The 115,343-nt window shown below is 38.1% G+C and carries 103 protein-coding genes, 2 tRNA genes and 1 pseudogene (2 of these 106 cut by a window edge); 61 read left to right on the forward strand and 45 right to left on the reverse strand.

The genetic code is table 11. The features are described from left to right. Nucleotides 1-387 carry the end of an alpha-amylase family protein gene (locus ABXZ36_RS01800; protein WP_354613747.1) on the forward strand. Its footprint begins 1,554 nt before the window's first position, so the window shows 387 of its 1,941 coding nt (coding positions 1,555-1,941); its start codon lies beyond the left edge, outside the window; it ends in the stop codon at nt 385-387. Here ABXZ36_RS01800 and ABXZ36_RS01805 read toward each other — a convergent pair. From ABXZ36_RS01805 to ABXZ36_RS01815, 3 genes are read right to left on the reverse strand one after another with little or no spacing between them, the layout of a single operon-like run. Then, nucleotides 384-1,520, reverse strand: a complete 1,137-nt coding sequence (locus ABXZ36_RS01805) for an ATP-binding protein (protein WP_354613749.1) — start codon at nt 1,518-1,520, stop codon at nt 384-386. The genes ABXZ36_RS01800 and ABXZ36_RS01805 overlap by 4 nt on opposite strands. After that, nucleotides 1,517-2,278: an SDR family NAD(P)-dependent oxidoreductase gene (locus ABXZ36_RS01810; protein WP_354613751.1), complete on the reverse strand. Its 762-nt coding sequence runs from the start codon at nt 2,276-2,278 to the stop codon at nt 1,517-1,519. Before ABXZ36_RS01810 ends, ABXZ36_RS01805 begins: the two co-directional genes overlap by 4 nt. A 58-nt stretch (nt 2,279-2,336) precedes the next feature. Beyond that, on the reverse strand, nt 2,337-3,212 hold the full coding sequence (locus tag ABXZ36_RS01815; RefSeq protein WP_354613752.1) for an aldo/keto reductase: 876 nt from the start codon (nt 3,210-3,212) through the stop codon (nt 2,337-2,339). A gap of 158 nt (nt 3,213-3,370) precedes the next feature. Between ABXZ36_RS01815 and ABXZ36_RS01820 the strand changes: the two genes are divergently transcribed. The 14 genes from ABXZ36_RS01820 (at nt 3,371) to ABXZ36_RS01885 (ending at nt 18,864) form a co-directional block, all read left to right on the forward strand. Continuing rightward, nucleotides 3,371-4,372 carry an AAA family ATPase gene (locus ABXZ36_RS01820; protein ID WP_354613753.1) on the forward strand — a complete coding sequence of 334 codons (1,002 nt, stop codon included), beginning with the start codon at nt 3,371-3,373 and terminating at the stop codon, nt 4,370-4,372. Between the two features lie 76 nt (nt 4,373-4,448). Further along, on the forward strand, nt 4,449-5,315 hold the full coding sequence (locus tag ABXZ36_RS01825) for a DUF58 domain-containing protein (RefSeq protein WP_354613754.1): 867 nt from the start codon (nt 4,449-4,451) through the stop codon (nt 5,313-5,315). A 26-nt stretch (nt 5,316-5,341) separates the two neighbouring features. Beyond that, nucleotides 5,342-6,982 carry a hypothetical protein gene (locus tag ABXZ36_RS01830; RefSeq protein WP_435602039.1) on the forward strand — a complete coding sequence of 547 codons (1,641 nt, stop codon included), beginning with the start codon at nt 5,342-5,344 and terminating at the stop codon, nt 6,980-6,982. Further along, the gene (locus tag ABXZ36_RS01835; RefSeq protein ID WP_354613756.1) at nt 6,982-7,980 is read left to right on the forward strand and encodes a vWA domain-containing protein; all 999 of its coding nucleotides are present in this window, start codon (nt 6,982-6,984) and stop codon (nt 7,978-7,980) included. Before ABXZ36_RS01830 ends, ABXZ36_RS01835 begins: the two co-directional genes overlap by 1 nt. Nucleotides 7,981-7,982: 2 nt before the next feature. After that, nucleotides 7,983-9,023, forward strand: coding sequence for a VWA domain-containing protein (locus tag ABXZ36_RS01840; RefSeq protein WP_354613757.1), 1,041 nt, complete (start codon nt 7,983-7,985; stop codon nt 9,021-9,023). After that, nucleotides 9,016-9,888 (forward strand): tetratricopeptide repeat protein, encoded by an 873-nt coding sequence (locus ABXZ36_RS01845; protein ID WP_435602041.1) that lies wholly within the window; start codon nt 9,016-9,018, stop codon nt 9,886-9,888. Before ABXZ36_RS01840 ends, ABXZ36_RS01845 begins: the two co-directional genes overlap by 8 nt. Then, entirely contained in the window at nt 9,888-11,675 is a 1,788-nt protein-coding gene (locus ABXZ36_RS01850) for a BatD family protein (RefSeq protein ID WP_354613759.1), read from the forward strand. Before ABXZ36_RS01845 ends, ABXZ36_RS01850 begins: the two co-directional genes overlap by 1 nt. Nucleotides 11,676-11,678: 3 nt before the next feature. Continuing rightward, nucleotides 11,679-12,437: a tetratricopeptide repeat protein gene (locus ABXZ36_RS01855; RefSeq protein WP_354613760.1), complete on the forward strand. Its 759-nt coding sequence runs from the start codon at nt 11,679-11,681 to the stop codon at nt 12,435-12,437. A gap of 51 nt (nt 12,438-12,488) precedes the next feature. Further along, nucleotides 12,489-12,797, forward strand: a complete 309-nt coding sequence (locus ABXZ36_RS01860; RefSeq protein ID WP_354613761.1) for a hypothetical protein — start codon at nt 12,489-12,491, stop codon at nt 12,795-12,797. A 69-nt stretch (nt 12,798-12,866) separates the two neighbouring features. Continuing rightward, complete coding sequence (locus ABXZ36_RS01865) at nt 12,867-14,444, forward strand: SulP family inorganic anion transporter (protein ID WP_354613762.1); 1,578 nt, start codon at nt 12,867-12,869, stop codon at nt 14,442-14,444. A gap of 19 nt (nt 14,445-14,463) precedes the next feature. Then, on the forward strand, nt 14,464-15,102 hold the full coding sequence (gene can, locus ABXZ36_RS01870; protein ID WP_354613763.1) for a carbonate dehydratase: 639 nt from the start codon (nt 14,464-14,466) through the stop codon (nt 15,100-15,102). 212 nt (nt 15,103-15,314) lie between these two features. After that, a complete protein-coding gene (locus ABXZ36_RS01875) occupies nt 15,315-17,180 on the forward strand; it encodes a SulP family inorganic anion transporter (protein ID WP_354613764.1) in 1,866 nt (621 codons plus the stop codon). Between the two features lie 211 nt (nt 17,181-17,391). Further along, complete coding sequence (gene pheS, locus ABXZ36_RS01880; protein WP_354614132.1) at nt 17,392-18,411, forward strand: phenylalanine--tRNA ligase subunit alpha; 1,020 nt, start codon at nt 17,392-17,394, stop codon at nt 18,409-18,411. Nucleotides 18,412-18,468: 57 nt separating this feature from the next. Continuing rightward, nucleotides 18,469-18,864 (forward strand): hypothetical protein, encoded by a 396-nt coding sequence (locus ABXZ36_RS01885; protein WP_354613765.1) that lies wholly within the window; start codon nt 18,469-18,471, stop codon nt 18,862-18,864. A gap of 27 nt (nt 18,865-18,891) precedes the next feature. Here the strand turns inward: ABXZ36_RS01885 and ABXZ36_RS01890 are convergent. The 3 genes and pseudogenes from ABXZ36_RS01890 to ABXZ36_RS01900 all read right to left on the reverse strand — a co-directional run bounded on the left by ABXZ36_RS01890 (nt 18,892) and on the right by ABXZ36_RS01900 (nt 20,512). After that, nucleotides 18,892-19,365, reverse strand: a pseudogene (locus ABXZ36_RS01890) (YciI family protein). Next, on the reverse strand, nt 19,353-19,826 hold the full coding sequence (locus ABXZ36_RS01895) for a CYTH domain-containing protein (RefSeq protein WP_354613766.1): 474 nt from the start codon (nt 19,824-19,826) through the stop codon (nt 19,353-19,355). Before ABXZ36_RS01895 ends, ABXZ36_RS01890 begins: the two are co-directional and overlap by 13 nt. A 17-nt stretch (nt 19,827-19,843) precedes the next feature. Next, the gene (locus ABXZ36_RS01900; RefSeq protein WP_354613767.1) at nt 19,844-20,512 is read right to left on the reverse strand and encodes a Rossmann-fold NAD(P)-binding domain-containing protein; all 669 of its coding nucleotides are present in this window, start codon (nt 20,510-20,512) and stop codon (nt 19,844-19,846) included. 298 nt (nt 20,513-20,810) lie between these two features. Between ABXZ36_RS01900 and ABXZ36_RS01905 the strand changes: the two genes are divergently transcribed. From ABXZ36_RS01905 to ABXZ36_RS01920, 4 genes are all read left to right on the forward strand, one after another. Further along, entirely contained in the window at nt 20,811-22,004 is a 1,194-nt protein-coding gene (locus ABXZ36_RS01905; RefSeq protein WP_354613768.1) for a pyridoxal phosphate-dependent aminotransferase, read from the forward strand. Between the two features lies 1 nt (nt 22,005). Then, nucleotides 22,006-23,148, forward strand: coding sequence for an AEC family transporter (locus tag ABXZ36_RS01910; RefSeq protein ID WP_354613769.1), 1,143 nt, complete (start codon nt 22,006-22,008; stop codon nt 23,146-23,148). A gap of 121 nt (nt 23,149-23,269) precedes the next feature. Beyond that, entirely contained in the window at nt 23,270-24,367 is a 1,098-nt protein-coding gene (gene dinB / locus ABXZ36_RS01915; protein WP_354613770.1) for a DNA polymerase IV, read from the forward strand. Nucleotides 24,368-24,670: 303 nt separating this feature from the next. After that, nucleotides 24,671-25,183, forward strand: a complete 513-nt coding sequence (locus ABXZ36_RS01920; RefSeq protein ID WP_354613771.1) for a PAS domain-containing protein — start codon at nt 24,671-24,673, stop codon at nt 25,181-25,183. 73 nt (nt 25,184-25,256) lie between these two features. Here ABXZ36_RS01920 and pyk read toward each other — a convergent pair whose 3' ends face one another. The 5 genes from pyk to ABXZ36_RS01945 form a co-directional block, all read right to left on the reverse strand. Further along, nucleotides 25,257-26,693 (reverse strand): pyruvate kinase, encoded by a 1,437-nt coding sequence (pyk, locus tag ABXZ36_RS01925; RefSeq protein ID WP_354613772.1) that lies wholly within the window; start codon nt 26,691-26,693, stop codon nt 25,257-25,259. A 3-nt stretch (nt 26,694-26,696) separates the two neighbouring features. Next, complete coding sequence (locus ABXZ36_RS01930) at nt 26,697-27,161, reverse strand: IPExxxVDY family protein (protein WP_354613773.1); 465 nt, start codon at nt 27,159-27,161, stop codon at nt 26,697-26,699. A 106-nt stretch (nt 27,162-27,267) separates the two neighbouring features. Beyond that, complete coding sequence (rnc, locus tag ABXZ36_RS01935) at nt 27,268-28,008, reverse strand: ribonuclease III (RefSeq protein WP_354613774.1); 741 nt, start codon at nt 28,006-28,008, stop codon at nt 27,268-27,270. 7 nt (nt 28,009-28,015) lie between these two features. Further along, nucleotides 28,016-29,266, reverse strand: a complete 1,251-nt coding sequence (gene fabF, locus ABXZ36_RS01940; RefSeq protein ID WP_354613775.1) for a beta-ketoacyl-ACP synthase II — start codon at nt 29,264-29,266, stop codon at nt 28,016-28,018. Between the two features lie 108 nt (nt 29,267-29,374). Then, complete coding sequence (locus ABXZ36_RS01945; RefSeq protein ID WP_009778413.1) at nt 29,375-29,608, reverse strand: acyl carrier protein; 234 nt, start codon at nt 29,606-29,608, stop codon at nt 29,375-29,377. Between the two features lie 157 nt (nt 29,609-29,765). On the opposite strand from ABXZ36_RS01945, the gene purN reads away from it, so the two are divergent. The 4 genes from purN (at nt 29,766) to ABXZ36_RS01965 (ending at nt 33,773) form a co-directional block, all read left to right on the forward strand. Beyond that, a complete protein-coding gene (gene purN / locus ABXZ36_RS01950) occupies nt 29,766-30,332 on the forward strand; it encodes a phosphoribosylglycinamide formyltransferase (protein ID WP_354613776.1) in 567 nt (188 codons plus the stop codon). Further along, complete coding sequence (rnhA, locus tag ABXZ36_RS01955; RefSeq protein ID WP_354613777.1) at nt 30,325-30,801, forward strand: ribonuclease HI; 477 nt, start codon at nt 30,325-30,327, stop codon at nt 30,799-30,801. Before purN ends, rnhA begins: the two co-directional genes overlap by 8 nt. A gap of 103 nt (nt 30,802-30,904) precedes the next feature. After that, nucleotides 30,905-31,831, forward strand: coding sequence for a PfkB family carbohydrate kinase (locus tag ABXZ36_RS01960; RefSeq protein ID WP_354613778.1), 927 nt, complete (start codon nt 30,905-30,907; stop codon nt 31,829-31,831). Nucleotides 31,832-31,874: 43 nt separating this feature from the next. Continuing rightward, nucleotides 31,875-33,773, forward strand: a complete 1,899-nt coding sequence (locus ABXZ36_RS01965; RefSeq protein WP_354613779.1) for an amidophosphoribosyltransferase — start codon at nt 31,875-31,877, stop codon at nt 33,771-33,773. 947 nt (nt 33,774-34,720) lie between these two features. Here ABXZ36_RS01965 and ABXZ36_RS01970 read toward each other — a convergent pair. Then, nucleotides 34,721-35,329: a superoxide dismutase gene (locus ABXZ36_RS01970; protein ID WP_354613780.1), complete on the reverse strand. Its 609-nt coding sequence runs from the start codon at nt 35,327-35,329 to the stop codon at nt 34,721-34,723. Between the two features lie 103 nt (nt 35,330-35,432). Between ABXZ36_RS01970 and ABXZ36_RS01975 the strand changes: the two genes are divergently transcribed. From ABXZ36_RS01975 to ABXZ36_RS01990, 4 genes are all read left to right on the forward strand, one after another. Continuing rightward, entirely contained in the window at nt 35,433-38,567 is a 3,135-nt protein-coding gene (locus tag ABXZ36_RS01975; protein ID WP_354613781.1) for a UvrD-helicase domain-containing protein, read from the forward strand. A gap of 12 nt (nt 38,568-38,579) precedes the next feature. Further along, nucleotides 38,580-39,773 (forward strand): glycine C-acetyltransferase, encoded by a 1,194-nt coding sequence (kbl, locus tag ABXZ36_RS01980; protein WP_354613782.1) that lies wholly within the window; start codon nt 38,580-38,582, stop codon nt 39,771-39,773. 114 nt (nt 39,774-39,887) lie between these two features. Beyond that, nucleotides 39,888-41,228 (forward strand): OmpA family protein, encoded by a 1,341-nt coding sequence (locus tag ABXZ36_RS01985; protein ID WP_354613783.1) that lies wholly within the window; start codon nt 39,888-39,890, stop codon nt 41,226-41,228. A 149-nt stretch (nt 41,229-41,377) separates the two neighbouring features. After that, entirely contained in the window at nt 41,378-44,128 is a 2,751-nt protein-coding gene (locus tag ABXZ36_RS01990) for a PD-(D/E)XK nuclease family protein (RefSeq protein ID WP_354613784.1), read from the forward strand. A gap of 5 nt (nt 44,129-44,133) precedes the next feature. On the opposite strand, the gene ABXZ36_RS01995 is transcribed toward ABXZ36_RS01990, so the two are convergent. The 6 genes from ABXZ36_RS01995 to ABXZ36_RS02020 all read right to left on the reverse strand — a co-directional run bounded on the left by ABXZ36_RS01995 (nt 44,134) and on the right by ABXZ36_RS02020 (nt 52,491). Continuing rightward, nucleotides 44,134-44,847: an SDR family oxidoreductase gene (locus tag ABXZ36_RS01995; protein WP_354613785.1), complete on the reverse strand. Its 714-nt coding sequence runs from the start codon at nt 44,845-44,847 to the stop codon at nt 44,134-44,136. Nucleotides 44,848-45,054: 207 nt separating this feature from the next. Next, entirely contained in the window at nt 45,055-46,950 is a 1,896-nt protein-coding gene (gene glgB, locus ABXZ36_RS02000; RefSeq protein ID WP_354613786.1) for a 1,4-alpha-glucan branching protein GlgB, read from the reverse strand. Nucleotides 46,951-46,958: 8 nt separating this feature from the next. Continuing rightward, on the reverse strand, nt 46,959-48,590 hold the full coding sequence (locus ABXZ36_RS02005) for a trehalose synthase (RefSeq protein WP_354613788.1): 1,632 nt from the start codon (nt 48,588-48,590) through the stop codon (nt 46,959-46,961). Between the two features lie 3 nt (nt 48,591-48,593). Then, nucleotides 48,594-50,531 (reverse strand): alpha-1,4-glucan--maltose-1-phosphate maltosyltransferase, encoded by a 1,938-nt coding sequence (locus ABXZ36_RS02010; RefSeq protein WP_354613789.1) that lies wholly within the window; start codon nt 50,529-50,531, stop codon nt 48,594-48,596. 1,013 nt (nt 50,532-51,544) lie between these two features. Continuing rightward, nucleotides 51,545-51,618, reverse strand: a tRNA-Ala gene (locus tag ABXZ36_RS02015). 72 nt (nt 51,619-51,690) lie between these two features. After that, complete coding sequence (locus ABXZ36_RS02020; RefSeq protein ID WP_354613791.1) at nt 51,691-52,491, reverse strand: universal stress protein; 801 nt, start codon at nt 52,489-52,491, stop codon at nt 51,691-51,693. 54 nt (nt 52,492-52,545) lie between these two features. On the opposite strand from ABXZ36_RS02020, the gene ABXZ36_RS02025 reads away from it, so the two are divergent. Genes ABXZ36_RS02025 through ABXZ36_RS02040 form a run of 4 tightly spaced genes read left to right on the forward strand, consistent with a single transcriptional unit; the run spans nt 52,546 to nt 55,692 of the window. Next, nucleotides 52,546-53,046, forward strand: a complete 501-nt coding sequence (locus tag ABXZ36_RS02025; RefSeq protein WP_354613792.1) for a GNAT family N-acetyltransferase — start codon at nt 52,546-52,548, stop codon at nt 53,044-53,046. Between the two features lie 12 nt (nt 53,047-53,058). Next, nucleotides 53,059-54,393 carry an MATE family efflux transporter gene (locus ABXZ36_RS02030; protein WP_354613793.1) on the forward strand — a complete coding sequence of 445 codons (1,335 nt, stop codon included), beginning with the start codon at nt 53,059-53,061 and terminating at the stop codon, nt 54,391-54,393. Nucleotides 54,394-54,418: 25 nt separating this feature from the next. Continuing rightward, the gene (locus ABXZ36_RS02035; RefSeq protein WP_354613794.1) at nt 54,419-55,186 is read left to right on the forward strand and encodes an enoyl-CoA hydratase/isomerase family protein; all 768 of its coding nucleotides are present in this window, start codon (nt 54,419-54,421) and stop codon (nt 55,184-55,186) included. A 29-nt stretch (nt 55,187-55,215) separates the two neighbouring features. Then, entirely contained in the window at nt 55,216-55,692 is a 477-nt protein-coding gene (locus tag ABXZ36_RS02040) for a DUF4199 domain-containing protein (protein ID WP_354613795.1), read from the forward strand. Between the two features lie 141 nt (nt 55,693-55,833). On the opposite strand, the gene ABXZ36_RS02045 is transcribed toward ABXZ36_RS02040, so the two are convergent. After that, on the reverse strand, nt 55,834-56,472 hold the full coding sequence (locus ABXZ36_RS02045) for a 2OG-Fe(II) oxygenase (protein ID WP_354613796.1): 639 nt from the start codon (nt 56,470-56,472) through the stop codon (nt 55,834-55,836). A gap of 245 nt (nt 56,473-56,717) precedes the next feature. On the opposite strand from ABXZ36_RS02045, the gene ABXZ36_RS02050 reads away from it, so the two are divergent. Beyond that, on the forward strand, nt 56,718-57,170 hold the full coding sequence (locus ABXZ36_RS02050; protein WP_354613797.1) for a 6-pyruvoyl trahydropterin synthase family protein: 453 nt from the start codon (nt 56,718-56,720) through the stop codon (nt 57,168-57,170). An 8-nt stretch (nt 57,171-57,178) separates the two neighbouring features. After that, nucleotides 57,179-57,955, forward strand: a complete 777-nt coding sequence (locus ABXZ36_RS02055) for a UDP-2,3-diacylglucosamine diphosphatase (protein WP_354613798.1) — start codon at nt 57,179-57,181, stop codon at nt 57,953-57,955. A 437-nt stretch (nt 57,956-58,392) separates the two neighbouring features. On the opposite strand, the gene recJ is transcribed toward ABXZ36_RS02055, so the two are convergent. Together recJ and ABXZ36_RS02065 are read right to left on the reverse strand one after the other, a co-directional pair. Then, entirely contained in the window at nt 58,393-60,081 is a 1,689-nt protein-coding gene (recJ, locus tag ABXZ36_RS02060; RefSeq protein ID WP_354613799.1) for a single-stranded-DNA-specific exonuclease RecJ, read from the reverse strand. Nucleotides 60,082-60,158: 77 nt separating this feature from the next. After that, the gene (locus ABXZ36_RS02065) at nt 60,159-60,581 is read right to left on the reverse strand and encodes an OsmC family protein (RefSeq protein ID WP_354613800.1); all 423 of its coding nucleotides are present in this window, start codon (nt 60,579-60,581) and stop codon (nt 60,159-60,161) included. 56 nt (nt 60,582-60,637) lie between these two features. Here ABXZ36_RS02065 and ABXZ36_RS02070 point away from each other — a divergent pair, with 56 nt between their 5' ends. Together ABXZ36_RS02070 and ade are read left to right on the forward strand one after the other, a co-directional pair. Continuing rightward, on the forward strand, nt 60,638-61,228 hold the full coding sequence (locus tag ABXZ36_RS02070; RefSeq protein ID WP_354613801.1) for a carboxymuconolactone decarboxylase family protein: 591 nt from the start codon (nt 60,638-60,640) through the stop codon (nt 61,226-61,228). Continuing rightward, nucleotides 61,229-62,851, forward strand: a complete 1,623-nt coding sequence (gene ade, locus ABXZ36_RS02075; RefSeq protein WP_354613802.1) for an adenine deaminase — start codon at nt 61,229-61,231, stop codon at nt 62,849-62,851. 147 nt (nt 62,852-62,998) lie between these two features. Here the strand turns inward: ade and rsmI are convergent, their stop codons facing one another. Together rsmI and ABXZ36_RS02085 are read right to left on the reverse strand one after the other, a co-directional pair. Then, on the reverse strand, nt 62,999-63,670 hold the full coding sequence (rsmI, locus tag ABXZ36_RS02080; protein WP_354613803.1) for a 16S rRNA (cytidine(1402)-2'-O)-methyltransferase: 672 nt from the start codon (nt 63,668-63,670) through the stop codon (nt 62,999-63,001). Between the two features lie 84 nt (nt 63,671-63,754). Further along, entirely contained in the window at nt 63,755-64,438 is a 684-nt protein-coding gene (locus ABXZ36_RS02085) for a DUF8457 domain-containing protein (RefSeq protein WP_354613805.1), read from the reverse strand. A gap of 184 nt (nt 64,439-64,622) precedes the next feature. On the opposite strand from ABXZ36_RS02085, the gene ABXZ36_RS02090 reads away from it, so the two are divergent. The 8 genes from ABXZ36_RS02090 (at nt 64,623) to arfB (ending at nt 72,377) form a co-directional block, all read left to right on the forward strand. Continuing rightward, entirely contained in the window at nt 64,623-65,270 is a 648-nt protein-coding gene (locus ABXZ36_RS02090) for a thymidine kinase (RefSeq protein ID WP_354613806.1), read from the forward strand. Continuing rightward, the gene (gene alr, locus ABXZ36_RS02095; RefSeq protein WP_354613807.1) at nt 65,263-66,372 is read left to right on the forward strand and encodes an alanine racemase; all 1,110 of its coding nucleotides are present in this window, start codon (nt 65,263-65,265) and stop codon (nt 66,370-66,372) included. Before ABXZ36_RS02090 ends, alr begins: the two co-directional genes overlap by 8 nt. Nucleotides 66,373-66,444: 72 nt before the next feature. Further along, nucleotides 66,445-66,867 carry a large conductance mechanosensitive channel protein MscL gene (mscL, locus tag ABXZ36_RS02100; RefSeq protein WP_354613808.1) on the forward strand — a complete coding sequence of 141 codons (423 nt, stop codon included), beginning with the start codon at nt 66,445-66,447 and terminating at the stop codon, nt 66,865-66,867. 146 nt (nt 66,868-67,013) lie between these two features. Further along, complete coding sequence (locus ABXZ36_RS02105; protein ID WP_354613809.1) at nt 67,014-67,553, forward strand: GNAT family N-acetyltransferase; 540 nt, start codon at nt 67,014-67,016, stop codon at nt 67,551-67,553. Nucleotides 67,554-67,647: 94 nt separating this feature from the next. Continuing rightward, on the forward strand, nt 67,648-68,637 hold the full coding sequence (locus ABXZ36_RS02110) for an aspartate-semialdehyde dehydrogenase (protein WP_354613810.1): 990 nt from the start codon (nt 67,648-67,650) through the stop codon (nt 68,635-68,637). Nucleotides 68,638-68,741: 104 nt separating this feature from the next. Then, nucleotides 68,742-70,898, forward strand: a complete 2,157-nt coding sequence (locus ABXZ36_RS02115; RefSeq protein WP_354613811.1) for a prolyl oligopeptidase family serine peptidase — start codon at nt 68,742-68,744, stop codon at nt 70,896-70,898. A 96-nt stretch (nt 70,899-70,994) separates the two neighbouring features. Further along, the gene (locus ABXZ36_RS02120) at nt 70,995-71,969 is read left to right on the forward strand and encodes an ABC transporter ATP-binding protein (protein ID WP_354613812.1); all 975 of its coding nucleotides are present in this window, start codon (nt 70,995-70,997) and stop codon (nt 71,967-71,969) included. A 3-nt stretch (nt 71,970-71,972) separates the two neighbouring features. Continuing rightward, nucleotides 71,973-72,377: an alternative ribosome rescue aminoacyl-tRNA hydrolase ArfB gene (gene arfB, locus ABXZ36_RS02125; protein ID WP_354613813.1), complete on the forward strand. Its 405-nt coding sequence runs from the start codon at nt 71,973-71,975 to the stop codon at nt 72,375-72,377. A 5-nt stretch (nt 72,378-72,382) separates the two neighbouring features. On the opposite strand, the gene ABXZ36_RS02130 is transcribed toward arfB, so the two are convergent. The 8 genes from ABXZ36_RS02130 to pdxA form a co-directional block, all read right to left on the reverse strand. Next, nucleotides 72,383-72,841 (reverse strand): 3-oxoacyl-ACP synthase, encoded by a 459-nt coding sequence (locus ABXZ36_RS02130; RefSeq protein ID WP_354613814.1) that lies wholly within the window; start codon nt 72,839-72,841, stop codon nt 72,383-72,385. A gap of 9 nt (nt 72,842-72,850) precedes the next feature. After that, nucleotides 72,851-73,963 carry an NAD(P)/FAD-dependent oxidoreductase gene (locus tag ABXZ36_RS02135; RefSeq protein ID WP_354613815.1) on the reverse strand — a complete coding sequence of 371 codons (1,113 nt, stop codon included), beginning with the start codon at nt 73,961-73,963 and terminating at the stop codon, nt 72,851-72,853. 144 nt (nt 73,964-74,107) lie between these two features. Then, complete coding sequence (gene accC, locus ABXZ36_RS02140) at nt 74,108-75,460, reverse strand: acetyl-CoA carboxylase biotin carboxylase subunit (RefSeq protein ID WP_354613816.1); 1,353 nt, start codon at nt 75,458-75,460, stop codon at nt 74,108-74,110. A gap of 91 nt (nt 75,461-75,551) precedes the next feature. Continuing rightward, a complete protein-coding gene (gene accB / locus ABXZ36_RS02145) occupies nt 75,552-76,037 on the reverse strand; it encodes an acetyl-CoA carboxylase biotin carboxyl carrier protein (RefSeq protein ID WP_354613817.1) in 486 nt (161 codons plus the stop codon). A gap of 45 nt (nt 76,038-76,082) precedes the next feature. Beyond that, nucleotides 76,083-77,078, reverse strand: a complete 996-nt coding sequence (locus tag ABXZ36_RS02150) for a beta-ketoacyl-ACP synthase III (protein ID WP_354613818.1) — start codon at nt 77,076-77,078, stop codon at nt 76,083-76,085. A gap of 171 nt (nt 77,079-77,249) precedes the next feature. Beyond that, the gene (gene rpmF, locus ABXZ36_RS02155) at nt 77,250-77,447 is read right to left on the reverse strand and encodes a 50S ribosomal protein L32 (protein WP_062057070.1); all 198 of its coding nucleotides are present in this window, start codon (nt 77,445-77,447) and stop codon (nt 77,250-77,252) included. 8 nt (nt 77,448-77,455) lie between these two features. Continuing rightward, nucleotides 77,456-77,992, reverse strand: a complete 537-nt coding sequence (locus ABXZ36_RS02160) for a YceD family protein (protein ID WP_354613819.1) — start codon at nt 77,990-77,992, stop codon at nt 77,456-77,458. A 179-nt stretch (nt 77,993-78,171) separates the two neighbouring features. Then, a complete protein-coding gene (pdxA, locus tag ABXZ36_RS02165; RefSeq protein ID WP_354613821.1) occupies nt 78,172-79,224 on the reverse strand; it encodes a 4-hydroxythreonine-4-phosphate dehydrogenase PdxA in 1,053 nt (350 codons plus the stop codon). 58 nt (nt 79,225-79,282) lie between these two features. Here pdxA and ABXZ36_RS02170 point away from each other — a divergent pair, with 58 nt between their 5' ends. Beyond that, a complete protein-coding gene (locus ABXZ36_RS02170; RefSeq protein WP_354613822.1) occupies nt 79,283-79,873 on the forward strand; it encodes a riboflavin synthase in 591 nt (196 codons plus the stop codon). Between the two features lie 65 nt (nt 79,874-79,938). Here the strand turns inward: ABXZ36_RS02170 and ABXZ36_RS02175 are convergent, their stop codons facing one another. From ABXZ36_RS02175 to ABXZ36_RS02195, 5 genes are all read right to left on the reverse strand, one after another. Then, nucleotides 79,939-81,135: a hypothetical protein gene (locus ABXZ36_RS02175; RefSeq protein WP_354613823.1), complete on the reverse strand. Its 1,197-nt coding sequence runs from the start codon at nt 81,133-81,135 to the stop codon at nt 79,939-79,941. Continuing rightward, a complete protein-coding gene (locus tag ABXZ36_RS02180; protein WP_354613824.1) occupies nt 81,132-81,968 on the reverse strand; it encodes a type 1 glutamine amidotransferase in 837 nt (278 codons plus the stop codon). Before ABXZ36_RS02180 ends, ABXZ36_RS02175 begins: the two co-directional genes overlap by 4 nt. 69 nt (nt 81,969-82,037) lie before the next feature. Continuing rightward, a complete protein-coding gene (locus tag ABXZ36_RS02185; RefSeq protein WP_354613825.1) occupies nt 82,038-83,135 on the reverse strand; it encodes a carboxylate-amine ligase in 1,098 nt (365 codons plus the stop codon). A 65-nt stretch (nt 83,136-83,200) separates the two neighbouring features. Continuing rightward, nucleotides 83,201-84,340, reverse strand: a complete 1,140-nt coding sequence (locus ABXZ36_RS02190) for an ATP-grasp domain-containing protein (RefSeq protein ID WP_435601955.1) — start codon at nt 84,338-84,340, stop codon at nt 83,201-83,203. Between the two features lie 25 nt (nt 84,341-84,365). Continuing rightward, nucleotides 84,366-85,082: an alpha/beta hydrolase-fold protein gene (locus ABXZ36_RS02195; RefSeq protein WP_354613826.1), complete on the reverse strand. Its 717-nt coding sequence runs from the start codon at nt 85,080-85,082 to the stop codon at nt 84,366-84,368. A gap of 104 nt (nt 85,083-85,186) precedes the next feature. On the opposite strand from ABXZ36_RS02195, the gene ABXZ36_RS02200 reads away from it, so the two are divergent. The 6 genes from ABXZ36_RS02200 to ABXZ36_RS02225 all read left to right on the forward strand — a co-directional run bounded on the left by ABXZ36_RS02200 (nt 85,187) and on the right by ABXZ36_RS02225 (nt 89,279). Then, nucleotides 85,187-85,999: an alpha/beta hydrolase gene (locus tag ABXZ36_RS02200; protein WP_354613828.1), complete on the forward strand. Its 813-nt coding sequence runs from the start codon at nt 85,187-85,189 to the stop codon at nt 85,997-85,999. A 109-nt stretch (nt 86,000-86,108) separates the two neighbouring features. Beyond that, entirely contained in the window at nt 86,109-86,864 is a 756-nt protein-coding gene (locus ABXZ36_RS02205; protein ID WP_354613829.1) for a sulfite exporter TauE/SafE family protein, read from the forward strand. A 504-nt stretch (nt 86,865-87,368) separates the two neighbouring features. Further along, the gene (locus tag ABXZ36_RS02210) at nt 87,369-87,548 is read left to right on the forward strand and encodes a hypothetical protein (RefSeq protein ID WP_354613830.1); all 180 of its coding nucleotides are present in this window, start codon (nt 87,369-87,371) and stop codon (nt 87,546-87,548) included. 298 nt (nt 87,549-87,846) lie between these two features. Then, nucleotides 87,847-88,164 carry a hypothetical protein gene (locus tag ABXZ36_RS02215; RefSeq protein WP_354613831.1) on the forward strand — a complete coding sequence of 106 codons (318 nt, stop codon included), beginning with the start codon at nt 87,847-87,849 and terminating at the stop codon, nt 88,162-88,164. Nucleotides 88,165-88,305: 141 nt separating this feature from the next. Continuing rightward, nucleotides 88,306-88,524 (forward strand): hypothetical protein, encoded by a 219-nt coding sequence (locus tag ABXZ36_RS02220; protein WP_354613832.1) that lies wholly within the window; start codon nt 88,306-88,308, stop codon nt 88,522-88,524. 2 nt (nt 88,525-88,526) lie between these two features. Next, nucleotides 88,527-89,279: an immunity 49 family protein gene (locus tag ABXZ36_RS02225; protein WP_354613833.1), complete on the forward strand. Its 753-nt coding sequence runs from the start codon at nt 88,527-88,529 to the stop codon at nt 89,277-89,279. A 921-nt stretch (nt 89,280-90,200) separates the two neighbouring features. Here the strand turns inward: ABXZ36_RS02225 and ABXZ36_RS02230 are convergent. Beyond that, on the reverse strand, nt 90,201-90,413 hold the full coding sequence (locus tag ABXZ36_RS02230; protein ID WP_354613834.1) for a hypothetical protein: 213 nt from the start codon (nt 90,411-90,413) through the stop codon (nt 90,201-90,203). Between the two features lie 363 nt (nt 90,414-90,776). Between ABXZ36_RS02230 and ABXZ36_RS02235 the strand changes: the two genes are divergently transcribed. After that, nucleotides 90,777-91,805, forward strand: coding sequence for a methyltransferase (locus tag ABXZ36_RS02235; protein ID WP_354613835.1), 1,029 nt, complete (start codon nt 90,777-90,779; stop codon nt 91,803-91,805). On the opposite strand, the gene ABXZ36_RS02240 is transcribed toward ABXZ36_RS02235, so the two are convergent. The 3 genes from ABXZ36_RS02240 to mce all read right to left on the reverse strand — a co-directional run bounded on the left by ABXZ36_RS02240 (nt 91,744) and on the right by mce (nt 93,338). After that, nucleotides 91,744-92,556, reverse strand: a complete 813-nt coding sequence (locus ABXZ36_RS02240) for a phage integrase SAM-like domain-containing protein (RefSeq protein ID WP_354613836.1) — start codon at nt 92,554-92,556, stop codon at nt 91,744-91,746. The two genes, ABXZ36_RS02235 and ABXZ36_RS02240, sit on opposite strands and share 62 nt — an antisense overlap. A gap of 226 nt (nt 92,557-92,782) precedes the next feature. Continuing rightward, a tRNA-Ile gene (locus ABXZ36_RS02245) sits at nt 92,783-92,856 on the reverse strand. 77 nt (nt 92,857-92,933) lie between these two features. After that, entirely contained in the window at nt 92,934-93,338 is a 405-nt protein-coding gene (gene mce / locus ABXZ36_RS02250; RefSeq protein WP_354613837.1) for a methylmalonyl-CoA epimerase, read from the reverse strand. 71 nt (nt 93,339-93,409) lie between these two features. Here mce and rbfA point away from each other — a divergent pair, with 71 nt between their 5' ends. Next, nucleotides 93,410-93,802, forward strand: coding sequence for a 30S ribosome-binding factor RbfA (gene rbfA, locus ABXZ36_RS02255; RefSeq protein ID WP_354613838.1), 393 nt, complete (start codon nt 93,410-93,412; stop codon nt 93,800-93,802). A 2-nt stretch (nt 93,803-93,804) separates the two neighbouring features. After that, nucleotides 93,805-95,013: an ABC transporter permease gene (locus ABXZ36_RS02260; protein ID WP_354613839.1), complete on the forward strand. Its 1,209-nt coding sequence runs from the start codon at nt 93,805-93,807 to the stop codon at nt 95,011-95,013. A gap of 58 nt (nt 95,014-95,071) precedes the next feature. Here ABXZ36_RS02260 and dusB read toward each other — a convergent pair whose 3' ends face one another. Then, a complete protein-coding gene (gene dusB / locus ABXZ36_RS02265; RefSeq protein ID WP_354613840.1) occupies nt 95,072-96,070 on the reverse strand; it encodes a tRNA dihydrouridine synthase DusB in 999 nt (332 codons plus the stop codon). A gap of 54 nt (nt 96,071-96,124) precedes the next feature. Next, nucleotides 96,125-98,539, reverse strand: coding sequence for an outer membrane beta-barrel family protein (locus ABXZ36_RS02270; RefSeq protein ID WP_354613841.1), 2,415 nt, complete (start codon nt 98,537-98,539; stop codon nt 96,125-96,127). A 196-nt stretch (nt 98,540-98,735) separates the two neighbouring features. Here ABXZ36_RS02270 and lepA point away from each other — a divergent pair, with 196 nt between their 5' ends. After that, complete coding sequence (gene lepA / locus ABXZ36_RS02275; RefSeq protein ID WP_354613842.1) at nt 98,736-100,532, forward strand: translation elongation factor 4; 1,797 nt, start codon at nt 98,736-98,738, stop codon at nt 100,530-100,532. A 60-nt stretch (nt 100,533-100,592) separates the two neighbouring features. Here the strand turns inward: lepA and ABXZ36_RS02280 are convergent, their stop codons facing one another. After that, nucleotides 100,593-102,437, reverse strand: a complete 1,845-nt coding sequence (locus ABXZ36_RS02280; protein ID WP_354613843.1) for a cation:proton antiporter — start codon at nt 102,435-102,437, stop codon at nt 100,593-100,595. A 108-nt stretch (nt 102,438-102,545) separates the two neighbouring features. On the opposite strand from ABXZ36_RS02280, the gene ABXZ36_RS02285 reads away from it, so the two are divergent. Further along, the gene (locus ABXZ36_RS02285; RefSeq protein WP_354613844.1) at nt 102,546-103,409 is read left to right on the forward strand and encodes a universal stress protein; all 864 of its coding nucleotides are present in this window, start codon (nt 102,546-102,548) and stop codon (nt 103,407-103,409) included. Then, nucleotides 103,406-105,634 carry a SulP family inorganic anion transporter gene (locus tag ABXZ36_RS02290; RefSeq protein WP_354613845.1) on the forward strand — a complete coding sequence of 743 codons (2,229 nt, stop codon included), beginning with the start codon at nt 103,406-103,408 and terminating at the stop codon, nt 105,632-105,634. The genes ABXZ36_RS02285 and ABXZ36_RS02290 overlap by 4 nt, the downstream gene beginning before the upstream one ends. Before the next feature lie 90 nt (nt 105,635-105,724). Here the strand turns inward: ABXZ36_RS02290 and ABXZ36_RS02295 are convergent, their stop codons facing one another. Further along, nucleotides 105,725-107,746 (reverse strand): cation:proton antiporter, encoded by a 2,022-nt coding sequence (locus ABXZ36_RS02295; RefSeq protein WP_354613847.1) that lies wholly within the window; start codon nt 107,744-107,746, stop codon nt 105,725-105,727. 246 nt (nt 107,747-107,992) lie between these two features. Between ABXZ36_RS02295 and ABXZ36_RS02300 the strand changes: the two genes are divergently transcribed. From ABXZ36_RS02300 to ABXZ36_RS02310, 3 genes are read left to right on the forward strand one after another with little or no spacing between them, the layout of a single operon-like run. After that, the gene (locus ABXZ36_RS02300; protein WP_354613848.1) at nt 107,993-108,853 is read left to right on the forward strand and encodes an MBL fold metallo-hydrolase; all 861 of its coding nucleotides are present in this window, start codon (nt 107,993-107,995) and stop codon (nt 108,851-108,853) included. Between the two features lie 21 nt (nt 108,854-108,874). Continuing rightward, the gene (locus ABXZ36_RS02305) at nt 108,875-110,512 is read left to right on the forward strand and encodes a S8 family peptidase (protein WP_354613849.1); all 1,638 of its coding nucleotides are present in this window, start codon (nt 108,875-108,877) and stop codon (nt 110,510-110,512) included. 39 nt (nt 110,513-110,551) lie between these two features. Then, nucleotides 110,552-112,384 carry a M1 family metallopeptidase gene (locus ABXZ36_RS02310; protein WP_354614133.1) on the forward strand — a complete coding sequence of 611 codons (1,833 nt, stop codon included), beginning with the start codon at nt 110,552-110,554 and terminating at the stop codon, nt 112,382-112,384. Nucleotides 112,385-112,625: 241 nt separating this feature from the next. Here ABXZ36_RS02310 and ABXZ36_RS02315 read toward each other — a convergent pair whose 3' ends face one another. Continuing rightward, nucleotides 112,626-114,476 carry a glutamate-cysteine ligase family protein gene (locus tag ABXZ36_RS02315; protein WP_354613850.1) on the reverse strand — a complete coding sequence of 617 codons (1,851 nt, stop codon included), beginning with the start codon at nt 114,474-114,476 and terminating at the stop codon, nt 112,626-112,628. Between the two features lie 131 nt (nt 114,477-114,607). Between ABXZ36_RS02315 and rnpA the strand changes: the two genes are divergently transcribed. Together rnpA and ABXZ36_RS02325 are read left to right on the forward strand one after the other, a co-directional pair. After that, nucleotides 114,608-114,994, forward strand: coding sequence for a ribonuclease P protein component (gene rnpA / locus ABXZ36_RS02320; protein WP_354613851.1), 387 nt, complete (start codon nt 114,608-114,610; stop codon nt 114,992-114,994). Beyond that, on the forward strand, nt 114,978-115,343 hold the 5' portion of the coding sequence (locus ABXZ36_RS02325; protein ID WP_354613852.1) for a S41 family peptidase. 1,263 nt of this gene lie beyond the right edge of the window; the window shows 366 of its 1,629 coding nt (coding positions 1-366); the start codon lies at nt 114,978-114,980; its stop codon lies beyond the right edge, outside the window. Before rnpA ends, ABXZ36_RS02325 begins: the two co-directional genes overlap by 17 nt.

Genomic DNA, 115,343 nt, shown 5'->3' on the forward strand with positions numbered 1-115,343 from the left:
GTAAATAGACCAAAACAAGATTGGCAAGTAATAGCCCAATTAGAAAATAGCCATACCCCACAATCGCATATATTCCATTCCTTAAAAAAGTTGATCAACATACGAAAGAACAATCCCATATTTGCTGATCACAATAATCTGATCCTACACCAACACCACAACCCGCATCTGATGATCTATGAGCGTACCTCTCCTGAACATAATGGGTTTTTAGTAATCTGTAATTTTGATGACCATATTCATGGAATTGAAAAATCCTGGTTAGAAAAAATTGGTTTCGGAGAAGATAAGGAGTTAAAGGATCTGGTAACCGGAAAAGCAATCCATTTACAAAGCAACCATTTGGAAATTGGAGCAAGTGAATTTTATTGGATACTACGGAATTAATTATACCTCACCTTTCGCAAAATGCGTAGGGATTCTTTTAAAGATTGGTAAACCTTGGTGTCATATTCCCTAAGTAATGGCCTAGCATCTTCCATAAGCTCTTTGGCCTCCTCAAAACCATTGAGATAGCATATTAAATAGGTTGCTGGAAGCTGTTTTAGATCCAATTTTTCAGTATTGGTAAGATCCAACCTTTTTTGAAGCTTTTGGAGAAGCGCATTATTGGAATTAAATATATGGTGCAGTGTTTTTTTGTCATAAAGGGGAGGTTCAAAAATTAGGTCGCTCTGTATTTGGTATGTGCCATTTTCCGAAAAGGTGATAACCACCTTCTCCAAGGGATAGTATTTAAGTTGTCTGCCAAGACCCAATTGAACATATTCCATAGTTGTAAAGGAATGCGCATCAAATGATATAGTGATCTCATCTAGGGCAGAATAAAATAGCTTTACTTGTTCATTGATCAACTCTACATCCACTCGAGAATAGTAGGTTTCATTTTTTACTTTCTTCTCGTTTCCTGCCCAACAGACCACAAATTGTTCTTCAAAAACTTTATAACTACTGCTGAGATCCTTATGCCTATGGTTTATAAAATCGATTACTCCGTCTAGGGTAAGCTCAATATTATTTCTGGCATGAAGCTCTATGGTAGCCACGGTTTCAGAATTGATGTCCCTTAGGTGTACATCAAAAGCTTTAGAGAGACTAATACTGCCCTCCCTAAAGAAAACAGAGCCCCCATAATATTTCCAAATATTTTTCTTGAGGGCACATACCTTCTCATTGGATTTAATAGTAACCAAGCCTACCACCTTACCTTCTGGCAAATGTGGAAATGGAATATTTTCATAAGAGATTAGCGGAGGATTATCTAGATACGCGTTAACCAGATTTTGAATCTTGCTGTCATCAAAGAAATCGACCCCAACTATTTTATTATCCTCATCCTCTACGCCAATCACGATAAAGGAATTACTTATTGGATTACTATTGGCTAGCGCACAAACATGCTTTAAAAATTTCCCTTTGCCTTCTCTCTGCCCTATATCTATAAAACGCTTTTTGTCGTAAAAGCTATTCTCATCGTTATGGGCGAGAAGATTTTTTACCAATAAGCGTTTATTGATCATGCTTCCTTTTTATTGAGAATTGTACTACTTGCCTGAGCCGTAGGCATCACAATTAAATCTGCTATGTTCACATGGTATGGCCTAGTGACAACAAAATATATTATATCCGCTATGTCCTCTGGCTTTAATGCTTGAAATCCTCTGTAAACTGTCTCTGCTCTAGACTCATCGCCTTTGAACCGGACCTTACTGAATTCCGTTTCTACCAAGCCAGGATTAACTGCACCCACGCGTATTCCATATGGATTTAAATCCATTCGCATTCCTTGGTTGATGGCGTCCACTGCATGCTTGCTGGCACAGTATACATTACCTTTAGGATATACTTCCTTCCCTGCCGTGGAGCCTATGTTTATAATATGCCCAGCTTTATTGGCAACCATTTGAGGAATAATTGCCTTAGAAACATACAAAAGTCCTTTCACGTTAATGTCCAACATGGCATCCCAATCTTCAACACTCCCGTCATTTATGGGGTCCATACCATGTGCGTTTCCAGCATTATTAATTAGAATATCAATATGTGAAAATTCTGCAGGTAACGTATTTATGGAGGAGAAGACAGTGTCCTTGTCCCTTACGTCAAAGTTCAGGATATGCACCTTGGTCTGCTTCCCCAATTCTTTCTGTATAGCTTCCAAACGGTCTTGTCTTCGTCCACAAAGTATCAAATTAATGTTGTTTGCTGCAAAAAGTTGGGCAGTTGCCCTTCCAATTCCGCTGGTTGCCCCTGTAATCAATGCTGTTTTAGATGCCATAATTTTATGTCAATTTATTTTAAATCCATATCCCTTTTTTTGGTGTTTTTCCTGCAACTTATGGCACTACATGGCCTTGGCTTGCCGCCAACATCTCGAACCAATCTTCCAACTCCAATTTTATGGAATTAGCTTTTACTGAGTCTTTAAGTCTATCTGGGTTAGCGGTACCTACAACTGGGTGTATTCTTGCAGGATGCTGCATCAACCAAGCCAAAAGTAATTGACTTTCATTTGTTCCATACTTTTCTTGAAAGTCTGTAAACACTTTTTTTATCCTTTCTGTCTGTTCGTCATCTTTTCTAAAATAAGAGCCAAGAGGGCTCCAAGCCATTCCAAAACGTTTATTGGCCAAAATATCATCCAAAGTCCCATCGTACATTACAGCATCGGCAGTCAGTGAAAATTCTACTTGGTTCCCCATTACGGGGATCTCTGTTTCCAATAGGGCAATCTGTGAAGGGGTAAAATTAGAAACTCCAAAATCTTTTATTTTTCCATCCTTACGCAGCTGGGATATCGCCTCAGCAACTTCTTCGGGCTGCATTAAAGGACTAGGCCTATGCAATAAAAATAGATCCAAATATTCGGTTTTTAACTTTTGCAACGATTGCTCCGCTGACCAAACAATATATTCCTTGGAATAGTTGTAATGCTTTACTTTATTATTTCGGGTTTTGCCGGTGTGCTGTATCCCACATTTACTAATAAGCTGTATGCTTGCCCTATCAATATTGCTTTGGTTGAAAGCAACACCAAACTCGATTTCGTTCGTGTAATCGCCATAAATATCGGCATGGTCAAAAGTGGAAATGTCAATGTCCAAACAATGATGCATCAAATCAATCATTTCCCTAGTGGTCAGTTGCTTTCCCCAACTTCCCCATGTCATAGTACCCGCTATGATTTTTGAATAATTCGTATATTTTTCCATATGTTGGTGAAATTAGAAAATAAATCCCTTAAATACTTCATAAAAATAAGGGGTTTACCCAACTTTTAACCAATCATTAACAACCATTAAATAAATAAATCTTCAATTTGCATGAGAATTTAACGTAATATTCGTCTGGGTTTTAATTAAAATGTTTTATGGAAGAAAATACAACTGTTGATATCAGTGCTGTAAATGAAAAGATTGCGAAAGAAAGTGCTTTTATAGATCTTTTGATGCTGGAGATGAACAAGGTTATTGTTGGTCAGAAATATATGGTTGAAAGATTGCTTATTGGCCTTTTAGGCCAGGGACATATTTTATTGGAAGGTGTTCCAGGGTTGGCAAAAACCTTGGCGATTAACACCCTTTCCAAAGCCGTACACGGTAGCTTTAGCAGAATACAGTTTACTCCGGATCTTCTACCAGCCGATGTGGTTGGAACCATGATCTACAACATGAAGTTGAATGATTTCTCTATAAAGAAAGGTCCAATCTTCGCCAATTTTGTCTTGGCCGATGAGATTAATCGTGCCCCTGCAAAAGTACAATCAGCACTCCTAGAGGCCATGCAGGAAAAGCAGGTGACCATAGGTGACGAAACGTTTATACTTGACAAACCATTCTTGGTTATGGCTACGCAAAACCCAGTTGAACAAGAGGGTACTTATCCTTTACCAGAAGCACAGGTAGACCGTTTTATGCTAAAGACCGTCATTGATTACCCGAAGATAAAAGAAGAGCAGTTAATCATGAGACAAAACCTTCAAGGTGCTTATGAAAAAGTAAACCCTGTGGTTTCCATAGAACAGATATTAAAAGCGCAGCAGGCGGTACGGGAGGTGTACATGGATGAAAAAATTGAAAAATATATTTTAGACATCGTTTTTGCCACCCGTTATCCAGAAAAATACAATCTTGAAGATCTAAAGCCACTTATAAGTTTTGGAGCTTCTCCCCGTGGAAGTATCAACTTGGCAAGTGCCGCAAAATGTTATGCTTTTATTAAAAAGAGAGGATATGTAGTGCCAGAAGATGTTAGAGCTGTAGTTCACGATGTACTTAGACACAGGGTTGGTCTCACCTATGAGGCAGAAGCGGAAAACGTAACCTCTGTAGACATCATCAATAAGATAGTAAATGAGATAGAAGTGCCTTAGTGCCTCGTTCCAAGTTTCTTGTTTTAAACTGTAAACTGGAACCGTCCAGCTTTTGGACAAAACCCTAATTAGGCCAATGGATACTAAAGAATTACTCAAAAAAGTTCGTAAAATTGAGATAAAGACACGACGTCTTTCCGATCATATCTTCGGAGGGGAATACCATTCTACTTTCAAAGGTAGGGGGATGACCTTTAGTGAAGTAAGACAGTATCAATTTGGTGATGATGTGCGTTCTATAGATTGGAACGTTACAGCACGATATAATGAGCCATATGTAAAGGTCTTTGAAGAAGAAAGGGAGCTTACAATGATGCTGATGGCAGATGTCAGCGGTTCCGAACTTTTTGGAACCTCCAATCAATTCAAAAAAGAAATAGTTACAGAAATATCTGCCACCCTTGCATTTTCAGCGCTTCAAAATAATGATAAGGTGGGCCTCATTCTTTTTTCTGATGAAATAGAACTGTTTATCCCACCCAAAAAAGGGAAGACACATGTTTTGCGGATCATCAGGGAACTCTTGGAATTTCAACCCAAGAGTAATAAGACGAATCTGGCGGTTGCCCTAAAGTTCTTAACGAACGTTATGAAAAAGAAGGCCATCGTATTTGTCCTTTCTGATTTTATTGACGACGATTACCAACAGACCATCAGAATCACAGGGAAAAAACACGATGTTACAGGGATCCGGATTTATGACGAGCGTGAAGAATCCATTCCTAATTTAGGAATGGTTCAAATGCAGGATGCTGAAACTGGTGAAGTGCGACTCGTTAATACCCAATCCAAAAACGTGAGAATGGCCTACGGAAAATACCATCAGGAGCGGGTGCGTTATTTTGAAGATGTTTTTACCAAATCTGGTTGTGGAGTATTGAGTTGCAGGGTAGATGAAAGCTATGTGAAAAAATTATTGGGATATTTTAAGCGAAGGGGATAAATCGAATGGAAAATAATAGAATAAAAATGACTTCATTTTTTAAGGATATCGCTTTTAAAATAAGCCTTGTCCTATTGTTGCTCCAATACGGATTAGGGTTTTCCCAAACCGCTATTTCCGTCACTTCTGAAGTTGATACAACCAGCATAAAAATTGGAGAACAAATAAGATTTAAAATCCAAGTAGAAGCTGATTCTACAGCCCAAATCGTATTCCCCGAAGGTCAGACTTTTTCACCATTAGAAATGGTCGAAGTCATTATGACCGATACCGTACGGAAATTAGATCGGATAACCCTTCAGAAAATTTATGCTTTAACCCAATTCGATTCTGGAAGCTATACCCTACCACGTCAACAAGTGGTTATCAATGGACAGAATTTCTTTACAGATTCTGTTAAAATTGCTGTTGCAACGATACCAGTAGATACCTTGTCTCAAAAGATGTATGATATTAAACCATTTCTTGAAGTAGAGAAAAGTAATATAGATCTGTGGAAAAATGCGCTCTGGATATTCTTGAGCTTCGCAGTAATAGGGATGTTGGTATATTGGTTCCTGATTAGGAAAAAAAACCTTTCAGAAGAGGAAAAAGTGGCCCTCTTGCCCCCTTATGATCGCGCCCTGTTGGAATTGAAACGATTAGAAAATTCTAAATATATCATTCAGGACGAATACAAACAGTATTATTCCGAATTAACTGATATTGTGCGCTCCTATCTTGAAGAAGACGTTCATGTATCCGCATTAGAGAGTACAACTGATCAGTTAATAGAGAAACTAGAACTGCTAAAAGATGCTGGAGAACTGAAATTGGACGACGAAACCATAGATCAGTTTAAAAAGGTACTGCAAACAGCAGATTTAGTAAAATTCGCCAAATCCAAACCTGAAACTTCAGTAGCCGAACAGGACCGAAAAGCAATAGAACAGATTGTAATTAAGACCAAGGAAGCCCTGCCTGAACCAGACGAGGAAGATCTACTTCTGGATGAAGAATATCAAGAGGTACTCTCTCGAAAAAAACAAAAGAAAAAATGGACTATGGCAGCCGCTGTGTCCATCGGTATCCTCTTCTTAACCACTATAGTATCCATTGGTTATTATGGCTGGAAACCAGTTAAAGATACCCTGTTGGGTCATCCTACAAAAATATTATTAGAAGGTGATTGGTTAAACAGCACCTATGGCTATCCTCCAGTTAACTTAGAGACGCCAAGTGTTTTGCTAAGACAAGATATAAAACTAACTCCTGAAGTTAAAGCGACGGTTAAAGAAGCTCAGGTCTTTACTTTTAGCGATCCTGATGCTCTATTCTATATTGGAGTTAGCTCCACTACCTTTTCCTCTCAAGAAACGGAACCCGATTTTCAAAATTCCGTTGAGCAGGTTCTGAAAAGTTTTGAGGCCAAAGGAGCCAAAAACATAACCACGAAACAAGAAGAGTTTAAAACCATATCCGGAACATTAGGACTTAAAATTTATGGTAGTGGTAAATTTACACTTCCCCAATCTAATGAAGAGGTAAACGGAAAGTATGCCATTATCATTTTTGGTGGTAAAGGCTTTCAACAACAAATCATTATCAATTGGATGGAAGATGACGGATATGCAGAAAATATAGTAAATAGAATTACCAATTCCATAGAAGTAAAAACAGGAGCTTAATGTTAGAGAATATACAATTTGCCAATCCCCATTTCTTCTGGTTGCTAGTATTGCTTCCGGTTGCGGCGCTGTGGTATTTCTTTAAGAGGAAAGAGGAAACGGCCTCCCTAAAAATATCTAGTATCAAAGGGTTCTCTACAAGCAGTTTGCTGGCCAAAATGAAGCCCGCCTTATTCGTATTACGATTATTCGCCTTAGCAGCCATCATTACAGCATTGGCAAGGCCCCAGACTGAGGACATTTCGTCTAGAACCAAAACCACCAAAGGGATAGACATCGTCATGGCCATTGATGTCTCCTCTAGCATGCTGGCAAGAGACCTTAAACCAAATAGACTATCTGCCCTCAAGGATGTCGCGTCTGACTTTATTCGAAATCGTCCAAATGACCGTATCGGTTTGGTGGTGTATGCAGGCGAAAGTTTTACCCAAACCCCGATAACCAGTGACAAAACCATAGTCCTAAACGCCCTTAGGGATATAACCTATGGCCAACTCGATGATGGTACTGCCATAGGGATGGGATTGGCCACTTCTGTAAACCGTTTAAAGGAAAGCAAAGCTAAGAGCAAGATCATTATCCTTTTAACTGATGGGGAGAACAACGCAGGATTTATTGAGCCACAAACAGCTGCAGAACTAGCCGTAGAGTTTGGTATAAAAACCTATACCATAGGTTTAGGCACCAATGGGAACGCTCTATCTCCAATAGCCTACAACCCGGACGGCACTTTCAGATATGGAATGAGACAGGTAGAGATTGACGAAAAATTACTGGAGGAAATCGCCGATGTTACGGGAGGTCAATATTTCCGTGCCAACAACAATAATAAACTAGAGGCAATCTATGAAGAAATCAATAAGTTGGAAAAAACTGAAGTAGAAGAGTTCAAATATTATAAGTACGAAGAAAAATTTAGGTCATTCGTGCTTCTGGCAGGTATTTTGCTCTTGGTAGAATGGTTGCTGCGAAATACATTATTTAGGAGTTTTATATAGTTATGGTCCAATTAGACGAAAAAATATATTTTTATCTGTTTCTCATTATACCCGTAATGATAGTCATTTTTGTGGCCCTACAAATATGGAAAAAAAGGACACAACGGAAATTTGCTGATTTGACACTATTAAAAAGGATAACTCCTAATAGCTCTAATTTTAAGTCTACGTTAAAACTTATTATTCTTCTATTTGGACTTTCATTTTTGATTATAGGCCTTGTCAATCCCAAAATAGGCACAAAATTGGAAACTGTAAAAAGAGAGGGCGTAGATATTGTTTTTGCGCTCGATGTTTCTAAAAGTATGTTAGCAGAGGACATTGCTCCCAATAGGTTGGAAAAGGCGAAGCGATTGGTATCTGAAATCATTAATCAATTGGGCAGTGACCGTATAGGAATTATAGCTTATGCCGGACAGGCTTTCCCACAATTACCGATTACTACGGATTATGGTGCTGCCAAAATGTTCTTACAGAGCATGAATACCGATATGCTATCCTCTCAAGGTACCGCAATTAACGAGGCTATAAATTTGGCGACCACGTATTATGACGATGAACAACAGACCAATAGAATTTTGTTTATCATCTCCGATGGAGAAGACCATTCCGAGGGTATCACCATAGATGCCGTGGATAAAGCCGTTGAAGAGGGAATACGTATTTTCACTGTTGGCGTAGGACAGGCCAAAGGTGCCCCAATACCCATTAAAAGAAATGGCGTTGTCCAGAGTTTAAAAAAGGACGCCCAAGGCGAGGTGGTGATTACAAAATTGAATGAAGAAATTCTTAAGGAGATTGCTAACGAAGGAAATGGAGAGTATATTAACGGGTCAAATACCGATGAAGCAGTAGAATTCATTAAACAGCAACTGAACCAAATAGACAAAACAGAATTTGAAGCCAAGCAATTTGCAGAGTATAAAGATCAATTCCAATGGTTTTTAGGAGTAGGCCTTTTCTTTCTGTTCATGGATATTTTCTTATTGGAAAGAAAAACCAAATGGTTAAAAAAATTAAACTTATTTAATGAAGATGCCTAAGATGAAAATAACATTTCTTATTCTATTGATAGGGTGCTCGGCCTTAGGCCAAGTAAAGGACAAAGAACAAGAGAAAGAACAAGAGAAAGCGCTCCGTACTTCAAAGAATTTAACTTGGGAGGCGAACCAAGAACTTGCTCAAAATGAATTTGTAAACGCGGAAGCTAATTATAGGAAGGCAATAGCCAAAAGTGATAAAAATACTGTTGCTCCTTATAATTTAGGAAACGCCTATTACCAAAAAGAAACTTATAAGGAAGCTTTTTCGAGATTTAAGGAAGCTGGGGAAATGGCAACGGACAAAAAAGAAAAACACAGTGCCTATCACAATATGGGTAATGTTTTTATGAAAAACAAAGAATATGAAAAAGCCGTTGAAGCTTATAAACAGGCCTTGCGAAACAACCCCAACGACGAAGAGACCCGCTACAATCTTGCTCTTGCAAAAGAAATGTTGAAAAAACAACAAGACGAAGACAAGAAGAACGACAAAAATCAGGATAAGAAAGACGAAGAGAATAAGCAGGACGACAAAAAAGACGGAGAAAACAATAAGGATAACAAAGGGGACCAAAAGGACGATAAAAATAAAGACAAAGGAGACGAGGGGGATAAAGGAGACCAGAAGCAGGAAGAAAATAAAAAGGGTGAAGGGGATAAAAAGGAAGAAAATAAAAACAAGCCAGAGCAGGGAAAAGACCCTAGCGAACAAAAAGAACAACAGCAACCACGTCCCAATCAACTTTCACCCCAACAGGTAAAAAACCTTTTGGAAGCCATGCAAAATGAAGAAAAAAAAGTGAAAGAAAAAATAGATGCACAAAAGGCAAAAGGTGTAAAAGTGAAAAATGAAAAAGATTGGTAATGAACATATCTGTTAAACATTTTGTGGCATTGGTCACACTCTTGTTTTTTGCCTTACTTTCGAAGGCACAGGATTCTGATGCCATTACTTTTGAGGCCAAACTCAGCAAAGATCAATTGGGTATTAATGAGCGTCTAAGGATAGATTTTTCCATGAACAAAGACGGTGATAATTTTAACCCTCCCAATTTTGACGGTTTTAACGTTGTCATGGGTCCGTCCCAGTCTATTAAATCTTCTTGGGTGAATGGAGTTCGTAGTTATTCCAAAACATATTCCTATATCCTCATGCCTACTGCAAGAGGAAAATTCACCATCAACCAAGCTACTATTATTATAGATGGCAAAACCTATAAATCCCTTACGCAAGAGGTAGAGATAACTGCAGCTGTTGAACGCCCCGGAGAGGAAGCTAGCGCTGATGCTGTGGCAGATGATAACTTACATTTGGTTGCAGAAGTTTCCAAATCAGGTCCTTATTTAAATGAGGCCATAAGTGTGGTCTATAAACTTTATGTAAGTCCATCTATAAACGTCTCTAACTTCAGGGCATTGGACAACCCAAAATACAACGATTTTTGGAGCCAAGAGATGCCGGTAACGAAGTACTCTGTCCAAAATGGACTGTATGAAGGAAAATCGTACCGCTATGTTATTTTAAAACGTGTGGTGCTATATCCACAAAAAACCGGCGAATTAGAGATAGAGCCATTATCCCTTGAGGTGACTGTAGATGTACCCACTAATAAACGCGATTTTTTTGGTGGCAAAGTATACACCTCTACCAACATAACGGTTTCTGCAGGCCAGAGAAATATTAATGTAAAAGAGCTTCCAACGGAAGGTAAACCAGAAAATTTTGGTGGGGCTGTGGGAAAATTTAATTTTTCCGTTACCACAACTAAAACACAATTAAATGCCTCAGAATCACTTCAGGCCAAGGTAGAAGTTAGTGGGAAAGGTAATTTGAAGTTGTTTCAGTTGCCCGAGTTAAGTCTCCCAAGTGCCCTGGAAGTATACGAGCCAGAGTTCAATGAAGGGATACGTACTACAACAGAGGGTATGGAAGGAACGGTGAGCAACAACTATACTATTGTGCCTTCATTTAAGGGGAAATATCCAATTCCTGGTATAACGTTTAGTTATTTTGATCCGGAAACGGAAAAATATAGAAGTTTAAATTCTACTGAAATTATGGTAAATGTCATTGAAGGCCCAAATAGTGGCTCTGCCAACACCTCCAATCCCTCCTCTTATAGCAGCCAGAAAAGCGTTGTAACAGCAAGTGACCAGTTTCATTTTATTAAAACTAGGGCTCATTTAAAGGCCATAACTACAGAATCTTTCTTTGGATCCTCCTCTTTTTACATGTGGTTCCTACTTCCAATGTTACTGATTCCTATAGCTATTATATTTGGTAAAAAAAGAGAGGCTATTGGAAGCGACCTAGCTGGAAGGAGAATCAAAAAAGCTAATAAATTGGCAAGAAAATATCTATCTGCTGCTAAAAAGACCTTAGGCAACAAAGATGCATTTTACATTGCACTTGAAAAAGCACTGCACAATTACCTCAAGGCAAAATTAAAAATCGAAACTTCTGAATTCAGTAAGGATAAGATTGAAGAACTTTTGGCCCAAAAACAAATTGAGAAAGGTTCTATACAAGATTTTATTTCCCTATTAAAAAATTGTGAACTTGCACGTTATAGTCCCTTTTCTGAAGTCCAGATGCAAGAAGATTATAACAAGGCCAGCGAGGTTATATCACAAATGGATAAACAGCTATAAGCCATGAGAAAGATTATTTTTCTGATTATTACGATGATTTCTTTTTGGGGAGTGGCGCAAAACAATGTGATATTTGATGAGGCCACCAAATCCTACAATGCAGGAAAGTACAATGAGTCCATTGAAAATTATAAGAAGATCATTGATAATGGGGAACATTCCGCGGCACTATACTTTAACTTAGGCAATGCCTATTACAAGCTTAATAAAATTGCACCCAGCATTTATTATTACGAAAAATCACTCTTGCTAGATCCATCAGACAATGAAGTAAAGAACAATTTAGCCTTTGCAAGGAACATGACCTTGGATGCTATAGAGCAAATGCCTGAAACTGGTTTTAGTCGTATTTTTAGTAGTATTACTGAATTTCTATCTTTCGACCAATGGGCCATTACAGCTATAGTTTTTATGTTGCTCTTTGTTCTTGGATATATTGCCTTTTATTACCTGAGCTATTCCTCTCAAAAGAGAGCAGCATTTATTATTAGCATAGTTGCTCTAATTATTTCGGTGTTTGCCGTACTCATTGCGTACCTAGAATTTGGAAGTTATAGGTCTGAACAGCCCGCAATTGTTTTTGATAATGAGGTAATCGTAAAATCTGAGCCCAACAGCAGAAGCCAAGAAACTTTTAGAATCCACGAGGGGACAAAAGTATTTGTCTTGGACACCTTGAGCGATTGGAACAAGATAAAACTGGCAGATGGCAAAACTGGTTGGCTTCCTACAAAAAATATTAAATTCCTAAAAGATTTTTAAAAAATATTTAACACTTTATGTATTTGATACTTTTATATTTGTGATATAGATATGATTCAGATCAAATATATTATTCAAGTCTCCATGCTAAGCCTATGGTTTTTTGCCTGTATTGGGCAACCCATCATTACCATTATTAATGACGGACAGTCCCTAGTGAGCAATACTATAAATGAGGAAGAACAAAAAGAACAGCAGGTTAAGAAAAATAGTGAAGAAGAAAAAATTATTTCCAAAAGCCTAACAGATTATATCTTTGGCTCCGATATAATAGAAAGGCCTAACACTGACAATTATACACTGGCCTACTCCGATTGTTTTAGACAAATAGTACTACCGCCCCCAGAATATTCAATTTAGTTACACATTAATTTTATGTAATAACGAATCTTTCTCCAACATTGATTGGGGTAACAACTCTTTTATTTTATGTTTAAAAATTTAAAGCACGACCTCCCTGCTAGTGTCGTCGTATTTTTTGTGGCTTTACCCTTATGTTTGGGTATCGCTTTAGCAAGTGGAGCTCCTTTATTTTCAGGAATAATTGCTGGAATTGTGGGTGGTATAGTCGTTGGAGGTATAAGCGGTTCATCCTTAGGGGTGAGTGGTCCAGCTGCAGGTTTGGCCGTAATTGTTTTATCCGCTATTACTACCCTCGGAAGCTATGAGAATTTTTTAGTCGCTGTGGTTATCGGGGGAGCAATACAAATAGTATTAGGTGTATTAAAAGCTGGTATTATTGGTTACTATTTTCCTTCGGCAGTTATTAAGGGAATGCTAACCGCAATTGGAATAATCATTCTTTTAAAACAAATTCCCCATGCTTTTGGATATGATTCTGATTACGAGGGTGATCTAGATTTCTTTCAAGCCGATGGAGATAACACATTATCCGCGTTAGGACATATGTTAGAATTTATATCCCCTGGTGCCATTATTGTGGCTTCAACTTCTTTACTAATATTACTATTTTGGGAAAAAGTACTTTCTAAGAAACATGCTATATTCTCTATCATACCTGGACCTTTGGCAGCAGTTGTGTTTGGAATAATTTATCAAATGAGTTTGCCAACTACCTCAACTTATGCCATTTCGGCTAAGCATTTAGTTCGCGTCCCAATTCCAGAAAATATTTCTATGTTTTTGGGTCAGTTCACTTTTCCCAACTTTGGAGCCGCATTAAATCCGGAGGTATGGATTGCGGGAGTTACTATTGCAATTGTGGCCAGTTTGGAAACCCTTCTTTCTGTGGAAGCTGCCGATAAATTAGATCCAGAAAAAAAAACAACCCCTACCAACCGTGAGCTTTATGCGCAGGGAATAGGAAACATTGTTTCGGGACTTATTGGAGGGCTACCTATCACGCAAGTTATTGTAAGAAGTTCGGCCAATGTTCAATCTGGTGGAAAAACAAAATTGTCTACTATAATTCATGGTGGGTTTCTATTGCTTGCCGTTGTATTAATTCCTACATTACTCAATAAAATACCGTTGGCCGTTTTAGCCGCTGTATTAATCATTGTTGGTTATAAATTGGCAAAGCCAGCATTGTTCAAACAAATGTATTTTTTGGGCAAAACACAATTTATCCCCTTTGTTGTTACAGTGATAGGAGTTGTGTTTACTGACTTATTAATGGGAATTGGTCTTGGTCTTGCTGTTGGAATTACCACTATTCTGATTCAAAACTACAAGAACTCACACTTTCTGCATATCCTAGAAAGTAATGAAGAAGGTCATCGGGTTCAAATGACACTAGCCGAGGAGATTTCGTTCTTGAACAAAGGAGCAATATTAAGGGAGCTAAATAACCTTCCAAATAATACCACTTTGGAATTAGATGTTCGGAAAACAGTTCGTTTACATTATGACATCATTGAAATCCTAGATGAATTTGCCTTTAAATCTAAAAGTAAGGGTATTAAAATTAAATTAATTTCTAACCGTGGTGAAGTAGAAAATCCTGATAGTTTCAAGGATTATTTCGGAGCAGTAACAACATCTTAATCACATCAAAAAAAGATTTATGAGCAAAGATTTTTATAAAAGTCTGATCGAAAAAAATAAAGAATGGGTAAAGAGCAAATTGGATTTGGACCCGGAATTCTTCCAAAAACTCTCAAAAGGTCAAAGTCCACCATTACTATGGATTGGATGTGCGGATAGTCGTGTTCCGGCCAATGAAATAATAGGAGCTCAACCGGGAGAGGTATTTGTTCACAGAAATATTGCCAATATGGTTTTGCACACAGATATGAACATGTTAAGTGTGTTAGATTATGCAGTAAATGTTTTAAAGGTACAACACGTCATTGTATGCGGGCATTATGGCTGTGGAGGGGTAAAAGCCGCCATGGGCAACCAGTCTATAGGACTTATTGACAACTGGGTAAGACACATCAAAGATGTATACCGCCTTCATAAAAAGGAACTAGATGCCATAAAAGATGAAACTAAACGCTTTGACCAGTTTGTTGAGTTCAATGTAAAAGAGCAGGTATTTGATCTTGCAAAAACTTCCATTGTCCAAAATGCTTGGAGCAAAGGTCAAAAATTAGATCTGCATGGGTGGGTCTATGGCCTAAGTACTGGAATTGTAAACGATCTTGGGGTCACTATACAAAATGATTCACAGTTGGAAACAGTATACCAACTTAACTTTTAAACGAAGAAGTTTAATTTAGATAAAAAAGGACCAAGGAATAGCTTGGTCCTTTTTTATTTGCATTCTAGAAATTTTACCGTTAATGAACAGATAAGTCTGCCAATCCTTGTTATAATACATAAATACAAAGCGCTACTATTTATTTTTTTATGCATTAATTGCTTATATTAACACTACCTTTTAAAACTATTTTTTTTTCTAAAAATCAAGGCATGACTAAGCTATTTTCCAATTTCAAAGGCGACCTTTTTGGTGGCATCACAGCGGGAATTGTTGCGCTTCCGTTGGCTCTGGCCTTTGGGGTGAGCTCGGGATTGGGTCCTAGTGCTGGGTTGTACGGTGCTATTTTTATTGGTTTTTTCGCTGCCATTTTTGGAGGTACAAGTACACAAATATCAGGACCGACGGCACCAATGACAGCTGTGAGCATGATAGTCGTTGCCGGGATTGTTGCTATCAATGATGGAAACTTGGAAAAGGCATTACCAGCAATTTTAACGGTTTTTCTTTTGGCTGGACTCATGCAGGTAGGCTTGGGACTTTTAGGACTAGGAAAATACATCAAATATATTCCCTACCCAGTTGTTTCAGGGTTTATGACCGCAATTGGGGTTATCATATTATTAACGCAAATATTACCCTCCATGGGGTACTATCCAAAGGAGGATTTGGAATTTGTTAAAGGTTTTAAGGCAGAAGCTGAAGAACTAATTTTAGAGAATATCCTTAAAGAAGAGGCGGGAGAAGGTATTTTGGTGCTGGAAAACTTTAAAGAGACTATTGGGCGTGCAGAGACTATTTCTGATATTGATATCATGGAAGAGGCCAAAACTCTAGCAGCCAAGGAAGCTTCTGGTGTATTAGGTGCCATAAAAGTATTCCCAAATGCCTTGAGAAATATAAATTGGCTAGAAGTCTTGTTGGCACTATCTACCATAATTATCATATACGGTTTTAAACGTATCACTACCACCATACCCAGTACTCTTGTTGCCCTATTGGTGGTTTCTGGAGTTGCCTATGGTTTTGGAATCGACTATCGCCCTATTGAAAAAATACCTAGTGGAATGCCCTTGCCCAACTTTGGGATATTTACCAATTTTAAGTTGGGATCCATAACCCCTTATATTTTCACCGCATTTACCCTGGCCTTGCTAGGAGCAATAGATTCCCTTTTGACCTCAGTAGTAGCAGATAACATGACAAAGACCAAACACCAACCCAATAAAGAGTTGGTAGGTCAAGGAGTAGGCAATAGTATAGCTGCGATTTTTGGAGGTATTCCAGGAGCCGGGGCCACCATTAGGACTGTAGTAAATATTAATGCTGGAGGAAAAACAAAGCTCTCCGGAATGATTGCAGGCCTACTATTATTAGTCATCCTTTTAGCTCTGGGTCCAGTAGCCTCCCAAATACCTGCTGCTGTATTGGCAGGAATATTGGTGACCGTTGGTATTGGCGTTATGGATTACAAAGGACTAAAAGCTATACCTAGCTTACCGAAAGATTTAAAAATAGGGCCTGTAAAATTGAGTTCTGAGGTGATGGTAATGCTTATTGTACTTGTGTTGTCCACTTTTTGGAACTTGGTTTACGCCGTAGGTATTGGTTTAATTATAGCCTCCCTGATGTTTATGAAAAAGATGGGAGATCTTACAGCAGAACGATCCAACGTTAAAACACTATTAAAAGAAAAAGCTTGGGCAGATGAAGATGATTTCCCAAAGGAATTATTGGAAAAAGTATTCATCAAACATATCAAAGGTCCATTATTCTTTGGTTCTACGAGTGATTTTCAACAATTAGCAAAACAAATTCCAAGTACAGCCTCATCAGTCATCATTAGAATGGGCCGCATGCAGTACATGGACCAATCTGGTCTCTATGCTATGGAAGATGTGCTAGTTGAACTAAAGAGGCAAAATATAAATGTCCTCTTTGTCAATGTGCTTAAACAGCCAAGGTACATGATGGAACGTATTGATATTATACCCGACCTAATCCCTAAAGAGCACATTTTCAATTCTTTTAATAAATGTGTTGCATATGTGAAAAACAGCACCCACAGTAAGAAATAAACAAACTTGCTTAAATATTCTATTTGTACTGTAATAAAAGTTTTAAATTTGCCAGCCCAAGCAAGTGCTATGCCTTGGGAATTTTTAGAAAATAAATTACAATCACTTATTGCAATGTGTCCAGTACAATCATTTAAAAAAATAGAGCGAACGAACACTTTTGCAATCGGTAATGGGAGACCAAAAACCTCCAGAAGCCATTAGAGAGACCATGATAGACCAGTTGAAACAACATATTACGGAAGTGGAAAATTTTTCTTCCGACAACCTGGAGGCCATTGAAGCTTTCAGAATCCAATATTTAGGAAAAAAGGGTATTCTGAACCATTTCTTTGCAGCGTTCAAAAATGTACCCAATGATCAGAAAAAAGAATTCGGACAAGTTTTGAACCAACTTAAAAATGCAGCTACAGACAAAGTTAACGCCTTAAAATACTTTCTAGAAAACAGCGTAACGGAAACGGGAATATACGGTGACCTTACAAGACCTGGAAATCCTATTGAGCTAGGTGCAAGACATCCCATCTCTATTGTTAAAAATCAAATTATAGACATATTTTCTAGAATTGGATTTAACGTTTCAGAAGGCCCTGAAATAGAGGATGATTGGCATAATTTCACTGCCTTGAACCTGCCTGAATATCATCCTGCAAGAGATATGCAGGACACGTTTTTTGTGCAGACCAATCCCGATATTTTATTACGTACTCATACCTCTTCGGTACAGGTTCGTTATATGGAAAACAACCAACCCCCCATAAGGACCATTTCTCCGGGTAGGGTGTATAGGAACGAGGCCATATCTGCACGTTCCCATTGTTTCTTTCACCAGGTAGAAGGACTTTATATTGACAAAAACGTCTCCTTTGCCGACTTAAAACAAACACTACAATTCTTTACCACAGAACTTTTTGGAAAATCAAAAATACGACTAAGACCTTCCTATTTCCCTTTTACTGAGCCCAGTGCAGAGGTAGATGTATACTGGGGACTGGAAACAGAAACCGATTATAAGATGACCAAAGGAACGGGTTGGTTGGAAATAATGGGATGTGGAATGGTAGATCCAAATGTCCTGAAAAATTGTGGAATTGATCCTAACGAGTATTCCGGATTTGCCTTTGGGATGGGTATTGATAGGATTGCCCTTTTGTTACACCAAATTTCAGATATCCGCTTGCTAAGTGAAAATGATATTCGATTCTTGGAGCAATTTAAAAGCACCTTCTAACCACCAGAAATAATTATTTTTTAAATCCTTTTTCGAATTAATTCACATCGCCAATCGATGAAAAAAGACATTGAGATCCCTATTGCCAAAGAAGTTTTTGTAGCTATTGTACATGAATGGAACGATGATTTTCTCTCCAAAGACTGGAACGCTTATGTCATAAATAATAGAAACACGCCTATAGATATGGTTCTCATCGTTTCCAAGGGATATGATAAAGATAAGAAAACTTCAACCATGAGACACGGTAAAGGCCTAGTTGGCGCTAAATCATATGAAAAAATAGAAATGGTCCAAGAGGATGTACTAGCTCTGGACAATGAATTTTTTGTAACATTTTTTGCCAACGATGTCTTATACGAACGACGGTTTCTCTTTGAGAAAAATACGGTGAACGAACAAAACCTCATCACTATTCCCCTTATTGATAAAGAAGGGGTTTTAGCAAAGTAATTATCTAAGGGGGAATCCTTTTGCTGCCTACCAAGGATGTAATTCTATTTCTAATCTCCCTGCAGATACCATTGGATCCAGATTAGCAAGACTATCGGCCATTTGAAGCGTTGGCACATTATAGATGGTTATTCCACGTATATCTCCCTCATCTCCAAAAGGACCTGAGATATCTGCATATCCCAATTCGTACATTCTACCTAAATGGTTCAAATATAATTTCTGCAAAATGTCTGCCTCCTTTTCACTTTGGCCCCTATTGGGTCCAGTCTTTAAAAACGCAATAAAGTATTGCTGCATCAATATGGTATCCTTGGATTTTTCGTCTATATTATCAAAGATTTAAAATCCCTTAGCCTCCAATTCCATTTTAATTTGGGACATAGTTGGTTTACCTGTGCCGATTTCATTTTTCACTGGGAACGAGGGTTTATTCCGGTCTTTACAAGAAACCACAAACACCATTAAGAACAATACTACCCATAGTTTTAGTGTTGCCATTTTTTATATGGATTTTTGCTCAATTGTGCATTGTAATATTTGGACTGCCCTGTAACCTCAACCCCTAACCAAGAAGGTCTTTCAAAACTTTCATCCTCATGTTTCAATTCAATCTCTGCCACTATTAGTCCTTCATTTTCGCCAAAAAACTCGTCCACTTCCCAAAGATGCTCTCCTACTCGTATCTCATACCTCATTTTATCAATTGACCCAGGCTCTGCCAATTTAAATAAGGCTTCCGCCTCGTTAACTGGAATTTGTCTTTCCCATTCGAAACGGGTGGTGCCTTTTTCATTACCATTCCCTTTAATGGTTAAAAAACCTTGGTCTCCTTTGATTCTTATCCTGACGGTACGAAAAGGATCGGTATTTAAAAACCCCTGTACAATTCTATTATTCTTTTGAGACTCCTTTTTGTAATCAACTGAGACCACTAAATATTTACGTTCTATTTCTATCATGCATACTATCTAAACTACTATTTACCAGCTATCTTTTGGATCCCGTCTGATTCAATTCTAATTGTATCATGATCATGGTTGGCCAACCAGACCATGGCTTTGGCAATGTTCTTTGGCGCTATAGATCGGTACTTTTGCAATGGACCTACTAGTAATAGGTTGAACAGTCCAAACAATTGTTTAAAAACCCATTCCCCAACCCTTTTTTCCTCTCTTTTGCCTCCTATTAGGGAAGGCTGCAAAATGTGTGCTTTAGGAATAGTACACTTCAACACATCCTCTTCCATTTCGCCTTTTATACGATTATAAAAAATCCCACTATTTGCATTAGCCCCAAGGGCAGAAATCACGATAAATGTAGGGATACTATTTTGTTTACAAAGTTTTGCTGCACTAAGAGGAATCCCATAATCGATCTTCTTATAAGTCTCTTTATTTGGAGTCTTGGCTTTCGTTGTTCCAATACAACAAAAAACCTCATCTGCCTTAAATTTTTCGGAATGTGCTTCCAATGTAAGGAGGTCTATTAAATTTTCTTCCAACTTAGGATGTGTAAAACCTATAGTGGATCTTGAAAAAATAATTACCTTTTTATAGTAATTCATACCTAGGAGGATATTGAGTAAAAATCCTCCGGTTAAACCTGTAGCGCCCAAAATTATAGCTGTTTTATCCTTTGTTTCCATCTAGATAAATATAGCTTAATTATCAACTACTTTAAGAATAATAAGGTCTTCAAATGGTATTTCCCGTTTTTAAAAGCATCTAAAAAATACAATCATATTCCTTATTTTGCCGCTTATATAAGGTGCTATATTTGCAAAATAGCCCCCTTTTTTAGGGGTTTAAATTTCATATTGATAATTTATTGCCCTATGAAAATATTAATATTATATTTTAATTGTCTGATTTTTATGATATTGGCATTGGATTTTATTCGGTTTGATGTTAAATTAGAAAAATAGATAACTTAAAGTGTATATCATGGAAGCAAAAAAAATAAACCGTAGAAAATGGCTGCAAACAGGCTTACTTACCGCTGGTGGAATTACCCTATTTCCTCATATTGGATTTGCAGAAACCGCAAAAACTAAGCTAACACTTGATGCGAAAGGCAATATCCTTTATAGTCCATTTTTCAAAGAATATATAGCCACTGATTTTGCTGATGAAGATGCTTTATTGGCTAAATTAAATGCCAATGAAAATCCCTATGGGCCCGCACCAAAAGCCATAGAAGCTTTGAAAAACGTAGCCAATAAAGGAAATAGATATGCATGGAAAGAGCTATTTCAATTAATGGACAAGATTGCATTAAAAGAAGGAGTGGAAACAAAGAATATAATGATGGGCCCTGGTTCATCAGATCTTTTGGAGAAAATCGCTATGGTACTGTTTATGAATGGAGGCAATGTCGTTTCTGCTGACCCCTCCTATATGTCCCTTATCAAGGTTGCAGAAGCCACTGGCGCAAGCTGGAAAGCTGTTCCATTAAAAAAAGACTGGTCTCACGATCTAAAAGCTATGGAAGCTGCTATTGACAGAGACACTAAATTAGTCTACATCTGTAATCCTAACAATCCCACGGGAAGTATAACCGATACGAAAGAATTATTAGATTTCTGCTCAAGAGTTTCGGAAAAAGTGCCCGTTTTTGTGGATGAAGCATATCTAGATTTTTTAGAGGATGGTGCCAAACAGAGTATGGTTTCCCTTGTTAATGAAGGAAAGGATGTAATCATTGCACGAACATTTTCAAAAATTTACGGAATGGCCGGACTCCGTGTAGGCTATATCCTAGCCCAAGAGAATACTTTAGAAAAAATACAGCAAATTACAAGGGGTGGTATGGGTATAGCCTATACATCTATTTATGCTGCCATGGCAAGTATTGATGATACAGCGTTCCAAGACATGTCCAGGATCAAAAATGCAGCGGCTCGTGAATATGTATACAGTAGCTTGGATAAGCTAGGATATGAATATGTTCCGTCTTCTACCAGTTTTATAATTTTCCCAATTGAAATGGATGGAAAACTATTCTTGGAAAAAATGTTGGAGAAAAAGGTTGGTGTACGTGCATTTGATTTTATGGGCAAAAACTGGTGCAGGGTTAGTATGGGCACCATGGAAGAAATGAGAATTTTTTCAGCAGCCATAACTGATGTTCTTGCCTAACATGGATATCAATTTACAAAAAACGCTTGTTTTCATAAGTTTTATAGGGATTGGATTATTGTTGAAGGTTAAATTTAATTCCAAGGAAGAGTTAAACGGTCTTAAAAAAATAATTCTAAATTTGGCATTGCCAGCCACTATTTTTATCGCCCTAATGAGTGTTGAAATAGAAGGAAAGATGATTCTTTTACCTCTTTTGGCGTTGGCCCTAAATATTTTTCTCTTTTATGGATTTCCTTATCTACTTCCATTTACGGGTGTTATAAAAGATACAGCGGAATATCGCACGGCGCGCTTGTTGATACCCTCGTTGGCTCCTGGACTATCTTGCTTCCCTTTTGTTATGGAATATTTAGGAGAGGACTACTTGGCAAAAGCTGCAATCGCAGATTTGGGCAACAAAATTTTTGTACTATTGATACTCTATATGGTAGCCATGAAATGGTATTACCATAAAAGGAATACCACAGCTATTGAAAAAGGTACAAAAATAAAATCGTTGGTAATGACCATGATTTCCGAGCCCGTGAACATTTTTATTACAATAGCCTTACTCTTAGTGTTCCTTGGAATTTCTTTTGAGTCGTTACCTTTTTTCCTGAGTGAAACCCTTAGCCGTTTAAGTTTTATAATGACTCCTTTAGTGCTTTTATTTATTGGTCTGGCTGTACATATAAAAAAGAAACAATTTTCAAAACTGATTTCCTTGATGCTCCTACGAGCGGGTGTAGTTGCACTGTTTTGCGGTATGATTGCCTCAATTGCCAAAATAACACCTTCAAATGATCTCCTGCTATTACTAAGTTTTGGACTAAGTGCTTGTAGTTTTTGGCCTTTTGCCCATATATCAGCAGTGGATAGTCTAGAAAAGAAAATAGCCATCGGAAAGAAAACCTTCAATCCCAACTTCGGTATAAATATACTGGCGCTATCCTTCCCTTTTTCCACAATTATTATTTTGGTTATTCTTTCCAGCGGAAATACCTTCGCTTCAATTGGTGCTATTTTTTTGTTGGGTATTGGATTACTGTTTTTTGGCTTTGCCCCGTTTCTTTATAAAATAGCTCGTATCACAAGAAGACGTGCCATTAAAGAAAAAATTGAATGGATTCAGTATAAGACGGCTAAATCTGAATCGGTTTAACAAAGCACCTTGTTTAGATAAAGAATTATAGTGTTTATTGATATGCGTTACAACCATAGCAACGGTTCATTGCCGTTCTATACTTTGTCCCTATCCAAAATATATAGCTTAATTTTATGCCATGACCTATGATTTTCCTTTGCGCAAAATAATCCATATAGATATGGATGCCTTCTATGCTTCTGTGGAACAATTAGACAATCCGGAACTAAAAGGCAAGCCGTTGGCCGTAGGAGGGGGAGAAACAAGGGGCGTTGTCGCCGCTGCAAGTTATGAGGCCAGAAAATATGGAGTTCGGAGTGCAATGAGCGGCTATCTTGCCAAAAAAAATTGTCCTGAGCTTATCTTCGTAAAACCACGATTTGCTAGATACAAAGAGATCTCTAGTAAAATTAGAAATATCTTTTTGGACTATACAGATCTTGTGGAACCATTATCCTTGGATGAGGCATATTTGGACGTTACGGTCAATAAAAAAGGAAATCCCTCAGCTACCCTAATTGCCCAAGAAATTAGACAACGCATCTATGAAGAATTGAAGCTGTCTGCTTCGGCTGGTATTTCCATCAATAAATTTATTGCCAAAGTAGCAAGTGATATTAACAAACCAAACGGGCAAAAAACAGTCAATCCAGAAGAGGTAATGTCCTTTTTAGAAAACCTAGAAATTAGAAAATTCTATGGGGTAGGAAAGGTAACCGCTGATAAAATGTATAGACTAGGCATTTTTACGGGCTTGGACCTCAAAGGAAAATCTTTACCTTTTTTAGAAGAACATTTTGGGAAGGGCGGTACCTTTTACTATAATGTAGTTCGTGGGATACATCTAAGTCCTGTTAAACCCAATAGAATACCTAAGTCCGTTGGAGCGGAACGTACCTTTGATGAAAATTTAAGTAGTGAAATCTTTATGCTGGAGCGTTTAGACAGTATTGCTTTTGAACTAGAGAAAAGACTGAAAAAATCAAATATTGCCGGGAAAACGGTTACTTTAAAAATCAAGTTTAGCGATTTCTCTTTACAAACAAGAAGCAAAACCCTTCCCTTTTTTGTGGCGGACCAATCGCTTATATTAGAAACTACAAAAGAACTACTATATCAGGAAAAATTAGAAAACTCTGTTAGACTCTTGGGAATTTCGCTCTCAAATTTAAATACGGAGAAAAAGGAAAAATTACAGGATGAAGTTATTTCTGTTCAACTTCAATTCGACTTTTAAATATCATCCCAAGACAAATAAACGTGCTAAAACCTTCAGTAACCATTTAGACAATCCCGCTAATAACAACTGTTCCAAGATATTTATGGAAATTCTGTTGAATATTTAAGTGCCTTAATGGACTGAATATCTTCATTCATTAAACAGATTTGTTAATCAGTCCACAAAATTTCCAAATCATCCAAACTTTTTCTAATTTTGAATTAATATTGTCTAGATTAATGTTTTATTTCCTTAGTATTTTACTAATGGCATAAAAAATTGTGTAGATGTAATAGATGCTATCAGGTTAATAATTTACTAATGAAACATTACGAAAAAGCGATATCTAAATTTTACAATTCACTTCAGCTCAATCCTATCCCCTTACTTTCTTTAGATTTTTCATTGCCAAACTTTGGTAATTTCTGTAAATACCAAAATGACATTGATATACTAGATGCCATTGCGATAAAAAACCATTGGACACTTCAACCCAAGTTTAAACACGAACTTCAGGAAAAGGAACAAATTATTGTGGTTACAGATGCTACCCTTAAAATTGTGCATGCTACCAAAAATATTTTTGACATGAACGGCTATACTTTAAGCGAAGTCATTGGAAAAAAACCAAAGATGTTCCAAGGTGAGGGTACAGACAAAAATACCATAGCAACCATATCCAAAGCTGTGAAAAACCAATTGCCTTTTGAAGCTAGGGTATTAAATTACAGAAAAGACGGAAGCGAATATTGGTGCGATATCAAAGCACAGCCACTTTATGACCAAAAGGGGAGTGTGGTCAACTTCATAGCCTATGAGCGGGAAGTTGCGTAATACAAAATACATTAAAAAATAAACCCCCAACCATTATACATAGTTGGGGGTTTATTATGTTTGATAGTTATGCTTAAAGTGCCTCTATCTCTGTAACTCTTAAGGTATTTACCATTCCTTTATCCTTAATAGGCATGGCTGCTAAACTAATTAGCATGTCTCCTGGTTCTAAGAAGCCCTTTTCAACAGCGAGTCTATTTACATCCTCAATAGTTTCATCTGTAGAAACGTATTTGTCATAATAAAAAGCCTTAACACCCCATAAGAGGTTTAATTGTGTTAAAATTCTTTTGTTGGAAGTAAAGACTAAAATATGAGCACTAGGCCTCCACGCCGATATTTGAAAGGCAGTATACCCACTATTTGTCAAAGTTGATATCGCTTTAGCCTTGATCTCGTTTGCCATTAGGGAGGCATGATAACAAATGGACTTAGTTATGTATCTCTTAGTACGAATCTGTGGTGGATCCTGGGGAACCTTAATAAGATTGGATCCCTCAACACTTTTCAAGATACTGGTCATTTTTTCTATCACCTGTACCGGATAATTACCAACAGAAGTCTCTCCCGATAGCATAACGGCATCGGCGCCATCCATAACTGAATTGGCAACATCGTTTACTTCTGCCCTTGTAGGAGTTAAACTAGTGATCATCGTCTCCATCATTTGAGTAGCAATAATTACAGGAATCCTTGCTTTTTTAGCTTTAAGAACTAATTGTTTTTGTATCAAAGGAACTTCATGTGCAGGAACTTCCACACCTAGATCTCCCCTTGCAACCATTAACCCATCACAATATGCAACGATTTTGTCTATATTTTCTACAGCCTCAGGCTTTTCTATTTTTGCGATGATAGGGATTTTAACATCGGAATGTTCCGCTATCAAATTTTGAAGATCTATCAAATCTTGGCTAAAACGAACAAATGAAAGTGCAATCCAATCCACTTTTTCCTTTATGGCAAAAATGGCGTCCTTAATGTCCTTTTCTGTCAAGGCGGGTAAGGAAATATTCGTGTTCGGCAGGTTAACCCCTTTCTTCGATTTTAAAGGTCCACCTTGGATAACTTTGGCGCGAACCTCATCTTTTTTATTCGTCGTCATCACTTCAAACATCAACTTTCCGTCATCCAGCAGGATGAGCTCTCCCGGATTTACATCTTGAGGAAAAGTGCTGTAGTTCATGTATACCCTTTCGGCATTCCCTTCAAAAGGCTTCCCGGTCACAAAGGTTATCTCATCTCCTGGAGATACTACAACTTCACCAGCCATTACACCAACCCTAAGTTTTGGACCTTGTAAATCTCCTAAAATAGAAGTATTGGTACCCATCTCCTCGTTTAGTTCACGGATCATTTTTATACGTTCCGAAACATCTTTATAATCAGCATGTGAAAAGTTAATCCTAAAGACGTCTACTCCAGCTTCGATCATTTGTCGGAGCACCTCTTTCTTACTAGTTGCAGGCCCTAGAGTAGCGACTATTTTTGTCTTTTTATTGCTTGGCATTGTTTAAAAAATTAAGTTGTTTCTTGATTTCAGTTTTTTGTTATCCACGGTATATGCGGTAATTACCTTCGGTATTTTCAATATCCCTTTTACAATAGCTTCGCAAGTACCTACCTCATCCATTTCTATCTTTAAGAAGTAATCCACGTCCTTACGCTCGGGCACTAAGTAATGGGTTCTGTAGGATGGTTCATTCCCAAATAGGCCTTCTCGAACTAAATTTTCTTCTTTGATACTATAGTTTGTTATGAGGGTCCAATTGGCATCGTGTACGATATCTTTCCATTCGAATATGGGGAAAGAAATGCTTTTGGAAATATCCAAGTCGTATTTAGATCTTCTTAATTTTGATTTAAGACCTATGTTAAGGGCATAAACCAAAGCAAAATCTTCCAAACTACTGTGTAATGCGATCAATGCATACGAATCCTCAAAAAAGTCTTCGGAAATTTTGTGAATGGCTGCCATAACTTGTAAGCAAAGCGTAAATATATGATTTATAACGCAAGAAACATAACCCAGTAAAATGTTTAAGAGCCTTTAAATCAGCGAAAACGATTGAGTTAGGGTAAATTTATTCGGATTTATCTATTTTGTTCTGCAATGCGAAATATGCCCTCTTGGAGGCTCTTTCCTCTGCCTTTTTTTTAGAAGTTGCTCTTGCTTTTGCCACAACATGATTCCCTATGGTAAGTTTAACAGCAAAATGTTTAAGGACATCTTTACCTGTATCTTCATAAACATTATAATTGAACGTCTTTTTCTGCTTTTGGCACCATTCTATGACCAAACTTTTATAACTGATAACCTTACCTTCCAATTGCTCTATATCTACATACGGGCTTATAACTCTTAAACTAATGAATTTCTCACAGTATTTATACCCCCTATCCAGATAAATGGCTCCAACCAGAGCCTCAAAAACATTTCCATGAATGTTGTCCCCAAAATGAGATCTTGGTATTCTACTTTCTACAAAATCAATAAGGTTTAAATCCTTTCCCAATTCATTTAAATGTTCCCTACTAACAATTTTGGATCGCATTTTGGTCAAGTACCCCTCATCTCCTTCTGGAACCTCATTGTAAAGGTAACGTGATATGATGGTCCCCAGCATTGCATCCCCTAAGAACTCTAAGCGTTCATAGTTCATGGGATTTCCCTTAGCATCTTTTTTATTGGAGGAGCGGTGAAGAAATGCCTTTTTGTAGATGTCTAATTTCTTAGGCTTAAAACCTAAAATCTTAGTCATCCCCCCAAAAAAATCCCCATCCTCTTTAGGATGGGAATTGAATATATTGGAAGGAAAGTTCATTCTTTGGTTAACTTATTTTTTTAAAAACAACACAAGCGTTGTGTCCCCCGAATCCGAATGTATTACTCATGGCCACATTAACTTCTCTTTTCTGTGCCTTGTTCAAAGTAAGGTTAAGGCTTGGATCTATATTCTCATCTACCGTAGTATGGTTGATGGTTGGTGGCACCAAACTGTATTTCATGGCCAGTATGGAGGCAATGGCCTCTATAGCCCCAGCTGCTCCCAAAAGATGGCCTGTCATGGATTTGGTGGAATTGATATTTATATTTTTAGCGTGTGCCCCGAACACCTTGGTAATAGCCTTTAACTCTGCCACGTCTCCCAATGGCGTTGAAGTACCATGTGTATTAATGGCATCAACATCTTCTGGCTTTAACCCAGCATCGCGCAAGCAGTTCTCCATGACCCGTACTACACCTATGCCATCTGGGTGTGGTGCTGTCATATGATATGCATCACTAGACATACCGCCACCTACAATTTCAGCATATATATTTGCCCCTCTTGCCTTGGCATGTTCGTATTCCTCAAGAATTAAGGCCCCAGCTCCTTCACCCAATACAAACCCATCCCTTGTGGCATCAAACGGTCTGGATGCTGTTTCTGGACTTTCATTTAGGGTAGACAACGCATGCATGGCATTAAAACCGCCCATTCCTGCAATGGTAACAGCTGCTTCACTGCCTCCTGTAACAATGACATCGCAATGGCCCAAACGGATATAGTTAAGGGCATCGATCATGGCATTAGCAGAGGAGGCACAAGCAGAAACCGTAGTATAATTAGGCCCCATAAATCCATGTTTTATGGAAATATTACCTGGTGCAATATCGGCAATCATCTTAGGGATAAAGAAAGGATTAAATCTTGGTGTGCCATCTCCAGCTGCGAAATTTAACATTTCGTTCTGGAAAGTTTCCAAACCTCCAATTCCCGCTCCCCAAATTACGCCTACACGAAATTTATCTATTTTATCAAGGTCTAATCCGGAATCTATAATTGCTTCATCCGAAGACACAAGGGCATATTGCGCAAACCTATCAAGTTTACGAGCCTCTTTTCTGTCAAAGTAATCTTCTGCGTTGAAATTCTTTAGTTCGCAAGCAAATTTTGTCTTGAATTTTTCAGTATCATAATATGTAATAGGTGCCGCACCACTTTTCCCACTTTTCAGACCTTCCCAATATTCTTGAATATTGTTGCCTATAGGGGTTAAAGCACCCAATCCAGTAACCACAACTCGTTTTAATTGCATTGAACCAATTTTTATTTTAGTATCTAAGACAAGTGTAAATTAAAAAAAATATCCATGCGACACTATTACCACATGGATATTTTAAATCTCATTCAAGATATCATAAAATTACTTTGCCTCTTCTATATAACTAATTGCTTGACCAACTGTTGCTATATTTTCGGCTTGATCATCTGGAATTTGAATATCGAATTCTTTTTCGAATTCCATGATCAATTCAACAGTGTCCAATGAATCTGCTCCTAGGTCGTTAGTAAAGCTTGCTTCCGCAACAACTTCGTTTTCATCAACACCCAATTTATCGACGATGATAGCCTTTACTCTTGATGCAATATCTGACATAATTATTCTTGTTTAAATATTTAATTGTTGGCAAAAATAAAAAACTTTGGATTAATTACACTATTTGCCGCTAAAATGTAGAACAAATTAATGAATTTAAATTCAAGAGTGTTAATTTAGCCTATAAATTTTTCCCTTCTGAAAGAAAATAAATTTCATGAAACGTATCGTCCTATTTGCTTCTGGATCTGGATCTAATGTTGAAAACATCGCCAGTTATTTCAAGAATAACCCTAAGGTGAGTATTTCCGCAGTATTAACAAACAAAAGGGATGCGAAGGTTTTAGAACGTTGCGATAGGTTGAAAATAAATGCGCTTTACTTTAATAGAACTGCCTTCTTAGAGAGTGATTGTGTTTTGGATATACTCAAGACAATCAAGCCAGATTTAATTGTACTTGCCGGTTTTCTATGGAAAATTCCAGACGCCCTAATTTTTCACTTTTCAGATAAGATAATCAACATTCACCCTGCTCTTTTGCCAAAATATGGCGGAAAAGGGATGTACGGAATGAAAGTTCACGAGGCAATTGTACAAAATAAGGAAACAGAAACGGGCATCACTATACACTTCGTAAATCAAAATTATGATGAGGGTGCCATCATTTATCAGGCAAAAACTACCGTTCTACCTTCGGACACAGCAAAGAGCATTGCACAAAAGGTACATGCATTGGAATATGAACACTTTCCAAAAATAATAGACTCCCTCTTGCATGGATAAAGCCCAAGTACATATTTATACCGATGGGGCTGCAAGGGGAAATCCAGGTCCCGGTGGATATGGAATTGTCATGGAATGGGTTGGTAAACCATATCGGAAAGAATTTAAACAAGGATTTAGACATACCACGAATAATAGAATGGAACTTTTAGCCGTGATTGAGGCCCTGAAAAGATTAAAAGTTCCCAGTTTAAAAATTAAAGTTTTCACAGATTCTAAATATGTAGTGGACGCGGTAGAGAAAAAGTGGCTGGATAGATGGGAACGAACCAATTTCAAGGATAAGAAGAATCCCGATTTGTGGAAACTGTTCCTAGTGGAATACAGGAAGCATGAAGTTAACTTCAAATGGATAAAAGGACACAACAACCACCCCCAAAATGAACGGTGCGATCAATTGGCTGTTGAGGCTTCTAAGGAATTGAACCTGCCCGAGGATAAAGGCTTTGAGAATTCCTTGCCAAAATAGAGCGTAGACTATATTCCGTAGCTATTTTTCGTCATGGTAATCTTTTCAAGACTTCAATAAATTCTTGGAAAGTTCCCCTTATATTTGCATCAAATTTTATTGGATGGGCAAATTATTGATTGTGGGCACGGTTGCCTTCGATGCTATTGAGACACCTTTTGGAAAAACGGACAAAATACTTGGGGGAGCAGCAACCTTTATTGGTCTAGCCGCATCACAATTTCAAGTGGACGCCGCAATCGTATCTGTAGTAGGGGATGATTTTCCTCAAGAATATTTAGACCTTCTATCTAGCAAGAACATAGACATCTCTGCCATAGAAATAGTAAAAGGTGGCAAAACCTTTTACTGGAAAGGCAAATACCATAATGATCTTAATTCCCGGGACACTTTAGCGACAGAATTAAATGTCTTGGCTGACTTTTCTCCCCTAGTACCTCATAATTACAGAAATGCCGAGGTAGTTATGCTAGGTAATCTTCACCCGAGCGTACAAAAAAGTGTCATTGAACAAATGGAAACCAAACCTAAGCTTATTGTTCTTGATACCATGAACTTCTGGATGGACAATGCCTTGAAAGAATTACTAGACGTCATTAAACACGTAGATGTCATTACCATAAATGATGAAGAAGCAAGACAGCTTACCAATGAGTATTCTTTGGTAAAGGCTGCCGCTGCCATACATAAATTAGGACCAAAATATGTTGTGATTAAAAAGGGGGAGCATGGAGCCCTCCTATTTAAAGAAGAAAATATATTTTTTGCCCCAGCACTCCCTTTAGAGGAGGTGTTTGATCCAACGGGTGCTGGAGATACCTTTGCCGGAGGGTTTGCAGGATACCTTGCAGAATCAAAAAACATATCTTTCAACAATATGAAAAGCGCTATTATTCACGGTTCCAACTTGGCATCATTCTGCGTTGAAAAATTTGGCACAGAAAGAATGAAAAGCCTTGAAAGGAAAGAAGTTACAAAACGACTAATGCAATTCAAGGAATTGACACAATTTGACATTGAATTACAATAATCTACGCCCTGTCTATTCAGGGCTTTTTTAATACCTATTTATCATGAGTGATGCCATTAAACACGAATGTGGAATTTCCCTTATCAGATTACTAAAACCTTTAGAGTACTATAAGGAGAAATACGGTACTGCCTTTTATGGGGTAAACAAAATGTACCTTATGATGGAAAAACAGCACAACCGTGGGCAAGACGGTGCTGGCTTTGCCAGTATTAAATTGGACATGACCCCAGGTGAACGTTATATGAGCCGTGTACGCTCTATCGCCCAACAGCCTATACAGGACATATTTGCGCAAATCAATGACCGCATAAATACCACAATGGTAGAGCATCCTGAATATGCGGATGACGTTGCAATGCAAAAAAAACATATCCCATATATAGGCGAAGTTCTTTTGGGACATGTACGCTATGGAACTTTTGGAAAAAACAGTATAGAGAATGTCCATCCTTTTTTAAGACAGAACAACTGGATGCACCGAAACCTAATTGTAGCTGGTAATTTTAACATGACCAATGTTCATGAGTTGTTTGACAACCTGATCCGCATAGGTCAACACCCAAAAGAGCTTGCAGATACCGTAACGGTAATGGAAAAGATCGGACACTTTTTAGACGATGCAGTTGCCAAACTATACAAAGAAATTAAAAAAGAAGGTTTCAACAAGCGCGAAGCTTCTGCTTTAATTGCAGACCGACTTAACGTTGCGAAAATTCTTAGAAAGGCAGCTAAAAACTTTGATGGAGGTTATGCTATGGCGGGCTTATTAGGCCATGGAGACGCCTTTGTCTTAAGAGATCCTTCTGGGATAAGACCTACCTACTTTTATCAGGATGATGAGGTGGTTGCCATTGCCTCGGAAAGGCCGGCCATACAAACAGTTTTTAATGTACGATATGAGGATATTCAGGAACTGGATCCGGGTAAAGCCATTATAATCAAGAAAAATGGCGAGGTAAAGCTTAAGCAAATCCTAGAGCCAAAAGAACGAAAAGCATGTTCCTTTGAGCGGATTTACTTTTCAAGGGGGAGTGATAAAGAAATATACCAAGAACGAAAGGAATTGGGTAAATTACTCTATCCACAAATTCTGAAGGCTATTGATGGCGATGTCAAAAATACTGTGTTCTCCTACATTCCCAATACAGCAGAAACCTCTTTCTACGGTATGGTGAAAGAAGCCCAAAACGATCTAAATAGACATAAGGAAAAGCAAATACTCGCTATAGGTTCCAAGATAACCTCTGAACAATTACATGAAATTTTAGAAGTTCGACCCAGAATAGAAAAAGTAGCTATTAAAGATGCCAAACTTAGGACCTTTATTACGCAGGACAGTAGTCGAGATGATCTCGTTGCCCACATTTACGATATTTCTTACGGTTCTGTAAAGGAAGGGGATAACCTGGTTATTATTGATGATAGTATTGTACGGGGAACAACTTTGAAAAAAAGTATCCTTGGAATCCTAGACCGATTATTACCTAAAAAAATAATCGTTGTGTCATCAGCTCCACAGATAAGATATCCTGATTGTTATGGTATAGATATGGCCAAATTAGAAGATTTTATAGCCTTTAGAGCGGCGTTGGCATTACACCAAGAAAATAACACCATGCACTTGGTTGAGGACATCTACAAGAAATGTATTAAACAGGTAAGTAACCAAGATAAAGACATCATCAACCATGTTATTGAATTTTATGCGCCATTTGCTGTAGAAGAGGTTTCTAAAAAAATAGGAGAACTCTTAAGCCCCGAAGGTATAAAAGCAGATGTCGAGATTATTTATCAAACAGTTGAAAGTTTACACCAGGCTTGTCCTAAAAATCTAGGAGATTGGTATTTTACAGGCGATTATCCTACACCAGGTGGTAATAGAGTTGTTAACAGGGCATTCATCAACTTCTTTGAAGGCAAAAACGAACGCGCCTATTAATAAAATTACCGATGAAATGCATATAATTGTGCATTTCATCGGTAATAATCGTATTTCGACTGATTTGTAATTTAAATGACACCTTACGCAAGTATTTTTAGAGCTACCATAGCATAAGTAGGTTAAGTTCATGGTAAGATTTGGGGCAAAAAAGGTGGAGACTTCTCCACCTTTTTTATTTTACACCCTTCTACTTCCTCAGGTGTAAACCACCTCTCCAATACCCTTTCATCGATAAAAAAGCATTTCGTCCCAATTTAAAAGGAATTAAACTAATAGATTGCCACGTTTCTACCCAATACTCTACTTTTGAAGGACCATAGCATAAGTAGGTTAAGTTCATGGTAAGATTTGGGGAAAAAGGTGGAGGAAACTCCACCTTTTTATTTTCACACCATCCAATCCCGCATACTTCTAAATTCTATCCTATTACCATTCATCGATATAAAAGCTTTTCATCGGGATTTAAAAGGGCTTAATCTAAAAGATTGCTATGTTTCTACCTAATGTACTACTTTCGAAGAACCATAGCATAAGTAGGTTAAGTTCATGGTAAGATTTGGGGAAAAAAGGTGGAGGAAACTCCGCCTTTTTTATTTCTGATAATCAAATCAATAGCTTCTCAGATTTGAGCAACAAGCAATATCCAAAATCAATCTTTCGAAAATTTATTCATTTTTCTTTGTTATCTCTCACAATACTAGTAATTTAGTACCGCCATAGCATAAGTAGGTTAAGTTTATGGTAAGATTTGGGATGAAAAGGGTGGAGACTTCTCCACCCTTTTCTATTTGCACCATTCTATTATATAAACCACGTTCTCAAATTATACTATTAATTATCAGCCCATTACCCTCATTAATAATTCTTTTGATCACACCCCATAAAGCACAAAAAAAGCCACCTTACGAATGGTAAGGCGGCTTGTAATACCAAAGTCTTAATTATTATTTGTTGGCTTCGTAAAGCGCTGCTACTTTATTCCAATTGATTATATTGTAGAAATGTGTGATATAGTCAGGTCTTCTATTTTGGTAGTTTAGGTAATACGCATGCTCCCAAACATCTAGCCCTAATACTGGAAATCCACCACACCCAACTTCTGGCATTAAAGGATTATCTTGATTTGGTGTGGAGCAAATTTCTAATTTACCTCCTTTATGCACACATAGCCATGCCCATCCAGAACCAAATCTAGTGCCTGCAGCCTTTGCGAAAGCATCTTTAAAACTGTCATACGATCCAAATGCTGAATTGATGGCATTAGCCAATTCACCTTTAGGCTCACCGCCACCATCTGGGGACATTATTTCCCAAAACAAGGAGTGATTGTAAAATCCTCCTCCATTGTTCCTAACCGCTGCGTTGGACATATCCAAATCAAGCAAAATGTCTTTTATAGACTTCCCCGCAAGTTTGGTTCCTTCAATAGCGTTGTTCAAATTGGTCGTATATCCATTGTGATGCTTAGTATGGTGTATTTCCATCGTTTTAGCATCAATATGTGGTTCCAATGCATCATATGCATATGGTAATTTAGGTAATTCAAAAGCCATAATTATATAGTTTTATTGTTAATTATTTCTGTTTCTCAAATTTAAGGTTTTAAGACGCAAATTCCATTAATTTTTTGTTAAGAACTGTGCAGGAATCCTTATTTTGCAAATAAAATTAGTGCAGGACGCCAACTACATAATATATAATGCCTCTGCAGGGTCGGGCAAAACGTTTACCCTAACCAAGGAATATCTTAAAATTATTCTTGCTTCGAGTTCCAACCGTAGTTTTCGCCAAATATTGGCTATAACCTTCACCAATAAGGCGGTGAATGAAATGAAACAACGTATTTTAGGCAGTCTTTTTAATTTTGGGGAGACCACTTCTTTAGAAGACGCATCCCCGATGTTTCTGACCATTTCCGAAGAGTTACAAATGAGTGCTGAAGACCTTCAAAAAAAAGCTAAAAAAACTTTAAAGGAAATCTTGCACAACTATGCTTTTTTTGATGTGTCCACCATAGATAAATTCACCCATCGTCTTATCCGTACCTTTGCGAAGGATTTAAAGATACCCCAAAACTTTGAGGTAATCTTAGACACTACCCTCCTCTTAGACGAAGCCATAGCGCGATTGATCAACAAGGCGGGAACCAATGAAGAACTGACAAACGTATTGTTGGATTTTGCTTTGGAAAAAGCAAATGAGGACAAGAGTTGGGACATAAGCTTGGACTTAGCCAAAATTGGAAAGTTACTCTTTGATGAAAACCACTCAGATCATCTGAAACAGCTTGCAGATAAGAAAATTGGGGATTTTTTGGTTTTGAAGAAAAAAGTACGTTCAAATATCACCGAGAATGAAGAAAAACTATTGTCTTCTGCTCAAAAGATCTTGGAAATCATCAATAACCATGGATTGGAGTTCGTTGATTTTAAATCGGGCTATTTCCCTAAATTTATTACTAAGATTGTCGAAAAAAATTTCGTGATGGACTTTAGGGCGGGATGGAAACAAAATTTTGAAAACGAGCCCCTTTACACGAAAAAATGCCCTAATACTACAAAGGCTGTTTTGGATTCCCTCCATCCTCAATTCACTGAACTGTTTCATATTATCAAGCGAGAAGCAACAGCACTGTTGTTCCATAAAAACGCCTACAACAATATTGTTCCGCTCACAGTGTTAAATGCCATTCAGCAAGAGGTAAAAGCGTTGGAGTTGGAAAGGGACCAATTGCCAATCTCTTCTTTTAACAGCATTATATCAGAAGAAATTAAAAACCAGCCTGCCCCGTTTATTTATGAGAGGCTGGGCGAAAAGTACCGTCATTATTTTATAGATGAATTTCAGGACACTTCGCAGATGCAATGGAACAATCTTATACCTTTGATAGGGAATGCCTTGGAAAGTGAGGACCTTCTTGGGCAAAAAGGTTCTTTGTTATTAGTAGGTGATGCTAAGCAGGCTATTTACAGATGGCGCGGTGGGAAAGCAGAACAATTTTTAAATCTAATCAATCTAGAAAAAAATCCGTTTATTTTTTCCCCTGACACCAAAAATTTACCTGCCAATTACAGGAGTTGTGAAGAGGTAATTAAATTTAATAATGATTTCTTTACCATTACAAGCTCCTTTCTAAATAATGTGGCCTACAACCACCTGTTCCTTGAAGGAAATAAACAAGAATACAATTCCAAAAAGAGAGGTTTAGTCTCTATTGGCTTTATTGAGGAATCGGAAGACATGACCGAAAATGAACACTATTGTGCACAGGTACTCAATTCCATTAAAGAAGTAAGGGAAAAGGATTTTGGATTAAAGGATATCTGTATCCTTACTCGTAGCCGTAAACACGGAATTTTAGTGGCAGACTTTCTCATGAAGGAAGGTATTCCAATCATTTCTTCTGAAACCCTTTTATTGAACAGCAGTCCAAAAGTTCAATTTTTGATAGCCCTACTGAAATATTCCATTGACCCTAATAATAAGGAAATTGCTTTTGAAATACTCTATTTTCTATCTGAAGAAAAAGGGCCCAATCATCATTTTATAGCATCACATATAGCGGCAGTAGGCGCTCTATTAAAAAACGATTATGATTTTGATGCCAAATACTTAAAACAACATTCGGTTTATGACGGATTGGAACATGCCATAAAACAATTCAATCTGATAGAAAATTCTGATGCTTATATTACCTATTTAATGGATACGGTCCTGGAAGTGGAGCAAAAAGAAGGAACCAGCCCACATTCTTTCCTAGCCTATTGGGAAAAGAAAAAAGAGAAACTAAGCATTACCGCCCCAGAAAGTGTGAACGCAATTCAAATAATGACCGTTCATAAATCCAAAGGATTGGAATTTCCCATTGTAATATTCCCTTATGCCAATGAACAAATCTATAAAGAAATAGACGCGAAATTATGGATCCCTGTAGATGGGCATTCCTTCAATGGCTTTGGAGAACTTTTGGTGAATAAAAAACAAGAGGTATTAGACTATGGGGAAACGGCCAGCCTTCTCTACGAGGAAGAGCAGCATAAATTAGAATTGGATGCCTTTAATGTTTTATATGTTGCGCTTACCAGAGCCGTAAATGCACTTTACATACTCACCAAGAAAGACCTAAAAAACGATGGGCAGTTTAAAACGGATTGTTATTCAGGATTGTTCATCCATTATTTAAAAGAAAAAGGAATATGGGATCTTTCCAAAAATACATATTCGTTTGGCGAGCTTAACTTTGCATTGGAAAATGAAAACCAGATGATAGAACAACCACCCGTACCTTATGCTCTTACTTACAAGGATAGACCAAGTTTTAATCTCATCACCACCTCGGGATCGCTATGGGAATCAGGAGCAGAAATAGCCATTGAACAAGGAAACGTCTTGCATCAGTTGTTGAGCTTAATCAAAACTGAAGTAGATGTAGAACCAGCCCTTACCTTAATGCAAAGAAATGGTCAAATTATCCACCAAGAAATAGACTCGCTTAAAGGCGTACTTCTAAAGATTGTTCATCATCCCGAATTAGAAAAATTTTTCCTTTCCGACGCAATTGTTTGGAATGAAAGGGATATAATTACCCAAAACGGGTTAATTTTGCGACCAGATAGAATTGTGTTGCAAGAAAAAGTAGTGACGATTATAGATTACAAAACAGGATTAAAAAGTATGACGCACCATGCACAAATCAATGAATATGAATTGGCCATGGAAGCTATGAACTATAAGGTTCAAAATAAGATTATCGTTTATATTAACGATACCATAACACCAGAATTCATTTAACACCTTAATGACATGTACGGAAGTATTCAAAAACATTTACAAGAAGAATTACAAAACATAAAGGATGACGGTCTATATAAAAAGGAACGTGTCATTACCTCTGCTCAGGGAGCGGTAATCAAAATTTCAACAGGACAAGAGGTCATTAACTTTTGCTCCAACAATTATTTAGGCCTTTCTGCTCACCCAGAAGTAGTAAAAGCCGCAAAGGATACATTGGATACCCATGGCTTTGGAATGTCATCGGTGCGTTTTATTTGTGGAACCCAAGACATCCATAAAGAACTAGAACAAAAGATTGCCGATTTTTATGGCACGGAAGATACTATCTTATATGCTGCGGCCTTTGATGCAAACGGGGGAGTTTTTGAACCCCTACTAGGGGCGGAGGACGCTATAATTTCAGACTCGCTTAACCATGCGTCAATTATTGACGGAGTGCGTTTATGCAAAGCTAAGAGATACCGTTATGCCAATAATGACATGGCAGATTTGGAAACCCAACTGAAACAGGCTAATGCAGATGAAGCTCGTTTTAAGATTATTGTAACTGATGGAGTATTCTCCATGGACGGCCTTTTGGCTCCTTTGGATAAGATCTGTGACCTTGCAGATAAATATGATGCGATGGTAATGATAGATGAGTGTCACTCTGCAGGATTTATTGGAGAAACCGGACGCGGCACCCTTGAAGAGAAAGGGGCAATGGGTAGAATTGATATTGTCACGGGAACATTAGGAAAAGCCCTTGGAGGAGCCATGGGGGGGTACACGACAGGTAAAAAGGAAATCATTGAAATTTTAAGGCAACGATCCAGACCTTATCTTTTCTCCAATTCTTTAGCCCCAACTATTGTAGGCGCCTCTATAAAGGTATTTGAGATGTTAGATAAAGATACCTCTTTACGTGACAAGCTTCAAAAAAACACGACGTATTTTAAGAAAGGTATGAAAGCTGCCGGCTTCGATATCATTGAAGGAGATTCGGCCATTGTTCCGGTCATGTTATATGATGCCAAACTTTCACAACAAATGGCAGAAATGCTTTTGGAGAAAGGCATCTACGTCATAGGTTTTTTCTTTCCTGTTGTACCAAAAGGGAAAGCTAGAATCCGAGTACAGCTTTCTGCTGCACATGAAATTGAACACTTAGATACAGCAATTCAAGCATTTACAGAGGTTGGCAAAGCTTTAAACGTTATCTAAAAGTCCTAATACATCAAATCAATTTAGTTAAAAAAAATAGGAAATTGATTTTGTTAATAATTTTTAACAACTTACATTTGCAGCTAATAAACACTTAAACTTAAATTTTAATACATGAAACATCTTAGCAAATTATTAGTTGTGGCCCTACTTGCGTTAGGAGTAAACAACTTACAGGCGCAGGACGAAAACAACCCATGGCAGGTTAGTTTTGGTGTTAACGCAATTGACGTTTATCCAACTGATGCTTACAGCTCATTTGGTAACGAATATTTTAATGTAACTGATCACTGGAATATTCTTCCTTCTATTTCCTATGTTTCTGTATCCAAATATGTTGGTGACGGATTTTCTGTTGGAGTTAGAGGTTCTTTAAATAGAATCGATAAGCTAGGAGATTTAAGAGCAGATGATCTTTCTCACTACGCTACTGACGGTATTATTAAATATGCCTTTTTGAAAAACACAAAATTAGATCCTTTCGTTGAAATCGGAGGTGGTTATACTTGGGTTAATGAAATAGGTGCTGGAACTGTTAATGGAGGTGTTGGTCTTAACTACTGGTTTTCTGATAACATCGGTTTAACTGTACAGACTTCTTACAAGCACGCTTTTGAAGATTACGGCGTGAAACATTTTCAACATTTAGCTGGTATCGCCATTAAATTTGGTGGAACTGATACTGACGATGATGGAATTTATGACAAAGACGATGCATGTCCAGAAGTTGCTGGTCTAGCTATTTTCAACGGATGTCCTGATGCTGACGGTGATGGAATCGAAGACAGCAAAGATGCTTGTCCTAACGAAGCTGGTTCAAAAGAAATGAACGGTTGTCCTGATACTGACGGTGATGGTGTTGCTGATAAAGATGACGCTTGTCCTACAGTTGCCGGTCTTCCTGCTTTAGCTGGATGTCCTGATACTGACGGTGATGGTGTTGCTGATAAAGATGATGCTTGTCCTAGCGAAGCTGGTCCCGCAGCAAACAAAGGATGTCCTTGGCCTGATACTGACGGAGATGGTGTATTGGATAAAGATGATTCTTGTCCTGAAGTTGCCGGAACTGTTGCTAACAAGGGTTGTCCTGAAGTAACTGAGGAAGTTCAGAAAAAATTGAACGACTATGCAAGAACAATATTGTTTGACACTGGAAAATCTTCTATTCAAGCTGCTTCTACTTCAGTAATGGTAGATATCATCTTGATCTTGAAAGAATTTCCAAATTCTAAATTTACAGTTGAAGGACACACTGACAGTGTTGGTAGTAATTCTTTAAACCAAAAATTATCCGAAGAAAGAGCTAATGCAGTAAGAGAATTCTTAGTAAAAGAAGGTATCGGAGCTGACAGGTTAAATGCAATTGGATATGGTGAAGATAAGCCACTCGCTACCAACAATACTAAAGCTGGTAGAACTCAAAACAGAAGAGTAGAAATTAACTTGATCAAGTAATCATAATCAAGATCATTTCTTAATCATAATTAAAAGCTCCGCAATCGCGGAGCTTTTTTTATTTAATGCTCTTTTGATAGCATTCCTATTTGCATCCAAAAACTCTTTTATATCCCTATATTTATGCTCCTATTTTAAGTTGTGTATCTATGAAGAGTTTTCTTGAAGAAGTAATGGAGGAGGTCCTACTGAAATACGGCTCACTCGAGGAAATAACATTTGTATTGCCTAGTAAAAGAGCTGGGACATTTTTGAAAAATAGTATAAGTAAAACCACTTCTAAAACCGTCTTTGCACCAGAAATATATAGTATAGAAACCTTTGTAGAAAAGATAGCTAATTTGAGCTATGCCAATAATACCGAACAATTATTTCATTTATACGAGAGTTACCTCAAAACAACTTCAGGGGAACAAGAAAATTTCTATGCCTTCTCTAAATGGGGACAAACACTTTTACAGGATTTCAATGAAATAGACAGATACCTTGTGGATGCTAATGCTATTTTATCTCATTTATCAGCTATCAAAGAAATCGACCATTGGTCTTTACAGGAAGGAAAGACAAAAATGATAACAGATTATTTAAAGTTTTGGAATAATTTACAAGGGCTGTACGAAGCATTTAATGCATCATTATTAAAAAAAGGTCTTGGACATCAAGGTCTGGTATATAGAAAGGCAACTGAGCAATTAAAGGACTATTTGGCAACTAAGCCCAAAGCAATTCATGTTTTTGTTGGCTTTAACGCTTTGAATACGGCAGAATCCAAAATAATACAAGATATTTTGGAAACCTCTCCCGGTGAGATATACTGGGACATAGATCCTTATTTTTTAGAAGATAACATCCATGACGCTGGACATTTTATTCGGCAACATTTTAAAACTTGGAATTATCTTTTGAACCAGCCTAAAAAAGGGGTTAAAGAAAATTATCTCGAGAAGAAAGATATACAGATTATAGGGCTGCCCAAAAACGTCACTCAGGCAAAATATGTAGGGTATCTTTTAGAAAAAATACATGGCACTAGCAAAGAGCAACTTAAAAATACCGCTGTTGTCTTAGGGGATGAAACCTTGCTGAACCCTATTATGAATTCCGTTCCAGAAACTATTGAAGGTGTTAATATCACCATGGGATATCCCTTGCACAATAGTCCCTTAGCAAGTTTTTTTGCGCAATTCTTTGAACTACACTCTAATAAAGACCCTCAAGGGTGGTATTTTCAAGATCTTCTAAATTTTCTATCCCATCCTTACACAAAAATCTATTTGACAGAAGAGGGTGTAGATGGTTCCTACTTATTAAGTGAGGAGATAAAATCTAAAAATTGGTCGTACATAAGCTATGTCAAGATCTGTTCTGTTATTCCTTCGGAAATTTCCAACATCCACAATCTCTTTTTTAAAGAGGACCATTCTATCAATTCGTTTCTAGAAATTTGCTCCAAGGTTATTATTGGCCTAAAAGATCCTTTTAAAATAGGAGGCCAAGATTTAGGAATGGAATACTTATACCGATTCCACGAACTATTCAACCAATTGACCGAATTGATAAGGCAATACCCATTTATATCCGATCTGAGATCACTCATTAGTCTGTATAAGGAGTTATTATCATCGGAAACCTTAGATTTTAGGGGAGAACCCTTAAAAGGACTTCAGATCATGGGAATGCTAGAAAGCAGGAATCTTGATTTTGAGACAGTAATCCTCACTTCCGTAAATGAAGGAATCCTACCTTCTGGGAAAAACAACAACTCCTTTTTGCCATTTGATCTAAAAATTGCCTACGGCCTACCTACTTACAAAGAAAAGGATGCGGTATACACCTACCATTTTTACAGGCTTTTGCAACGTGCCAAACACGTCTATATTTTGTATAATACGGAACCTGACGTACTAGAAGGAGGTGAAAAAAGTAGACTGATAGCACAATTACTAACAGATAAAAATAGAAGTAAGGATATTACAGAACTAGTAGCTTCTCCAGAAATAAAGACCTCCATAAAAAAGGTCTATACCATACCGAAAGATGGACCACTAATGCAAAAAATAAAAGGTCTGGCCGAAAAGGGGTTTTCGCCCTCTTCCTTGACCAACTACATTCGGAACCCTATAGACTTTTACAAACGGAGTATTTTAAGGATAGATGACGTAACTGAAGTAGAAGAAAACGTGGCTGCAAATACATTTGGCACTATTGTCCACGATTCCTTAGAAGAGCTTTATATTCCTTTTATTGGCAAAAAGCTGACCAAGGAGGGGCTTCATTCTATGGTTCCTTTGATCAAAACAGTAGTTAAAAATCACTTTGTAAAAAATTATGTCGATGGGGATATAAGCAGGGGCAAGAATTTAATAGCATTTCATGTAGTACTGCAATACATAGAAAACTTCGTTAAAGCTGAACTTGAAGAGATAAAGGACCATGAAATTAAGATTTTGGGCCTTGAAGAAAATTGGAATACAACGTTGGAAATAAAAGGATTGCCTTTTCCTGTAATCCTTAAAGGGAAGTTGGACCGTATTGATGAAAGAGACGGGATTCTCAGAATTATAGACTATAAGACGGGAAAGGTAGCATCAAGAGATGTGGAAGTATACGACTGGAAAGAGCTGATCACTAATTACGATTTCAGCAAGGCTTTTCAATTACTGTGCTATGCTTATATGTACAATAGTAAGCAACCAATACATAGGTTGGAGGCAGGAATTATTTCGTTTAAAAACCTTAAAGAAGGCCTCCTGCGCTTTGCCACCAAACCAAAAAAAGGCGACCGAAACAAGGATATAGTTATTACCCAAGAAACTATCACCCTATTTCACTCTGCCCTAGAAACCCTGATTTTAGAAATTTGCAATCCGGATATTCCCTTTATTGAAAAAGAGATCTAATATTCTTATTTTAAATCCGGTCTTGTTGGTCTCACTTCAATCTTGCTAGGCAAGGTTCTCGGATTCATTTTTAGAAGGTCTAACACCAATTCCCCTATATCTTCAGGTTGAATTTTCCATGCATCTGCCTCTGATGGTTTATGGTCATTAAAATGAGAAGCTACCGACCCTGGCATTATGGTGGATACTTTTATATCGTATTTACGCAAATCTAACATGGCAGCTTGTGTAAAACCAACCACGCCAAATTTTGTGGCATTGTACCCTGCCCCACTAGCAAAGAAATTTGTACCCGCCAAACTAGCCAAAGTAATATAATACCCTTTAGAGCGCTTTAGAGCTTCTACGGTTGCTTTTAAGGTGTGGAAGACTCCATTGAGATTGGTATTTATCATTTGATGCCAATCGTTCTCTGAGAGCTCATCTACAGGTGCAAAATGTCCTACACCCGCATTTGCCAGCACAACATCCAATTGGCCCCATTTCTCCAATATGTCTTTTACTGCTAATTCCTCATCCACGTGTTTGGCAACATCCGATGCTATTGCCAATACATTGTCTGCAGTACCCAATTCTTTGGCCGCTTTTTGAACCGATTCTAAATTTCGTCCACTAATGGCAACCTTCATTCCAGCTTTTAGTAATTGTTCTGCCACTCCAAAACCAATTCCTTTGGAACCTCCAGTGATATAAGCTACTTTATTCTTTAAATCTTGCATGTCTCTTTCTTTTACGTGAAATTATAATTATGGTAGCTCAATTAAAAATGTTCTGCGTTATTGTTTTCTTAAAGGAAAGTATCTAACACTAAACCAAAATACTATCTAAAGAGTAGCCCTGTCCATTTAAACCCATAAAAAAAGGAAAAATTGGACAGGGCCATAGTAAAATATATAAAACAAATTACGCTATATAAATTATAGATCCTATTGGAAAATTACAATCCCAAGCGGGGGAATGTTAATTCTTACTGATTTTTGGAGGCCATTCCATGGAGTATTGGATGACTTAATATTGGTATTTACCATCCCACTACCCCCGTACTTTTTGTCATCACTATTAAAGATTTCTTTGAACTTGCCAGATTTTGGGACTCCAATATGATAACTCTCCCTTGGTATTGGGGTGAAATTACAGGCAATGAAAAGGTCATTTTTTTTGTCGTGCCCTTTTCTGGTATAGGTTAAAACTGAATGCTCGTCGTCCCCATAATCGATCCATTGAAAACCTTCGGGACTAAACTGCTTTTCATAAAGGGCAGGATAACTTTTATAAACTTCATTTAAATCTTTTACCATTTGTTGCACCCCCGAATGGAAATCATATTGTAGAAGATGCCAATCCAGACTAGTCTCGAAATCCCATTCGGAAGACTGACCGAATTCTGCACCCATAAACAACAAATTGGTGCCTGGATGGGTATACATATACCCCAATAACAACCTTAGGTTTGCAAAGCGTTGCCATTCATCACCAGGCATTCTATATAGAAGTGACTGCTTTCCATATACCACCTCATCGTGGGAAAAGGGAAGCATGAAATTTTCTGTAAAGGCATACGTCATACTAAAAGTAATATCATCCTGATGATGCTTCCTGTAGACGGGTTCGTTTTTAAAGTAAGTCAGTGTATCATGCATCCATCCCATCATCCATTTCATTCCAAACCCTAACCCCCCTAAATGTATTGGTTTAGATACGCCTGGAAAGGCTGTTGATTCTTCGGCAATGGTCTGCACCCCATCAAAACTCTTATACACCTCTTCATTAAGCTCCTTTATAAAGGCTATAGCATCTAAATTTTCGTTCCCTCCGTACATATTGGGTTCCCATTCTCCATCCTCTCTGGAGTAATCCAGATAAAGCATAGAGGCCACAGCGTCTACCCTTAGGCCGTCTACGTGATACTGGTCTAGCCAATAAAGGGCGTTGCTAATCAAAAAAGCTTTCACCTCGTTTCGTCCGTAATTAAAGATTAAGCTCTTCCAATCTTGGTGGTATCCCTTTCTTCTATCCGGGTGTTCGTATAAGTGGGAACCGTCAAAAAAGCCAAGTCCGTGAGCATCTTCAGGGAAATGGGAGGGTACCCAATCCAAAATGACCCCAATATCGTTTTGGTGCATTTTATCCACCAATAATTTAAATTCTTCTGGACTTCCAAAACGGCTTGTTGGGGCAAAATATCCAGTAAGTTGGTAACCCCATGATGGATCATATGGGAATTCCATGATAGGCATGAATTCTACATGTGTAAAACCCATTTCCTTCACATAGGCCACTAACTCTTCGGCCATTTCGGAATAGGATAAAAATTCCTTGTCATTTTTCTTTTTCCAAGATCCCAAATGTACCTCGTAAACGGCATAAGGTCTATCCAGTCCATTTTTGTCAGCTCTATAACCCATCCAAGCAGTATCTTCCCATTTATAGCTGTCCTCCCAAACCACGGAAGCGGTTTTCGGAGGGTGCTCACATGATCTTGCAAAGGGATCTGCCTTTTCCGTTTTCATATCATAGTTATGGGATTGGATTTTGTATTTATAAACAGTACCCTGGCCAACACCTGGTACAAAACCTTCCCAAATCCCACTGCCATCCCAACGCACATTTAATTTATGGTCACCTTCAAGCCAATAATTGAAATTTCCTACCACCGAGACAGATTTAGCCGTAGGTGCCCAAACGGCAAAATAAGTGCCCTTTTCTCCATTTACCTCAATGGGATGCGACCCTAACTTATCGTATAACCTATAGTGTTTTCCTGCCTTGAACAAGTTTATATCGAACTCTGAAAATAAACTATGCGATATGACTTTTCCCATGTATTCTTCTAATTTGACTCGTTAATTATACTCAATATCCCTTGCAGGGGAATTACCGCCCATTGGGGCCTTGAATTCATTTCATATCCCAATTCGTAAACAGCTTTCTCTAACATACAGTACTTCAATATAAAGATACGCTCTTGGGAGTACCCAATGTTCAGATTATGTTCCCTTACCAATCCAACGTAACTACCCATAAATACCCCTATAAAATAGCGATACAAGATTTCCCCAGCCTTGATCAATTCTTCTTGACTATAAGGGAATTCTTCTCCATGGCTAAATATAGTTGAATATATAGCATAATGAAAGGAACGGAAGATTCCTGCCACATCCTTTAATGGAGGTTGTTTCACCTTTCGGTCTCTAATGGTGCTTTCCGGCTCCCCTTCAAAATCCAATAAGTAAAAATCATCATCTTTCACTAAAATCTGTCCTAAATGATAATCTCCGTGAATTCGTATACGTTCTCCCTTAAGTTTAGTCCAATCAAAATTGACAAACCGCTTTCGTATTTCGTTCTTCCGCTCTAAAAATTCCTTTCCAAGATCTAAAGAAAGGCCCTTTAAACGATGCATGTTGTTCTCCACAATATTCAATCGGTTCTGGAATTGATAGAGTAATCTATTCTTAAGCCATACCTCATAGTCTCCATTAAAGTGGGTTGGCGTAAATGCAGTGTCTCCAAATTCAGAACCCAAGGCAATGTGCATTTCTGCTGTACGCTTGGCCAATACTTGAAGTTTAAGGAAGATGTTGAGTCCGGCCCAATCAATTATCTGATGCGGTACATCGTTGATTGCAAGACTGGCAAAAATGGGTACTTCGGGTAAATTAGTGATATTAATATTTTTATATTCGAGATTGCCATAGATCTTCTTAACCTCTTTTAGCATATAGTCCCAGGCATCTCCCTGATTGGGAACCAATTCCTGCATAAGCGCCACAGTAATGTTAAAGTCATCTTCTACCACATTAATACTCCCTTGGTAAGCAGGGGTGTTCTTATATCCCTTATGCTCAGAAAGAAAACAGCTCATTTCATAGTCCGGATTTTTATCCGAATAAATACGTCTAAAGAATTTGATGACAGATTTATCATTAATTATAATGGAGGTATTACTCTGTTCCATTCCCATGAATCGTGAAGACACATATTCGGTGTCGTGGAAATTGACGCTTTTGTGGTACCTCACCTTTGTTGTATCGTTGGGAACAGAATTTACTATTCGCTCAAAAACAAGTTTTCTAAACGCTTCAAGATTAAGGGCATCAACGATAAATCCTTCCTGATTCTTTATGGACAATGGCAAAATCCGTTCCTTCTCATCAAAACTGCCATCAGAAATAAAGGCAATAGGTAAAAAATAATGTTGAAAAAAAGCTTCTTCAAAATTGACCTCTAACAACAACCCATAATAGACCTCTTCGTTTTGTTGTATCCTAAAATATTTCTGAAGTTCAATATATTTCAACTTGCTGGACTTACCTCCATACCAACGCTGCTTCACAATATAGTTCTCCAGCACATCTGACAAAAAGGCCTTGGTAAATCTTTCATCCTCCATTAAGGATTCCCATGGGGTATCAAAAGTATATGGGGGTTGTGCTATTGTATCTTTCTTTGCTTTTCCCATTATTTACTTATTTATATGAAACACATGAAATGGTAAGGCAGGATTTAATTCTACATAGTTCCACTCTGTGCTCCAATTATAACTATTTCCTGTTATGGCATCCCTCAAGGAAAATGAATGCCCCGCATTAAATCCCAAAGATGACAACGGCAGCTGTACAAATCCTTGCTGAGCATGATGGGAATCTAGACTAATAACTGTTAAAGTCTCATCCGATCTATCATCGCTCCATTTATAAAAGGCAATCAAATTATTGTTCTCTATATGACAAAATTGAATATTATTGGTCTGCTGTAGGGAGGCATGCTTCTTACGAGCCTCATTTATTTTTGTGATCAGATAGGTGATTTTATTTTCAATGGTCCAATCCCAATGCCTAATCTCATACTTTTCACAATTTAGGTATTCTTCTTTCCCTGGCATGGCGTCTGAGACCATATATTCAAACACCGGGCCATAAATCCCTAAATTACCGCATAGTGTCCCCGCCAAAACATATCTAATAAGATGCATTGTCTCATTGGAGCCCTGAAGGTGATAGGGGTTTATATCTGGGGTGTTTGGCCAAAAATTAGGTCGATAATATTCCTTCATTTCCGACTGTGTGAGCTCGGTTAAATATGCCATAAGCTCCCCTTTGTCTACCCTCCAAGTAAAATAACTATAGGATTGTGAGAAACCCTGTTTGGCCAATTGTTGCATTACCTTTGGTCTAGAAAATGCCTCAGCAAGGAACAGCACCTCAGGATGTTTCTTTTTAACCTCATTAATTAACCATGCCCAAAAATAATAAGGTTTTGTATGGGGATTATCTACCCTAAATATGGTCACCCCGCAATTGACCCAATGCAGTGCCACGCTGAGCAACTCTTCCCATAATTCTTTATACGCTTTGGTTTCAAAATAAAAATTGACAATATCCTGATATTTTTTGGGCGGATTTTCGGCATATTGCATCGTGCCGTCAGGCCTTTTTCTAAACCACTCAGGGTGGTCCGTAATGTAAGGGTGGTCAGGTGCCGCCTGAAAGGCCAGGTCCATGGCTATTTCGATCCCATGATCTTTTGCCCTTTGTATTAAATGCTTAAAATCACCCTCTGTCCCTAATTCTGGATGAATGGACTTATGCCCTCCCAAATGGGATCCTATAGCCCAGGGCACCCCGGAATCACCTTCTTTGGCATTTGTTGCATTGTTCTTCCCCTTTCGGTTTTTTTCGCCAATGGGATGAATAGGCGGAAAATAAAGGGTGTCAAATCCCATCCCTGCTATTCGTGGCAATAGGCGTTCACAATCCTTGAAAGTCCCGTGTTTTCCTATCTCCGATGCTGCTGAACGAGGGAAAAATTCGTACCAGGTACTAAAATTTGCCTTTTTGCGATCTACATACACCTGTAAGGTTTTACTTGTATTTACAAATAACCGTTGTGGATGTTCAAGGAACATTCGGGATAGTTTTCTAGAAGTAGCCGTTTTTATTGCGCTTTCATAGGCATGCTCATCCTCAAACTCCTTGATCCATTGGATCACCTCTTCCTTCTCACTGGAAGATACCATTTTTGAAATGTAGGTAATATATTGTATCCCATCTAAAAGCTCACTTTTTACATATTGCCCATCTTTTAACTTAGCTTCAATACCGTGCTGCCAGTTTAAGGCATAATCTACCCATCCTCTTACGCTATATTCATAAAATCCTTGTTTGTCAACTGTAAAGGAAGCAGAGTACAAATCGCTCCCAAGGTGCCTCATATGAATAGTTGAGGTGTTTTTATCCTTTTCATGTCTGCATAAAACTTCCACCTGAATAACATCATGTCCATCAGGGAGCACGTCCGCTGTAACGGTGACCGTTTCCCCTACGACCCTTTTGATAAAAAAACTGCCAGATTCTAGTTGAGGCGCTATGTTTTCTATTATTACGCGATGTTGTCTTAACATAATATAATTCGGTTTAGTTGTGCTATATGAATTTTTCCGTTCTCAATATACATTAATTAATGACGTTATTTTCTATAATCTGGAGCTTAATTCAGTTGAAAAATAAATCTAATTTAACGGTTTGCTTTTTCTAAGTTCGCCCTGCTCATTCGCTTAAATAGCTCTCAAATGATGCCGTGTATAATGGCGATTATCGGAGAGATTTACTTTAAAATTGGAATGTCATCAACTTTAAATCCTTATACCAAAAAAAAACAAAACTCAAATTCCAGATTCCCCAGAATCTAAGTTTGCGCTTTTTCATTTTAGCACATTAAATCGACACTATTTTGACAAACATTTCCTCATCAAAACTTTTTGGAGAGAAGTAAAAATAAAAGTTTGGCTACTCGTAAATATAGAATAAATTTTAAAAAACCCCGAACTCAATAAGGGGCTTCCTATGGTGAAGCACTGTTTATCTTAAATTGAAAACAGTGGTTTTGAAGCTTTAAGCTCACTAAGCATCCCTTTGCAATTACAAATCATTTTCCGTTTCCAAGTATCGTAAATAAGCTCTAATACGAAAATTATAAAAAAATAAATTTCTTTCTTAGGGCTGTGTTTATGACACAACAAAAATTAAAAAACATTCCTTTTTACACAGATTTATTAAGCCCATTATCAAAACTTTTGCTTTTAAGTTTTATTTTATCTTTCAATCCAAACCAGCTATAAGCAAAAAAAAGAATTCCAAACCATCAATAGCCTAACTAACTGTTATTCATCTAATTTCTTGAGGTAATTTTTAAGTAAGGAAGTTTGAAATAAAGCCATTAATTAGTATGTATTTTAACAATCCTAAAAGTAGGAAATACCACGCTAAATAAACTTAAATGAGTTCTTTCAATACAAATAAGACCAATTAATGTTAAATTTTACCTCAAAAGGAAGGAGTTTTCAAAAGTGTGCACAAACTGTGCATTGCTAAAAATGAAAAAGCCCTCACATCTGTGAAGGCCCGTATTTACTAGTGGAGAATACCGGAGTCGAACCGGTGACCTCTTGCCTGCCAGGCAAGCGCTCTAGCCAGCTGAGCTAATCCCCCTTTTTGGCTGCGGCAAAGAAAATACTTTTTCACATGGTATCAAAATGCATCTCCAACAAAAAACAACCCTTACTAATCTTTTTTCACACTTAGCACCAATACAGGTACTGGAGCATAAAATTCTGACTTAGGAATCGTATTTTTTTCCCACAAATTCTTGAAAAATCCACGTTTTCTTCTGAATACACAAAGCAAATCCGGGTGTTGGGATCTAAAATGCTCTAAAACCCCCATATAGGTAGTGGAGTTTTCTGTAAGTGTAAGTTGTGAGCTTATATCCATTAGGGCCGTGTTAATCTTAAGATCATCATCAGTGTATCCTGGGGTTTTTACCATTAATAAGTTCACCTTGGAACCAAACTTTTTTTGGATGCCCACTAACGGATCCAAAATTCGTTTTCTTTTTAAAATGCCCGATTTAAATGCCGTCAATATCGATTTAAAGGGCTTGAAAACAGTCCCTTTGGGTACGATCAAGGTAGGGATATCCGTTCTTTTTACTACCCTTCCAGACGTATTACCCAAATAGAGTTCTTCCTTTATATCGTTGCTTCTAGGAGAGATAATTATCAAATCGATTCCCAACTCCTCATCAATGGATACCAACCCGTCTATTAAATCCCCATTATAGGTGGCAATTTTAATTTCCACACCTTTAGCATCTACCTTGTCTATGACCTTCTTCAAATGCTCCCTGCTACTTTCGGCCACTTTTTCTTGAAGGTTGGCCAGTGTCCCGGCGCCGGTACCCTTCACATTAAATACCTCCATTACAAAAACCTTCGAGGAAAATTCAGTGGCAAAGTCAACTGCATATTGCAATGTTTCGTGGGCTTCAGGAGAAGTCCCTATAGGAACCAAAATATTTTTCATAATAAGGTTTTTCGAATTTATAAGTTAAATTTACAATTAAATTAAAATCTACACATGATCCGACCCGCAAAGTTAGGAGAAATGACCGACATAATTGCAATCACAAAAGCATGTGCAGCGCAATTGATCAAAAACAATATTTTTCAATGGAGCCCTTCCTATCCTACCATAAGCATTTTTGAAAATGACATCCAAAGAAAAGAACTCTATGTCATGGAAATTGATGAAAAACCTGTGGGGACCATTGTTATTTCTACCCATATGGACCAGGAATACATCCCCGTCAAATGGCTAACACCATCCTATAATAATTTATATATCCATCGATTGGCAGTGCATCCGGATCATCAAAAAAAAGGATACGCCCAACAGCTAATGTCTTATGCCGAAAATCAAGGTCGGGCAAACAAGTATGCCTCCATACGATTGGACACCTTTAGCCAGAACAAACGCAACCAGCTCTTTTATGAAATAAGAGGCTATCAAAAGCTGGGCGATATCTATTTCCCAAAACAAAGCATTGACCATTTTCATTGCTATGAACTGGTGCTTTAATCCCATTTTTATTTGAAAACTGCCGTCAATTTTAGGACCATAAACAACCTCGCCATTCCCGCTACCATTGCAGGAATAGCAGAACCCATATTATCCATTACGGATACTGCCATTGTAGGGAATATCCCTGTTGATGGATTAGAATCCTTGGCGGCGGCGGGTATCGTAGGCTCCTTTCTATCCATGCTCATCTGGGTTCTTGGACAAACAAGAAGTGCCATCTCTGCAATTATTTCCCAATATTTGGGTGCAGGAAGGTTGGAAGAGGTAAAGTCATTGCCCGCTCAAGCAATTTTTTTGAATATTGCCCTTAGTTTGGTTATCCTACTATCTACCATTTTCGTAATTGAGGAAATATTTCGCCTATTGAATGCCACTGGGAAGATTTTAGATTACTGTGTAAAATACTATGCCATTAGGGTGTGGGGCTTTCCTCTGACCCTCTTCACTTTTGCTATTTTTGGAATTTTCCGTGGTCTTCAGAACACCTATTGGACGATGCTCATAGCCATTACTGGCGCGGTACTAAACATATTTTTGGACTTTTTACTGGTCTATGGTTTGGAAGGGTTCATCTCTCCCATGTATTTGGAAGGAGCCGCCTATGCCAGTTTAATTTCCCAAGGGGTTATGGCATTCATGGCCTTTATTTTCTTGATTGTCAAAACCGATATTAGTCTTAAGCTCCGTTTTCCCTTGCATCCAGAACTAGGTAAATTAGTGGTGATGAGTTTAAATTTATTTGTCCGGGCACTGGCCTTGAACACGGCTTTGATATTGGCTGTTCGGGAGGCGGCCGCCCTCGGGGACCGCTACATTGGGGCACACACCATAGCAATCAACCTATGGCTGTTCTCCTCCTTTTTTATTGATGGCTATGGGGCGGCTGGAAATATTATGGGCGGAAAGTTGTTGGGTGCCAAAGATTACAACGGACTTTGGAAATTGGCAAAAAAAATTACACTATACGGCATGGCCGTAAGTATTGTCTTGATCATTTTGGCTTTTGTTTTTTACTATCCAATTGGAAGACTCTTCTCCAACGAAACTATTGTTTTGAATACTTTTTATGGGGTCTTTTTTATCCTGATATTAAGCCTCCCGATTAATACAATTGCTTTTGTCCTAGATGGCATGTTCAAAGGAATGGGAGAAATGAAGTACTTGAGAAATGTATTATTGTCTGCTACCTTTTTAGGGTTTGTACCGGTCTTGTTTCTAACCAAATATTTTGGGTGGGGGTTTAGTGGTATTTGGATTGCATTCTTAGTTTGGATGGCGATACGGGGCGGTGCTCTGGTATGGAAATTTAGAAGGAAATTTCGCCCCCTCTTGCAAAACACCTAATTTTGGGATAGACTAAATGATAACTATGAGTACCACAAGAACAAATGGAAGTTTATATACTTTTATAGAAAACAGAATCGCTACCGTAGAATTTGGTCATCCTGCAAGTAATTCGTTTGTTTCCGAACTATTGGCAAGACTTGCCGATGAATTGAAGGAACTATCCAACAAGGAAGAAGTTTCCGTAATCGTCCTTAAATCAGAAGGGGACCGTGCCTTTTGTGCCGGTGCTTCGTTTGATGAACTAGTGGCGGTTTCCAATTTAGAAGAGGGAAAAGCATTTTTTAGCGGGTTTGCCAATGTAATCAACGCCATGCGTACCTGTAAGAAATTGATAGTTGGACGCGTACAGGGCAAGGCCGTGGGAGGTGGTGTTGGACTAATTGCCGCCTGTGATTATGCTTTTGCCGTGGAAGATGCAGCAATTAGATTATCCGAACTCGCTATAGGTATCGGTCCTTTTGTTATTGCACCTGCCGTGGAACGAAAAATAGGCATTGCCGGACTGGCGGAACTTTCTTTGGCACCATCTGAATGGATGAATGCCTATTGGGGTAAAGAAAAAGGCCTTTTTGCCAAGGTATTTACCAACAGCAGGGAAATGGACAAGGGGTTGCAACTATTTACCGAAAACTTGGCATCGTATAACCCACAAGCCCTAATGGACATGAAAAGTATACTTTGGGAAGGAACTGCCCATTGGGATACTTTGTTAATGGAAAGGGCAGAGCTTTCTGGGAAATTAGTACTCTCTAATTTCACCAAACAAGCATTGGATAAATTCAAGAAATAAATTTTTATATTTACAGCATAATTATAGCCGTGAAAAAGTACAGTTTAGAAATCAAATGGGGTATTATTTTTGCCATTTCTTCCTTGGTTTGGGTGTATTTTGAGAAAGTCATGGGCTGGCATGATGAGTTGATTGCCCAGCAGCTTATCTATACCAATTTATTTGCCATTGTGGCCATTGCAATCTTTGTTCTAGCGCTAAAAGAAAAGAGAAAGAAGGATTTAGGGGGTAAAATGTCCTGGAAACAAGGCTTTATAGGCGGCATCATTATCAGTATCGTGGTGGCTATTCTAACCCCATTAACACAGTATATTGGCAGCATGTGGATAGCCCCAGATTTTTTTCCTAATATCATCAGCTATATGGTAGAGACCGGGAAAATGACCCAAGCGGGAGCCGAAAATTATTTTAACCTTAAAAGCTATATGATACAAGGAACTTTCGGAGCCCTTACCATGGGCGTGGTTACCTCCGCCGTTGTAGCACTCTTCCTAAAAAAGCAATAACAACCTCAATACATATTCAATAGTATGGATATATTATCATTCTTAAACGGAAATTTCATTTTTCCGATCCTAGCCTTAATTTTAGTGGTAGTTTATTTCGTCAACAGAGTAAGAAACCAAAAAAAATTTAAAAGATAAATACTATCTGGTCTTTAGCCATCCTGTGATACTCAATCTGTTTTGATTGGCTGTTTTCACCTCGTGCTCCAATTCTTGGCTCTCAAAGATGACCATACGCCCCTGTATTGGCAATATCTCTAAGGTCTTTTCTTCATCATCCTCTTGGATATAAATCGCTAGATTCCCCCCATACTCAGGTTGCCAATTAGGTTCGTTCAGGTAAAGTGCGATGGATAATTTGCGCCTATCGTCATTTTGAAATGTATCCAAATGTCGCTTATAGAAGGTACCTTCCGGATAAAGTGCGTAATGAAACTCTTTATGGAGGATTCCCAGAAAGCAGGTTTGATTCAGATAATTGGCAAATTCGTTTATTTTGGCGAAGAATAGTTTTTCTGCCTCTTCCTGTTCTTTTTCATCCATCCAAAGTATAAAATCTCCCCGAATATACTTTACAATCAATTCCTTGCTTCCACTCCCAATGGCTGCCTTCTTAAATTGATCTTCTTCAAACTTGGACAATAGACTGTTTCGTAAGGTCAAGATCTCCCCAGGGGAAAAGAAATCATCTACAATGCTGTACTTTTGGGCCAATAGGTCATTAATGACCCCTTCATAAAGCGGGATCTCTTTAAAATCCGAATGTTCAAAAAGTTCCATATCCAATATTTTAAAAAAACCCGCAAATGTAATTTATTAATGCTTTAAACCTTCATTCTAAATATATCGCCCAAAACAATTTACAAAAGCTATCGCTTAAAGACAAAGAACGTCTATTTTGCCATTCATAGAAGCATCATTTAAAGATCATTGGTATCAATAATTTTCAAGGAAATTCTTTTTGATGGACAACTAAAGCGTTTGGTTTTGCAAGAATCCATACTTTTGTAGTGCAAATAAACAATATGGGCAATATCAGGATTACTAAGCAATTCAGTTTCGAAACAGGCCACGCACTTTTTGGCTATGATGGCAAGTGCAGAAACGTTCACGGACATAGTTATAAATTGTCTGTGACAGTCATTGGCAAGCCTATTACAGACACCTCCCATGTTAAATTGGGGATGGTCATAGATTTTACTGATTTAAAGAAGATTGTAAAAGAAGAAATTGTGGATCAATTTGACCATGCTACTGTTTTTAACAAAAATACACCTCATGTAGAATTAGCCAAAGAACTCATGAAAAGGGGCCATAATGTAATTTTGGCGGAATACCAGCCTACCAGTGAAAATATGGTTTTGGATTTTGCGGATAAGATAAAGATGCGACTGCCAAAAAATATCCTCTTGCATTCCTTAAAACTACAAGAAACCGAGTCTTCCTTTGCGGAGTGGTATGCCAGTGAAAACCTTTAATGAAGCCCATGGAGAAGATAACAATTCCAAAGGGCAAGAAAGTTTATTTCTCAAGTGATAATCATTTGGGAGCGCCTACTATGGAAGCTAGTCTCCCGAGGGAAAAAACATTTGTTGCATGGTTAGACCATGTGAAAAAAGATGCCGCTGCAATCTTTTTATTGGGTGATCTTTTCGATTTTTGGTTTGAATATAAGACCGTGGTTCCTAAAGGCTTTACCCGGACGCTTGGAAAATTGGCAGAAATCACAGATGCCGGAATTCCAATCTATTTTTTTGTAGGCAACCACGATCTTTGGATGCACGGTTATTTTGAGGAAGAATTAAACATCCCTGTTTTCCATAAGCCCCAACAATTTAAATTGAACGATACTACGTTTTTTATTGGGCATGGTGATGGTCTGGGTCCCAAAGACAAGGGGTTTAAGAGAATGAAAAAAGTTTTTAAACATCCCGTTTCTAAATGGGTCTTCAATTGGCTACATCCTGATTTGGGGGTGAAATTGGGGAAATATCTATCCGTGAAAAATAAACTCATTTCTGGGGACGATGATGCTAAATTTTTAGGAGCGGAAAAGGAGTGGCTTGTGCAATATGCCAAAAGAAAGTTGGAAGAAGACCATTACGATTATTTTGTTTTTGGCCATAGGCATCTACCGTTACATATTGCACTAAATGATCAATCGAACTATATTAACCTAGGCGATTGGATACAATATTTCACCTATGGCGTTTTTGACGGACAGACCCTAACCTTAGAGACGTATACACCAAAAGAAAATTAGTTAATCCTCCATATTCTTCTCAACAAATATTGGCTGAAATGGCTTCTTCTTTTTGACAGTAAAGAATAATTTCATCTCCGAATGAATTGGAATATAGCATGTGTCGATACTTTATCTCCCTGAAAGTGTTATAATTATATTAAACCTTATTTAGATTCATTAAAAACAACTTATCTTTATATAAGTTTATTTAAACCACATAATTGAAACACTCTAGGGTGTTGTTTAGGGGATTTTCTCACTTAAAAAGTAATTATTCCTATAAGCGTAATCTTCGACATTGGAATAATTAAAAAATGTGTTGGTTTAAGTTTGAGTTAGTTTAGTTTTAGGACCTGGACAGAAGTGTCTGGGTCCGTTTTTTTTAAAAATATTCTATTTTTTTAATAACTTTCAATTATCAACTTTTTATTATTGATAATTATGATGACATTTTTCTAGCGTAGGTCCCTAAGCTTCAATTGTAAGCTCACATTGCCCTGCCACTCATTTTCATCTAAGGAATATACTGCACTAAAGGATTGTTGATTGGCAACTAAGTGTAATTTCTCCCCTAAACTAAAACCTATACCCCCAATAGCACCATTACCATATTGGGATGCAGTTAGTTTAAGGTGTTTTTCATCCTGTCCTACCCCTTTTGCATATCCAGTATCCTTTAAATGATCTGTCATGAATACGGGTGCTAAATTCTCTGGTCCAAATGGAGCAAATTGTTTCAATATCCGCATCAATTTAGGGGAAATATCTACCAGATCAATTTGGGAATCTATCACTATTTCTGGCGTTAGTAAGTTAACGTCTATGGTCTCTGAAACCACTTTTTCGAACTTTGCTTTAAAGGCAGAGTATTGTTCTTCCAAAAGGGTAAGTCCGGCTGCGTATTTATGTCCTCCGAACTGTTCAATACAATCTGCACAATCTTCTAGCGCATTATACACATCAAATCCCTTAACGGATCGTGCCGAAGCGGCCAATTTGTCGCCGCTTTTTGTAAATACCAAGGTTGGTCTATAATAGGTTTCCGTAAGTCTGGAAGCCACAATACCAATGACCCCCTTATGCCAAGTATCCTTATAAACTACAGAAGTATATCTTTCTTCCTCCTTATTTTGTTGGATCTGCAACAAGGCCTCTTGGGTAATTTCCTGATCCAATTCCCGTCTATCCGCATTAAATTTCTCTATCCCGGCAGCCAATTTTTCTGCTTGGAACAAATCTGTTTCCTTCAATAAATTAACCGCGTGTTGCCCATGTTCCATCCTTCCAGCTGCATTGATACGAGGGGCGATGATAAAGACCACATCGGTAATAGTAAATTCCTGTTTTTTTGTTTGTTGCATAATAGCCCTAAAACCAGCTCTAGGACTAGAATTAATGACCTGCATACCAAAATAAGCCAGCACTCGGTTCTCTCCTGTAATAGGAACTATATCTGCCCCTATAGCCGTGGCCACAAGATCTAAAAAAGGAATAACGTCTTCAATGGTTTCCCCTTTCCTAGATCCTAGAGCCTGAATCAACTTAAATCCTACCCCGCAACCGCAAAGTTCATCGTAAGGGTAATTGCAGTCATTGCGTTTAGGGTCTAAAACTGCAATGGCATTAGGTAATATATCTCCTGGCCGGTGGTGGTCACAGATGATAAAATCAATGCCCTTTTCTTTGGCATAAGCTACTTTATCCACGGCCTTGATCCCACAATCCAAGGCAATGATTAACGTAAACCCATTATCCTCCGCAAAATCAATCCCTGCATATGAAACGCCATAACCTTCTCCGTACCTATCAGGAATATAGGTAGCAACGTTGGGATAGTACTGCAATAAATAAGAAGATATTAAGGCAACCGAAGTTGTCCCATCCACATCATAATCTCCATACACCAAGATGTTTTCACCTTCTGAAATAGCCTCTTCAATCCGCTGCACTGCCAAATCCATATCCTTCATTAAAAAAGGGTCGTGCAGTTGGGACAACTCAGGTCTGAAAAATAATTTTGCTGCTTCAAAAGAAGCTATACCACGCTGTAACAATAAAAATGCTACCAACGGATCTACTTTAAGTTCATTGGCAAGCGCCATCACTTTATATTCTTCTGGTTTTGGTTTTAGCGTCCATCGCATAGCATTGGTATAGGTTAAAAGGTTTTCCCAATAAATGAATTAGGTCCTAAATAGGCTGCTATTAGTACTAACAGCGCCTATTTATGGTGAAAAATAGTCTTGACCTCAAGTTCAGCAAACTTTCTGAACATCTCCATTACACCACAATATTTCTCAATGGATAAATCAATGGCCCTTTGTAGTTTATGTTCCAATAGATTACTGCCATGAAAATGGTATTCTAGGGTCACCTTATCATAGAATTTTGGATCCTCCTCGGTGAGGTTGGCGATGGTCTCCATATGGAATTCATCAACCTCTAATTTCATTTTCTTTATCATAGAGGCAACATCTAATCCGGAACATCCTGCCAACGCCGTTAACATAAGTGCTTTAGGTCTGTATCCGTTTCCTTCCCCACCATTCTCTGGTCCTGCATCTATACGAAGATTCAATCCTGATGGATTGGTGCTTTCAAAGGCCATATTACCGAGCCATTTGGTAGAAATATGATTTGTCATGATCTTAATTTTTTTGTTACTTGTAGTGTTCAAAAATACAACATAAATATACAAATATGCCATTAGTCACGCCCTTAGACCCATCCCATGATAACGAAACCGAAGAACTTGCAAAGTTCTTTAACGAGACGCTTGGGTTCTGCCCAAATTCGGTGTTGACAATGCAACACAGACCTGCTATATCAAAGGCATTTATCAATTTGAACAAGGCCGTTATGGCCAACGAAGGAAGGGTTACTTCTGCCTTAAAAAGAATGATTGCATGGGTCAGTAGCAACGCTACTGGATGCAGGTATTGCCAAGCACATGCCATTAGGGCTGCAGAGCGTTATGGTGCAGAACAGGAGCAATTGGACCATATTTGGGAATATCGCACCCACCCCTCATTTTCTGAAGCTGAGAGGGCCGCATTAGATTTTTCATTGTTGGCCTCACAAGTGCCTAATGCAGTGGACGAAATAATTAAAGAGCGTTTATACACTTATTGGAACGAGGGTGAAATTGTTGAAATGTTAGGGGTTATCTCCCTTTTCGGGTACCTCAATAGATGGAACGATTCCATGGGTACCACTATTGAAAAAGGTGCCGTGGAAAGTGGTGAGCACTATTTAGGAAAACACGGTTGGGAAAAAGGGAAACACATTTAGATGAAAAAAATTCTAGGCCAATTCGTATCTATTGAAGAGAGAAGTATATTTCCCGCAGAGGTTACTATAAAAAACGGTAAAATCTTATCCGTTCAAAAAAAAGAGCACAATCATAAAAACTACATCCTTCCTGGCTTTATAGATGCCCATATACATATAGAGAGTTCTATGTTAGTGCCTTCAGAGTTTGCAAGGATAGCTGTACTTCATGGTACAGTCGCCACAGTGTCCGACCCCCATGAAATTGCCAATGTATTGGGAGCTGAAGGGGTTCATTTTATGGTTGCCAACGGGAATAAATCCCATTTAAAGTTTCATTTCGGAGCCCCGTCATGTGTGCCTGCGACCTCTTTTGAAACAGCGGGCGCCACGATAGATTCAGATGGGATAAAGGAGCTTTTAGCCTCCCCTGACATCTATTATTTAGCCGAAATGATGAATTATCCAGGGGTGTTATTCAATGATACGGAAGTTTTAAAGAAAATTGCTTGGGCTAAACACTACAACAAACCCGTAGACGGTCATGCCCCAGGATTACATGGCGAAGAAGCCCAGAAATATTATGTAGCAGGCATTACTACGGACCATGAATGTTTTACCATGGAGGAAGCGCAAGAAAAATTGGAATTGGGAATGAAGGTGATCATTAGAGAGGGAAGTGCTGCCAAAAATTTTGAAGCCCTTATCCCCTTACTCCCTAAGCATTTTGAACAAATGATGTTTTGCTCGGATGACAAACACCCCGATGATTTGATTTTGGGTCATATAAACCAACTTTGTGCACGAGCCGTCGCCAAGGGAATCGATGTTTTTAAAGTGCTACAAGCAGCTTGCATCAACCCTGCCAAACACTACAAAATGGATGTAGGCCTTCTTAAAGAAGGTGACGCAGCAGATTTTATTGTTGTGGAAGACCTAAAGAATTTTAAGGTAGTTGAGACCTATATCAATGGGGAACTAGTTGCAGAAAACGGTAACTCAAAAATAGCGGCTATTCCTTTTGAGACGCCAAACAATTTTAAGGTACATCCGAAAAAAGAAGAAGACTTTTTCCTCCAGGCCATTGGGGATCATATCCGTGTCATAGAAGCTTTGGATGGGGAACTTATCACCAGAGAAATCCAGGCAGAAAATCTAGTTCAAAATGGCAACTTGGAGTCTAACACGGCCTCCGATATCTTAAAAATAGCCGTAGTAAACCGGTATAGCAACAAACCTCCCGCTATTGGGTTTATCAAAAATTTTGGTCTAAAAAAAGGGGCTCTCGCTAGTTCAGTAGCCCATGATTCCCATAATATTATTGTTGTGGGCACTACCGATGAGGAGATATGTAAGGCCGTAAACCTCATTATAAAAAACCGAGGTGGTATCTGCGCTATTGGACCCGGTGTTCAAAAGAGTCTAGCCCTTCCAGTAGCTGGAATTATGAGCGATATGGACGGTTGGGAAACGGGAAGATTGTACCAGGAAATAGATGCTCTGTCCAAAAAATTGGGCTGTACCTTAAAGGCGCCCTTCATGACTTTATCTTTTATGGCCCTACTTGTAATTCCCGACCTCAAATTATCGGACAAGGGATTGTTTAGTGGTAGCAAATTTAAATTTGTAGATCTACAGATTTAATAGAATAATGCAAAATATAAATTTACAACCCATAGAATGCTTATTAAACAAAGAAAGATAAGCAGAACACAAAAGGTGGTAGTTGGGTGGGTATCGCCAAATTTTTATTTAACATTCGTTGAACATATTCCTTTTAAAACACTGTAACTAATTTTTCCCTCCTACCACAATCACAATCTCTCCCTTTGGGGGCTTGATGGTATAGTGAGCTAAAACATCAGTTACTGTTCCCCTAACGGTTTCTTCGTACATTTTTGTAAGCTCCCTAGAAACTGAAACGGGCCTTTCCGATCCAAAATATTCCACAAAATTGGTCAGTGTCTTTATTAGTTTATGAGGTGACTCGTAAAATATGATGGTCCTTGTCTCTTCGGCCAATAACAATAGGCGGGTCTGTCTTCCTTTTTTCACTGGTAAAAAGCCCTCAAAGACAAATTTATCGTTAGGAAGACCACTGTTTACCAAGGCTGGAACAAAGGCTGTCGCCCCAGGAAGGCAATCTACTTCAATATCATTTTCCACACAGGCTCTAGTCAGTAGAAATCCTGGATCTGAAATTGCTGGCGTCCCTGCATCTGAAATAAGTGCCATGGTTTCTCCTGCTTGCATCCTTTTAACCAAGGCATCCACAGTTTTGTGCTCATTGTGCATGTGATGGCTCTGCATTGGAGTCCCTATGGAATAGTGATGCAGTAATTTACCACTGGTTCTAGTATCTTCTGCCAAAATTAGATCTACCTCCTTAAGGATTCTCAATGCTCTAAGCGTGATGTCTTCCAAATTGCCAATTGGCGTAGGAACAATATATAATTTTCCCATGTGATTGTGTAAAGGTTCAAAAATAGGCAGCCGAAAATTGTTAACCCAATTTTCGGCTGCGGTCTTTGATGATAGTCAATCTTTTTAAGAAAACCTCCGCTCTATCAATCCCATAAATCGAGCTGCATACTGCTCTTTACCTTCCCAATTGTTATAATCTGGTTTAACCATATTAATTATAAAGGCAATTGATCGCTCCTCTGATGCAATAGTATTTAATTGGGAAATCACCCGATTATAGTCTTCTGTACTATTGTTAAATAAATGCTTTACAAAAGCCAAACGATCATTAAGGTCTACTTTAATCTCTTTTGCAGCTTTCCCCTGTAATGGAGCTGTGAATTCTGGAATTGGCGTTTCTTTTTTTTGTGGTTCAAATAACTCTTGGTCGTTCTTAGCATAATTGGGCTGGGCCATAAACTCTGCCAAAACCTCATCTATCCCTTTCCCATTGGGCATCTCAGAAACCATGTCCTTAATAGTATCTATTCCCGGGATAATTATATCTTCTTGATGTGGGTTGCTTTCCGGAACTGCCGAATTCCCCTCCAGAACGGCTGTAGCCATTTTCTCAAATTTTTCGACCATAGCATTTTTGGAAGCGTCTACCTCTACATCAGACAACCTTTCGTCTATAAATTTAAGCACTGCCAATTTCTCATATAATCCCCTAGCAGCTTCGTACATATCGGAAATATTGTGCAGATCCCTAGAAGTAATAATATCTGTGGATATGCGAACCAATTCTTCTTTTAGTTTTCTTTTCATCTTTTTTTATTTTAATATCGGTGAACACCTCAATAATTCTTGGTTTATCTACCCTATTATAAACGATTTAACCCTTAGTTACAACTTTTTTTTCCTTCTAACTCCAAGGGTGCAATTTTTTAATAATTTTATGGTTCTTTAAAATAGAAACGAAAAACACATTACTTTCGTCTAAAATTACAAAATGTTTCTCGAAAATACTGTTAACCACAAAGAACAATTCGGCTGGATAGAAGTTATCTGCGGCTCCATGTTCTCAGGCAAGACCGAGGAACTGATTAGGAGACTTAAGAGAGCACAATTTGCGAAGCAAAAAGTGGAAATCTTTAAACCAATTGTGGATACACGATACCATGAGGATATGGTGGTATCCCATGATGCAAATGAAATTAGATCTACTCCAGTGCCTGCGGCAGCGAATATTCGACTTTTGGCAGATGGATGCGATGTTGTTGGCATAGATGAAGCCCAGTTTTTTGATGATGAAATTGTGTCGGTTTGTAATGATTTGGCCAACAGAGGCGTAAGAGTATTGGTCGCTGGATTGGATATGGACTTTAAGGGAAACCCTTTTGGACCCATGCCTGCCTTAATGGCGACCGCTGAATACGTGACCAAAGTACATGCCATCTGCACGAGAACAGGAAATTTAGCCAACTACAGTTTTAGAAAATCTACCAATGATAAATTAGTCCTACTTGGTGAAACGGATGAATACGAGCCCTTGAGCAGGGCGGCGTATTATAAGGCTATGCTAAAAGAAAGGGTGCGGAATATAGAAGTAAAAGAGGAAGAAGAAATTAAGCAGGATAAAAAAAGGTCGGATGCCTAAAGCTACAGAAACGGTCCTAGAAATAGACCTAAGTGCCCTAGAACACAATTACCAATATATAAGGTCCAAAATAAAACCTTCCACAAAATTTCTGGGTGTCGTTAAAGCCTTTGCTTACGGCAATGACTCAGTTAGGGTAGCGCAGAAGCTGGAAGATTTAGGGATTGATTATTTTGCCGTAGCATATGCCAAGGAAGGTGAAGTTTTGCGAGATGCAGGGATAAAATCGCCCATTCTAGTTTTGCATCCCATTCCTTCCGGTTTTGATACCATTATAGAACGATGTCTAGAGCCGAGTATCTATTCTGAACATATTTTGGATGCCTTTTTGGAAGCGGCCAAAAAGCACAGTCAGAAGGATTATCCCATTCATCTAAAATTCAATACTGGTCTAAACCGCTTGGGATTTAAAAAAGCAGAGGTTGCTAGGCTGATTGATAAATTGACCCTAAGAAAAGAGGTAAAGGTTGTCTCTATTTTCTCCCATTTAGCGGCTACAGAAGATAAGAATGAGCGAGAATTTACCTTGGGGCAGATCAACACGTTCAAAGAAATTGCCCTAGAAGTTGGAGAAAGACTGGGATACGAACCCAAACATCATATTTTGAATACCTCTGGGATTATCAATTATCCAGAGGCCCAATTTGATATGGTGCGCAGCGGTATTGGACTTTATGGCTATGGAAATGAGGCCATTATAGATGCAGAATTGCGACCAATTGCGACCTTAAAAACAATCATTTCACAGCTTCATATCTTGGAAGCCAATGAAAGTGTAGGGTATAACCGGGCCTTTAAGGTGGATTCAAGAAAAGTTACGGCTACCTTGCCTCTTGGACACGCAGATGGTATTGGCAGACCTTATGGCAATGGCAACGGACAAGTCTTTATCAATGGCAAAATGGCTCCTATTTTAGGCAACGTTTGCATGGACATGATTATGGTAGATGCCACTGGAATTGATTGTAAGGAAGGAGACGAGGTAATTGTTTTTGGACCACAGACCTCGGCAGAAAAAATGGCCAGTAGGGCTAATACCATTTCCTATGAATTGCTTACTGGAATCTCCCAACGTGTAAAACGAATTTTCTTGGATTCCTGATATTACTAAAATTTTGTGACTTTCTATATTTTGTTTACTTTGGTGTACAATCAACCCCTAAACTAAAAATAAATGGGCTTTTTTAAAGATTTTAAATCCTTTCTAATGAAAGGTGACATTGTCAGTTTGGCTACCGCTGTTGTTATTGGCGGTGCATTCAGTAAAATTGTCAACTCTGCGGTTAATGACATCCTTATGCCTGTAGTAGGTATAATTACCGGAGGAACCGATTTTACTCAAAAATTTATCGCCTTAGATGGCAATAGCTATGAAAGCTTAGCTATTGCCCAAGAAGCGGGAGCTGCCGTTATGACCTATGGAAATTTGGTCCAAGCCTTAATCAATTTTGTCATTGCAGGTTTCTTCATTTATCTTTTCCTCAAGGCCTATGAGAAAAGCAAAAAGAAAGAAGAGGCGGCAGAACCTGCTCCACCTAAAGGTCCAAGTCAGGAAGAACTTTTAACGGAAATTAGAGATTTGCTCGCAAAAAAATAATCACAATTTACCATCCAAATCCTTTCATGGATTATAGGGTGGACCGCTACACTACTGAAGTATAACCAAAGCCATCTAAAGCGTTTCGCTAACATTTTAGGTGGTTATTTTTTTAAATTCTATTTTTGCAACTTTCGCCATTATTTATGATTCAAGTTTCAAAAGAAATTTCCCTAAAGCCCATCTATCTGAAAGACCAAGGGTTATTATTGGAAGTGATTAGAAAAATATACCTGCCTGTGTACCGTCATTTATGGACGGACAATGGAGCGTTTTATTTTGAAAAAAATTATAGTGTCCCCAACCTGACTCAAGAGTTGGCCGAAGAGGGTTCCGATTACTATTTTATAGTATTTCGTACCCAATTTGTAGGAATTTTGCGAATCCAATTTGAAAAAGAATGTGTTGACTTTCCTGGCAAACCGGCCACTAAACTGCATAGAATTTATTTGGACCCTGAGGTCCATGGATTGGGAATTGGCCAACGCCTATTAGATTGGACCATAGAACAGAGTAAGGCTCGCCAAAGTTCCCTTTTATGGTTGGAAGCCATGGATACCCAAAAACAATCCCTCCAGTTTTATCAAAAAAATAATTTTCACATATCAGGTAGCTTCAAACTGGAAGTTCCCAATATCATTGAAAAATGGCAAGGTATGCACCGAATGTTTGTTGGATTGTTATAAATACCACTTTTTGTTATATTTTGATTATTCTTTTTCATAATAATTGCTCAATCTCATAGTTTAAGTACATTTGTCCCCATAAAATTCATTAACTATGAAAGTAGCTGTTGTTGGTGCCACAGGGATGGTAGGAGAAGTAATGCTAACCGTTTTAAAAGAACGCAAATTTCCCATATCCGAACTATTATTGGTAGCCTCCGAAAGATCTGTTGGCAAAAAATTAGCCTATAACGGACAAGAATACACGATCATAGGTTTAAGCGATGCAGTTGCTGCTAAACCAGATTTGGCTATATTTTCAGCAGGAGGAGACACCTCCTTAGAATGGGCTCCAAAATTTGCTGACGTTGGCACTACGGTCATTGACAATTCCTCAGCTTGGCGTATGGACCCGACCAAAAAATTGGTGGTTCCTGAAATAAATGCACATGAATTGACTAATGAAGATAAAATCATTGCCAATCCAAACTGTTCTACTATTCAGATGGTCATGGTTTTAGCCCCTTTGCATAAGAGGTACAAAATGAAAAGGATTGTTGTTTCTACCTACCAATCTGTTTCAGGAACAGGAATAAAAGCTGTTCAGCAATTGGAAAATGAAATAGCTGGTATTCAGGGTGAGATGGCATATCCTTATCCCATAGGCAGAAATGCCCTACCACATTGCGATGTATTCTTGGAAAACGGATACACCAAAGAAGAAATGAAATTGGCCAAGGAACCACAAAAAATATTTAACGATAGCTCTTTTGCTGTGACAGCAACTGCAGTAAGAATCCCTACCTCAGGTGGGCATTCAGAGTCTGTGAATGTGGAATTTGAAAATGATTTTGAACTATCGGAAGTTAGAAAAATACTGAGTAAAACCCCAGGAGTGGTCGTACAGGACAACACGGACACCAACACCTACCCCATGCCCATTTACGCCCATGGAAAGGACGATGTCTTTGTTGGCCGTATACGCAGGGATGAGACGCAACCCAATTCCTTGAATATGTGGATTGTGGCAGACAACCTAAGAAAGGGAGCTGCTACCAATGCCATTCAGATCGGGGAATATCTTATTGCAAACAAGCTACTCTAGTGGGCATCACAATCAAGAATTTATAAATAATGTTAAATAATTTTGGAATGATTTATTCCAAAAGCTTTTTATTGTTATTTTTAGCAGACCAAGCAATTAAAAAAATGAAAAAAACATTTATACTCCTGGCAACGGTAACGCTTCTTGTTGCCTGCAACACCACCCCTAAAAAAGAAAAGATTTCCGTGAATTACCCTGCCACTAAAAAAGTAGATACTGCCAACATTTATTTTGGCACAGAAGTTAAAGATCCTTACCGCTGGTTGGAAGATGATAGAAGTGCTGAAACAGAAGCATGGGTTAAGGCCCAGAATGAAACTACTTTTGGCTACTTGGAAAAAATACCTTTCCGCAACGATTTAAAAAATCGATTGGAACAGTTATGGAACTATGAAAAACTAGGATCCCCTTTTAATGAAGGAGAGTACACCTATTACTATAAAAATGATGGCTTACAAAACCAATATGTAGTATACCGCCAAAAAGGAAATGGGGAGGCCGAGATATTCTTAAATCCTAATACCTTTTCTGAGGATGGAACCACCTCTTTGGCAGGATTAAACTTTACCAAGGACGGCTCTTTAGCAGCTTATTCCATTTCTGAAGGTGGTAGTGATTGGCGTAAGGTCATCATCATGAATGCAGTATCCAAAGAAATAGTAGAAGATACCCTAGTCGATATTAAATTTAGCGGGGTCTCCTGGAAAGGGAACGATGGGTTTTACTATTCCAGTTATGACAAACCCAAGGGAAGTGAACTTTCCGCAAAAACAGATCAGCACAAGCTTTATTACCATAAACTGGGAACTCCTCAAAAAAGCGATGAACTTATTTATGGAGGTACCCAAGAAGAAAAGCACAGGTATATTAGCGGTAACGTAACAGAAGATCAACACTATTTGTTCATCTATCCAAGTACTTCAACTTCTGGGAATAAATTATTGATGAAGGACCTTACCAGGCCCGACAGCAAATTAATTACAGTCTTGGACAATACAGACACCGATAGTTATATAATGGAAAATGTAGGTTCTAAACTGTACATCATGACCAATATGAATGCACCCAACCAAAAAATTGTAACGGTGGATGCTGCAAACCCAATGCCCCAAAATTGGAAGGATTTTATCCCAGAAACAGAAAACGTTCTTAGCCCAAGCACAGGAGGGGGCTATTTCTTCGCGGATTATATGGTAGATGCCATTTCCAAAGTATACCAATACGACTATAACGGCAAAATGATCCGTGAAGTAAAACTTCCTGGAATGGGGAGTGCTAGTGGTTTTGGAGGCAAAAAAGAGGATAAAGAATTCTATTTTTCTTTCACCAATTATAATACTCCAGGATCATCTTATAAGTACAATGTGGAAACAGGGGAATATGTTCAATATTGGAAACCAGAAATCGACTTTAACCCAAACGATTATGAATCCAAGCAAGTGTTTTACAACTCTAAGGATGGAACCAAAGTACCCATGATCATTACCTACAAAAAGGGATTGGAACTCAATGGTAAAAACCCGACTATTTTATATGGCTATGGAGGATTTAATATTAGTCTAACCCCGTCTTTTAGTATCGTTAATGCCGTTTGGATGGAGCAAGGAGGCGTTTACGCAGTACCAAACCTTCGCGGAGGTGGGGAATATGGTAAAAAATGGCACGATGCCGGTATCAAGACCAAAAAACAAAATGTCTTTGATGATTTTATAGCTGCAGCAGAATATCTTATCGAGAACAAGTATACGTCTTCGGACTATCTGGCCATAAGCGGTGGTTCTAACGGTGGCTTATTGGTCGGGGCTACAATGACCCAACGCCCAGATCTTATGAAAGTAGCTTTACCAGCAGTAGGAGTTCTAGATATGTTGCGCTATCACACCTTCACAGCCGGTGCAGGATGGGCCTACGATTACGGTACTTCCGCAGATAACAAGGAAATGTTTGAATATCTTAAAAGTTATTCCCCGGTCCACAACGTAAAAAAAGGCACTTCATATCCAGCAACCTTGGTCACTACAGGAGATCACGATGATCGCGTAGTGCCAGCACACAGCTTCAAATTTGCCGCGGAATTACAGGAAAACCAAAGTGGAAATAACCCCACCTTAATCCGTATTGAAACGAACGCGGGCCATGGTGCAGGAACACCAGTGAGCAAAACCATAGAACAGTACGCAGACATTTATGGCTTTACCCTATACAATATGGGTTTTGAACAATTACCTAACCAAGCCGTATTAAAAAAGTTTAAAGACTAAGGATGTTTATCCTTAACAAAAAAAATCCGTTCCCCAAGGGAGCGGATTTTTTTATTACAATTTAATCATAACCCTTTTTTAGAGTAATTTTATACCATGCTAAATGTTAATTCTATTTCCTTTGGGTACACAGAAAAAGTGGTGTTAAAAGACCTCAACTTTACCGTTGGAAAAGGGGAACACCTTTCCATCATTGGAGAAAGTGGGTGTGGTAAGAGTACCCTATTAAAAATTGTTTACGGATTGCTCCAGCCCCATACTGGTGCCATATCATGGAATGACAAACAAGTTCTAGGGCCCGATTTTAATCTGGTTCCTGGAGAAAAATACATGAAATATCTATCACAGGATTTTGACTTAATGCCTTACACCACCGTAGAAGAGAACGTAAGCAAATATCTTTCTGTTTTTTATCCTGAAGAGTTAAAAGAGCGGACAGACCAACTTCTGGAAATGATAGAAATGGAAGAATTTGCCAAGACTAAAATTAAATCCTTGAGTGGCGGACAACAACAGCGTGTGGCATTGGCCCGTGTATTGGCTCAAGAACCGGAAGTATTATTGCTAGATGAGCCTTTTAGCCATATTGATCACTTTAGAACGAACAGTTTTAGAAAAAACCTTTTCACCTATTTAAAGCGCAAAGGAATCACTTGTTTGGTTGCCACGCATGACATGGAGGACGTTTTGCCTTACGCTGATCAGTTGATCGTACTGAAGGACCAAGAAATACTAGCTCATGATACCCCTAAGAACATATACCGACAACCAAAAAATATATATACAGCATCCCTCTTTGGGGAAGTCAACATAGTACCCATCCAATTGTTAAAACAATATGCCAAAATCAACAAATCCATTTTAATATATCCCCATGAATTTCAGATTTCGGATAAATCAGGATTACGGGTACGTGTAAAAAAATCTTTTTTTAAAGGAAGCCACTACCTCCTCGAAGGCCTAACTGATGACGGAGAAGTATTGTCCTTTACCTCAAAAGAAAGCTTAAAAGCAGAAACTAAGGTCTATCTAAATGTGGCTCTTGAAACTATTAACGCACGAATAGCCTAGCCATTGGAGAAAGAACGCATCGTACAGGAATTGGAATTTAAGGCGGTAAGAAGCAGTGGTGCGGGCGGGCAACACGTGAATAAAGTCTCCTCTAAAGTGGAGCTTTATTTTAATGTTACAGCCTCCAACGCCCTATCTGACAATGAAAAAGATCGGATCTATACCAAGATGGGAAGCCGACTCACTAAAGAAAATATACTGATATTACAGTCTGACGAGAGCCGTAGCCAACATAAAAACAAGGAACTGGTTATTCAGAAGTTTTTAGACCTCATTAGAACTTCCTTAACGGTAGCCAAAAAAAGAAGGAAAACTAAGCCTAAACGTTCGGCAGTAGAAAAGCGCTTAAAATCGAAGCTAAAAAAAGCTCAGAAGAAAACTTTAAGAGGCAAACCCAAATTGGAATAATGGGCCTAAATAATTTCCTTGATTAGGATTTCCTTCCCATTAAACACCATTATTTCATTTTCAGTTTTTCCCAATACTAACTTACCAATGGGAGTATTAGGTGAAATCGCATAATAAGCTTCCCCGTTTATAAATACTTCTCCCGCGCTAACAGCCAAATAATATCTACTTATATTGGTTATGACCAAACTGCCCAAAGAAGCCGTTTTTGATCGCCCTGTGAGAGGTACACGTTTGAAGAGTTCTTGGACTTTTTGAATCTCCGACAATTGGACCCCTAAGTTTTCACGCTCCAATTGTATCATAGCCCGACCTGTTTCATGTTTGTCTCCCGCACTACTCTTGGTCTCGGAGCCCAAGGCCTCTTGTATTTCCTGAATATTTTTTTGAATACGCCCTAACCTATTTTGAATATAGTCTTGGCAATGGTTATAAAGCTCTTGTTTTAGCGGATCTATTCCCATGTTGATTCCTTAAACGAGTTCTGCGAGTTCTTTGCCAATTAGACTTCCAATGGCAATTCCCATACCTCCCAGTCGTACTCCACAAGAAACATTTTCCGAGATTTGTTTGATAATGGGGCACTTTTGTGTTCCCATACCCATTATACCACTCCATCTTTGGTCCACCTCAAATGGGGTGTTGGGCAATATGATATGCTTCAGAATATCGTCCAATTTATTTTGTATCAATTCGGTCTGTTCTAAGGACGTGGTTTCCTCTCCTTTAAAATCCAAATTACGGCCTCCACCAAAAAGTATCCGGTCTTCTATATTCCTAAAATAATAATATCCTTCATCTAGATGAAAAGTCCCTAGGATCTTTAAATTTTCTATAGGTTTGGTTACAAGTACTTGTGCTCGGGCAGGCTGCACATCTTCATGTATCAATTGGGAGGCAAAGCCGTTGGTTGCAACCAACAACTTATCAGTCTTAAATTCGAACTGATCTGTCTTTACAGCTACATATCCCTGAGCATCTTCGAAAGCTTCAACTTGGATGGCATTTAAGATAACCACCCCAGCCTTTTGTACTTTCTGCAATAAGGCAGCTATCATCTTGCCCGTATCTATTTGTGATTCGAAAGTATTGGTAATGTATTGTTCTTGTATTCCCGTAAAATTAAAACTATTAGGATGAGCCTGAAACCCGTCATTTCCAAATACAGGAGCGAGCAATTGGTTTACCTTACCAATATTTTCTAAACAACTTTGATGTAATTCTGTGTGGGCCTCCATAAACACCTCATGCCCTCCATGATTCTGAAAATCCATGTTGACATCGCCAATATTCTGACGCAACAGTTGTACGCCATCCCATCGCTTTTTAACCAATTGCAAGACTTCATCCTCCGTATGTTGTTTTAGATCAGCCAATATCTCAGAGATACTTCCAAAGCAGGCAAACCCGGCATTCTTAGTACTTGCACCTTGGGGTAAAATCCCTTTTTCCAAAACCAATATCTTAGCGGAGGGAAAGCGTTTTTTAAGGTGTAATGCACAGTTAAGCCCTACAATTCCGCTACCAACAATGGTGAAATCTATATTGGATAACCATGTTTTATATTCCCAGTAACTTAATTTCACGTGAAGCTGTTTTTTTAATAGTGATAAAAATAAGGGATATCCATTTAGCAAGAACTAAGTTGGCGGCTTAAATGATTCTCTAAATCATTTATTTAACTTAATTATGAAGCAAAAAAAACTCCGGTCAATGCCGGAGTTCTTATATTATTCTTCTATTGGTGGATCCATAACCCAACTTTCCATGAATTTGGTGGTATAGTTCCCGGCCAAATAATCTGGATGGTCCATTAACTGTCTGTGGAAAGGAATGGTTGTTTTAATTCCCTCGATCACAAACTCATCCAGTGCACGCTTCATTTTATTGATGGCTTCCTCTCTCGTCTGGGCCGTTGTTATTAGCTTAGCAATCATGGAATCGTAATTTGGCGGTATGGTGTATCCACTATAAACATGGGTATCTAAACGGATACCATGTCCTCCAGGCGTATGCAATGTGGTGATTTTTCCAGGTGATGGCCTAAAACCATTATAAGGATCCTCTGCATTGATACGGCACTCTATCGAGTGTAACTTAGGGATATAATTCTTTCCTGAAATTGGAACACCTGCAGCAACCAATATTTGTTCACGGATCAAATCATAATCAATGACCTGTTCTGTGATTGGGTGCTCTACCTGAATACGGGTATTCATCTCCATAAAATAGAAATTCCTATGCTTATCCACTAAAAATTCAATGGTCCCTGCACCTTCATATTTTATAAATTCAGCAGCTTTTATAGCGGCCTTACCCATATCATCCCGCAATTTATCGGTCATAAAAGGAGAAGGGGTCTCTTCGGTAAGCTTTTGGTGACGCCTTTGTATGGAACAATCCCTTTCGGAAAGATGACATGCCTTCCCATATTGATCACCAACAATCTGTATTTCGATATGTCTTGGCTCTTCTATCAATTTCTCCATGTACATAGCCCCATTTCCAAAGGCAGCCGAAGCTTCTTGGACTGCGCTATTGTACAATTTTTCAAGATCTTCCTCTTTCCAAACAGCTCGCATCCCTTTACCTCCACCACCAGCGGTAGCTTTGATCATAACGGGGTAACCAACTACCTTGGCTACCTTTTTGGCATCCTCCACTGATTTTAAAAGTCCTTTTGACCCAGGTACGATAGGCACTCCAGCCTTTACCATGGTTTCTTTGGCTGTTGCCTTATCTCCCATCTTATCAATCTGATCTCCAGAAGCACCAATAAACTTAATATCGTGCTCTGCACAGATTCTTGAAAACTTGGAATTTTCAGATAGGAAACCATATCCAGGATGAATGGCATCTGCATTGGTGATTTCGGCCGCAGCAATGATATTCGGTATTTTTAAATAAGATTCACTACTCGGGGGCGGCCCAATACAAACTGCTTCGTCGGCAAACCTCACATGTAAGCTCTCTTCATCTGCCTTAGAATAAACCGCAACCGTTTTTATTCCCATTTCCTTGCAAGTCCTGATAATACGCAGTGCTATTTCACCCCTATTGGCAATAAGTATTTTTTTAAACATCTTTTGAAGTTTTAAATTTTGAATTCTAAATTTTAAATGATTTTAAATGACCAAAACAATTTGTCATTTAAAATTCAGTATTTAAAAATTCTCATGACGGGTCTACCAAAAACAAAGGTTGATCAAATTCTACAGGAGAAGAATCATCCACTAGAATCTTCACAATTTTACCAGAAACTTCAGATTCAATATCATTGAATAATTTCATTGCTTCAATTACACAAAGAACATCACCTTTATTGATAACGCTTCCTACCTCTACGAAAAGAGGCTTATCAGGAGATGGTTTTCTATAAAAGGTTCCTATAATAGGGGATTTTATAGTAATGTATTTCGCGTTTTCATCAACTTTTTCTGGCGCTGCTTCTGATACAGGGGCCTCAACTGCAGGGGCAGCTTGCATAGGCGCCATTTGATTTTGACCCATTGGGACCTGTTGTACATAGGTGGTCTCGAAACCAGAACCTGCTGCTCCTGTACGGATGGTGATCTTTATGTCATCCATTTCCAGTTTTACTTCGCTGGCACCCGATTTAGCCACAAATTTAATTAAGTTTTGAATTTCTTTAATATCCATGGAATTCGATTTAATTTTAATTCTATTAATGAGTTAGTCAGTTTATTATGAATTGTACGCCCATTTTAAATAGATGGACCCCCAAGTGAACCCACCACCGAAAGCGGCAAATACTAAATTATCACCTTTTTTGAATTTTTTCTCAAAATCAGCCATTAATAGTGGTAATGTAGCAGAGGTAGTATTTCCATATTTTTCAATGTTCACCAATACTTTGGAATCATCTAGACCCATTCGGCTTGCCGTAGCGTTAATAATTCTCATGTTGGCTTGATGTGGCAATAACCATGTTACGTCATTATCTGAAAGATTGTTCCGTTCCATTATTTTTGCAGCGGCGTCTGCCATATTAGAAACGGCAAATTTAAAGACCGATTTACCATCTTGGTAAACATAGTGCTGGCGATTCTGTACTGTTTCCAATGAAGTTGGCAGTTGTGATCCTCCCGCATCAATTTTCAAGAAGTTTCTACCCACACCATCCGTTCTTAAATATTCATCTTGAAGTCCGAGACCTTCCTCATTGGGCTCAAATAATGCCGCACCGGCACCGTCACCAAAAATAATACATGTAGTCCTATCTGTATAGTCTATTATGGAAGACATTTTATCCGCTCCAATAAGGAGTACTTTCTTATAACGTCCAGAAACAATATAACTTGAGGCTGTGGACATACCGAACAAAAAACTGGAACAGGCCGCCTGAAGGTCGTATCCAAAAGCATTAGTTGCACCAATTTCAGAAGCCACGTAGGCTGCGGTACATGAAACCTGTAGATCAGGGGTTGCCGTAGCCACTATGATCATATCTATTTCTGTTGGGTCCAGATTTCTTTTTTGAATAAGTTCCTCTGCTGCCTTAATGGCCATATAAGAGGTTCCTGCACCTTCCTTTTTTAAAATTCTTCTTTCTTTGATTCCTGTTCTGCTGGTTATCCATTCATCATTGGTATCTACCATCTCTTCCAATAACTTATTGGTCAAAATGAAGTCAGGAACATATGCTCCCACAGCGGTAATAGCTGCTGATAATTTGTTCATCCTAAATCTGATTTTGAATCAAAAACATTAAAAAATGCTTCAAAAGTGGTGAAAATTAATGATTTTTTAGGACTTTCAAGGTTAAAAGTTCCAGTTTTTGATTTTGACCCTGTGCCATAAAAAAACTCCCACTCTTTTAAAGTGGGAGTTCGATATTATATGAAAACCTAATTAAGCCGCAGCTTCCTCAGTTTTGTCAATTAAAATTTGACCTCTGTAGTATAATTTACCTTCATGCCAGTGAGCTCTGTGGTATAAATGCATTTCTCCAGTGGTTGGATCTTTAGCAATTGTTGGAGCTACTGCTTTGTAATGAGTTCTCCTTTTATCTCTTCTGGTTTTTGAAATCTTTCTTTTTGGATGTGCCATGGTAAACCTTATTTATCTTTTAATAACTTTTTTAAAGCATCCCACCTGGGATCTGTATTATTTCCTTTATTTTCTTTAACCTCTTTTGGTTGTAACTCTTCTAACTTATCAATGACTTCCGATTCCAAGGTTCCATCCAGAACTCCTGGATGCACTCTTTTTTGCGGGATGGCCAAAACCAACATTTCGTAAACATATTGGGCAATGTTGATCAGATGATCCCCATGGGGAATAATTAATATCTCATCATTCTCGTCATTGTACTCATCCCCAAATTTCACTACCAACTCTAGAGAGGATGCGATTTTTTGATCAAATGGTTCGTTGGTGATGTCGCAGTTTACGTTAACCGTTCCCTTGGAATGCATCTCCAATTCCAACATTGTACTCATTTTATTCAATGTAACACGTAGACCTATGTCAGCGCCATTGATATCATCGTACTCAAAAGATTCAAAGAACTCATTTTTAATTTTAAACTCAAACTCATGCTTCCCCTGCTTCAATCCTGAAAAAGGAATAGCAAATTCCTTATGCTTCGTCATGTTTAACACTGGTTTAGAGTATCCGCCCACCTAAAAGGCGGGTGCAAAGATACTATTAATTTAATAATTCCAAACTTTTTACAGCTTAAATATGCCTCTTTTTTGACCCTAATGCCAATTGGCACAACTTTTTACCTTTTTGGAAGATTTCAAAGGTCAAATAATTTTCAAAGATACAATTATCTTGTGGGTTTTAATTTCTGCTTTTTCAATGGATTACTTGTTAAATCCATGTACTCCTCTCTGTTCTTGAATATTTGTAGGGCAGCAAAAACTGCTTCTTTAAAAGAACTGTGGTCTGCCTTTCCCTTGCCCGCTATTTCATAAGCCGTTCCATGGTCAGGAGAAGTCCTTACTTTTCGAAGACCAGCGGTATAATTTACACCTTTTCCAAATGAAAGGGTTTTGAAAGGAATAAGTCCCTGATCGTGATATGCAGCAAGGATGGCGTCAAAATTTTTATACCCATCTGAACCGAAAAAGCTATCTGCAGAATATGGCCCGTAGACCAAATGTCCTGCGTCCATAAAATCTTTGATTACTGGCTTTAACACCTCATCATCCTCCTTGCCAATAACGCCATTGTCCCCACTATGCGGGTTAATACCCAATAGCGCAATACGTGGTTTTCGAATCCCAAAATCCATTTTCAACGAATTCTCTATGATCTTAATTTTGCTCTTTACCAGTTTTGCATTGATGGCAGCAGGCGCATCCTTAACCGCAACATGATCGGTTAACAATCCCACTTTTAAGTCGTCTGTAACCATGAACATCAGGCTTTCTCCTTCCAATTCCTTAGCCAAATAATCCGTATGTCCAGGGAAATTGAAGTCCTTGGATTGAATATTATTTTTATTAATTGGGGCCGTTACCAATACATCTATTTCATCCTTTTTAAGGGCATCTACGGCTGCAACAAGTGACTTTAGAGCGTATTCCCCTCCTTCTGCCGTGGCCTCGCCAAATTTGATCTCTGGAGTCTCCTTCCATACATTCATCACATTGATCTTACCATCTAAAGCTTTAGACACCTCCTGTATTCCGTTATAATTAATCTCTATACCGAGCTCGTTCTTTTGAAAAGAAATCACCTTGTTGGAGGCAAAAATAATGGGCGTGCAAAAATCTAACATTCTTACATCCTCAAAGGTTTTGAGAACAACCTCGCATCCAATCCCATTAAAATCACCGATGGATATGCCAAGTTTTATTTTTTCGCTTTCCTGCATGGTATCTTTACCTTTATGTCTAATTTTACACTACAAAACTACTTAATTAAAACGACACATGTTTACCGGGATTATTGAAACTTTAGGGGAAGTGAAACAATTAAAAAAAGACGGTGGAAATTTGCATATTAGCGTCAATTCTTCCATTACCCACGAACTTAAAATAGACCAAAGTGTTGCCCATAACGGTGTTTGCTTAACGGTGGTTGCCCTAAATGGCGAAACATATACAGTAACGGCCATAGAAGAAACGTTACAGAAAACCAACCTGAACCATCTAATAGAAGGGGAATCAGTGAACCTAGAACGTGCCATGATTCTGGGTTCTAGGCTAGACGGACACCTAGTACAGGGACATGTGGACCAAACAGGCACCTGTATTGCCATTAACCAAAAAGATGGAAGCTGGTTTTTTACTTTTGAATACGAACCTTCAAAAAACAATGTGACCATAGAAAAAGGATCTATAACCATAGACGGCACTAGTTTAACAGTAGTAGATTCCAAAAAGAACCTGTTTAGCGTGGCCATAATCCCCTACACCTATGAACATACAAGGTTTAACACCTACAAGGTTGGAACTGTGGTTAATTTGGAATTTGATGTTATCGGAAAATATGTCTCCAGATTGATGGGGCTTCAACAATAGATTTCCCTAGCTAAAATGTATTTGAGAGTTTAAAGTATTAGCCTACTGCCTTTATAAATCCAAAACTAATCTTCAAAAAAGGAGATGGAAGAGCCTACCCAGTCATCATTGGACAAATAAGACACATTAATCAAATCTCCTTTGTTCATTCGGGTGAGATTAATAACCGGCATTAGTCGATTATTAGTATCATTCCAAGTATATAAAATGCGTAGTTCTACTTTAGAATTGGCCCCGCTTGGCGTTTTAATGATTGGGGCGTACTTCACCTTGGACTGCAGAATATAGTTGTGTTTATCCTTTATGCCTTCAATAAATTTAAAAGTAGGATTTAAATTAATTCCTTTTCCGGCAAAGGAAAACAAGGGCTTTAAAACATAGTTGGCCAAATCCAAGTCCTTGGGAAAATCATTTAAATAAAAAGATTGGGGAATGTTTTTATGAGTCAGCAAGGGCATGATACATTTGGAGATCATAAAAAACCAATCGGGATGCGACACCCATTCTACGTCCACATCATCGGTAAGGTTGAAATCTGTTTTTAAATCTGGCATCTGAAGGAGCTCGTCCAGGATCACCCGGTTATAAATACGGTTAATCTGTATCTTCTTACCGTCCTTTTCGTAGAACAACTTTTTTCCTTCCTTAATAACTTTTGTCAAACAAAGTACCTCTATGCCTAGAGCTTGCTTTGTAGCCCAAAAGTCCATCCTAGTTTTCTGTTTCTCGGGATAGATTTCCAAGAGAACGACATGTTCTGGCTGATCATCTCCAATAATTACCCGTTTTAAATCTGCCAAATAGCTGATATCATTTAGATCATTAAAATAGAAATGAAAACCTTCCTTGGGAATTTGTGGATAATTTTTTAGAAAAGCATTCCCTAATAAGGATTGATACATAAATAGAGAAGGAAACGATTGAAGTTCAATCAATTTAGGAGCTATCCCACCTTGCCCGTCATCGCAAAGTCCAAAATCTATAGCAAGAAAATGTGGGTTTCCCAAGGTTGAAGGAGATTGAAGTTCTTTCGGGATGAATTTTTTCCGTATCTCCCCAAAGTCAATTTTCCATAATTGTTCTATAATAGAATCGCACGCATCAAATACTTCTTGTTTAAGCTCTTTACTGATAAAAAAAGGGGTTTCCGAAATGCGGAATGCGCATGGTTCACCAACTGTCTGCGCTAGATCGTTTTTAAGACTATTGTAATACTCCTGTTTAAAATTATCATTAAACGTTTCGCGAACCTCTTTTATCATATGGGCAGTAATTTTGATTCCTTAAGGGATAAGGCCGCCCGTTTAAGAAAAGTCGGAATCATGGTCTTATGTGTTTTTACAATTTTGTCCTCATCCTCTAGGTGTTCAAGCATATTTTGAAACTTTTTCTTTCCGTGATGCTTAATGACTAGTGATTTTTTATCCTCTCTATTGAAATATTTTAACATCCCCTCCGAATCGGCTTCAGGATGAAATTGTACTCCAAATATCTCTTGGGAAAAACGTATAGCCATTACGGCTCTTTCAAGAGGGATATGCGGTCTTATTTTTTCTTTACATAATATTTTTGCACCAAATTTCTCCAATTTGTTATACTTCGGCTTCACCACCTGATAATCCCTAGAATCCACAGCAAAAAATGGATTTTTTAATCCTTCAAATAAGGGCTCTGTAAGTCCGTCTTTTGTCTTGTGTATGGGCATAACCCCAAAAGAGGTGGACTTACGCTTGTTCACCTTGGCCAAATCCCAATGTAAACATGCCAATTGAAAAGAATGGCATATTAAAAAAAGATGTTTTTTATTTTGATATTGCTCATTGTGAGCTAAAGCAGCATCTAAAAATGCGAAATACAGCTTTTCCCATTTTTCATCTGCAATAAAGGGAGCTCCCGGGCCTCCTGAGGAGATAAAAATATCGTAATTAGCAATATCCGGTAACTCTGTGGCATTGCGCACTTCAAATACAGTATACTGCCCATTAATGTCTTCTTGGGACAAAAATTGCTCTACCAACTTCTTAATGCAGCGCATACCCTCGTTTGTTTGGCCTGCATTAAGGTCGAGCACTGCAATGTTATAGTTCCTCTTCATTAAATCTTTCTTTTTCAAGATGGTAAAATTACTATTTTTACTTCTTATCTCTCTGAAAACCAGGTTAAATTAAATTCCCAACGAGGTCTGGTCAACCACATATTTAATTACTTCCTTTAAATCATTCGTTTCATTAAAAACCTTTAGCTGCCTATCGGCTCCAGATCCTTGTTCCAACATTTGATATACAAAATTTACTTCTTTTCTACATTCCAATTCATCCACCACATCATCTATGAATTCCAATAGTTCCTGAATCAACACTTCAAAAGGCACTTCTTCCTCCTTACCAAAATCGATTAGTTTGGCCTCCATCCCCCATCTTGCGGCCCGCCATTTGTTCTCGTTAATCAATACCCTGCGATACGATCTAAAGCTTTGGTTCTTCTGGTGTAGCCTGTGCAGCTTAGCAATAATACATTGCATGATGGCGGCAATACAGATGACTTCATCAACGGTCTGAACCATATCACAAATCCTAAATTCTACCGTTGGGTAGAAAGGATGCAAACGAATATCCCACCAGATTTTTTTGCCGTTATCTATACAGTTTGTTTTTACAAGTATATCCACAAACTTATCGTATTCGGCCACACTGGAAAAATAGGGCGGGATTCCGGTGCGTGGGAATTTATCAAAGATTTTAGATCGGTACGACTTAAACCCCGTTTCTCTGGCTTCCCAAAAAGGAGAGTTGGTAGACAAGGCATAAAGGTGTGGTAAAAAGTACCGTGCCACGTTCATAATCTGTAGACCCTCTTCCCTACTGGGTATCCCCACATGAACATGTAAACCAAAAATTAGGTTGGACCTAGCTACATCCTTCATTTCTTCAATTAGGGCATCATATCTAGGATCAGGAGTGATTAACTGATCACTCCAGTGCGAAAAAGGATGCGTCCCCGCTGCAGCCACCTTAAGTCCTTCGGCCCCGGCCAATGCAATGACCTGTTGCCTTAAGTAAGAGACCTCATCCCGCGCTTGTTGGATATTTTCACAAATATTGGTGCCCATTTCAACTACGGCCTGGTGCATTTCTTCCTTTATTCTTTCCTTTAGGAGTACCTTTCCTCCTTCGTAAATTTTGGACATATGCGATCTGAGCGTCAACGTATCGCTATCCAAAATTTGAAATTCCTCTTCAATTCCCAGCGTGAACTTTTTCATAGAACTGTTACCTTGTTAAAATTAGATACCCCTACCCTCACCATCAAGTGGACTTGGACACAAAATTATTTTTTAGTAGTCTTCTTTGGAGCCGCTTTTTTAGGTGTTACTTTCTTTGGCGCTTCTTTTTTTGCAGCTATTTTCACAGCTTTCTGTAGCGCACCTTTGCCTTTAGTTGGCTCCTTTTTTACTACTGCTTTTTTCGCTTCGGCAGCAGATTTTAACTTACTTTTTATTGGTTCTTTCTTAGGCGGTGTTACCGCATTCTGGACAAAAGTACCCCAGCTACTATTGTTTTGTTTGGGGTTGTGTGCATTGGCCATTTCAATGGCCAATTTGGCAGAATGCTCCACGATCCATTCAAAATTCTCCTGACCCACTGAGTTAACATCTGCATCCGGTGCTGGGTTGCAAAAATCTATGGCTATTGGTACCCCGTTTCGCACTGCAAATTCTACCGTGTTAAAATCATATCCCAAGGCCTTGTTCAGCAATAAGGTATAATCATGGATTGTTTTCATCAACTTTTTATGTTCGGCTCCAGTTGTTTTTGGAGTAGTCACATAGCGCAAATGAGGTTCGTTCCTAGGCTCATAGGGCATAATATGTACATATTTTTGACCCAAACAATACACCCTGTAATAATCCTCAAAAACAATTTCTTCCTGTAGCATCATTACCAACTGACCTGTTTCCCCATATTTGTTGAAAAAATCATCGGGATTGTCCACCCTGTACACATTTTTCCAACCCCCGCCTGAGTGTGGCTTCATATAGGCAGGAAAACCAATGTAGTTAAAAATATAATCCCAATCTAAGGGCGCTTCAAGATTACGAAATGACTTTTCCGTTGTATCGTCCGGTCTATCCTTGGATGGTAAAAGAATGGTCTTTGGTACAGGAACCCCCAATTGTATGGACAAGCAGTTATTGAAAAACTTCTCGTCTGCACTCCACCAAAATGGATTGTTGATAATTGTTGTGCCCATGAGGGAAGCGTTCTTTAGATATGCTCTATAGAAAGGAACTTCTTGGGAAATTCTATCAAAAATAACGTGATACCCATAATCGATACCTTGCTGAACCTTATCAATTTTTACAGGCTCAGCAACAACTTTACCTTTGCCTAATTCGTTAACTTTATTTATAAATTCCCAAGGAAAGGTGTCTTCCATCCCAAACAATATTCCCACTTTCTTAGCCATAATCTATATATTTTAAGTTTTTATTTTACGTTTTAAAGAATCGTTCCACATATTCTGGAAACACCATTTTCCAAAGGGGCCAATCGTGTTCTATCCATTTTTTTTCATCATACCAATGACGTATCCCCTTTTCATTTAACACATGGGACATATGAATATTTTTTGTCCTGCAACTATCCCAATCCGAGGTGCTCAGGACAATCTCCATATGGCTGTATTTCCAAGCCTCTTCATTCCGCATAAACTCATCCGGACAATTAAAATATATGGCCATGTCATCAGACAGAGGTGTAAAGTTTCTTATATTAAAAACCCCCGACATAGAAAATAGATGAGAGACCAAATCCGGAAATCTAAAAGCAGTGTTCCCCGCGTGATATCCCCCAAAACTGCAACCCCCAACAGCAATACGCTCGGTGTTACATTGCATCTTAATATAAGGAATCAATTCCCTTTGGAGAAATTTCATAAATAATTCATACCGTTGAATTTTTAATTCCGATGACAGCTGGTTGTCATAAAAAGTGAGCATATCTAAGGTCTCTACATTGTAAATCTTGATCCACCCTTGCTCAATAAAATGTATCACGGATTGATTAAGTCCAAAATCAGTATTTTGGGTATAGGAACCCCCAGAGGTAGGAAACAACAAAATAGGATATCCCCAATGTCCAGTCACTTCTAGATTGATATTTCTATCTAATGTGTTGGAATAATATTGAATGTTTTGTATTTCTGCCATAGAACTAAATATAATTTAAAAATGTTAAAAAAGCCATACAACCCCCCATCAATTGCAATGGTTTTTTAAGGAATTGTTATACTTGCAGACCTATTGAAGAAAAAATGCAATTTGAAAGTGAATTTATTGGATTAAAAGGGAGCCTCTATTCCAAATATCTTGGTAGAAAAGTTACTTTTAGATTGGTTGCCCCTCCCCATTACAAGGATTCAGAAACACCCTTCCCCGTTTTATTGATGAACGATGGACAGGATTTTGTGAATTTGGAGTTAGAAAAAACCCTTCCTTCTGCATTTTCCTCAAAAACAGGTAGACCTTTCGTCTACGTAGGCATTGAGGCGAATAACAATCGTATTCAAGAATACGGTACGGCATCTTCCCCAGATTTCAAAGGACGCGGAGCCAAGGCCGTGAACTATTCAAAATTCTTGATAGAGGAATTTATCCCATTTTTAAGAACGGAATTTAAAGTTTCCAAAGATGCTCAGGATTGGGTATACTGTGGCATGTCTTTGGGTGGATTGTCAGCTTTTGATATCGTATACAACAATGCTCAATACTTTGGAAAGGTGGGTGTATTTAGTGGGTCATTTTGGTGGCGTAATAAAGCATATACCAATAACGATGTTGCTGATAGGAGCCGAATTGTACTGGATGTTGTTAAAAAAGGAACCTATAATCCACACCTTAAATTTTGGCTCCAATGTGGAACTGAAGATGAGACGGCGGATCGAAATAACAATGGTGTCATAGATTCTATAGACGATACCACTGATGTTATCAAAGAATTACAAGAAAAAGGGTACTCCTTTCCCGGGGATATCACCTATGTAGAATTAAATGGCGGAAAACACAATTTAAAAACCTGGGCCAAGGTTTTTCCAGAATTCACCTATTGGGCCTTTGGCACCAATTAGTGAAACCGATAAAGCCTTAATATTTAATGCCAATACCTTGAAATATTTCGTAAAGGCTAGGTGTCATTATTATTTCGGCTATTTTTACTTTTGAACACCAACCCTTCTTATGGCCCTCCTGTCAATTTTAGATATTTCCACTACCTCCTGGGCACTTGCATTAACTGCTACCTGTGTTTTGGGGATTTCGAAAGCAGGGATAAAGGGAATTGCCATAATACAGGTGACCTTAATGGCCCTTGCCTTTGGGGCAAAGGAATCTACCGGAATCTTGGTACCCCTATTGGTGGTCAGTGATATTATTGCTGTAATGTATTACAAAAGACATACCCAATGGAAGTATATATTCCAATTTCTCCCTTGGATGGTTCTAGGAGTACTAATTGGGGTTTGGATTGGCAAGGACTTACCCGAAAATACATTTAGATTGGGTATGGCTGGTATTATTCTCTTTAGCGTAGGTATGATGTACTGGTGGGATCTAAAGAAATCGAAAAACGTACCTACCCACTGGGCCTTTGCTGGCTTTATAGGAACTATTGCTGGGATAACCACCATGATTGGCAATTTGGCAGGAGCCTTTTCTAATATATTTTTCTTGGCCATGAGGTTGCCAAAAAATCAATTTATTGGAACCGCAGCCACCTTATTTCTAATCACCAACCTGTTTAAACTCCCTTTTCATGTTTTCGTTTGGGAAACCATTACTCTAGATACTTTAATGATTAACCTAAGATTAGTCCCTGGAATTCTACTCGGATTTATCATAGGCATACGCTTAGTGAAAATTATAAAAGATGACTTTTATCGTAAAATGATCTTGATATTAACCGCTATCGGAGCAGTCTTGATTTTATTTAGATAGCATTCCACTGTCACCCACCTCTTCCTATTTAACCCAGAAACAACTAGTATATTAAGGGCGCGAGTAAAGTATAATTCTTAAAAATTTGTTAAATAAATATATTTTATCTATCTTACTAGTCTCAAAAACCAAAAATATGGGTGCTAAGACAAAAATAATAACAGACAAAATTTGCATTGGCCTCATGCTTATCGCAATTGGTTTTCTAGTCTTTCTCTTCTTCGATGTTTTCCCAAAAGATTTTTTTCATGAGGTTGGACATTCCTTTGCCACAACCCTGAATAATTTTAATAATGGCGTTGCCTCCAATTGAGGCCTTTGTCAATCCCTGACCTTAATATCTATTTAGAATAGACTTCTTGCTTTTCTCTGTAAGAGCTTTGTTTATTTTCCCAAAACAAAAAAATCCAACCTAGAAGACTAGATTGGATTCAATTTCTGTGGTCCCACCTAGAGGTGGTGTGTTTAATTCAGGGAAAGATACACTGGCAAGTATTCGCGCAGGTGGGTAATGCCATTAAATCAGGATTTAAAGGGGTTAGTTTTTTAAGTTCAGTAAAAATCATAACAAAGAATGGAGTTGAAGTTGCAAGAATATCAAATAATATTATGACTTTTAGATATTCTGGTTTTGGTGGTGATATAATTACTACACCGGGAAAAACAACAACAATAATTGGATAATATGATCTTAATGGGTTGGAACGAAAAATATCATACTGTCAAAATTGTCTAAATCTAGTAAAAACGTAGATGGAATAAAATCAATGAATCTTGGCTAAGAGAAACTACTGGAAGAAATGACGTTATAAGAGTTATATCTAACCCAAACTTACCGTCTACTATTTTCAAACTAGACGATTCTTTATCATTTTTTGGCAGAGAACATTAATTGTTAACAAAACCAACTTCTCAAGGTGGCTTGGGTTATTCATTTAATCATATTACGTATACATATACTAAATAAGTCATTTCTATTAAAATGAAAAACAAGGTTGAGATAAAATATACTGAACAACGCTGGGAAGGGTTTGAAGCCTGGATAGGAAGTGACCATACTTACTGGGTTAGATTAGATTTCTTACTGGAATCCTTTATTTCTAAAAATGTGGATTTATCAAAAAAGTTTAAAGGTCAACTTAATGATTTCAATATTGCAAAAAAGTACTATGAATCTTTGTTTGATAAATTCATGAAGACTACCTCTAATGGGGAGGAATTTAACTATGATAATTATTTGAATTGGCAGAAAAATAATAAAATAGAAGTTGCAAGAGCAATTACTAATATTAATCTTTAGGCTATTTTCAATAATTATTTCCACAATTTAAATACAATTAGCGACAACAATGGTTTTGATGGTGTTTACGTTAAAAAAGATGCACTTGACAATGTAATAGATATTATCATTAACGAGGTAAAACAAGTAAATAGTGGAGCGGTGAAATTGAGTCCTCCAACCACTTCGCTACCTTTTACTCAGATGACAGATGGATGGATTGACAATGTAATTGCAAGGATGAAACTGCCGAATACTTCTCAAGAAATTAAAAATTTGGCTACTTTAATTGAAAATGGCAAAAACCAAGGGAAAATAACAAAGGTAGTTACTGGAATAGATAAAGTTAATGATGAAATTTTAGTGTTTACAATTAAATAAAAATGGAAAATATTGAATCTTATTTAAAGCTAGGTTTTTCTGAAGCAAAGGAAGACGAAAAAAACTTCATACAACAATTAAAAAACCCTGAATATATTAAAAAGTATGTTGCAAGTTCTTTATTAGGAGTTAATGAAAGATTATCGTGGTACTATCTTTTTGTCGAGAAAGATTTAGTAAAGGCAAAACAATGTTTTTATTTATATGGCAAAGTTAATTTATATAAGAAGCAATTTGAGGATGATTTTAATCATGAGTCTCCAATGGGAATGAACCCAAGTGTTATATACACATTATTAAGCGACTCTAATAATTTATTCAATGCCTTTGTAAATTCTACTTACAAAAATGAATCCTATTACTTAAAAAGAGGTTCCTTAAGTATTGTAATACAACATATATTAAATAATAAAGATGAAAAGGCCTTTTCCCTATTAGATACTTTTTTTAAAAAGCATAAGCAATACGATTTCAAAGAATCTGACGGGGAGATTTTAAAGGCGATTTTGGAAAATGATAAAGGAAAAATTGAAGAACTTTTACATTTTCTATTGTTACCGAGAAACCACAAGAAAACAAATGGTATTTATCCTTTAAGACGTGATTTGTTGTCTTTTCCAGCTCTAGGCTATGCTAAGTTAGCATGGCTTCGTGGTATTGAAATAGAAATTGACCATCCTCTCATTCCTAAAGAATTATTACCTCTCCAACCCAATAAAGAATATACAAATTCTTATGATTTTTTAACTATATAAACTATAAAAAGAACTATAATTATTGGCCTAAAAGTAGCTTAGTTAAAAGGCCAATAAAAATACAGAATACATTATCTCAGCTTCCTAGAAATCCTTTTCATCTCTTCCCCAACTTGTTTTTGGACCACCTTCCCATATTACTCCTGGGTAATCTTCATACTGGAATGTCCCAACAACTCACTTACTACCTCCATAGGCACATCATTATAAAGAAGCACAGTGGACGCAAATGTTTTTCTAACAATATTGTGAGTTATAGATTTATTAATACTTACAATGATCCCTATTTACTTTAATGCCTCCGATTCGTTAATTAAAAAAACTAGCAAAGAACCATTTAATGCACAGGGAAACAGGTAACACAAAATAACTGATTGGATTTTTTTCTATAAATCTGTAAATAGATCAACCCAAATTACCCTCAACCATCCCAAATAGAACTTTTATAATAAAACAAATGTTAAATATTGCTTAAAATAGTACTATTTATAGCATAGTACTGTAACAAATTAATAATTCAACCGTCTAGTGGGTATATAAGAATTTATAAACTTTTAAAAATCATTATAATGGAAACGTCAAACAAACATTACGCTACGCAAACAGTAAGAATCTCAACCAGTAAGACCTGGAATAGCAAAAGGAGATATCACTAAAATACTGCCCAAAACAATTCAAACAATATATAACCACATAAATTAAACAACATGGAAACTATTAACAAACATCAATTAAGATCAACAGGAGAATCTTCCAGAATGAATATATGGAACGCCAAAAGAAGATTCAGATAGCCCTAGGGTAACATAAAATCAATTATCATGAAACCATTCATCAATCAATCAAGTTTAGAAAATAAAAAGAACAGTCTAGTTACAATCTTTAAGAACACAAAGAAAATTAGATGGTCAGATTTTGAAATCAAAAGAAACCAAATATTTGCAATTTAATATAACACAGTTTTTCAAAACTAAAAAAAGTAGTGGGTGCATAATCCACTACTTTTTTTATGTTCCATTTTTTTAAATGAATAATCAACCTTTTGACAGCTTCTACTCTTTCTTGTACCACAAGTGCGTGGAATTCTGACCCATCTTCTTTTTGATAGGTTCTGTAATCTACGATTGTAACCATAGTTCTTAATTTTTAAGACTATTAAAATGTGCTAAGCGGGGGTATCCCGAAAATCTAAAAGATTGTGGGGTTGACTTTAGGTTAGAGCGCTTACGTTTTGATGAATTGAAAAATATTTTGAAAATATTTGAATTTTTTTTAAACAGTCTTTAATAAGATTTAGGGTTTCCTATGTTAACATATATAGATTAAAACTACTCTTAGAATGTAACCCTAAAGGCTATAAGACAATCAAAAAGTCTATGTCTCGAAGAGTAAATAGTGAATCAACTTCTTTATAAAAGTTATATATAATATATTTGCGATGTATATAACATATTTTATATATAAAATTATTAGCAAAAATTGAAGGAAATGAAAACAATGACAGAAAAACAAATAAACCCCTCAAATATAATGCAAATTGGGATGGGGTTTTGGGCATCTAAAACATTACTAACAGCAGTAAACATGGGCCTATTTACCCATCTGGCAAAAGAGGAATTATCAGGTAAAAATATTAAAGAAAAATTAGGTTTACATGAAAGAGGTCTTTATGATTTCTTAGACACTTTAGTGGCACTAGGGTTTCTGAAGAGAAGTGGGTTAAAAGAAACTTCCCTGTATAGTAACGCAGAAGATACAGACCTGTTTCTCGACAAGAATAAACCAAGCTATGTTGGTGGAATGCTTGAAATGTCAAATAATCGCTTATATCCTTTTTGGAATGATCTTGAGGAAGGATTAAAAACAGGAAAACCCCAAAATGAGACCAAAACAGGGGGCGCTCCAATATTTGAAACATTATATGCTGATGAGCAAAAATTAAGAGAATTTTTGAAAGCTATGGGTGGCATTCAAATGGGTAATTTCATGATGTTTTCTAAAGAATTTGACTTTACTAAATACAAAACTCATTGTGACGTAGGAGGTGCGGGAGGGTACCTTGCCGCTCAGATAGCCATGAATAATGAACATATGAATTGTATTTCCTTCGACTTGCCCCCAGTAGAACCTGTTGCCATGGAAAACATTAAGATGATGGGGCTAAGTGATAGAGTATTGATAAAATCAGGTGACTTTTTAAATGAAGATCTTCCAAAAGCTGATGTAATTACAATGGGGAACATTCTTCACGACTGGGGAACACAAGACAAGAAAATGCTTATAAAAAAGGCCTACAACGCTCTACCAAAAGGAGGAGCATTAGTAGTAATTGAAAATATTATTGACGATAATCGAAGTGAAAACGCTTTTGGTCTAATGATGTCATTAAATATGAATATTGAGACACCTGAAGGCTTTGACTTTTCTGCAGCAGATTTTGACAGTTGGGCAAAGGAATGTGGTTTTACACAAACCTCTGTAATGCCTTTGACTGGTCCTTCAAGTGCAGTAATTGCAATAAAATAAAGAGGTCTTTGACCAAATCTAATCTGGGTTGCGTAAATAGATGTTTTTCCAACTTATCCAATTCATCTACAGAAAGAAATACAACCTCTTTTTTGACCCTTCCTGGCTTGTGCATGGTAAAGGGGTCCTTAGCTAGATATCCTTCAGCTACGGACTCCTTAATGGGGTTTCTGAACCGCTGAATGGCTTTATTAATGGTTACTTGGCTTTGTTTCCGTTCCGTTTTTAAATAGTATTCAAAATCATAAAGGAATTGAAGCTTTAGTTTGCTCAAAGGATGGTCATGTTTGCCATATTTCCATTTAATGAAATCCTTTACCTGTAGGTGGGCATAATTGAATTTTTTCCATGTTCCCAATTGGATATCTATCCCAACGAGCTTCTTATTTTTGTCTAGAAATTCTTTGAAATACTGGATTGTTCCTACCTCCTTGGCAGTTGGTTTTCCAATATAGTTGTTAAAAATATCTTCGACAGAAAATTCAAAGCCTGTCAATTGTAGTTGTAAATATGCCTTTTTAACGTTGGCCGTTATAATTTCCAGCTGTAGGTTGATTTGTTGGTTGACAATGGTTTTAGATGTTGCCTTTTGTTGTTTGGCATTCCAATCTGAAGGATTGATAAACTCCCCTGATGAAAATTGTTTTCTCTTTTTTAAATAAGTGATCCTACAATAGACTGGACAGGTTCCTTGTTTGTTGGTTTTCTCTTTTTTTAATAGGAAAAGGACTGATAAATTGTTTTGATTCATGACCAATTGATTTTAATGTTAAACAATTGGCATACAATTTAGAAAGTGGGGGACCTAGTTTTTAAAATGGGGTACCTAATGGGGTACCTAATTTCAATAAAATAACTTGACAAGTTGACTTTTTAACGGGAAGTGCCGTTAATGCATATAGTGCAGTTATGTCCTATATACACTGGCCTTGAAACAAAAAATCCAACCTAGAAGACTAGATTGGATTCAATTTCTGTGGTCCCACCTGGGCTCGAACCAGGGACCACCTGATTATGAGTCAGGTGCTCTAACCAACTGAGCTATAGGACCCGCAAATTGCGGTTGCAATATTACTATTTATTTTTATACGTTGCAAGCAAAATCTCACCCTAAACGCATTATTGAAATTAATCTATTATTTCCTGACAGAGCTCTACTAAAACCCCATTGGTTGTTTTTGGATGCACGAAGGCAACCAACTTATTATCGGCTCCTTTTTTAGGCACCTCATTTAGGACAGTAAAGCCCTCTTTCTTAAGTCTTTCTATCTCCATTACTATATCATCTACCTCAAAAGCAACATGATGGATCCCCTCCCCCTTCTTCTCTAAAAATTTAGCAATTGGGCTATCTATGCTCGTGGCTTCCAATAGTTCAATTTTATTAAGGCCTACCTTAAAGAAAGACGTTTTTACCCCTTCAGTCAATACCTCCTCCATTTTGTAATGAGGTGTACCCAATAGTTTTTCAAACAGAATATTGGAGGTTTCCAAGTCCTTTACAGCAATTCCCAAATGCTCAATTTTATTCATATATCGCTAATTTATATCAGTATATATTAAGTATAAGGCTAAAATACACATATTGTGCGTATTTTTGTCCCATGGAAACACAACGACAAAAAAAGATAGCAGGCGTTATCCAAAAGGATATTGTAGATATTCTGCAGCGCGCAGCGATTGATGGAGGGTTAAGAGGAACGTTGATTTCAGTATCAAAAGTAAACGTGCCGACAGACCTGTCCATGGCCAAAATATATGTGAGCATATTCCCTACGAAAGATGCAAAAGAGCTCTTAGAAGGAATGAAAAGCAATCAGGCCTTGATTAGACACGAATTGGCCCAACGAACAAGACACCAGTTGAGAAGAATTCCTGAACTTTCCTTTTTCTTGGATGATTCCTTGGAATATATAGACAATATTGAAAAATCCTTGAAAGGGGAGGAAAACCCAATATCCAATCCAGATCTCTTGGAAAAAAGAAAAAAATCCTAAGATTGAATTTTCCCTTTTACATCGCACAGCGGTATGTTAGATCTAAAAGCAGCCAAAATGCAGTAAATATCATCAATTTTATTACTTTCTTGGTCATCGTTATTGGATCAGCAGCCCTTTTTGTAGTGCTTTCCGGCTTTGCTGGACTAAAAACGTTTAGTCTTTCTTTTAGCAATACTGTTGATCCAGACCTCAAAGCTCAGCCCACCTCTGGGAAGTTTTTCAGCGTTTCTTCCGATCAAGAAACCCAACTAAAAAACATTAATGGAATAGCCTCCTATTCCAAAGAATTAGAAGAGCGTGTGTATCTTACCCATAACCAGAAAAGCCATGTGGCATACATAAAAGGGGTGGACAGCAATTATGGTAATGTTACCTCCATGGATAGTACCATCTATTTTGGGAATTGGGAATTGGACCAGCAGCATGGAGTTATAGGTATAGGTATTGCCAATCTTTTAGGGTTGAGCACTAACAATTATAGAAGTCCTTTAATTGTACTAGCACCTAAACCAGGCAAAGGTTCTATCTCCCAGCAGTCCCTTCGAAGCAAACCTTATAACCAATTAGAAGTCATCGTAAGCGGTATCTACTATATTGAGGAAAATCTGGATAAAAAATATGTCTTTTCCGAACTCTCCTTGGTTCAGGCCCTTTTAGAAAAGGACAGTACCCAAGTATCAGGCATAAATTTTAAGTTAGACGAAACTGCAGATGTTTTACAAACCCGGGAGGCGATCAACAAGATATTTCCCAATTCCATCATTCTCAAAGACAGAAGGGAACTCAATAGCACCCTCTATAAAATGTTGAATACCGAAAATTTGGCCACGTATCTTATTTTCACTTTGGTGCTTATTATTGCCCTATTTAATGTGGTAGGCGCAATTATCATGATGATTTTGGATAAACAACAGAATTCCAAAACCCTATACAGTTTAGGAACCACCATAAAAGAACTAAGACATATCTATTTCGTTCAGGGTGTTTTAGTTACCAGTGTTGGTGGATGTATCGGCGTCCTTATGGCCTCCTTATTAATCTGGTCACAACTTGTATTTGGATGGTTAAAAATAACACCCTCCCTAGCCTACCCAGTGGAATATAAATTACTTAATGTTGGAATTGTTCTGTCCACTATCGTGGTCCTAGGGATCATCGCCTCTAAAATTGCAAGCAGTAGAATCAATAAAAAATTGATCGCTCGCTAGTTGGATTGATAATCAGTATAACTGTTCTCTAAATCAATTCAGTAAAAAATCTTATTTTTTATACGGTAGTGAACTGGTAATCTCCAAACATTTCCATTACCTCATCAAAGGCAGCAAAGACATCTTCGGCTTCGTCACTGGTCACCATTTTCATTCTGTATTCCTTAAAATTGGGAATACCTTTAAAATAATTAGTATAGTGCCTTCTAGTTTCAAAGACTCCAAGTTTTTCACCTTTCCAATCAATAGCCATCTGCAGGTGTCTGCGGGCAGCGGAAACCCGCTCTTCCATGGTGGGGGGATCTTTATGCGTTCCTGTCTTAAAATAATGCTTCACCTCATTAAAGAACCAAGGATATCCGATACTAGCACGTCCTATCATGGCGCCATCCAATCCATATTCATCACGCATTTTCATGGCCATTTCTGGCGTGTCCACATCTCCGTTCCCAAAAATTGGAATATGCATTCTGGGGTTGTTCTTAACCGCTGCAATAGGTCCCCAATCAGCACTTCCCTTATACATTTGTACCCTAGTTCGGCCGTGTATGGAAATTGCCTTAATGCCCACATCCTGCAAGCGCTCCGCAACCTCAACTATTTTTATGGAATCGCTATCCCAACCCAATCTGGTCTTCACCGTTATGGGTAAGTGGGTACGTTTCACCATTTCCTCCGTAAGCTTTATCATCAAGGGGATGTCCTTTAAAATTCCGGCCCCGGCATTTTTGGACACTACCTTTTTTACAGGACAACCAAAATTGATATCGATGATGTCTGGATTAGATTTTTCCACGATATCTATGGATTGCAACATGGAATCTAGTTCTGCTCCAAAAATCTGAATACCCACAGGGCGTTCTCTTTCGTAAATATCCAATTTCATGACACTTTTTGCGGCATCACGAATTAAGCCTTCCGATGAGATGAATTCTGTATACACCACATCTGCACCTTGTTCCTTGCATAAGGCACGGAAAGGTGGATCACTAACATCTTCCATTGGCGCTAAAAGCAATGGAAAATCTGGCAGTTGAATATCTCCTATTTTTGGCAAACCCTTTTCTATTTTAGGAATGCAAAAATAGTAAATATCTCTTACATAAGAAGTTTAATTGACGCCTAACCGATCCCGCTCTATTTTATCGATGGTTCTATTGCTGTCTTTCAATCCGAAGTTTCCGAAATTATAAGTAAATCCAAAACGAATGAATTGGGTCTCAGGTCTGGGTAAATAGGAATTGTCTTGGTTCAAATATGTAGAGGTAAGTGTTCCATTGGCCCTTCCTAAAATATCTTCAGAAGAGAGTGAAATGGTAGCCCTGTTATTCCATAGTGTTTTACGAAGTCCAAAGGTTAGGTTGGTGGTTTCTGAGATCATGTAGGACCCCAAAAGGAACTTGGACAAATAATTAAGCCCCAATTCCCCTGTGAAGGTACCATCCTTGGAAAGGGTCAAATTATTGCCCAACCATAAAAACACTCCTTCTACTTCATTGGTCACTGGAATATTTCCGCTCTCTACCGCTAAAAAGGTTTCGTCTTCATGAAACAAGGAACTAATAGCAATAAGAAACCAATTTTTGGTAATAGATTTGATATAGGTGAGGTCTACCCCGTAGGAAGTGCTTTCAAGGGCATTCTGTCGCACTTCTCGAAGTGTTTGATTCTGGTTGTTCTGAAAGCTAAGTGTAGATATATACGCGCCATTATCCTTGTAGTATAAATCCAAGAAATACGCACCTTTATAGGTATAGTTAAAATTAAAATTATGGCTAAAATTAGGCCTTAAGTTGGGATTTCCCTGATTAAAATTATTTTCATTTAAAAAATAAAGAAACGGATTCAGATCCTGGTATTTGGGTCTGGATAGTTTACGACCGTAATCAAAGGCTAAAGAATGATTGTCAGATTGGGTATACAGGAGGTATAAGGAGGGGAAAAGCTCAAAGTAATCCTGTGTATTGATTTCCGTGACGCTAAAAGATCTTCCTTCAGCGTTGGTCTGTTCACCTCTCAGTCCTGCCTTAAGAGAAAACTTGTCCCAGTTCTGTACCATGGTAATATACCCTGCCAATACCATCTCGTCATAATCATAGATATCTGATAGGGAACTGTTCCTGATTTGGTTGTTGCCAACAACGTTAAAATAGTCTAAACCACTCCTAGAATTGATATTGGAAAATTTACCGCCACTTTCAAAAGACAAACTACCAAAGGTTGCTGCATAGTCTGCCTGACCTGTGTAAATCTGTATGTTTTGATCAGAATTGGTAAGGAAGCTGAAATTCCTAATAAAACTGTTATTACTATCAAAATAATCAGAAGATACTATTTGATTTTGGTCTACATGATAATCCGTATAATGTGCATTCAAAGACAGCGTAGCTCCTTCTTTTTTAAATCGGTGGACATAATTTAAGTCCACCGCCAGATTGAACTGGTCATTATTGAGGTTACTCCTAGAAACAAAGGTAGAGTCCAGTATATTCTGGGCATTCCGTATGAAGTTTTCAGATGTATTATCAAAGGTCTTGTTTGGAGAAACTGCTAAATTGGAGGTGATATTTAAAGAGTTTCTATCATCAATTGTGTAGTCCAATATAAGGTTTGCATTTTGTGCTACAGATCTGGTAGTCCTATTAAAAAATGTCTGCCATCTGGCAAATACCCCATTGTCGTCAATAAAATTTATATACCCGTTATTGTCCTTGTATTCCTTTCTGGGACTGATGGAATAGTTGGCGAAAACACTTAATTTATCAGTTTTAAAATAATGGCTGGTCCCAAAGTTGTATTTCGGATAAATGGCCTGTATATAATCCCCATTGACACTTCCTTTATAGCCTGGGGAGATATTCTTACTAGTGATAATATTTAATATGGGCCCTCCCTCAGCATCATAACTTGCAGGCGGGTTCATGATTACCTCAACAGATTTTATATTTGTCCCAGAGATGCCCTCCAATAAGTTTTTTATTTCGGTATTGGTAAGTTGTACTTTTCTGTTATTTAAATATATCGTTGGGGTCTGGTTTTTAATTTTCAATTGGTCATTCACCATAATTACCCCAGGTGTTTTCCTTAATACATCCCATGAATTCCCCAAGGAGGCAATCGTATTTTCTATATTAAAGATCAAGCGATCCGACTTTCGGACCACCGTTGGATTATTCGCTATCACTTCCACCCCATCTAAATCAATAGAACTATCCTCTATGATTATTGTCCCAATAGCAACGTTTTCCTTAACATCTACTGCTATTAAATTGGAGGTTGAACCTATGTAACTCGCTTTTACAAAATAAGTCCTAGGCTGTACATTGGAGATAAAAAACTTACCCGCCTCATCGGTAGAGGCTCCCATTATTACGGTAGAATCGGATACTTGAAGCAAAAGGACATTGGCAAAGCCCACCGCTTCATTATTTCTATCTTTTACGGCCCCAGTAACCTCAAAGGTTTGGGCAGATAGGCATAACGGCATGATCAGGGACATGATCAAAACTAAGAAGCTAAATTTCAAGATTTTGAGGTTGGTCACCAAAGCTAAGAAAATTTCTGAAGTGAACTACTACAAAATTTGTAATCTCTGCGATTATTAACTCCATTCTAGCCGTTTCGAGCTAATTTCTTGGGAACCGATATTTTATGCAGGTCAAATAAAGTATATTTGCATCGGCTTAAAACGTGTTGAATAGGCCATTTCAGCTACATCATTTATGAAGAACATTAGAAACTTCTGCATTATTGCGCATATAGACCATGGCAAGAGTACCTTGGCAGATAGATTATTGGAATTTACAGGCTCCGTGACAGATCGTGAAAAGCAAGACCAACTTTTGGACAGTATGGATCTAGAAAGAGAACGTGGAATAACCATAAAGAGCCATGCCATACAAATGGACTACACGCATAATGGGGAACAGTATGTCCTAAATTTGATAGATACCCCGGGCCATGTTGATTTCTCCTATGAGGTCTCTAGGTCTATTGCTGCATGTGAAGGGGCATTACTTATTGTTGATGCCGCACAGAGCATACAGGCACAAACCATTTCCAACCTTTATTTGGCTTTGGAAAACGACTTGGAAATTATACCTGTTTTGAACAAGGTAGATCTCCCCAGCGCCAATCCCGAAGAGGTGACGGATGATATTGTTGAATTATTGGGTTGCAAACACGAAGATGTAATTCCGGCTAGTGCCAAAACAGGTTTGGGAATTCAAGAAATCCTTACGGCTATTATTGAGCGTATTCCCGCTCCTAAGGGAGTTGTGGATGAACCATTACAGGCTTTGGTTTTCGATTCTGTTTATAATCCCTTCAGAGGGGTTGAAACGTATTTTAGGGTCATTAACGGAGAAATAAAAAAAGGACAGAAAATAAAATTTGTTGCCACTGGCAAGAGCTATTTTGCAGACGAAGTGGGTACCTTAAAACTTACGCAACATCCTAAGCAGGTGATAAAAGCAGGGGATGTGGGCTATCTGATTACAGGAATAAAAGACGCGAAGGAAGTAAAGGTAGGTGATACTATTACGGATTTTGCCAAACCAACAATAAACCCGATCAGTGGGTTCGAAGATGTAAAACCAATGGTTTTTGCTGGAATTTATCCCGTGGACACAGAAGATTTTGAAGAATTGCGCTCATCTATGGAGAAGCTGCAGTTGAACGATGCTTCCTTGGTGTTTTTACCTGAAAGTAGTGCGGCCCTAGGTTTTGGATTCCGTTGTGGCTTCCTGGGCATGCTACACATGGAAATTATTCAGGAACGCTTGGAGCGTGAGTTTGATATGACCGTGATCACCACAGTGCCCAACGTAAGTTACCATGCCTTCTCCCGCAAGGACCCAACGGTTCCAGTAATTGTGAACAACCCAACGGATCTTCCAGACCCTTCTACTTTGGATCATGTTGAAGAGCCCTATATAAAAGCTACTATTATCACCAAGTCCGATTTTGTAGGAAACGTAATGTCCCTATGTATAGACAAAAGGGGCGTTATTACGCATCAGACTTATTTGACACCTGAACGTGTGGAATTGTCTTTTGATATGCCATTGGCAGAAATAGTTTTTGACTTCTATGACAGATTAAAAACAGTCTCTAAAGGATATGCCTCTTTTGATTATTCACCTATTGGGATGCGCACTTCAAAATTAGTGCGTGTAGACATTCTATTGAATGCCCAACCTGTGGATGCCCTTTCTTCCTTGATTCATGCTGATAATGCCGCCAATATCGGTAAAAAGATGTGTGAAAAGTTAAAGGAATTGATTCCTAGGCAACAATTCGATATTCCAATTCAGGCAGCTATTGGAGCAAAAATTATTTCGCGCGAAACTATTAAAGCACTCCGTAAAGATGTAACGGCAAAATGTTATGGAGGGGATATTTCCCGTAAACGTAAACTTTTGGAAAAACAAAAGAAAGGTAAGAAGCGAATGCGTCTAGTTGGTAACGTAGAAATACCTCAGCAGGCGTTTATGGCCGTATTAAAGCTTAACGATTAAAAGAAAACCCCCAAGAATAATTCTTGGGGGTTTTTTAATTCACTTACCCTACGGATCTTCTTACCGATCGTCATTGTCCTTATCCGATTCCATTATTTTTCCGAGATAGACCAATTTAGACCCTTCTCCTATATCTTCAAACTCTTTACTAAAAGAAGGAATAATCTTTAAATCGCCATTCTTCGTCTTTAAGAATATAGGCACCATGTTTTTATCCGATTTGGTAATTTCAATCAGTCCTTCGTAATGTTCCTTGTCATTAACCTCTACCTCGTGAATTGATGGATATAGCCTAGATGCCTCCATTAGTTTAATGAAATCATCTGTATGGGAAAAAAGGCCTTCTTTGGGGTTGTTTTCTGGATCGTTCATCTCATCTCCCGAAACCAATCGAAAAGAACCATTTTCCCCAAACTGATCTTTAAATTTTTTAATGGCGAACATATTGATATCAGAATTTCCTGTAAGAGCCATTAAGTATCCCATATCATTCAATTCAATATTATCGGTAAGAGAATCAGAATAGATATTTGCCGTCATGGCCTCTAATCCCATTTTTTTTGCCTTCTCTACATTAGATTGGTTGTTATCTATAAGCACAACATGGCGTTGATTCTTTTGCAGGTACCCGGCAATTAACCTAGAAGCCTTGGATGCCCCAATAATCAATATACCTTCCGACTTGGTCAAAAACACCCCAACCAATTTGGCAAATAATCGGGCCGTAGTTGCATTTAATAACACCGTCCCCAAAACTACAGTAAATACAACAGGTGTTATATATTCGGCTCCGGGTTCCCCATTGGCCAATAATTTGGAGCCAAAAAGCGAAGCAATACCCGCGGCAACAATTCCCCGCGGGCCTACCCAGCTTATGAATAGTTTTTCCTTAAAATTAAGATCAGATCCAGCAGAACTGAGAAATACGCCCAAGGGTCTAATCACAAAAACGATTATGGCTAAAAGTACTACCATTTGCCAATTAAAAATAAGCTCCAATTCCTGTAAGTTGATATTGGCTGCCAACACTATGAATAAGATAGATATCAATAATACACTTAAGGATTCTTTGAAATATAATAATTCCTTAAGATTTGGAAGGTTAATGTTTCCCATTACAAGGCCCATGACCACAACCGCCAGTAACCCTGATTCATGTGCAAATATATCCGATTCTACAAAGACCAATAAGACCACTGAAAGCGACACCACATTAAGTAGGTAGTGGGGTATGAAATTCTTTTTGATAGCAAAGGCCAAGGCATGTGCAAATGTAAATCCGAAGGTAGTTCCAAATAAGAGGATTTTCCCAAATTCAACCAATGCTGTTTGTGTATAGGCCTCCCCCTCTCCAACACTTATAAATTCAAATACCAATACCGCCACTAATGCGCCAATTGGATCTATAAGTATCCCTTCCCACTTCAAAACCGCAGAGACATCTTTTTTTAAGGGGATATTCCTAAGGATTGGGGTTATGACCGTTGGACCGGTTACAATAATAAGGCCGGAAATCAAAAAAGAAATTTGCCAGCTTAATCCAAATATAAAATGAGCCGAAATACCGGCTCCAAAAAATGTCACTAAAGAACCTAGGGTTATCAACTTGGTTATCACAGGACCTACATTCGCAATTTCCGAGCGCCTCAATGTTAGCCCACCCTCAAAAAGAATAATACTGATGGCCAAGGAAACAAAATAATAAAGTCCATCTCCGGGAAACAATCCCTTTTCGCCATTCCAGATAGGCTCTATCCATTTTTCGCCATTCTCAGTTAGCAGGGTTGATACAGGTCCAACGAAAAGACCAATTAAAATAAGGGGTAAAATAGCAGGTAGTTTTAATCTCCATGCCACCCATTGGGCCAGAATTCCAAGTATAATTATTCCCGCTAATTCAACCATTCAATTTTTTTGTGAAATTTAATGTTTTTATTTTAAAAATGTGTGCTATAACTCTTCCTGATAGTGCTCTAGTTTAATATTTGTTATCTTGAGGCCCAAACGGGATTTATGAACGATGGGCACCAATCTTTTAAGAAAATTTTATTTGGTTTTGCATTCTCTCCAAAACTCAAAATAAACCTATTAGAGACCACCCGAATCGCACATCTTTTTAACGCCACATTAATTTTGATCCATGTAGGGGAAAGAACAAAGGAGAAAGAAGACGAAATTCATTCTTTATTAAAAGAAATAGAGCCCAGTGGTCTTTCAATAGAAATACAATGGAAAGATGGAAAACCAATAAAGACGATCCGCCAGGCCTGTGTTGATTTCAAAATTGATCTTTTGATACTGGGAGCCCTCCAGCATGAAAATATGTACAGGTTTTATGTAGGATCCATAGCCAGGAAATTAACGCGACAGGTTTCCTGTTCTGTTCTCTTGCTTATAAGACCTTCTGAAATACGCGTAGCTTGCAACCACTTGGTGGTTAATGGCCTAAATGCTCCAAACACTTCCAAAACCATAGCTAGCGCCTTCTATGTAGCCAATACCCTAGGAGCAAAACAAATTACCATCGTAGAGGAAATTTTAAACAAAGAGATTCATGTAGCCGTTGAAGATGATCGTTCCCTTAAAAAAGCCTCCATTATAAAGGAGCGTTTAAAGCACAGAGAAGAATCTAGGGTCCGCAAAATTGTCAGTGCTCTTCCAAAAATATTTACACAGTCCATAAAAATTAAGAATCAAAGTATATTTGGGAAAAGAGGGTATTCTATAGGCCATTACGCCGAAGTAGTTCGTGCTGACCTGTTGGTTATGAATGCACCATCAAAATCATCTGTTTTTAACCGTATTTTTCCACATGACATTGAATATATTTTATCCGATTTACCAACCGATTTATTGATTATACGAAGCCAACCGTGACACCAAGAAATACAAGCCAGACTAAAAATTTTATCTATTCCTTACCTAAGAACATTTTTTCAGGGTTTGTGGTTTCTCTTATTGCCCTACCTCTTGGACTAGGGTTGGCGATAGCGAGTGATGCTCCCCCAATTTCTGGTATCATAGCTGCTGTTGTGGGCGGTATTGTGGTTTCTATTCTCGGTGGGTCCAATGTAACCGTTACTGGTCCTGGCAACGGCTTAGTGATTGTTTTATTGGGAGCCATAACTACCCTTGCCAATGGTGATCTGTACCAAGGATATCTATTTACGTTGGCGGCCATAGTGTTTTCGGGAATTTTAATGCTACTCTTAGGATTTTTAAAAATGGGAAAATTGGCAGATTTCTTTCCTGCCTCTGCCATAGAAGGGATGCTCGCAGCCATAGGTTTGGGTATACTTGCTAAACAATTTCATATCATGATTGGGCACAATAATGAGCATGGAAGTATACTATCTCTTTTGCTTCAAATCCCTACGGGGATAATGGAACTACTAAATTCAAACAACAATGCAGAACATATTGCTGGTGGAATTGGGATATTGAGTCTTTTAATAATGATTTATTATTCTAAAATTAGAAACCGATACTTTCAATTGATTCCGGCTCCAATGTGGATCTTGATCCTTACAGTAGGATTCAGTTATATATTGGTGCCCTTAAACGTTCCTTATCCTTTGAAAGCTTCATTTTTAGTGAACATTCCCAATAACGTATTCTCTAGTTTGGCCTTCCCTGATTTTTCATTAGTCCTTAAAAAAGAATTTTTGATTGTTGTTTTTGCTATAACCTTAATTTCAAGTATAGAGTCCTTATTGAGCATTAAAGCAGTGGACAAATTAGATCCAGAGAATAGAAGGTCCAATGTAAATAAAGATTTAAAAGCATTAGGATTAGCAACTATCGCAAGTGGTCTTCTGGGAGGGTTAAATGTTGTCACTGTCATTGCAAGAAGTTCTGTAAACGTGAACAACGGTGCCACCAATAGATCTTCTAATCTTTTTCATAGCCTATTCTTGGTGCTCTTTGTCCTCCTTTTTCAAGAACAGCTACGCAAAATTCCCTTAGCAGCCCTAGCTGCTATCTTGGTATTCACGGGCTATAAATTAGCCACTCCCAAAAATTTTCGCAAAATAGCCAAAATAGGAAAAGAGCAAATTGCCATTTTTCTCACCACGTTAATCACTACATTGTTAACCAATCTAATTACCGGAATTAGTGCCGGAATCTTAATCACCATTTTGATTCATATTTTGATTAATAAAAGCTTTGGATTATTCTTCAGTCATTTATTTAAACCAAATGTGCTGCTTTTTAAGGAGCACATCGGAGGAAGCTACTATGTAAGTGTTAAATATTTTTGCAGTTTTCTCAATTTCTACAAACTGAAGTACAAATTGGATATGATTCCCGAATCTGAAGATGTCATTCTAGACCTCTCTATGTGCAGTTTCGTAGATCATACCGTGATGGAGGGGCTAGCAAATTATGCTGACACCTTTGCTGGTAAAGGCGGAAGTTTAGAGATTATTGGACTAGACAAACATGAGGCCGACTCCAAGCATCCTTTTGCCATTCGGAAAATTTTACCTTTCCGAGCCTTAAAACCTATAGAGCGCTATTTCACAAAACGTCAAAATCAGCTAAAGGCAACAGCTAAAGAGTATCATTGGGGTTATATTCCAAAGAAAAGCACTGACACCCTTTTCCTGGAACATTTTGTATTTTTCAAAACCCGAAAAATTAATTATTCCTATAACCATTTATCTGACCCCAATGGCATATTCAACGTATTTGATGTTGAATTTACTGAGGGAGAGTTCATCGCTAAGGAAGTAGTAAAGACAACTATTGTACATGTTCATTTACAAAACACCATTCCCATATTTTCTTTGGATAGGGAAGGGCTTCTTCATTTTGTTTATCACTTGGCAGGATTTGAGGATATGCACATAGAAAACCATCCCGACTTTAACAGGCGATTTTATTTGAGTGGCGAAGACATTCCCGCATTGGAAGGGCTGTTCACCGACGAGCTTATACTGTTTTTTGAAAGTAACCCCTATTACCATGTTGAGTCTAACGGCACAACGTTATTGATTCAAAAAAAGGAGCGCCTATTAAGTGTACAGGAAATAAAGGCGATGATCTATTTTGCCCAACAGTTAATCCATGTCTTACAGCCTTTTGAAGTAGAAGTATGATTTTTTTAGGACTACACTTGGAATACAAGTTCGTATGATCCCAAACCCTAAAAGGGTAAGACCATTCTTCTAAAAAACCTCATTAAAAAGCTATGGATAAATGATAATTTTGCTATTATCCAAATACTTTTCTTCCAGTTTTGCTGTTAGGTTTTCCATCAAAGAAAGATGGGAGATGCCAATTCTCCTTGACGAAATAAATAGCAGTAAATCATCTCTTTCTATATCCTGCTTTCCTTCTAAAAAGGATTCCCAAATTTCAAGGGTATGAAATCTGTTTTTCCGAGAGATCTTATGCCTTTTTGTATATCTCCCAATTGCATTCTCGGTCTCCATATTACAATAAAATAAAATGCCTATACCTAGCTCTGTAGCCAGTTTGTTGAGCTTACCCATCCAAATATCGAATCCCTGTTCCAATTCTGCCAATGGGGGTAAAACCACAACTAGTCTTTTGTGATTGGATAAAGGCTTTGCAAAATGACAAACAAATATTGTTTTGTTGGTGTTAGCGAGAATCACTTCCAATTTCTTTCCAAAAAACTGATCAATGATCCCTGTGCGTTGAGGCCACCCAAGAATAATAATATTTGCCATTATTTCACGGGCTGTTCTGGCAATGCCACTAAAAATATTGAAATCTATTGCCGCTATTACCTCTGCTCGTGTTTCTGAGGCAGTGGCATGGTCTATCAATTGCTTTAATTTCTGTCTTGCTCTGGTGATATTCCTTTCCGCCTCCATATTATTGGGAACTACAGTAAGAATAGACAGCGGGTAACTAGATTTTTTATCCTTGATTAGAAGGGCAAAATCCAAAGCCTTTTCTAAGTTAATATTGTTGGCTATGGCCAATACAATATGTTCGTTTATTTGTTGGTTTTTGGCATAAGAATGAGTATTGTCTTCCATGTCTATCACCAAATTTTTTGCGGCTCGTTCCGTAACAAAAGAGGCTACAATACAAGTAACCAAAATTAAGATTACTGTGCCGTTCAAAATATTTTCATCCAAAATTTTAGCCTTATATCCCACTAATATAACGGCTAAGGTTGCTGCCGCGTGGGAACTACTGAGTCCAAAAATAAGTCTCCTTTGCAGCTTCGAATACTTAAATATCACCTGTGTAAAATAAGCAGCCAACCACTTACCTAAAAGAGCCACTACTGTTAATGTTGCGGCTACGATCAACGCCATTGGACCACTTAAGATGACGCTAAAATCTACCAGCATTCCAACACTGATCAAGAAAAAAGGTATAAACAAGGCATTTCCTATAAATTCTATACGATTCATAAGAACAGATGAGTGAGGGATAAGCCTGTTAAGTGCTAATCCGGCAACAAATGCCCCTATAATTGGTTCCACCCCTGCCAATTCAGCCAAGAAAGCCGCAAAAAAGACAATGGCCAAAACAAAAATATAATGGGAGTGTTTTTCACTTTCCAATTTTTTAAAAAACCATTTGGAAACCCGAGGGACTACCCCAAACATAATCAGCATAAAAATAAATAGCGAAATAAAGAGTTTAAGCCAAAAAACATAGGTTAAACTTCCTTCATGAGACCCAACAAGTACTGCTAAAATAATGAGCACTGCAGTGTCGGTTAAAATAGTTCCTCCCACCGTGATAGCAACCTCTTGATTTTTGGTGATTCCTAGCTTGCTTACGATGGGATAGGTAACCAAAGTGTGTGTTGCGAACATGCTAGCAGTCAATAAACTCGCATTAAAGTCGTATCCTAAAAAATAATAACACACAGGAAAACCAAGTCCCAAAGGGATACTAAAAGTAAATAGCCCAAACCAAATGCTTTTATTCCTGTTGGTTTTAAAATCATTTAGATCCAGATCTAATCCTGCAATGAACATGATATATAAAAGTCCAATAGTGGAAAACAGATCTACAAAGAGACTTTTCTCCAATAAATTAAAACCATTAGGACCAATGATAGCCCCTGAAATAATTAAGCCTATTATTCCTGGAATCCTTAATTTGTTCATTAGAATGGGTACCATTAAAATGACAAATAGTATCAATGAAAAAATGAGCACAGGCTTTTCCAACGGAAATTTAAAATGATGCATTACCTGCTCTACTATTTCATCCATTTTACCTCAATTAAATCAACCCTTAAATCTAATCAATAATCTGACTCACCCCCAAGTATTTATGACATTGCACTCCGTAATATCTTTATTGCCCCACAACAAAAAAATTTATTTTTACCATAGAAATCTAAGACCGTAAATCGCAATGAAAATTAGTTGAAAAATGTTAAAAAACCACTAATAAAGTGCGCTTTATGAATATAATCCTATTTGCTTTTCTTAATTTGCGTCAATTGTTTTGAGCCTATGAAATTATATCCTATTGAAGCAGGGAATTTTAAATTAGACGGAGGGGCCATGTTTGGGGTCGTACCAAAATCCATTTGGAACAAGACCAATCCAGCAGATTCCAATAATATGATAGATATCGCCGCAAGGTGCCTCTTAATTGAAGATGGGAACCGCTTGATCCTTATAGATACGGGAATGGGCAACAAACAGTCAGATAAATTCTTCAGTTATTATTACCAATGGGGGGATCATTCTTTAGACAACTCTCTCAATAAATTGGGATTTCATAGGGATGATATTACCGATGTGTTCATGACCCATTTACACTTTGACCATTGTGGGGGAAGTATCCAATGGAACAAGGACAGAACGGGCTATGAACCCGCTTTTAAAAACGCGACTTTCTGGACCAATGAAGACCACTGGAAATGGGCTACTAATCCAAACCCTAGGGAGAAAGCTTCCTTCCTTAAAGAAAATCTGTTACCCATGCAAGAAAGCGGACAGCTCAAATTCCTTGAAAGAAGCAATTCCCCTTTTATGCATAAATCAGAACTCGGTTTTGGTGTCTTATTTGTAGATGGGCATACGGACAAACAAATGATCCCTCACATAGAATACAAAGGTAAAACTTTGGTCTTTGCCGCAGATCTGCTTGCTACAGCTGGGCATATTCCTTTGCCCTATGTTATGGGTTATGACACGAGGCCCTTGTTGACCATGGGCGAAAAAGAACTCTTTTTAGACAATGCCGCAAAGAATAACTTCCATATTTTTTTGGAACACGATGCGCACAATGAAATATGTACCCTTCAACAAACGGAAAAAGGGGTACGCTTAAAAGACATCCATTCCTTTGATGCAATTTTTAACTAACTCAATAAATTATTTCAACTAATGACAATTACATTTTCTAAGTCTTTTTGGGGACTGTGTTCAGCCTCAGTTTTTTTGATTGGGTGCGGTGGTTCTACTGGATTAATCTCTACTCCCATTGAAAACATAGATGCCGTTCCTTTAAAAGTTGCGGAACTTACGGAAGCACAAAAAAGGAATTGGGGACATACAGACCTATTGTACGATACCATTCCCGGAATGAGTGTGGACAGGGCCTATAGTGATATAATAGGAACTAAAAAAGGAGAAAAAGTTATCGTAGCAGTTTTAGATTCTGGAATAGACTTAGATCATGAGGACCTAAAAGCTGTTATTTGGTCCAACACAGCTGAAATTGCAGGGAATGGAAAAGATGACGATAATAACGGTTACATTGATGATCTCCAAGGTTATAACTTTCTAGGAGAATCTTATAATGAACAACTAGAACACACCCGAATAGTCTCTAAAAAGATTGGGGATGCCAATTTACAGGCTAGGGCCAAAGCCAAATTAGACAATGCCTATACCGAGGCCTTGCAAAGCAAACAACAGTACGAACAAATATTCCAAGCGGTAAAAAATGCCGATGTGGCAGTAAAAGAAAAATTAGGTAAGGAAGAATATACCAAAACAGATGTATCGGCCATTAAAACAGATGACGCTTCTATGCAACAACATGTAGGCATATTGCTTCAAATGTTCAACTATGGGGAAAACATCCCAGAAGTGATGAAGGAGCTTGAAAACGGAATTAAACACTTTTCCGAAAGTCTTAACTACAACCTCAATGTAGCCTTTAATGGAAGGACTACAGTTGGCGATGACCCCTATAATTTAATGGATACTACCTACGGTAATGGTAATCCAAAAAACAGGATGGAAGAGGAAAACCATGGTACCCATGTAGCTGGTATTATTGCTGCTGAACGCAATAACGGAAAAGGTGCCAATGGCGTAGCAAACAATGTGGCCATAATGAGTATCCGTGCGGTTCCTAATGGAGATGAATACGATAAGGATATAGCCTTGGGAATACGTTATGCAGTGGATAATGGTGCTAAAATTATTAACGGTAGTTTTGGAAAGTCATTTTCCCCAAATGCCGATTGGGTATACGATGCCATTAAATATGCAGCCTCTAAGGATGTGCTTTTTGTACATGCCGCAGGTAACGACGGACTTAATTTGGATGATCCAAAGAACCCAAACTTTCCCAATGATCAGGTTAATAACGGAGCTGAAATAGCCGACAACGTTATCACCGTTGGTGCTTTGACCAGTAAATATGGTGGTGAAATGGTAGCCTCATTTTCTAACTATGGAGTTATAAATGTAGATGTTTTTGCTCCCGGAGCGGCTATCTACTCTACGGTTCCAAACAATGAGTACGCGTTTTTGGGAGGCACTTCCATGGCGGCACCAGCTGTAGCGGGAATAGCAGCACTTATCCGTTCCCAATACCCTGACCTCAGCGCCCCTCAAGTAAAAAAGATCATCATGCAGTCGGGGATTACAACCAATACATCTGTTATTTTGGACGGTGACCCATCTAAAGCCAGCCCATTTAATAAAATTTCCAAATCTGGAAAAATGGCCAATGCTTACAATGCATTAATATTAGCAGAACAAGTATCTAAAGGAAAAATCAAACTATAACAAATGAAGGATAATAAAGGTTTAGTGTTAGGGCTTTTTATGGCCATAATTTCAGTGTCCACCTCCTTGTGGGCTCAAAATAATACCAGTTATTGGCAACAGCATGTAGATTACACCATGAAGGTGGATATGGATGTGGAAAATTTCCGGTACACCGGAACGCAGACGTTGGTTTATACCAATAATTCCCCTGATGTTTTAGACAGGGTATATTACCACCTATTTTTCAATGCCTTTCAACCAGGTAGTGAAATGGATATCAGACTGCAGGATGTTGAAGACCCAGATAGTAGAATGTTTGTAGATGGCAAGAGTAGGATAGCTCCGCTTACCCCAGAAGAAATAGGATATCTAAAGGTAACTTCCTTAACGCAAGATGGGGCAGAAACCTCATTTGTAGAGGAAGGGACGGTTCTTGTAGTAGAATTAGCAAATCCTATTCAGCCAGGTGCTAAGACCACTTTTGAAATGAATTTCAATGGACAGGTTCCTATTCAAATTAGACGATCAGGAAGGAACAATGCTGAAGGCGTTGCACTATCTATGAGTCAATGGTATCCAAAATTGGCAGAATATGATTTTGAAGGATGGCATGCAGATCCTTATATCGCTAGAGAATTCCATGGCGTATGGGGAGACTTTGACGTCTCTTTAACCATAGATAAGAAGTATGTAATAGGAGGCTCAGGATATTTACAAAACCCACAAGAAATTGGTCATGGATATGAAGCCCAAGGGACTAAAGTAAAAAAGCAGAAAGGAAAAACATTGACTTGGCATTTTAAGGCACCCATGGTGCACGATTTTATGTGGGCAGCAGATCCTGATTACCTTCATGATACGCTACAGGTAGAAAATGGGCCAATGCTTCATTTCCTTTATAAGAACAACCCAGAAATAATAGAAAACTGGAAAAAACTTCAGCCTAAGACCGCTGAAATGATGGCGTTTTTTAGTAAAAATGTAGGTAAATACCCTTATGATCAATATTCCGTAATCCAAGGTGGTGATGGTGGAATGGAATATGCCATGAGCACCTTGATAACCGGAGAACGTTCTTTTGGAAGCTTGGTAGGGGTTACGGCTCATGAAATGGCTCACTCCTGGTTCCAACATATTTTGGCTTCAAATGAGTCCAAGCACGAATGGATGGATGAAGGATTTACCTCTTTTATTTCTGGCCTTTACATGAACGAGTTTATGGGCGAGAAAAAAGACAATCCATTTGAGGGTGCCTATAAAGGGTACTACAGATTAGTGGCTTCTGGAAAAGAACAGCCTCAGACAACGCACTCTGATAGATATGCCTTAAATTTTGCCTATGGGGTTACTGCCTATAGCAAAGGAGAAATATTTTTGGCACAATTAGGATATGTGATCGGGCAAGAAAAATTAATGGAAACCCTTCATAAATATTATGACGACTTTAAATTTAAGCACCCAACCCCCAATGATATTAAAAGAAGTGCAGAAAAAGTATCAGGGATAGAACTGGATTGGTATCTGATAGATTGGACACAGACCACAAATACCATTGATTATGGCATAAAAGCCGTAGAGGAGATGGACGGTAAGACCAAAGTAACCCTAGAAAGAATAGGGCTTATGCCAATGCCGCAGGATATTCTTGTTGTTTATGAAGACGGTAGCCAAGAAACTTTTTATGCGCCTTTAAGAATGATGAGGGGCGAAAAAGAAAACCCATATCCTACTTTGAACAGAACGGTTTTGCCAGATTGGCCATGGGCATATCCTACCTATGATTTCACTATAGACAAACCGGTAGGCGAAGTAAAGGCAGTTGTCCTTGATCCGTCACAACTAATGGCGGATATAGATAGGGAAAATAATTTCTTCCAAAAAGAGGAATAAAACTAACTAGCACCCTTAAAGAGTTCATTAATGCCCTTTTTAGGGTATACGATACGACCCCGTTTAAAGCCCTATCTAAGGTGTTTTAAATGGGGTTCTTTTTTGAAATACTTCTTGGATCGCCCTACAGCCAGAGGGTTTGTTGCCGTGAATTCCACCAAAAAAACTAAAGTAGGCCCATTTTGATTCCCTTTCAAATGGCCAATAAGCCTTTCTTCCTGACCCTTGAATGTTAAAAAGTTCATAGGTCGTTGATAGTAATAATGCCCACTAGTTTTTTTCCACGCACCACGGGAAGGCAGTTAATAGCTTTGGATTGCATAACGCTCTTTGCCTTGGCCAATTGCTCATCCTCGGTAATAGTAATTAGTTGTGTCTTCATTATATCTCGAATACTCTGTTCCAGCTCTCCTGGTTTTCCCAAAAACTGTTCTACATCTGTCCAGGTCAATAGTCCTACCAAATCCAAATTATTGTCAAGAATAGGCACATGGTGTATGTTTTTCCACTGCATCATTTTCAACACCAATTCCGCACTGTCGTTTTCTTGAGCGGTTATGGCTTTGGTGTTCATGGCCTGACCTACTTTAGAGAATTCTTGTTGGATAATGTGTTCATCTCCCCTTGGCAATTCCCAAGCATCAACAGTATACCCTTTCTTTTGCTGTTGATACATAGATGCTGTTAAAATTACCAAGGCATTCAGGGATTTGTGCTCTTTTCTTAATTTTCGATATGCCTGTACCGTCCATCTGGATCCATTGTAAGATTTTATCCTTTTCTCAATGATGGTCAAATAATGTTCCGCATCTTCAGGTGCTACGTCCATTGCGTACAACCCTCTATAGGCCATAGGTAATAGTTGATCCATGAGCAGGTCTTGGCTGGAGACTAATTTTTCGCCCCAATAGAATTGGGCCGCCATCCCATATCTGGCAGCATTGTAAAAATTGGTCTTTACATCCTTAAAATCCATTTTGGTGTGGACGTCATTGTACTTTTTTGGCCTTCCCCTCATTATGCCCACCCAAAACATCATATTGGCAATTTCATCGTCTGTGGTGGGTCCGGAAGGAATATACCGGTTTTCAATACGTACATGTGGTTTGCCCTTGGAAGCCCCATAACAGAGTCGGTTCCATTTGTATACCGTACCATTGTGCAAGTTAAGGGCCCTCAGTTTTGGTGTTTTACCTGCCTTCAGTTCGCTCAAGCTATCGGTCTCGAAATTTGTGGTCAACATACTCCTGAAACCTACAATGGATTCCTTATAGAAATCCACAATGCTTCCTTTGGCCCAGTCGTTACCAAAATTTACCCTTGCCTCCCTTTCATTCAGTAAAAAGGTGCTTGCCCTTGTATCTACACTTTGGGTAAAAAGGGCAATCCGTGTTTCTTGCCATAGTTCCCTTCCCATAAGCATGGGTGCGTTGGTGCATATAGCCAGTAACGGTCCGGCAATGGCTTGTGACCAATTATAAGTATCCCTAAAATCATCAGGATCTATCTGCAAATGAGATTGGTAACTGGTATTGCACCCTTCGTATAACACGGAATCATGGTGTACATTGAGCTCATCCACTCCTTTGATATGAAGTTCAAAATCGTTTTTTCGCATCTCCTTTACAGCCTCGTTCAATATTTGATAGCGCTTAATTGGGGTCATATAAGGGAGATCTAAGTGTTTTTGGGTTATTGTGGGGAGTATTCCAGTAAGAATAATTTTATTACTGTGTTTTTCTGCGACCTCTTCTGCCATTTTCAATAAGTCATCCAATTGCCTGTGCATATCTGAAAAACAAAAGCCTTTTAAAGCCAAGGGATCCAGATTGATCTCCAAATTGTACAAAGCTATTTCCGTGGTAAAATGGGGATCATTTATTTTCTCTAAAATTTCCAAGGCCTTATTTGAAGGTTGCCATGCCCTGTCTACCAAACAGAATTCCTGTTCACCCCCAATACGGATGGGGGTTTTCTCGAACATATCGTTTTGCAGCATATGCTCCAAGGCTTCTATATCCGTTAGTAGCTGTTTTATGTACTTGGAATTATTTGGGCTCTTCAGTAATGCCTCTACATGTAATTCTCCCATTCTCTTTCTTTTTTATTGATGTTCTGTAGCTTAATTAAATCCTCTTACAAATTAACCTCCTTTGAATTTTTGACCTATGATGTATGTCATAAATTAGAAGCTGTGGTTTTTATTTTTACTTTTACGCCACCATGTCATTTACACTCCATAAAAAAGAAAAATTAAAGAGTAAGAAGCTCATCGAACAGTTGTTTGCTGAAGGGAAAAGTGTTTCCAATTATCCCGTAAAACTCATCTATCTTAAAACTGTACATGATGATGGTTCTAAAATTAAAACAGGGGTTACCGCATCGAAAAGAAATTTCAAAAGTGCCGTAAATAGAAATCGGATAAAAAGGCTGATGCGCGAATGTTATCGTTTAAACAAACCTTTAATTTTTAACAACATAGTGGGCGACTATGCGTTTATGTTTTTATACCTTGGTAAAGATATGCCCACTTATGAGCATTTGGAAGCTACCTTTAAGCTCCTTTTTAAAAAACTTATAATAAAAGAGAATCATGAAAAGCTCAATTAAAAAAAAGGTTCTTATCCCTATTATAGCCCTCGTGTTTCTTGTAGTAGGGTCCAGTTTTAAAAGTGATTTCTTTGAAATTGCCAAGCAGATAGAAATTTTCACCACCTTGTTTAAAGAGCTGAACATGAACTATGTGGATGAGACCAATCCTGCAGAACTCATGGACAATGCCATTAAAAATATGTTGGAAGGTCTTGATCCCTATACCAAATTTTTGAATGAACAGGATGTTGAGGCTTATAAAATCAATAATGCAGGCGAATATTCAGGTATTGGTGCCATTGTAAGGTCCTATAAGGATAAATTAGTGGTCATAGAGCCCTACAAAAACTATCCTGCAGATAAAGCC

This window comes from Sediminicola arcticus (assembly GCF_040566695.1).
GTDB classification, from domain to species: domain Bacteria; phylum Bacteroidota; class Bacteroidia; order Flavobacteriales; family Flavobacteriaceae; genus Sediminicola; species Sediminicola arcticus.

What these genes read in the sequence shown, in the direction of transcription:
- ABXZ36_RS02045 (WP_354613796.1), bottom strand. Translation starts at nt 56,472, where the DNA reads ATGGAACTTTTTGAACATTCGGATTTTAAAGAGATCCCGCTTTATGAA.
- ABXZ36_RS02005 (WP_354613788.1), bottom strand. Translation starts at nt 48,590, where the DNA reads ATGGGAAAAGCAAAGAAAGATACAATAGCACAACCCCCATATACTTTT.
- ABXZ36_RS02160 (WP_354613819.1), bottom strand. Translation starts at nt 77,992, where the DNA reads ATGACGAAGCATAAGGAATTTGCTATTCCTTTTTCAGGATTGAAGCAG.
- ABXZ36_RS02315 (WP_354613850.1), bottom strand. Translation starts at nt 114,476, where the DNA reads ATGGGAGAATTACATGTAGAGGCATTACTGAAGAGCCCAAATAATTCC.
- rsmI (WP_354613803.1), bottom strand. Translation starts at nt 63,670, where the DNA reads ATGGGAAAATTATATATTGTTCCTACGCCAATTGGCAATTTGGAAGAC.
- ABXZ36_RS02085 (WP_354613805.1), bottom strand. Translation starts at nt 64,438, where the DNA reads ATGAAAAGAAAACTAAAAGAAGAATTGGTTCGCATATCCACAGATATT.
- accB (WP_354613817.1), bottom strand. Translation starts at nt 76,037, where the DNA reads ATGGATATTAAAGAAATTCAAAACTTAATTAAATTTGTGGCTAAATCG.
- lepA (WP_354613842.1), top strand. Translation starts at nt 98,736, where the DNA reads ATGAAGAACATTAGAAACTTCTGCATTATTGCGCATATAGACCATGGC.
- ABXZ36_RS02235 (WP_354613835.1), top strand. Translation starts at nt 90,777, where the DNA reads ATGACAGAAAAACAAATAAACCCCTCAAATATAATGCAAATTGGGATG.
- ABXZ36_RS01900 (WP_354613767.1), bottom strand. Translation starts at nt 20,512, where the DNA reads ATGGAAACAAAGGATAAAACAGCTATAATTTTGGGCGCTACAGGTTTA.
- ABXZ36_RS02310 (WP_354614133.1), top strand. Translation starts at nt 110,552, where the DNA reads ATGGCCATAATTTCAGTGTCCACCTCCTTGTGGGCTCAAAATAATACC.
- ABXZ36_RS02190 (WP_435601955.1), bottom strand. Translation starts at nt 84,340, where the DNA reads ATGGCTAAGAAAGTGGGAATATTGTTTGGGATGGAAGACACCTTTCCT.
- ABXZ36_RS02035 (WP_354613794.1), top strand. Translation starts at nt 54,419, where the DNA reads ATGAGTACCACAAGAACAAATGGAAGTTTATATACTTTTATAGAAAAC.
- ABXZ36_RS02305 (WP_354613849.1), top strand. Translation starts at nt 108,875, where the DNA reads ATGACAATTACATTTTCTAAGTCTTTTTGGGGACTGTGTTCAGCCTCA.
- ABXZ36_RS02025 (WP_354613792.1), top strand. Translation starts at nt 52,546, where the DNA reads ATGATCCGACCCGCAAAGTTAGGAGAAATGACCGACATAATTGCAATC.
- ABXZ36_RS02225 (WP_354613833.1), top strand. Translation starts at nt 88,527, where the DNA reads ATGGAAAATATTGAATCTTATTTAAAGCTAGGTTTTTCTGAAGCAAAG.
- ABXZ36_RS01830 (WP_435602039.1), top strand. Translation starts at nt 5,342, where the DNA reads ATGACTTCATTTTTTAAGGATATCGCTTTTAAAATAAGCCTTGTCCTA.
- ABXZ36_RS01930 (WP_354613773.1), bottom strand. Translation starts at nt 27,161, where the DNA reads ATGGCAGCCATTCACAAAATTTCCGAAGACTTTTTTGAGGATTCGTAT.
- mce (WP_354613837.1), bottom strand. Translation starts at nt 93,338, where the DNA reads ATGAATAAAATTGAGCATTTGGGAATTGCTGTAAAGGACTTGGAAACC.
- ABXZ36_RS02070 (WP_354613801.1), top strand. Translation starts at nt 60,638, where the DNA reads ATGCCATTAGTCACGCCCTTAGACCCATCCCATGATAACGAAACCGAA.
- accC (WP_354613816.1), bottom strand. Translation starts at nt 75,460, where the DNA reads ATGTTTAAAAAAATACTTATTGCCAATAGGGGTGAAATAGCACTGCGT.
- ABXZ36_RS02120 (WP_354613812.1), top strand. Translation starts at nt 70,995, where the DNA reads ATGCTAAATGTTAATTCTATTTCCTTTGGGTACACAGAAAAAGTGGTG.
- ABXZ36_RS02055 (WP_354613798.1), top strand. Translation starts at nt 57,179, where the DNA reads ATGGAGAAGATAACAATTCCAAAGGGCAAGAAAGTTTATTTCTCAAGT.
- rbfA (WP_354613838.1), top strand. Translation starts at nt 93,410, where the DNA reads ATGGAAACACAACGACAAAAAAAGATAGCAGGCGTTATCCAAAAGGAT.
- can (WP_354613763.1), top strand. Translation starts at nt 14,464, where the DNA reads ATGAGCAAAGATTTTTATAAAAGTCTGATCGAAAAAAATAAAGAATGG.
- ABXZ36_RS01920 (WP_354613771.1), top strand. Translation starts at nt 24,671, where the DNA reads ATGAAACATTACGAAAAAGCGATATCTAAATTTTACAATTCACTTCAG.
- ABXZ36_RS02285 (WP_354613844.1), top strand. Translation starts at nt 102,546, where the DNA reads ATGAACGATGGGCACCAATCTTTTAAGAAAATTTTATTTGGTTTTGCA.
- ABXZ36_RS02010 (WP_354613789.1), bottom strand. Translation starts at nt 50,531, where the DNA reads ATGTTAAGACAACATCGCGTAATAATAGAAAACATAGCGCCTCAACTA.
- ABXZ36_RS02050 (WP_354613797.1), top strand. Translation starts at nt 56,718, where the DNA reads ATGGGCAATATCAGGATTACTAAGCAATTCAGTTTCGAAACAGGCCAC.
- mscL (WP_354613808.1), top strand. Translation starts at nt 66,445, where the DNA reads ATGGGCTTTTTTAAAGATTTTAAATCCTTTCTAATGAAAGGTGACATT.
- ABXZ36_RS02230 (WP_354613834.1), bottom strand. Translation starts at nt 90,413, where the DNA reads ATGGTTACAATCGTAGATTACAGAACCTATCAAAAAGAAGATGGGTCA.
- ABXZ36_RS02170 (WP_354613822.1), top strand. Translation starts at nt 79,283, where the DNA reads ATGTTTACCGGGATTATTGAAACTTTAGGGGAAGTGAAACAATTAAAA.
- ABXZ36_RS01895 (WP_354613766.1), bottom strand. Translation starts at nt 19,826, where the DNA reads ATGATAGAAATAGAACGTAAATATTTAGTGGTCTCAGTTGATTACAAA.
- ABXZ36_RS02240 (WP_354613836.1), bottom strand. Translation starts at nt 92,556, where the DNA reads ATGAATCAAAACAATTTATCAGTCCTTTTCCTATTAAAAAAAGAGAAA.
- ABXZ36_RS02295 (WP_354613847.1), bottom strand. Translation starts at nt 107,746, where the DNA reads ATGGATGAAATAGTAGAGCAGGTAATGCATCATTTTAAATTTCCGTTG.
- ABXZ36_RS01965 (WP_354613779.1), top strand. Translation starts at nt 31,875, where the DNA reads ATGAGTGATGCCATTAAACACGAATGTGGAATTTCCCTTATCAGATTA.
- ABXZ36_RS01805 (WP_354613749.1), bottom strand. Translation starts at nt 1,520, where the DNA reads ATGATCAATAAACGCTTATTGGTAAAAAATCTTCTCGCCCATAACGAT.
- rpmF (WP_062057070.1), bottom strand. Translation starts at nt 77,447, where the DNA reads ATGGCACATCCAAAAAGAAAGATTTCAAAAACCAGAAGAGATAAAAGG.
- pdxA (WP_354613821.1), bottom strand. Translation starts at nt 79,224, where the DNA reads ATGCAGGAAAGCGAAAAAATAAAACTTGGCATATCCATCGGTGATTTT.
- rnpA (WP_354613851.1), top strand. Translation starts at nt 114,608, where the DNA reads ATGTCATTTACACTCCATAAAAAAGAAAAATTAAAGAGTAAGAAGCTC.
- dinB (WP_354613770.1), top strand. Translation starts at nt 23,270, where the DNA reads ATGACCTATGATTTTCCTTTGCGCAAAATAATCCATATAGATATGGAT.
- ABXZ36_RS02200 (WP_354613828.1), top strand. Translation starts at nt 85,187, where the DNA reads ATGCAATTTGAAAGTGAATTTATTGGATTAAAAGGGAGCCTCTATTCC.
- ABXZ36_RS02115 (WP_354613811.1), top strand. Translation starts at nt 68,742, where the DNA reads ATGAAAAAAACATTTATACTCCTGGCAACGGTAACGCTTCTTGTTGCC.
- rnc (WP_354613774.1), bottom strand. Translation starts at nt 28,008, where the DNA reads ATGAACTTTCCTTCCAATATATTCAATTCCCATCCTAAAGAGGATGGG.
- ABXZ36_RS01815 (WP_354613752.1), bottom strand. Translation starts at nt 3,212, where the DNA reads ATGGAAAAATATACGAATTATTCAAAAATCATAGCGGGTACTATGACA.
- ABXZ36_RS02110 (WP_354613810.1), top strand. Translation starts at nt 67,648, where the DNA reads ATGAAAGTAGCTGTTGTTGGTGCCACAGGGATGGTAGGAGAAGTAATG.
- recJ (WP_354613799.1), bottom strand. Translation starts at nt 60,081, where the DNA reads ATGCGATGGACGCTAAAACCAAAACCAGAAGAATATAAAGTGATGGCG.
- ABXZ36_RS01990 (WP_354613784.1), top strand. Translation starts at nt 41,378, where the DNA reads ATGAAGAGTTTTCTTGAAGAAGTAATGGAGGAGGTCCTACTGAAATAC.
- ABXZ36_RS02280 (WP_354613843.1), bottom strand. Translation starts at nt 102,437, where the DNA reads ATGGTTGAATTAGCGGGAATAATTATACTTGGAATTCTGGCCCAATGG.
- glgB (WP_354613786.1), bottom strand. Translation starts at nt 46,950, where the DNA reads ATGGGAAAAGTCATATCGCATAGTTTATTTTCAGAGTTCGATATAAAC.
- kbl (WP_354613782.1), top strand. Translation starts at nt 38,580, where the DNA reads ATGTACGGAAGTATTCAAAAACATTTACAAGAAGAATTACAAAACATA.
- ABXZ36_RS01985 (WP_354613783.1), top strand. Translation starts at nt 39,888, where the DNA reads ATGAAACATCTTAGCAAATTATTAGTTGTGGCCCTACTTGCGTTAGGA.
- ABXZ36_RS01825 (WP_354613754.1), top strand. Translation starts at nt 4,449, where the DNA reads ATGGATACTAAAGAATTACTCAAAAAAGTTCGTAAAATTGAGATAAAG.
- ABXZ36_RS01835 (WP_354613756.1), top strand. Translation starts at nt 6,982, where the DNA reads ATGTTAGAGAATATACAATTTGCCAATCCCCATTTCTTCTGGTTGCTA.
- ABXZ36_RS01910 (WP_354613769.1), top strand. Translation starts at nt 22,006, where the DNA reads ATGGATATCAATTTACAAAAAACGCTTGTTTTCATAAGTTTTATAGGG.
- rnhA (WP_354613777.1), top strand. Translation starts at nt 30,325, where the DNA reads ATGGATAAAGCCCAAGTACATATTTATACCGATGGGGCTGCAAGGGGA.
- fabF (WP_354613775.1), bottom strand. Translation starts at nt 29,266, where the DNA reads ATGCAATTAAAACGAGTTGTGGTTACTGGATTGGGTGCTTTAACCCCT.
- ABXZ36_RS02215 (WP_354613831.1), top strand. Translation starts at nt 87,847, where the DNA reads ATGAAAAACAAGGTTGAGATAAAATATACTGAACAACGCTGGGAAGGG.
- ABXZ36_RS02205 (WP_354613829.1), top strand. Translation starts at nt 86,109, where the DNA reads ATGGCCCTCCTGTCAATTTTAGATATTTCCACTACCTCCTGGGCACTT.
- ABXZ36_RS01865 (WP_354613762.1), top strand. Translation starts at nt 12,867, where the DNA reads ATGTTTAAAAATTTAAAGCACGACCTCCCTGCTAGTGTCGTCGTATTT.
- ABXZ36_RS01945 (WP_009778413.1), bottom strand. Translation starts at nt 29,608, where the DNA reads ATGTCAGATATTGCATCAAGAGTAAAGGCTATCATCGTCGATAAATTG.
- ABXZ36_RS01960 (WP_354613778.1), top strand. Translation starts at nt 30,905, where the DNA reads ATGGGCAAATTATTGATTGTGGGCACGGTTGCCTTCGATGCTATTGAG.
- pyk (WP_354613772.1), bottom strand. Translation starts at nt 26,693, where the DNA reads ATGCCAAGCAATAAAAAGACAAAAATAGTCGCTACTCTAGGGCCTGCA.
- ABXZ36_RS01905 (WP_354613768.1), top strand. Translation starts at nt 20,811, where the DNA reads ATGGAAGCAAAAAAAATAAACCGTAGAAAATGGCTGCAAACAGGCTTA.
- ABXZ36_RS02175 (WP_354613823.1), bottom strand. Translation starts at nt 81,135, where the DNA reads ATGATAAAAGAGGTTCGCGAAACGTTTAATGATAATTTTAAACAGGAG.
- ade (WP_354613802.1), top strand. Translation starts at nt 61,229, where the DNA reads ATGAAAAAAATTCTAGGCCAATTCGTATCTATTGAAGAGAGAAGTATA.
- ABXZ36_RS01850 (WP_354613759.1), top strand. Translation starts at nt 9,888, where the DNA reads ATGAACATATCTGTTAAACATTTTGTGGCATTGGTCACACTCTTGTTT.
- ABXZ36_RS02150 (WP_354613818.1), bottom strand. Translation starts at nt 77,078, where the DNA reads ATGAACAAATTATCAGCAGCTATTACCGCTGTGGGAGCATATGTTCCT.
- ABXZ36_RS01840 (WP_354613757.1), top strand. Translation starts at nt 7,983, where the DNA reads ATGGTCCAATTAGACGAAAAAATATATTTTTATCTGTTTCTCATTATA.
- ABXZ36_RS01875 (WP_354613764.1), top strand. Translation starts at nt 15,315, where the DNA reads ATGACTAAGCTATTTTCCAATTTCAAAGGCGACCTTTTTGGTGGCATC.
- ABXZ36_RS02105 (WP_354613809.1), top strand. Translation starts at nt 67,014, where the DNA reads ATGATTCAAGTTTCAAAAGAAATTTCCCTAAAGCCCATCTATCTGAAA.
- ABXZ36_RS01970 (WP_354613780.1), bottom strand. Translation starts at nt 35,329, where the DNA reads ATGGCTTTTGAATTACCTAAATTACCATATGCATATGATGCATTGGAA.
- pheS (WP_354614132.1), top strand. Translation starts at nt 17,392, where the DNA reads ATGATAGACCAGTTGAAACAACATATTACGGAAGTGGAAAATTTTTCT.
- ABXZ36_RS01855 (WP_354613760.1), top strand. Translation starts at nt 11,679, where the DNA reads ATGAGAAAGATTATTTTTCTGATTATTACGATGATTTCTTTTTGGGGA.
- ABXZ36_RS02195 (WP_354613826.1), bottom strand. Translation starts at nt 85,082, where the DNA reads ATGGCAGAAATACAAAACATTCAATATTATTCCAACACATTAGATAGA.
- alr (WP_354613807.1), top strand. Translation starts at nt 65,263, where the DNA reads ATGCCTAAAGCTACAGAAACGGTCCTAGAAATAGACCTAAGTGCCCTA.
- ABXZ36_RS01885 (WP_354613765.1), top strand. Translation starts at nt 18,469, where the DNA reads ATGAAAAAAGACATTGAGATCCCTATTGCCAAAGAAGTTTTTGTAGCT.
- ABXZ36_RS01995 (WP_354613785.1), bottom strand. Translation starts at nt 44,847, where the DNA reads ATGCAAGATTTAAAGAATAAAGTAGCTTATATCACTGGAGGTTCCAAA.
- ABXZ36_RS01810 (WP_354613751.1), bottom strand. Translation starts at nt 2,278, where the DNA reads ATGGCATCTAAAACAGCATTGATTACAGGGGCAACCAGCGGAATTGGA.
- ABXZ36_RS02090 (WP_354613806.1), top strand. Translation starts at nt 64,623, where the DNA reads ATGTTTCTCGAAAATACTGTTAACCACAAAGAACAATTCGGCTGGATA.
- ABXZ36_RS01860 (WP_354613761.1), top strand. Translation starts at nt 12,489, where the DNA reads ATGATTCAGATCAAATATATTATTCAAGTCTCCATGCTAAGCCTATGG.
- ABXZ36_RS02300 (WP_354613848.1), top strand. Translation starts at nt 107,993, where the DNA reads ATGAAATTATATCCTATTGAAGCAGGGAATTTTAAATTAGACGGAGGG.
- ABXZ36_RS02065 (WP_354613800.1), bottom strand. Translation starts at nt 60,581, where the DNA reads ATGACAAATCATATTTCTACCAAATGGCTCGGTAATATGGCCTTTGAA.
- purN (WP_354613776.1), top strand. Translation starts at nt 29,766, where the DNA reads ATGAAACGTATCGTCCTATTTGCTTCTGGATCTGGATCTAATGTTGAA.
- ABXZ36_RS02185 (WP_354613825.1), bottom strand. Translation starts at nt 83,135, where the DNA reads ATGAAAAAGTTCACGCTGGGAATTGAAGAGGAATTTCAAATTTTGGAT.
- ABXZ36_RS01820 (WP_354613753.1), top strand. Translation starts at nt 3,371, where the DNA reads ATGGAAGAAAATACAACTGTTGATATCAGTGCTGTAAATGAAAAGATT.
- ABXZ36_RS02130 (WP_354613814.1), bottom strand. Translation starts at nt 72,841, where the DNA reads ATGGGAATAGATCCGCTAAAACAAGAGCTTTATAACCATTGCCAAGAC.
- ABXZ36_RS01845 (WP_435602041.1), top strand. Translation starts at nt 9,016, where the DNA reads ATGCCTAAGATGAAAATAACATTTCTTATTCTATTGATAGGGTGCTCG.
- ABXZ36_RS02020 (WP_354613791.1), bottom strand. Translation starts at nt 52,491, where the DNA reads ATGAAAAATATTTTGGTTCCTATAGGGACTTCTCCTGAAGCCCACGAA.
- ABXZ36_RS02180 (WP_354613824.1), bottom strand. Translation starts at nt 81,968, where the DNA reads ATGAAGAGGAACTATAACATTGCAGTGCTCGACCTTAATGCAGGCCAA.